Genomic DNA, 112,226 nt, shown 5'->3' with positions numbered 1-112,226 from the left:
ATCACGGACCGGGAGAGCAAGCGGGAAAAAAGAAGGTGTCGCCGCTTCCGGCGACACCGAATCTGGTGCAGAGAGGGGTCTGAGAAAAGAAATACGGATAAGGAGTGCGTAATGGTGCGGTCCGATGAGTGGATGTTGATGGGTGGCGTCCTGCCTATCACTCACCGGCCGCCGGAATTTTATTTCGCAATTCATGTGCCACCCAAAGAACCAATATTGTCGGCGCTCGCCGAAACGCCCGCGGACAAAGGGCGGGAGGCCGCGCGGCACCCCGCCGGAATTGCCGCAACCGGCAATTTTGCCGAGATCGCGGCCGAAAATCCGGCCGGATCGCGAACATTGCGTCGCCCCGGCACGACGGGAGTCATGCCCTGCCCGCGCGTTTCGCCGAACCGGCGCAGCACTTTTTATACTTCTTGCCGCTGCCGCAGGGACAAGACGCATTGCGGAGAATCTCGCCCTTATGGGCGATTTTCCCGTGATAATGGATGGCGCCGTCCAGATAAACCCATCGCCCCGATACCCGGTGAAACCGGCTGACCTCGTGGATCAGATAGGTGTCGTCGCCCAGTTCGAACCGGGCCTTGAATTCCACGACACCGCGCTCGTCGTTCTCGCCGCCGCCGACGGTTCCGACGATCTCGAGACGGGACCATTTGCGACTGTCGCCTTCGAAATCCAAGGAGGCCGGCCGTTTGCCGGAATCCCAGCTTTCTCTGAGGTAATCGGCATCGCGCAGTTCGAAGGCGGTAAAACGCGAACGCATCAGGGCTTCCGCGGTGGGCGCAGCCGATTGCCCGGCCAGATAAGGGCCGCAACACGCGTCGAAGGACTTCTCGGAGCCGCAGGGGCAAGTCGTGGGAGTGTTCACCGGGTTCTGAAAAGTGCGGGTTGATTGACTGGACATCGGCTATCCGCCGACATTCGACGGTGCGCCGGGATTCTTCCGGACTTGAACGATCAGGCGCCGATTTTAACACGACGGACGGCTCGCCGGCCTTTGTCGCCGCCTGGCGGGATTGCATGTTATATAAATATTCGGATTTCCGGCCGGTCAAATAGAAGCCGGCCAGGTAGAGTGCGCGCTCGACCGATTCGTTTCTTTCGCCGTCGGCAAAATCGCCATCCGGCGAACGGGACGATTCGGCTAGGTTTTAGATACGGCGGCAAACAAGGAGTTAAAACCGATGGCGAAGGAAAAACTTTTGCACCAGAACCTTACGGGGCTGCTGGCCCGGCACATTCGGGAAGGCGCTCTTCATCTCCATGTCTCGGGCAGCCCGAGCTACCGCTTCGGAGACGAACATCCGGAGGCACATTGGAATATCCACGATCCGACGATCTTGCGCCGCATCCTGTGGGATCCGGAGCTGCAAATCGGCGAAACCTATGTCGAAGGCGGCTGGGACGCGGGGTCGCCCGACGCCCTGCCGACGTTTCTGGAAGTCATGATGCGGAACTTATCTGGGCTCGTGTCCTCGCCTTATACGCATGCCCGCCGATGGCTGCACCGCATCGTCAAGACCGGAAACGACATCGCCCATAGCTATCGCAACGTAAATCATCATTACGATCTCGACGAATGGCTGTTCCGGCGATTTTTGGATGAGCGCCTTTTTTATTCCTGTGCCTATTTCGAACGGCTGGAACAAACTCTCGAAGACGCCCAACTCGCCAAATGCCGGCTCATCGCCCGAAAACTGCGCCTACAGCCCGGCATGCGCGTTCTCGATATCGGCAGCGGCTGGGGAGGATTGGCCATTTATCTCGCCCGGCAGTTCGATGTCGACGTGACCGGACTGACACTCTCCAAGGAACAACTCGGCGTCGCTCAGGCCGAAGCCGAGCGTCAGGGGCTTCAAGACAAGGTCCGCTTCCGCCTCCAGGATTATCGGAAGCACGTCGGAGACTATGACCGGATCGTCAGTGTCGGGATGTTCGAACACGTCGGCGTTCGCCACTATCCGGATTTCTTCCGGCAAACACAGCGCATGCTGAAGCGCGACGGCATCGCGCTGCTCCATACCATTGGCGCCGCCAACAAGAATGGCCCGCCCAATCCGTGGATCAGGCGCCATATTTTTCCCGGCTCGTATATTCCCGTACTTTCGGAACTGTCGCCGGCCATGCAGCGTTCCGGCCTGATGCTGACCGATCTGGAGGTGCTGAGGCAGCATTACGCGTACACCCTTCGCGAATGGTTTCGACGGTTTCAGAACCATCGGGAAGAAGTGGTGGAACGGATGGGGGAACGCTTTGCCCGCACGTGGGAGTTCTATCTGGCCTCGTGCGGGGGATCTTTCCTCTGGCGGGATATGGTGGTTTTTCAGCTTCAATTCGCGAAACAGCACGGGGTCGTGCCGATCACGCGAAACTATCTTGTGGCGGATCGGTGAGACAAGGATGCGTCCGAGAACGGCCATAACCGATTCGGCACGGTTCATACGGACGGAACGGCCGGCTCCGCTCGCGCCCGCTCCGCCGCAAGCCCGGCTTGGCAGCACGAATCTTGCAGATTATCCTTATCCATCTTAGGGGGCTCGACTTTAATAATTTGAAAAATTCTCATATGAGCAAATCATGCGATGTGCTGGTCATCGGGGGAGGACCGGCCGGATCGTCGATCGCGGCGCTGCTGGCCGAAAAGAACTGGCGCGTGGTGCTCGCCGAAAAGGACAGACATCCGCGGTTTCATATTGGCGAATCGCTGTTGCCGCTGAGCCTCCCTTATCTGGAGCGCCTGGGCGTGCTGGACGAGGTCGAGAAAATCGGCCTCCGCAAATATGCCGCCGAGTTCGACTCCATGTATCACGGCAAGCGCTCGGCCTTCCAGTTCAGCGAGGCGCTGGACAAGTCTTATCCGTATGCCTTCGAAGTCAAGCGCTCGGAATTCGATCACATTCTTTTGCAAAACGCCGCAGCCAAGGGCGCAGAGGTTCACGAAGGCTGCCGCGTGACTTCCGTGGATCTCCGCGAAGATCGCGTGGATCGGGTCAGGGCCACCGATGAACACGGCGCGGAACATGTCTGGCAACCGCGTTTTTTGGTCGACGCCTCGGGCCGCGACACGTTCATGGCGGATCGGCTCGGAACCAAAGCGCGCAACAAAAAGCACAGCAGCGCCGCGATTTTCGGCCACTTCGAGGGCGCCGAACGAAGAAGCGGCCGGGAAGAAGGCAATATCAGCATTTATTGGTTCGATCACGGCTGGTTCTGGATGATTCCGCTCAGGGGAGATCTCATGAGCGTGGGCGCCGTCTGCTGGCCTTATTATCTGAAAGGCCGCCGGACGCCGGTCGAACAATTCTTCTTCGATACCATAGCCTTATGCCCCCTGCTGCAAGCTCGGCTGAAAAACGCCCGGCTGGTGTCGCCCGTCACCGCAACCGGCAATTATTCGTATCGATCGAAAAGCATGAAAGGCAAGAATTACCTGCTGATCGGCGATGCTTTCGCCTTCATCGATCCGGTATTTTCCAGCGGCGTGCATCTCGCCTTATACGGCGCGGTTTCGGGCGCGGAAACCGTGGATGGCGTCCTGCGCGATCCGGAGACTGCGGAGCGGCGCCTCGAGCAGTACGAAAAATCGGTGCGCCGCGGATTGAAAACGTTTTCCTGGTTCATCTACCGCATCACCACGCCGGCCATGCGGGACTTGATCATCCATCCCAATAACAGATTCCGGATCAAGGAAGGGATCATCTCGCTGCTTGCCGGCGATCTGTTCCGGAACACCCCGATCGCTCCCAAACTCATGATGTTCAAGGCTATTTATTATTTGAAAAGCCTGCTCGACCCGCTCAACAACTACGCGGCCCATAAGCGCAGACGCCAAAACATCGCCTCCTGAAGCTCGTCGCCCACACGTCCGACATGATTGCGTCAATACGAAAGGGCTCTTTCGATGCGAGCCCGGGCGTTCCGCAATGGCGGCGCGCCAAACTCGATCCGCCCGTCCGTCTCGGACTGTTTCCTGCCGAAACCTTGGACCGGTTGACCCGCACCGGCGAAACGTCCTTGCTCGGCGTGATCGGCTTCGACGATTTTCCCGAATCGGCGGCAGACGCGGCGTATCCGATTCTAACGCTGCCCATGCGCGGCCTCGGCGAACCAAAACTCTGCGAAGCGTGGCTCAGCCCGTCGCCGGTGACGTATGACGAGCATCGAGGCATACGCCACGCCTCTAACGGGGACATCCTGTTCGGCAGCCTTTGCCTCCGCGAGCACGAGGAAGACTCCGCCGAAGCCCTGGCCTATCGGGCATACGGCCGGATACTCGATCTGGCCCGCGCCTCGGGATATCGGAATATTATTCGCATGTGGAATTATCTTCCGCGGATCAACGCCGAACCGATGGGGCTCGAGAACTATCAACGGTTTTGCCTGGGCCGATACCAGGCTTTCGCCGAAGCCGATTACGCATTCGACCACGACTTGCCCGCCGCCAGCGCGATCGGCGCCGGAACGGAAGGGCTGCGAATTTATTTCCTGGCCGCCCGCGCTCCCGTGCGGCGAATCGAAAATCCGCGCCAAATCAGCGCCTACCGCTATCCGCTACAATACGGGCCGCGCAGTCCGTCTTTTTCGCGCGCCGCGCTGGTGGATTTCGGCAGCGAACGGCAGCTTTATCTATCGGGGACCGCCAGCATAGTCGGACACGAAACGCTGCATCCCGAGGATGCGGCCGGGCAATTGCGGGAAACTCTGGCCAACATTCAAACCGTGCTGAGCGAACTGGGTCGGCCCCGAATCAAGCTCGACGACTTGGGCGAGGACTCCATGCTGAAGGTTTACCTACGCCATCACGAACATTTCGGCATCGCAAAGAAACTTTTGGCAGAAACCTTACATCCCTCGTGCCCGGTCATTTTTCTCGAAGGCGATATTTGCCGGCGAGACCTGTTGCTGGAAATCGAAGGCGTCATTCGCCTACCCCGTCCGCAATCCGAAGCAAGCCGCTCGGCATCGATGATTTAACCATAGAATATCAATAGCTTATGATCTCTCAACTGACCCCGATGGAACTCGAAGTATCACGGATGATCGTGGAATCGTTAAACCTCGAAGCCGCGCCCGAGCACATCGAACCGGAAAAGCCCCTGTACCGGGACGGGTTGGGGCTCGATTCCATCGACCTGCTCGAACTGTCGCTGGTCATCTCCAAAAAATATGGATTTCAGGTCAAATCGGACGACCCGGAAGTCACCAACATTTTCTCCTCGCTCCGGGCGCTGGCAGGCACTATCGAGAAGCGCCGCGTGAAATAAGGCATGAGAATCAGGACGGTTTCATCCTTGAGCCTGGCGGCGCTGTTTCCCGTTTTTTCCTATGCCGCCCTACGTCTGGACGTGCCGCCGGTCTGGTTCGGGCTCGTCGATTTCACGCTGTTGGCGGCCATTTCCATCGCCGCCCGATTATCGAGCGGCGGCCGGACGAAAACGCTCGGCCGTCTCTGGCCGCTCACCGCGGGATTCGGCCTCTGCCTGCCGGTCTTTTATCTTCGGCCGGATGCTCTGATCTATCTTTCACCGATCAGTATCAGCCTGATGCTTGCGGGACTGTTCCTGTCGACGCTCGCTCCGGGACAGGAGCCGCTGATCACCCGGTTCGCCCGACTGGAACGGGGCGTGCTGCCCGACGATTTGCAGATTTACACCCGTCATCTCACCTGGGCCTGGACCATCTTTTTTTGCCTGTCGGTTCTGGAATCGGCGCTGTTGGCCCTGTTCGCGCCGGTGGAAACCTTTCTCCTGTTCACCAACTCCGTGAACTATCTCTTGGTCGCCGCATTCTTCGTGTCCGAGTACATCTATCGGCGCATCCGCTATCGGCATCACAGCCATCCGTCCATCATCCGACTGATCGCCACCATCGCCCGCTCGGGCATGATTTCGGCGATCGAGAAATAAACGCCCGCCGAGCGAAACCGAACGGTACGCGATGATCGAGGCGAGCTTCACCGTATCTCCGGACCACCCCGCCCTGCCCGGCCATTTCCCGGATAATCCGGTGATACCCGGCGTAGTGATCCTGGACGAGATCGCCCGTCTCTGGCTGATGGCCCGGCCAGGCTTCCGTCTCGCCGGCATTCCCGCCGCAAAATTTCTTGCGCTGCTCCGCCCCGGAGAACCGTGCCGGGTTCGCTTCGCCGAAAGCGGCGAATACTCGGTGAAATTCGACTGCTGGTCGGGCGAAAGGCGCATCGCCCAGGGGCGCCTGCTATTCGCCTCCATCGTCCCATGAGCCGCAACTGGATTACCCAAAGAGAACGCAGCACCGGCTTCTGGCTGCGCACGATCGTGTGGATCGCCTTGCGCCTCGGCCGGCCGATCGCCCGCGCCCTGCTCTATCCCATCACGGCATACTTTTTGGTTTTTGCCGACCGCTCGCGCCAAGCCTCCGCCGCCTATCTCGCGCGCATCTTCGGTAGAGCGGCGTCGGGGCGGGAACTGTTCCGCCACTACCACACCTTCGCCGAAGCGCTGCTCGACCGGGTGTTCGTGTTCGCCGAACGCGACGAATTCTTTCAAATCCGGATACACGGATTCGACCTGCTGGAGCGGCTGACCTCGGACAAACAAGGATTCCTTCTGGTCGGCGCCCATGTCGGCAGCTTCGAAATCCTTCGCGGCCTCGGGCTTCGGCACAAAGGACTTGCCGTCAAGTCGCTGGTCTACGGAGAAAATTCGCCCAAGATCAACGCCATTTTCAGGGCGCTGAACCCGGACCTGTTCAAGGACATCGTTCCCGTCGGTAACGCGAACGCCCTTCTGGGGCTCGACGATCATATCGCCCGGGGTGGCGTGGTCGCTCTGCTGGGCGACCGCAGCGTACACGGGGAAAAGCGCGTCTTGTGTCGGTTTCTCGGCGAGGAGGCCTGGTTTCCGGCGGCCCCCGTGCTGCTGGCGAATTTATTCAAGGCTCCGGTGATTTTGTTTTTTTGCCTCCATAAAGGCGGCGCCGATTACGACGTGCATTTCGAACTGCTGGCCGAGCGCGTGGAATATTCCCGAAAAAACCGGGACGAAAAGATCCGGGAGTACATGCAGCATTACGCCGACCGGCTGGAACACTACTGCCGCCAGGCACCTTACAACTGGTTCAATTTTTATGATTTTTGGGATAAGAGCGGATAGCGCGGGCACCGCGATCTCATGATTTGATCTACCGCCGCGCTTGAAGCTTCCCGATCGTTCAAAACTCCGCAATCGAGTCCCTTGCCAATGCAATGGATTGAAGGTCATCGACGCCGGGAAAGATGCCCCGGCGGCTCCGCGCTCCGCCGGATTCGTCCGGAACGCCGCACAGATGAATCAAAGAGGGTTGGCCGGCCAGTTTTTCATGTCGGGGAGTCCGTGCGCCGCGAACCGGTCGAATTTCCGAGAACCAATCGCCCAAAGCAGAAGTCATAGAAACTTCAACCGGCAAGGATTCCGAAAAAAAGACCGGGGCTATCCAACGTTATGTGAAAGGAGATCAGCAATGAAACGAGCATTGATTGCATTTGGATCGGTAGCTTTTTTTGTGTCGATCGCTTTCGGCACGCAAGCGGCTGAGACCCCCAAATTGACGCCCGAGGATACGGACAAAATACAAAGCGCGCCAAAACCGACAACCCAGCAACTGGCTGCTCCAACGATTGCAGCAGGCGTTGCAACGAGCAACGCCCAAACGGCGGTAGCGTGTACCCAGTGTTATACGTGCGGTGGGGACTGGCCCATTTTTCAGGGCGCCTTTTCCGTGCCTCCAGGACCATTTAACGTTACGGAGCGCGGCGGTAATTGCTCTGGAGTTCCAGGAACGGTAACCTCCGACACCCGGCCTTTCCTTTGCTGCCGGTAAATACGAAAGGCAAGCGCCGGCCTGTCCGGGCGTACCCAGAAACCACTGTTAATTGAAACGCATAACCAGCCCCTGAGAGATCCTCAGCCTTCAATTCAGCCAATCTGAACAGCGTACCGAAAGATTCGCGCGGTCCCGTTCAGATTGGCTTTTTGCTGCCCGCCGTGGTCGGGCCGATCCTGAAGGAGTTCCGTGCCCGGATCGGCCAGCCGGCGACGGGGAACGACTTTTAGAGGCCGCGCGATTCCGTAATCAAAATTTCATGTTGCACCCCTTGAAAACCGAATTCACATCACTATATTGTTAGCAGCTCTCGTCAGAGAGTGCTAACACACTATTGTGGTTTTTCGAGAATCAAACCTCTTCAAGGAGAACACAGTCATCATGAAAATTCGTCCCCTGCATGACCGTATCGTCGTAAAGCGCTGGGAAGAAGAAAAAACCTCTCCGGGCGGAATCGTCATTCCCGACACCGCCAAGGAAAAGCCGATCAAAGGCGAAGTGGTCGCCGTAGGTAACGGCAAAATCCTGGATAACGGTCAGGTGCGCGCACTGGATGTAAAAGTCGGTGACAAAGTCTTGTTCGGCAAATATGCCGGTACCGAAGTCAAAATCGACGGCACCGAATATCTGATGCTGCGCGAAGACGACATCATGGGCGTATTCGAAGCCTGATCCACGACCCTAACGTTCAGACTGATTTTTGGAGGAATTCACTGATGGCAGCGAAAGAAGTCCGTTTTTCCGATGATGCCCGTCAACGCATGCTGGCCGGAGTCAACGTTCTGGCCGACGCCGTGAAGCAGACCCTGGGTCCGAAAGGCCGCAACGTCGTGCTGGAGAAAAGCTTCGGCGCACCGACCGTCACCAAAGACGGCGTTTCCGTGGCAAAAGAAATCGAGCTGAAAGACAAGTTCGAAAACATGGGCGCGCAGATGGTGAAAGAAGTCGCGTCCAAAACCTCCGATGTCGCCGGCGACGGCACCACCACCGCGACCGTTCTGGCCCAAGCCATCGTTCGCGAAGGCTTGAAGTCCGTGACCGCGGGCGCGAATCCGATGGACATCAAACGCGGCATCGACCAAGCGGTCGGCGTGGTCGTCGAAGAGCTGAAGAAGCTCTCCAAGCCGTGTACCGACAGCAAAGCGATCGCCCAGGTCGGCACCATTTCGGCCAACTCCGACGAGAACATCGGCAAGATCATCGCCGACGCCATGGACAAGGTGGGCAAAGAAGGCGTGATCACCGTCGAGGAAGGCTCCGGCTTGGACAACGAACTCGACGTCGTCGAAGGTATGCAGTTCGACCGTGGCTATCTCTCGCCTTACTTCATCAACCAGCAGGAAACCATGAGCGTCGAGCTCGAAAACCCGTACATCCTGCTGCACGACAAGAAAATCTCCAACATCCGCGATTTGCTGCCGCTGCTCGAAAAAGTGGCGAAGTCCGGCCGTTCGCTGCTGATCGTCGCCGAGGACGTCGAGGGCGAAGCCCTGGCCACCCTGGTGGTCAACACCATGCGCGGCATCATCAAAGTGTGCGCCGTCAAGGCGCCGGGCTTCGGCGACCGCCGCAAGGCCATGCTGGAAGACATCGCCATCCTGACCGGCGGCCGCGTCATTTCCGAAGAGCTCGGCCTCAGCCTCGAGAAGGTCGATCTGGGCGATCTCGGCAACGCCAAGAAAGTTCAGATCAACAAGGAAAATACCACCATCGTCGACGGCGCCGGCAAGGCCGAAGACATCAAGGCTCGCGTCGAGCAGATTCGCAAGCAGATCGAAGACACCACCTCGGACTACGACCGCGAGAAACTGCAAGAGCGCGTGGCCAAGTTGGCCGGCGGCGTCGCCGTGATCAAAGTCGGCGCGGCGACCGAAGTCGAGATGAAGGAAAAGAAAGCCCGCGTGGAAGACGCGCTGCACGCGACCCGCGCCGCGGTCGAAGAAGGCATCGTGCCGGGCGGCGGCGTGGCCTTCATCCGCGCCCAAAAAGCGCTGAAGGACCTGCAAGGCAAGAACCACGACCAGACCGTGGGCATCGCCATCCTGCGCCGTTCGATCGAGGAGCCGCTGCGGCAAATCGTGACCAATGCGGGCGAAGAGGCTTCCGTTGTCCTGAACCGGGTTCAGGAAGGCGAAGGCACCTTAGGCTACAACGCCGCCACCGGCGAATACGGCGACATGATCCAAATGGGTATTCTGGACCCCACCAAGGTCAGCCGCTCCGCATTGCAGAACGCGGCTTCCGTGGCCGGCCTGATGCTCACCACCGAAGCGATGGTGGCCGAACAGCCGAAGAAGGAAAAGGCTGCCGGCATGCCGGGCGCCGGCATGGAAGACATGATGTAATCGATCGTTTCCGCGGTCGACGACATCAAAGCCCCGCCGGAAACGGCGGGGCTTTTTTTATCCGGTCTTATCCTTTTTTTCTATATTAAAAGTAATTTTTAGAATTTTTGAGGATCGGCATCATGTGTTACTTTACGCGTTATTTTTCTCCATCGACACGACATGAGTACCGAATCCTTCGATCTCGATCAGCTTAAACGCGACTTGGCCGGAAAAAATCCCCGCGTCATTCTCAAGACGGCGCTCACCTGGTTCGACAATATCGCCATCTCCTTCAGCGGCGCCGAGGACGTGGTATTGGTCGACCTGGCCAGCCAGCTCAAACCGGGCATCCAGGTCTTTACCTTGGATACCGGTCGCTTGCACGCCGAGACCTACCGATTGATCGAAACGGTTCGGGAGCGATATCCGGTTCGGCTGGACATTCTTTCGCCGGAGCGCGCACAGTTGGAGGCGTTGGTCGGAGAAAAGGGCTTGTTCAGCTTCTACAAGGACGGCCATCACGAATGCTGCGGCATCCGCAAAGTCGAACCGCTGCGGCGCAAGCTGGGTCGACTGGACGCCTGGATTACCGGCCAGCGCCGCGATCAGAATCCGACTCGGCAAAATCTGGCGGAGATCGAGTTGGACGACGTGTTTTCGACGCCCGATCATCGTTTGATCAAATTCAATCCGCTGGCCAACTGGTCGTCGGCGCAAGTGTGGGACCACATCGAAGCCTACGATGTCCCGTTCAACGAACTGCACCGCAAGGGTTTCGTCAGCATCGGCTGCGAACCGTGCACCCGGCCGATTCTGCCCAATCAGCACGAGCGCGATGGCCGCTGGTGGTGGGAGGACGCCGCAAAAAAGGAGTGCGGCCTGCATGCCGGGAATCTGAAAACGGCCGAAAAACGTTAAGGGTCGACAGCGAAACCGGGCATGCTCGCGAGAACTAACGCACCGGCAATGCGATATTCTCGAACAAGGCATCGATGTCTCTCTGCTCCCGCTGGGCCATCGCTTGTTCGACCAGTTCCCGCGTCAGATGCGGCGCGAATAAACGGATGAATTCGTAAATGAAGCCGCGGATGAACATATCCCGCCGCAGTCCGATCTTGGTCGTGCTCAGGCCGAACAGATGGCTGGCGTCGAGCGGAATCAGATCGGCATCCGCGACCGGATCGTACGCCATCTTGGCGACGATTCCGATTCCCAGCCCCAGCCGCACATAGGTCTTGATCACGTCCGCATCCACCGCGGTCAAAGCCAACTGGGGATGCAGATTTGCCTTCTCGAACGCCAGGTCCAGTTGCGAGCGTCCGGTGAAACCGAAAACGTACGTCACGATGGGAAATTCGGCGACATCGTGAAGGGTGAACTCCGCCTTTTGCGCCAGCGGGTGTCCTTGCTGCACCAGAATGCAGCGATTCCACTGATAACACGGCAGCATGACGAGATTCTCGAAGAGTTCCAGAGCCTCCGTGGCGATCGCCATATCGACCACGCCTCGCGATGCCAATTCCGAAATCTGCATCGGGGTGCCCTGGTTTATATTGAGCTTGATGCCGGGATAACGGCGCATGAATTCCTTGATTGCGGGAGGAAGCGCGTAACGCGCCTGGGTATGGGTGGTGGCGATGGACAGCGAGCCGACCTTATTGTCGCGATGCTCCTGCGCGATGTTCTTGATATCCTGCACTTTGCCCAGGATTTCCCCGGCAATGGCCACGATCTGTTTGCCGGCCGCGGTGATTTCCGTCAGGTGCTTGCCGTTCCGCGCAAAAATCGGAAGCCCGAGTTCGTCTTCCAAAAGCCTGACTTGCTTGCTGATTCCCGGTTGCGACGTATAAAGACTGTCGGCGGTGGCGGAAACATTCAATTCATGCTGCGCAACTTCCCAAATGTAGCGTAATTGCTGCAATTTCATGGCGTCTTCGGCTTCATCCCGAGTGATAGATAAATGAAAATTATACTCTTTCCGGCAGAGCCATTTGGTAAGCCCGGCTTTCGGCGGCAAAACGAACCGTCCAAAAGCGCATTCGATCGGACCGGAATCTCGGCAGGCGCGAATATTCGCGTAACACGCTGAATCGATGTCGAACATCGTACAAGCGATTCTTCAACAACATACAGGGAACTCGGACCATGCATGTCGAAACGAGCGTTTTGGAGCGTTATTCGGATGGAGCGCAACGGGTGGAACCTGCCCTGTGTTGCCCCGTGGATTACGACAAGACGTTATTGAAGCTCCTGCCCCAGGAAATCATCGAGAAGGACTACGGCTGCGGCGATCCGTCCCGCTACGTCAGGGAAGGCGATATCGTGCTCGATCTCGGGTCCGGGGGCGGGAAGATTTGCTACATGGCGGCCCAATTGGTGGGAGACGGGGGCCGGGTCATCGGCGTCGACATGAACGACGCGATGCTGGCGCTCGCCCGGAAATATCAGGCCGAAATGGCGGACAAGCTGGGCGGCGATCGGGTGCGTTTCGTGAAAGGCTATATCCAGGACTTGGCCCTGGACCTGGCCGCCATGGAAGAGCATTTGAAACGGCATCCGGTGCGGACTGCCGAGGACCTCGCCGCGCTCGGAGCCTGGCAAGCGACCCAGCGCCGCACGCGTCCGCTGATTCCGGACCGGTCGGTCGATCTGGTCATATCCAATTGCGTCCTCAATCTGGTGGACGACAACGACAAACGTCAATTGGTGCGCGAGATCTACCGCGTACTCAAACCCGGCGGGCGGATCGCCGTGGCAGACATCGTTTCCGACGAACCGGTGCCCGCCCATCTCAAAGCCGATCCGAATCTATGGAGCGGCTGCATTTCCGGCGCGTTCCGGGAACAGGATTTTTTGAACGCATGGGTTGAGGCGGGCTTCATCGCCGTGAAGCTGGACAAATGGGATGCGGCGCCGTGGCGGACGATCGAAGGCATCGAATTCCGGTCGGCCACCGTGACCGCGGTAAAAGGTGACGGCAAGGATTGCATCGATCGCGGACATGCGGTCATTTACCGCGGCCCCTACGAAGAAGTCCGCGACGAGGAAGGACACGTCTTTCCGCGCGGCGAGCGCATCGCCGTATGCGAACGCACTTTCCGCACGATCACCGAAGGGCCTTACAAGGACGACTTCATCGGCGTCGAACCGCATGTCTTGCAGGAGCCGATGGCCTGGTGCGCTCCTCCCGGCACACGCCGACCGGTTCAGATCTCCAAGGGCGGACGGCAGGTCGTGAGCGATTGCGAAGGCGGCGGCTGTTGCTGATGCGCGCTCTATTCGAAACCGCTCGCTCACGACAAAAAAGCGCTGTTGTCTTCAACAGCGCCTTCGACGAGTAGGTTGAAACCTTTTCGGTCTGCACGACGAAAAAACGAACCGCCGAATCCTCGCCGCACAAATTCGCCGCGCTTACCGGCGGCGATTTCAAATTATCTTTCCAGGTATGGCATCTTGTCCGGTTTGCCGTTCCACTCATCCGCATCTTCCAAGGCGGGTTTGACTTCCGTGATGCTCGGCCACACCTTGGAAAGTTCGGCATTCAACTGGATGAACCGCTCTTGCCCCTCCGGGACCTCATCCTCGGAGAAAATCGCGTTCGCGGGGCATTCAGGCTCGCATAAAGTGCAATCGATACATTCATCGGGATCGATGACTAGGAAATTCGGCCCCTCATGAAAGCAGTCGACCGGGCATACATCGACGCAGTCAGTGAATTTGCACTTGATGCAGTTTTCAGTTACTACGAAAGTCATTTCAAATTTTCCTGTAAGCTGTATGAGTTACTCGGGTAACAGCCTGTTTCGCTCGTTATTAGACTCGGCTCCCGACGCATGCAGTTTTGCCACCCCGCAAAAGAGAACCCGTCCGACCTGCCTTGCAACCGGAGCGCGGCGGTCCGCCCCTTAAAAAATCAAGAGGCGCATTTTACATGGACGCGGGGCAATTCCCAAACGACCCGCCGTTTTCCGGCGAAAACCGGCCATCTCCGAATACTGGAATTCAGGGCAGTTTCATCGGCCCGGTGAATACCCAATCGTTGTTTGGGACGGTCGTGTGACAGCCGACGCATTCCTGGACGAAATTCGCATCCTTTCCGTAAGGCTCCTGTTTTTCCCCCAGCCAGCGGGCGAAACCCCAGCCGCCCGTCGAGGCATACTTGACCGAATCCTTGATCATGAACTCGGCATGGACGAATTCGCCCGGTACCTGGGCCGTCGGAAATCTAGGATGATTCTTTTGCTTCACTACCAGCTTGGCCAGTATCGATCCGTCGGGCCAAGGCTTCGTATTTCCCGCCCGGCCCGCCTCGATGGCGATATCGTTGCCCAAAATGGCCCGGAGAGTACCGGTTTCCGGACGCTGGGAAACCGCGATCAACCGCCAATCCTTATAATTTTGCGGAATCGTAATCCCGTTCGGAGAAGGCGCCACATCGGATTGCTCCGCCCAAGCAACTGTCGCAACGACCGCAGCCCCCAAAATCATCAAAACCTTCTTCACAGCAGAAATCTCCTCTGAGAATCGAAAAAAAAGCCAAACGGAAACGGATGCAGGTACCGCCAGTATTTCGGTTAGACGAAGGGAATCTTGCTTACCGAACGTCGGAATCCGCCGGCAGCATTGTCTTCACGCGTCCTGTGCCGGTTGCGGCGAAATCGGCCGGGACAGGGTCGTCCGGAACATCTGTGAATGCTCGGTGGACTTTATACGGAATCCGTCTTAACGCGCCCGTACGGGTGCGATCTTTTGCCCGATCGGAGCATTCCGCGAGAGCGGCCGCATGTTGACGGAACCGTTTGCCGGCTTATAAGGAGCGCGAAATACATCTTATATGCAACAAGCCTGGCTCACGCAACCTTTCTCGCCGGAACGGTTTTGACTTGGCGCCGCATCCGCGGCAACGAACCTTACCGGCTTTCGCTCCGTTCGGGCACCCCGGCCTGCCGCTGATCGGCAGGCCCATGCGAGACGCCATAAAGCCTTACAAGCCAGAAAACGGAGCGTTCAGTCATCAGCCTCCTGGACAGTCACCTGGCTTCCATCCGCCGAAACAAATATCTCGATCTTTTTATTTCCTTCATCCCGTCCTTCGAACTCATACCCCGAGGGGCCGACTCCTTTGGTGACCGATTCGATCTCTTCCGGTTTGAAATTGGGCTGCCTTGCTTTCAAGGCTTCGCGGACGACAATCGGGACTTCTTCCAAGGGAACCTCGGTCTCGGCCTCGATCAGCGTTCCCTCGGGAGTTACCTCGACCTCCACCTTTCGGTTCGACGAGTCAAATCCCTTCAGTTCGTAAATCGCTTGTCCACGTTCGGTCTCCGTCTCGGCTTTCTCCCACTTGACCCCGGGCACCGCCTTGTCTGCCGTCGTTCTTACCGCCGGCGGCAACTGATCCAGAGAGACATTCTTCTCGGCCGAGCCTCCCGATCCGTCGCAGCCTGCAAGACCGGCAAGCCCCAGCAAACCCAAGATGATAAAGCGCATGATTCGACTCCTCCTTGTCCGATGAATGGAACTGCGCCATTCGCTGCATTTGGCCGCCGGATCGCTACTCGCGCGGTCTTGGCGGCTACCGGCTCCGGGAAATCCTTAGATCTTTCGGCTCATTCATGAAAACAACGCACGAAAGCACCGTCAATCGGGGCAAATCCCTAGTACGCTATGCGGATTTGAGTAATCTCTGAGCCGCGAGTTATGCCGAACTCTCCGAAGCATCGCCTCGAGCTGCCCGGCGCCGCGGTTTCGAACGAACCGGAAATTTAAGCATGAAAAACAAACGATGGCCGTTGTCCGTACGCGTACTGATGGGCGTCGTCCTAGGCGCATTGCTCGGCGTCGCGGGAGGCGACGAAGCCTATCTTTGGGGACTTGGAAACGATCATCTCGGCCAACTCGGAATGCTCGTGATCCGGCTGCTCAAGGCGCTCGCCGTGCCGCTCATCCTTTTCGCCATTCTCGATGCGTTTACGCGAACCCGAATCTCCGCAAAAAGCGGAAGACGGCTCGTGGCGATTTGCCTCATTAACGTCTCGGTGGCTAGCGCCATCGGATTACTCCTGATGAATGCGATCGAGCCGGGAATGGCATGGCGAGACCGGATCGGGCAACTTACCGCCCAAGTTTCCGGAAGCTCCGCTCCGGCCAGCCTGAAATCGCCGGCGACCGCGTCGCTCAACCCATTGCAGAATGTCGGCGCCTATATTCCTCAAAGCCTGATCGAGCCGCTCGCCAGCAACAACGTGATCTCGGTCGTTCTGCTCGCTCTGCTGTTCGGTGCCGCCCTGCGCTGGCTCAAAGACCGTCAGGGCGAGAGCGACATCGCCGACATACGGCCGCTCGAAGGTTTGGTGTCGTCGGTCTATCAACTCCTGGCCACGGCACTGGCCTGGGTCGTCGAGATCGTTCCGTTCGCCGTGTTCGGTCTCGTGGCCCAAATAGTGGGAAAAACCGGCCTGGCAATTTTCGCCGAACTGGGCGGATTTCTCGGCGTAATCAGCCTCGGACTGGGTCTTCACGGTCTACTTTATTATCCTTTGGCGGCATGGCTGGCGGGCGGAAAATCGCCGTACGTCTACCTCAAGAAAGGCGCCGACGCCATTTTGACCGGCTTGTCGGCGAACAGCAGCCTGGCGGCCATGCCCGTCACCCTGCGTTGCCTGCAAAGCCTGAACGTCTCGGACTCGTCTGCCCGCATCGCTGTTTGCGCCGGCACAAACCTCAATAACGACGGCATCACCCTATACGAAGCCATGGCGGCACTGTTTCTCGCGCAGGCCTTGGGCTACGAGCTTGGTGTCGGGCAACAGGCGATCATCGTGCTATCGGCGCTCATGGGAGGCATCGGCATCGCCGGAATTCCGGAAGCGGGGTTGATTATCCTTCCGCTGGTGCTGAGCGCTTCGGGCCTGCCGGAAACGGTCGTAGCGGCCGCCATACCGTTGATCGCCCCGGTCGACTGGATCCTCGCGCGACTCCGGTCCGGAGTGAACGTGCTCGCCGACATACTGGTGGCGATTTTGCTCGATGCCTGGGAGAAGGGCGGGCTGCCGGAACAAGAAAAAAAGGCGTAGCCGCTGCTGCGGCCACGCCTTTTCGATGGGACGAAGCGGCGTCAGCCGTTGATCCAATAATGAGCCAGGATGCTCGCGGCGTAACCCGCGATAATGGCGGGCGTCCAGCGCAGATGGCTGAAAAAGGTGTACATGCCGCGGGACGTTCCCATGAGGGCCACACCCGCCGCCGAACCGATCGACAGCATGGTTCCGCCCACGCCGGCGGTCAAGGTCACGAGCATCCACTGGTAAATGTCCATATCGGGATTCATGCTCAGGACCGCGAACATGACCGGGATGTTATCGACGATGGCCGAAAGCACGCCGATCAGAATATTGGCCGTCGTCGCCCCGAGGCCGTCGTACATGGCCGCGGAAGCCAATTCCAGATAGCCGATGTAGCCCAGACCGCCGACCGCGAAGACCACACCGAAGAAGAACAGCAAGGTGTCCCATTCCGCATCGCGAACATGGGCGAACACATCAAACCTTCCGTTGTCGGCGCTGTGCAGCAGCTTCAGACGGTAGCCGTAGAACATGAGATAGGAGAGTCCCACCATCATTCCCAGGAACGGCGGAAGATGCAGAAACTGCTTGAAGCTGACGGCGGTCATGATAGTGAGGGCGAACAAGCCGCAGATGATCAGGGCGCCGTCCTTCATCCTGATCTGTTCCTCTTCAGGGAAATTTGGCGCTTCGTCCGGAATCGCGAAGTGCATGATCGCCGCGGGTACGACGAAGTTCACCATCGACGGGATGAACAGTGCGAAAAAGTCGAAGAATTCCGCCTTGCCGGCCTGCCAGACCATGAGCGTAGTGATATCGCCGAAGGGGCTGAAAGCGCCGCCCGCGTTCGCCGCGCTCACCAGGTTGATGAAGCCCAAAGCCACGAAGCGGGGACTGTTGGCGCCCACAGCCATGACCACGGCGCCCACCAAAAGCGCGGACGTCAGATTGTCCGCCACCGAGGACAGAAAGAATGTGATCACGCCGGTGATCCAAAAAAGCTTGCGATATCCGAACTTGCGGCTCACCAGCCAGGAGCGCAGAGCCTCGAAAACGTTTCGCTCGGCCATGGCGTTGATGTAGGTCATGGCCACCAATAAGAACAGGAACAACTCGGCGTATTCGCGCAGGTCATGCTCGAAAGCCTTGTGTACCTTCTCCGGCGGGATGTTGTTGCTGGCCGCCAGATAAGCCACGTGCGCCCAGATGATGCCGGCGGCGAGAATGACCGGTTTCGATTTCCGCAAATGGGTAAATTCTTCGGTCATCACGAACGCATAGGCGATAATGAAGACGAATACGCAGTAAAGACCCCGTTGCGTACCGGTCAAGCCCAAAACGTCCGATTCTTCGGCCGAGGCCAAGCCGGGCAAAAGAAATAGCAGCGAGAGTAAAACGAATGCGCGTAACAAAGCTAAGCCCTCTTCGATGTTTTTGAAAAACGTCTACGCAACTGCCGTCAAGCAGCACGATCCCCCAGTCAAAGCAGCCACGCATTATATAAAGGAAGGGGGAGTGAATGAATAACCAAACGCTTTTCCGCACGCCGGTTTTGCGGCGTCGGGACGGCGCTTACAGGGGCATCTGGTATAAATTAAATTTATAGATATATCCAGTTTTATTATTTTTCCTATTAACGTTTTCATGTCATGGTTCCGGTTTTTCCTACCGAATCGCTCAGGCTTTCCTCCCGCGTAGCGCAAAGCGCAAACCGATTTTTTTCCAAACGAGTACCCGTACGACAATTACGACCGGACCTTCGTGAATGAGCGCATCGCCCAATTTAGAGGTCAAACCGAGCGATTTCTGAAAGGAGAACTCAGCGAAGATCGATTCCGCCCTCTTCGCTGGACGGACACCGATCATCGGCGCCAAGATACGCCCGTTCTTCGAGAAAAAGCACTTGTTGTCTTAATCCGGAAGCGATTCTCCGCGTTGACAACCGCTTCGGGCGTCGCGACAACAAATTCAAAGCGCGAATCGAAATCCTGGTCAATGAACTCGGAAAGGAAAAGTTTACCGAGATGGTCGAGGACGAATGGGCCGCCATAAAGGACGACCTCCTTTTGGACCTCGAAGAAATCGAGCGGATAAGGGATTTTTTCAGCCCCTGCCCTATCAAGCGCCGGCCGCGAGCCCTTACTCGCGGAAACGATGACGCAGGGCAGCCGGTTTGCGGCGCGGTTCCGCCACAACACCCTTCCTCCCGCAAGATGCCGGGTTATCGGGTCGTTTTCCCGTCATTGAAAGCGCCAGGGAAACCGCCGGAGGATCTTAGCGAAAGCCAAATGGATGCGCTGGCCGATCGTTACGGTTTTGGCGAAATTCGCGTTACCCACATGCAGGAGACGCTCCCGTTTTCGCGAATCCGCAGCCATGCTCAGGCTACGCCCGGTCCAATCCTCGTATCCGCCTGGCTTTAAGCGAAACCCCGGAAGAACCGGGGCTTCGCTCAAGTCGATGGCGCGGAAGAGCGCCGACCGATGGCATCGAATTCGGCCGCTCAGTTCTTTTTGTTAACGTACCTCATGATGTTGATGCCCTTCAGGAGGTTGAGCGCCTCATTCAATGGATAATCCTGCAAGGCCAAAGCCTCTTCGCTCTTATCCCCGCCTTTGGTTTCATCCTTCTTCGGCGTTTTTTCGTTGCCGTTTTCGAGATGATTAACCAAATCGGCTTCCTTGATCGGAGAAAACTCGGACTGGGCGGCCAATTCCAACTTCACTTTCGAGATCGGCACGTCCGGAGAGATGCCCTCAGCCTGTATCGAACGTCCGGAAGGCGTGTAATACCGCGCCGTAGTCAGCTTGACCGCGCCGCCATTGCTGGTGGGCAAGATCGTCTGCACCGAACCTTTGCCGAAGGTCTTTTCGCCCATGATGATGGCGCGCTTATGGTCCTGCAAGGCGCCGGCCACGATCTCCGAAGCCGATGCGGAGCCGGAGTTGATCAGCACGACGATGGGAGCACCGTTCAAGACATCATTCGGCGTCGCGCTGAATCGCATCTTAGCGTCTTCGACGCGGCCGTCGGTGTAAACGATCAATCCGCTCTCCAAGAAGGCGTCGCTGACCGCCACCGCCGCATTGAGAACCCCACCCGGATTATTGCGAAGATCCAGCACCACGCCCTTCAGGTCGCCGCCTTTCTTGAGTTCGTTGATGGCCTCGATGACATTGTCCCCGGTCTTCGACTGGAAGCTGGTAATGCGAAGATAGCCGTATCCTTCCTCGAGAAGCCGGCTTTTCACGCTTTTGACTTTAATGACATCGCGTACGATCTTGATTTTGAGCGGCTGTTCGACGCCCTCGCGAACGACGGTCAAAACGATCTCGCTGCCCGGTTCGCCGCGCATCAACTTGACCGCGTCATTCAGGCTCATGCCTTTCACCGGCTTGTCGTCCAGCCGGATGATGAGGTCGCCGGCTTTTATGCCCGCTTTCTGCGCGGGCGTGTCGTCGATGGGCGCGATGACTTTCACGAAGCCGTTTTCCATTCCGACCTCGATGCCCAACCCGCCGAACTGTCCGGTGGTGCCGACCTTGAGCTCGTTATACTGCTCCTGATCCAGATACGCCGAATGAGGGTCGAGACCGGCCAGCATGCCGCGAATGGCATCCTCCAACAGTTTCTGGTCCGCTACCGGCTCGACGTAATCCTGACGGATGCGCCCGTAAACTTCCGAAAAGGTTTTCAATCCTTCGAAAGGTATCGCATTCGCCTCGCCGCCGACTTCGCGCTCGGCAAGCACGCTGCTGCCCGTACTGATCAAAATTCCGAGCAGAACGCCCAGGATCAGAACCAGAAAATTTCTTTGTCGCAACATAGATTTTCCTACAACAAAAAACACCCTGAACAAGGGATTCAATCGATCCGTAAAAAAAAGCATTAATCGCCACGGCTGCACCACAGCCTCGGGTTTACCGGCCTTCCTTTCTCCCGGATGCCGAAATAAAGTCCGGGCTCCGCACGCCCCCCGCTAGCGCCGACCGTTGCGATGATATCACCGCCGCTCACCCAGTCTCCGACATTCTTATATAAACTCTGATTGAAGGCGTAGAGGCTCATATATCCGTCGCCGTGATCTATGATGGTCAGCAATCCATAGCCTCGCAGCCAATCGGAGTACGCGACCCTGCCCGCCGCCACGGCGTATACCGGCGTTCCCTCCGGCGCGCCAATGACTACGCCATCCCAGCGGCCGCTCATCCGCGGGTTGCCGAATTGTTCGAGCAACGCCCCCTTCACCGGATATGTTAACTGACCGTAAAGGGTGGCAAAGGGTCCCTTGCCGGCCGACGAATTTCGCGCGGGCTTCGATTCATCCGCCAAAGGCCGGATCGCAGCGACCAGATTTTGCAGGCGTTCCTCATCTTCCCGAAGCCGTTTCAACTGAGCCTCCCTGTCTCGAAGACCGTGCTCCAGACCGACCAAAACCTCCCGCCGGGATTGCCGGGACTTGTCCAGTGCCATGCGCTCCTTGGCCGCCTGCTCTCGGGTATTTTGCAGCCGCTTCGCCTCGGCCGATACCTCCTGGTGCAATTGCGAGGCGGCCTCCAAATCCTTTTGCATCCCCTGCAACAATGAAGCTCGGGCCTGATTCAGATAATTGTAATAAGCCAACACACGACTGAGCCGGGCGGGATCTTCCTGGTCCAGCACCAGCTTCAGCCATTCCTGCCGACCGGCGGCATATGCCGCGCGCGCCTGTCCCGCCAAAGACTTGTATTGGTTTTTTACGGCCGTCTGCAATCGATTGCGCTGACGCTCCAGATCGCTCAGATGCCGTGATTGGGCTTGCGCTTTCATTTCCAGCTCTTTAAGCCGTTTCGCCAGATGCCCGTAGTCCCGCTCGATGGCGCTCAACTGATCGACCAGTGCGCGCCTGCGCGATTCCAGCGCATCCCGAGATTTCCGCACCGCTTCGATCCGCTCCCGGACCGCGCCGAGTTCGTCCGTCCGGCTCGTTTGTTCCGAGGCCGCCCGCGCGCAAGACACATTGAACGCCACGGCCAGACATAAAACGCGCGAGACTCGGTGACGGGACAAGACGGCAAACCTCAGGCCAACAACGAGCGTCCGGTCATCTCCCGAGGCTTTTCGATCCCGATAATCGCGAGCAGCGTCGGCGCCACGTCGGCCAAATTGCCTCCATCGCTCAGTTCGCCGCTTTTCCCTTTATAAACGAGCGGTACCGGATTGACCGAATGCGCCGTCTGAACCTCGCCGGTCAAAGGGTCGATCATTTGCTCGACATTGCCGTGGTCGGCCGTAATCAGCAATTCCCCCCCCACCTTTTCCAGCGCGCCGACAACCCGACTCAAGGCCTGGTCCAGCGCTTCCACGGCCCGAATCGCAGCCTCCAGATTACCGGTATGCCCGACCATGTCGCCATTGGCGTAGTTACAGACGATGACGTCGTACTCGCCGGACTCGATCGCGCGGACCAATTCGTCCGTCACTTCGGGGGCGCTCATTTCCGGCTTGAGATCGTAGGTCTTGACCTTGGGCGACGGCACCAAAATGCGCGTTTCCCCCGAAAACGGCTTTTCCATGCCGCCGTTGAAGAAAAACGTGACGTGAGCGTACTTTTCGGTCTCGGCCAGCCGCAGCTGCTTTAGACCGTGTTTCGACAATACTTCTCCGAGGCTATTGGTCACGTTTTGCGGCGGATAAGCGACGGGAAACTTAAAGTCCTGGTGATATTCGGTCAACGTAACGAACTCGCCGAGCTTCGGGACGGTTTCGCGGTGAAACTCCGAAAAATCGGGTTCGTTGAGCGCCCGCGTCAATTCACGGGCGCGGTCGGCCCGAAAATTCATGAAAACGACGACATCGCCATCGTCGAGAGTCGCCGGCGTTCCGCCGTCCGGAACGATCGACGTGGCCTTGACGAACTCGTCGGACTCCCCGCGCGCATAGGCCTGCATCAACCCATCGATCGCGCTTTCGGCCCGATAATCGGCCTGCCCCTGCACGATAAGTTCGTAGGCCTGCCGAACGCGCTCCCAGCGATTATCGCGATCCATGGCGTAGAAGCGCCCGATAATGGACGCGATCCGGCCGGCGCCCAACTCGGCGAATTTCGAATCCATGCGGCGGATCGAGTCGCCCGCGCTTCTGGGAGGCGTGTCCCGCCCGTCCAGAAAGGCGTGCGCGTAGATCTGTTTTACCCCTTTGCCGACCGCGAGTTCCGCCATGGCCCGAATATGCGCCTCGTGGCTGTGAACGCCGCCGGGCGAGAGCAGTCCTAAAATATGAAGCGCCTTGCCGTTTTGAACGGCTTTTTCTACGGCTCCGCAGAGAACCGGATTGGCGTGAAACGAACGGTCCCTTACGGCTTTACTGATGAGGGTAAAATCCTGATCGACCAGTCGGCCCGCGCCCAGATGCAAATGTCCCACCTCGGAATTTCCCATTTGTTCGTCGGGCAAACCGACGACTTCGCCGGAGCAATCGAGCAACGTATGCGGGTAAGTTTGCCAGAGCTTCGTCCATGTCGGGGCTTTTGCAAGAGCGATAGCGTTGTGATCCTGGTTTTCGCTATGGCCGAAACCGTCCAGAATGATGAGAACAACGGGTTTAGGACGATTCAACTTCAAAGTATAATCTCCTACTCGGTTTTTGCGTGTTTGCCTGGCAAAAGAAGCCTTATTGCCCCCTGCAAGAGAATCAAAAATGCCCTATGGATCAGCTGCCGCTTGCGCAGGATGAGAAGGACCTTGAATTCGATATCACCGGATAAACGTGAATCCGAGAGTGGCGCGCCATACGCTTAGGCACAGGGAAAAACTGAACGGTATTTTAACTTTTTTTTGCACGTTCGTGTTGCTCGGCCATACCGCTTGAAGAGCGCACATACCCTTACATTGCGAAACCTCCGATGACCAAATCACACGAGATATTGATTACGGAAGATGCCGATATCGCGCAGGCCGCCTATTGCCTGAAAGCCATGTCCCATCCGTTGCGGCTCAAGATTCTATGCACCTTGGGCAATAACAAGGTCAGCGTCCAGGACATCGTCGAGCAGGTCGGCACGACCCAGAGCAATATCTCCCAGCATTTAGGCATTCTGCGCGACAAAGGCATTCTCGCCTGTAAAAAAGACGCCAACCGCGTGTACTATTACGTGGATGACGAGCGCACGTTGCAACTGATCAAGCTGATGAAAGAAGTATTTTGCCATCATTAATCACCGGGAGATTGTGAAAAGACCCGCGCCGGAAGCACGAATCCGCGGAGAGCGGAGCCAGTCCTCGCAAGAGTTTTTTCACAGCCTTCAACTTTAGCCGGAGCTGAATTTTCTGTATGACTGTCACACTAGACCGCCTCTTGGAATTCCTGGGCAACCACTGGATCATGGCCAGCGGCTTGCTCATCGTTACGATTTTGTTGATTCAGGATTTCATCGACAGCGCCTTTCGCAAGCACAAAGTCGTCTCGCCTGCGGAGGCCGTAAATTTGATGAACAACGAAAATACCGTGATCGTCGATGTGCGCGAGCCCCACGAATACGCCAATGGCCATATCGAGAACGCGAAACTCATCCCCTTGGGCAAGGTCGAGGAGCGGGCCGGCGAATTGGAAGCCTACAAGCAAAATCCCGTCATCGTGACCTGTCAGTCCGGTACTCGATCCCCCCAGGCCTGCAAAAAATTGGGCGGGCTGGGCTTCACCCGCGTCTTCGAACTGAAAGGCGGGATGCTGGCGTGGGGAGAGCAAAACTACCCCGTCGTAAAGAAGCGGAACAGCAAGTAATTCGCCCCTACGTTTATACAACTGCAAGAATTAAAAGAATCAAGGATTATCCATGACCGAAGCGAACAATCAGCCGGAAAGACAGTTTTCCCTGCAAAAGATCTACGTCAAGGATGTCTCGTTCGAGACGCCGAATTCGCCGGAAGTGTTTACGCTCAAATGGGAACCCCAGGTCGAGTTCAATCTGTCGAGCAACGCTCAAAAGCTTCAGGACAACCTGTACGAGATCAGCCTCACCACGACCGTAACCGTCAAACTCGCGGAGAAAACCGCCTATTTGGTGGAAGTCTGCCAGGCGGGCATTTTCACGATAGCGGGCTTTGACGAGCAGGAACTCGGCCCCTTGATCGGCAGTTACTGCCCGAACGTCCTCTTCCCGTATGCGCGCGAAGTGGTTTCCGACCTCGTGACCAAGGGCGGCTTCCCGCCCATGCTCCTTGCTCCCATAAACTTCGACGCCCTGTACATGCAGCACATGCAGCAACCGCAAGGCGCGGCGTCCACGAGCCACTGACGGGATGGCGTTCACCCACATGACGACAGTATCCGTTCTCGGCGCCGGCTCCTGGGGCACGGCCCTCGCTTTGTTGACGGCCCGAAACGGCCATCCCACGACACTCTGGGGACATCACCCGGAGCACATGGCCAAACTCCATGCCGCGCGCTGCAACGACCGCTATTTGCCCGGCGCCCTCTTTCCCGACAACCTTGAAGTCGTCGCGAATCTCGCCGAAGCCGTCAGGCACGCGAACATCCTCATTGTCGCGGTCCCCAGCCACGCCTATCGAAACCTGCTGATCGATCTGGCCCCGCACCTTACTCCGGAATCCAAAATCGCATGGGCTACGAAAGGCTTGGAGCTGGAGACCGGAAAACTTTTGCACCAGGTCACGGAGGACGTCCTCGGGCCGGAGCTTCCCGCGGCGGTGCTGTCCGGCCCGAGCTTCGCCCGCGACTTGGCCGCCAATCTCCCGACGGCCATCACGGTGGCGTCGCGCCGGGTCGAATTCGCCAAAATGCTGGCGGGACTGCTTCATAACAACCGCTTCCGGGCTTACACCACGGAAGACATCATCGGCGTTCAACTGGGCGGAGCAACCAAGAACGTGTTGGCCATCGCCGCCGGAGTCGCCGACGGCCTGGGGTTCGGCGCCAACTCGCGCGCCGCACTCATAACCCGAGGACTGGCCGAGATGATGCGCCTGGGATCGGCATTGGGCGGCAAATCGGAAACCTTCATGGGTCTGGCCGGTGTCGGCGACCTCATTTTGACCTGTACCGACAACCAATCCCGGAACCGGCGCTTCGGTCTCGGGCTCGGCAAGGGACTCAAGCGGGAGCAAGTCGTTGCCGAAATCGGCCAGGAGATCGAAGGGATTCTCACCACCCAGGTGGTTTACCGGCTGGCGCAAAGTCTCGGGGTCGACATGCCGATCACCGAGCAGACCTACAAAATCCTCTACGAGGATCTCTCGCCCTTGGAGGCCGTCAATAATCTGCTTCTGCGGGAACCGAAACCGGAAACCGCGGCTTGAGGCGTCCGGTCACGCCCGCTCCGGCGCGCCCGAAAAGCGGTTCTGCCGCCAGGCTTCGTAAAGCACCAGCGCCACGGTATTCGACAGATTGAGGCTGCGGCTTTCGGGACGCATCGGCACGCATAGCCGGCGCGTCTCCGGCAGGGAGGCCAGCAAGGCTTCCGGCAAGCCTCTGGACTCCGGGCCGAACAACAAGGCGTCGCCGGGCCGGAAATCGGCATCGGCATAGCAGCGCCGTCCCTTGGTGCTCAGCGCGAACAGCCGCTCCGGCCGAACTCGATCCATGAAATCATCCAGCCCCTCGTACTCCCGCACCTCGGCCCATTCGCGGTAATCGAGCCCGGCCCGCCGCAGCTTGGCGTCATCCAGCCGGAAGCCCAGAGGATGAATCAGATGCAACGAGGCGCCGGTGTTGGCGCAGAGACGGATGACGTTGCCCGTGTTCGGCGGGATTTCGGGCTCGTAAAGGACGATATGAAACACGTCTAGGATTTGTTCCGCTCCGGCAGGGGATTGACCGGCTCCAGCCTCCAGATGTCGTGGTTGTACTGCGAAATCGTGCGGTCGGTGGAGAACTTGCCGCTCGCGGCGCAGTTCAAAATACTCATCCGAGTCCATTGCTCCTGATCGAGATAAGCCGCAGCCGCGCGTTGCTGTGCCTCTACGTAGCTCGGAAAATCGGCCGCCGTCATCCAGGGATCGTGAGGGCTTTTGATCGTTTGTATGATCGGATCGAAGATCCCGGGCTCGAATTGGCTGAAGTGTCCGCTTTCCAGGAGATGCATGACTCGGCGCAGATCTTCGTTGCCGTTTATGACGGACTCGGGATCGTATTGGCAGCGCCGCGCCTCCACTTCCTCGGCGGTCAGGCCGAACAGGAAGAAGTTTTCCGCCCCCACTTCCTGGCGAATCTCAATGTTGGCGCCGTCGAGGGTACCGATGGTCAATGCCCCGTTCAGCATGAACTTCATGTTGCCGGTGCCGGAGGCTTCCTTGCCGGCGGTCGAAATCTGCTCCGAGAGGTCGGTGCCGGGACAGATGAACTCCATCGCCGTGACCCGGTAATTGGGCAGAAAGGCCACCTTGAGCAGATCGCCGACCGCGGCATCGCGATTGATGACATTCGATACGTTATTGATTAGCTTGATGATCCGTTTCGCCATGACATAACCGGGAGCCGCCTTGCCTCCGAAAAGCACGCACCGCGGAGTCCAGTTCGCCGTATCGCCGCGCTTGATGCGATCGTAGAGATGAATGGCGTGAAGCACGTTGAGCAATTGGCGCTTGTATTCGTGTATCCGCTTGACCTGAACGTCGAATAGGGCATCCGGATTGATCGTCTCCAGGCCGATTTCCGCTTTCTTATACTGCAACAGACGCTCTTTGTTTTGGCGCTTGATCTCTCGCCAGCGCCGGCGGAAAGCCGGATCGTCGGCGTAAGCTGCGAGCCGGCCGAGTTGCGACAGATCGGTCAGCCAGCCTTCGCCGATCGTTTCGGTGATCAACGCGGCAAGCTTGGGATTGCACCCGGCCAGCCAGCGCCGCGGCGTGATGCCGTTGGTCTTGTTGTTGAACTTGTTCGGCCACAGCTCGTAAAAATCCCGAAACAGCCCCTGCATCAGCAGGTTGGAGTGAAGTTCCGCCACGCCGTTGACGGAAAAGCTTCCGACGATGGCCAGGTAAGCCATGCGGACCTGCTGTTCCCAGCCTTCCTCGATCAGGGACATCCGCGCCAGCCGGTCCAAGTCGCCCGGCCAGCGGTTGGCGACCTCGCCCAAAAACCGCGCGTTGATCTCGAAAATGATTTCCAGCAGACGCGGCAACAGTTGCCGGAACAGACGCACCGGCCATTTCTCCAGGGCCTCCGGAAGCAGCGTGTGATTGGTATAGGCCATGGTGCGCGAGGTGATGGCCCAGGCCTCATCCCAATTCAGCCGGTGCTCGTCCATCAACAGGCGCATCAGTTCGGCCACGGCGATGCTGGGGTGAGTGTCGTTGAGCTGGAAGCAGTTCTTTTCGGCAAACCGGCTGAAGTCCTCGCCGTGCACCAGCACCCATTTGCGGATGACGTCCTGGAGACTGGCCGAGGCCAGAAAATACTGCTGGCGCAGCCTCAATTCCTTGCCGTTCTCGCTGGCGTCGTTCGGATACAACACCATGGTGATGTTCTCCGCCATGTTCTTGGAACGGACCGCCTCGGTGTAATCTCCGGCATTGAAGTCTTCCAGGTCGAATTCGTCCGTGGCGGCCGCCTTCCACAGGCGCAGCGTATTGACCGTGCCGTTCTTGTATCCCGGAACCGGAACGTCGTAAGGCACGGCGAGCACATCCTGAGTGTCGACCCAGCGCGTCTGCGGATGGGATTCCTCGGCGCCGTAAGTGTCCGTACGGCCCCCGAAACGCACCCGCACGGTCAGTTCCGGCCGCTCCAACTCCCAGACATGACCGTTCCGCAGCCAGTGATCGGGCTCCTCGACCTGATGGCCGTTCTCGACGTTTTGCCGGAACATGCCATATTCGTAACGGATGCCGTAGCCCATCACCGGCAGCTGCAAGGTCGCACAGCTGTCCACGAAACAGGCGGCCAACCGCCCCAACCCGCCGTTGCCCAGTCCGGCATCCTGCTCGCTCTCGGCGATCTCCTCGAGATCCAGTCCCAAATCGTGCAGGGTCTCGTTGAGCGGATCGTCGATACCGAGATTGAGCATGGCATTGCTCAATGTCCGCCCCATCAGGAACTCCATGGACAAGTAGTAAGCGCGCTTGCAGTCCGCTTCCTCGTAGGCGTAATGGGTATTCTTCCAGCGCTCCATCAAACGGTCGCGAACCGTCAGGGCAACGGCCGTATAGGTATAGTGGGGGGACGCGCAGTACTTGTCGCGGCCGAGCGTATAGCTGAAATGACGGCGGATATCCAAAGCCAAATCCTTGGCTTCCAGCCCCAGGGTGGAGAGTTCGGTCAGCCAGGGTTTTCGCGTGCTGTTCACTAGATTTTTGTCGAGCATAGTCGGTCCGGTATTTTGCGATTTCGGATGGAGCACAGAAGAAAAAGCGAATCGTTCATCTCCGGCTGCGCGCGGACGGCGAAAGGCCGAAAGCCGTTATTATCTCACCAAAGGCTGGGACTGTTGACCATAACTTATCAGCCCTCGATACCTTACACGTCCAGGCTCAGCTCGCTGATCTTCCGCGTCAACGTATTGCGGCCGTAGCCCAGCAACTTTGCCGCTTCCTGGCGGCGTCCGCGGGTGAACTGCAGCGCCGCGGCGATCAGGATGCCCTCGGCCGAGTCGATGGCCTCCTTGGCGACATTTCTGTCCCCTCGCCTCAAGCGCGCATCGACCCATTGCCGAAAACAATCCTCCCAATCGCCGGCCGCCGCGGACGGACTCGCCTTGATGCTCAGCAACTCCGGCGGGAGATCGTCCAGATGAACCTCCTTGCCTGCCGCCATGACCGTGATCCAGCGACAGGTATTTTCCAGTTGCCGCACGTTGCCCGGCCACTCGAGCCGGCAGAGGTAATCCTCCACGTCCCGCAGCAGAGTCTTCGTTTCCACCTTCAGCTCTTGGCTCGCCTCTTTGAGGAAATGGCTCAGCAGCAAAGGAATATCCTGGCGCCGCTCCCGCAAAGGCGGCAGATGAATGCGGATCACGTTGAGCCTGTGGAACAAATCTTCCCGGAAACGCCCCTCGGCCGCCAGCGTATCCAAATTCTGGTGGGTGGCGGCGATGATGCGGACATCCACTTTGACCGGCGCATGCGCGCCTACGGGAAAGAACTCGCCGTCGGCCAGCACCCGCAACAGGCGGGTCTGCAAATCCGCCGGCATATCGCCGATTTCGTCCAAAAACAGCGTGCCTCCGTCGGCCTGCTCGAAACGCCCGGCCCGGCGGGCTTGAGCGCCGGTAAACGCGCCACGTTCGTGGCCGAACAATTCGGATTCCAACAGGTCGCGGGGGATCGCCGCCATATTGAGCGCGATGAACGGCTTGTCGGCGCGCGGGCTGTGACGGTGCAGCGCGCGGGCGACTAATTCTTTGCCCGTACCCGACTCGCCGTTGATCAGAACCGTGATGTGGGAACGGGCGAGCCGCGCGATGGCGCGAAAGACCTCCTGCATGGCCGGCGCTTCCCCGATGATTTCGGGCGTCTTTTCGTCCGCCGGCAGCGGCGCGCGCGCTTGCCGCGCGCGCTGGCTTTGCGCGCACGCGCGCCGTACCAGATCGACTGCCTCGTCCACGTCGAACGGTTTCGGCAGATATTCGAATGCGCCGCCGTGGAAAGCCGAGACCGCGCTCTCCAGATCCGAGTGCGCGGTCATGATGATGATGGGAAGCTGCGGATGTTTGATCTGCAATTGCCGCAAAAGCTCCAATCCGTCCATGCCCGGCATCCGGATGTCGGTCAGGATGGCGTCCGGCTTGCTCTGATCCAGGGCATCGAGCAAGCCGCCGGCGCTGGAAAAGCAGCGCGCGCGTATCGATGCCTTTTGCAAGGCTTTTTCCAAGACCCAGCGGATCGAGCGGTCATCGTCCACGACCCAGACTTGGGCTGAACTATTCATGGTCCTTCTCCAAAGGCAGAAAGATAGAAAAAACCGTGTTGCCCGGCGAACTCGAACACTCGACCAATCCGCCGTGCCGGTTGATCAGGGACTGCGCGATCGACAAGCCCAACCCGGTCCCGTCGGCGCGCCCGGTCACCATCGGGTAAAAAATCTGGCCGAGCAGTTCCGGCTTGATGCCCGGCCCGTCGTCGATGATATCGATCTTGACCGCCATCGGGTTGCGCCGATGGCCGATGGTGACTTGGCGGTGGATGCGCGTGCGGATGAGGATATGCCCTTTCCGCCCCACCGCCTGCGCCGCATTGCGCACGATGTTCAAAATCGCCTGAATGAGCTGGTCGCTGTCGCCGTTCACCAGGGGAAGGCTCGGGTCGTAATCTCTTTCGATGACGACGCTCGGCGGCGCCTCCACCTGCACCAGCTGACGCACTCTCTCCAGTATCCTGTGGATATTGAGCCGGCTTTTCCGCGGCGGCTTGTTGGGCTCGAGCATCCGATCGACCAAGGATTGCAACCGGTCGGACTCTTCCATGATGATGTTCGTATAGTCCCGCAGGTCTTCTTCGACCAGTTCCCTGTCGAGCAGCTGCGCCGCGCCGCGCAATCCGCCCAAAGGGTTTTTTATCTCGTGAGCCAATCCCCGCAGCAGCATGCGCGCGGCATTTTGCTGCGCCAGAAGCTGTTGTTCCATGGAAATGCGCAAATGCCGGTCTACTTGTTCGATCTGCACCAGAGCGGCGACCGGCTTATCCTGCTCCAGCATCGGCGTGAGCGTGAGATTCACGGTAATCGATCGGGACGGGAGCTCTAACGACAAATTTCGCTTGGTCAACGACTCCCCGTGTTGCAGGGTCCGTTTCAATTCCTTCTCGATATCCTGATCGTATAAAAAGAACAGCTCCTTGGCGCCGGCTCCCAGGACTTGCCGCGCGCTTACCGCAAACAGCATTTCCCCGGCCACGTTGATATAAACCAGACGGTATGCAGGATCGAAAACCAACACCGCGTCCGTCAGGTGATCGAGAATGCGCTGATACAGCGAGACCGAATCCGAGTTGTTCATCATGGATTGCCAAGCAAAATAGGGGCCAAGAGATCCGAAGCCATTTTCGAAGAGAAGCGTCCGGGCACCGCCCCGGACGCATCACGGCACAGCCGCCCAGCCATGCACCATTACAGTGCGGATTGGACCCGAGGGCGCGAACATCCGTTCCGCACACAGAACGATCCTGCTACGACGCGCCGGTCGCGAAGCAGCCGGTTCCATCGATCCGCCGCGTTTTGCAAAACGCGGCAAAGACAATCGGCGCGCCTCGGATTTTGCCCCTACCCGAACGAAAAACGCCCCTTGACGGGGCGTTTTTCGGATGCGGGACGAGCGGCGCTCAGAGGCTGTAATACATGTCGTATTCGACCGGATGCGTGCTCATGCGCAGACGGGTAACTTCCTGCATCTTGAGTTCGATGTAGGCGTCGATCGCATCGTTGGTGAAGACGCCGCCGCGGGTCAGGAATTCGCGGTCCGCACTCAATGCGTCCAGTGCCATGTCCAGCGCATGGCAAACCTGTGGAATGCTCTTTTCCTCTTCCGGCGGCAGGTCGTAAAGATCCTTGTCCATGGCATCGCCCGGATGAATCTTGTTCTGGATACCGTCCAGACCGGCCATCAGCATGGCCGCGAAGGCGAAATACGGATTGGCCGTGGAATCCGGGAACCGAACTTCGATGCGGCGCGCTTTCGGATTCGTGATGTACGGAACGCGGATGGACGCCGAGCGGTTGCGCGCGGAATAAGCCAGCATGACCGGCGCCTCGAAGCCCGGCACCAAGCGTTTGTAGCTGTTGGTGGACGGATTGCAGAAGGCGTTCAAAGCCTTCGCATGCTTGATGATGCCGCCGATGTAGAACAATGCCAGTTCGGAGAGTCCGCCGTACAGATCGCCGGTGAACAAGTTCACGCCGCCCTTGGCCAGAGACTGGTGAACGTGCATGCCGCTGCCGTTGTCGCCGACCAGCGGTTTCGGCATGAAGGTCGCCGTTTTACCGTAAGCGTGAGCCACATTGTGCACCACGTATTTGAGAGTCAGCACCTCGTCCGCCTTCCGGACCAACGTGCCGAACTTGACGCCGATTTCGCACTGTCCTGCGGTGGCGACCTCGTGATGATGGACCTCCACGACCAACCCCATGTCTTCCAGGGTATTGCACATTGCGGCGCGCAAGTCCTGCATCGAATCGACCGGCGGAACCGGAAAATACCCGCCCTTGGTGCCCGGACGGTGGCCGATATTGCCGTCCTCGTAGATTTTCTCGGAATTCCAGCAGGCTTCCTCGGAATCGACCTTGTAGAACGAGCCCTGCATGCCGACGCCCCAGCGCACGTCGTCGAATACGAAATATTCGTTTTCCGGTCCGAACAATGCCGTATCGGCAATGCCGGTCGATTTCATGTAGGCTTCGGCGCGCTTGGCGATGGACCTGGGATCGCGCTCATAGCCCTGCATGGTCGCGGGCTCGACGATGTCGCAGCGCAAAATCAGGGTCGGATCGTCGAAAAACGGGTCCATGACTGCCGTGGCCGGGTCCGGCATCAGAATCATGTCCGACTCGTTGATGCTCTTCCAGCCGGCGATGGACGAGCCGTCGAACATCTTGCCCTCTTCGAATATGTCCTCGTCCACGCTATGGGCGGGAATGGTGACGTGCTGTTCCTTGCCCCGAGTGTCGGCAAACCGCAAATCAACGTATCTGACCTCCTTTTCTTTCATCAATTGGAGCACATCTTGTGGCGTCATTCTTTATCTCCCGAACATTAGGGTTGTAAAAATCTCAAGCGGGTTAGCAAACAAAAATCATACCAATGGGTAAACGCTTTTACCTTCCTGAATTACACGGGTGCGGCAACGGGTTCGCAAATCAAAAGCGCACCACGATGGTGCACACAGTCTATTTCGGTGCATCCGGCCGAAGAAACCCGCGAATACCCGCCACTCCCTGCGCGCCGTGGAACTTTGCCATAGTCATGTCCGACGGAGAGAGTCCGCCCAAAGCGAAAACCGGAATGTTGACCCGATCCACCCACTCGGCAAAGACTTTCCATCCCAGAGGCACGGCATGAGGGTGTGTGGCTGTGGGCAACACGGGAGCAAGAACGGCCAGATCGGCGCCGATTCGCTCTGCCTGTTCGAGCTCGCGGAGATTGTGGCAGGATGCGGCGACCCAACGGGCTTTCTCCAGCGGCCGCTCGCTCAGCGCCATCAGCCTTTGCGCCGTAAGGTGAACGCCGGCGGCCGAGGTGCGGGCGACCCGTTCCGGGGCCGCATTCAGCAACAGGGTAACGCCCCGGAGCGCACAATATTCCGCGGCATAATGCGCCAGCGCCTCGTATCGGTGCGTGTCCAATCGCCGCGCCCGCAGTTGAATCAGACCGAGCCCGCGGGATACGAGGTCGTGTAAACGCTCGCGCAAAACACCCTCATCGCCGGATTCGTCGTCCAGAATCGCGTACCGGTCGGGAAGCCGGGCGGCCGTAACGATGGCCCGATTCGCGGCCGGAAACGCGAAGCGGGGCAACTCGTCGGGCGAAACCCAGCAAATCGCTTGCCCCTGCATGCCGGTCGGCGTTCCTTCAAACCGGTCCACCCGCCACACGTCGAGCAGCACGCGCCGCTCCGGATAAGCATGGCGAATCCGAATCAAGGGCGATGCCTCGATAACTTCAAGGTCGAGCTCTTCGCGGATTTCCCTATGCAGAGCTTCCGTTGCGGTTTCGCCGGATTCCAGCTTTCCCCCGGGAAACTCCCAGAGACCGCCCTGATGGACGTGGGCGAGACGCCGTGCGATAAGAATTCGACCGCCGCCGTCTCGGATGACGGCGGCGGCCACATGTAGCTCGGAGCGCTCGCTCACACGTCTCAGGTCGATTCCGATTTAAGTTCGATATTCCGCGTTGATGCGAACGTAATCGTAAGAGAGGTCGCAGGTCAGAACGCGTTGCCGTGCGCCGCCCCGCCCCAGCGCGACCCGAATCAGGATTTCGTCTTTAGACATCACGGCGCGCCCGGCTTCCTCGGTGTAACTTGCCGCGCGTCCGCCGTTTTCCACGATCAGAACCTCGTCCAGCCATATCGAGACGCCGGATATATCCAAATCGGCGCAGCCGGAACGCCCGATCGCGGCCAAAATCCGTCCCCAGTTGGGATCGCTGGCGAAAAAGGCGGTCTTGACCAAGGGCGAATGGGCGATGGTTTTCGCCACATTGCGCGCCTCGGCCTCGTCCCGCGCTTCCTCGACCGCGATCCGCATCAACTTGGTGGCACCTTCGCCGTCCCGCACGATAGCTTCGGCCAATTCGTCGCAAACTTCCCGCACCGCTCGGGCCAGGAGAGGGAAGGCCGCGCTCTCGCGATTGAGTTCGGAATTGCCGGCGGCGCCGGTTGCGAACAGGACGCAGGCATCGTTGGTCGAGGTATCGCCGTCCACCGTGATCAGATTGAAAGAGCCGTCGACCGCCTCGCTCAGGCACGCCTGCAAGCTGGCCTGCTCCACATTCGCATCGGTAGCGATGAAGGCCAGCATGGTGGCCATATTGGGATGAATCATGCCGGCGCCCTTGGCGATACCGGTAACGGTCGCCGGCACGCCCGCCAGCTCGATGGTCCGGCTTGCGCTCTTGGGCCGCGTATCGGTGGTCATGATGGCGCGCGCCGCCCGTGCCCATCCGTCCTCGTCCAGGGCGGCCAGGGCTTGCGGCAACGCCGATTCGATCTTTTCCACCGGAAGGTATTCGCCGATGACGCCCGTCGAGAACGGGAGCACGCGCTCGGCCGAAGCACCGGTCAGCCGCTCCAAGGCCCGGCAGGTCCGGCGGGCATCGTCCAGCCCTCGTTGACCGGTGCCGGCGTTGGCATTGCCGGAGTTGATCAGAAGCCAGCGCGGACGGTGCGCGAGATGCTCCCGCGCCACCACGACCGGCGCGGCACAGAAGGCGTTTCGGGTAAACACGGCCGCGCAAGCGGAACTCTCCGCCGCTTCGATCACCACGATATCGTCACGGTCGCTCCGCTTGATGCCGGCACACGCCGCACCAAGCCGAATTCCTTTGACGACCGGCAGGGTCGATTCCTTGTTCGACGAACTCATACGCAACGATATCAGTCCAATTTGCCGTGGCACTGCTTGAATTTTTTACCGGACCCGCAAGGGCAAGGATCGTTGCGCCCGACTTTGGCGACGTCCCGGATATAAGGCTGCGCAGGTCTGGGTTTGGCCGGCTTTTCTTCGATTTCGGCCTCTTCGGGTTCCGGCGACAGGGCTTTTGCCTCGGCATGTTCGAAGTGCATCTCTTGCGGTACGCGGCTCTGCTCTTCCATCACGCTCACTTCTTCCTCGCTGTGCACCTGGACCTTGGACACGATGCCGATCACCTCGTGCTTGATGCCGTCCAGCATCGAAGTAAACATTTCGAACGCTTCGCGCTTGTATTCCTGCTTCGGGTCCTTCTGTGCATAACCCCGCAGGTGGATGCCCTGGCGTAGGTGGTCCATGGCCGCCAGATGCTCTTTCCAGGCGTTGTCGAGGACCTGCAGCATCACGGTCTTCTCGAAGTGGTGCACGATCGATTCCCCGATGGCCGCGGTTTTCTCCCGATAAATCGTTTCCAAATGATCGACAATTTTGTTCAGCAGCCGCTCCTCGTCCAGCCGCGCATCTTGGTCCAGCCATTGCTGCACCGGCAGCTTCGCCCCGATTTCGCGCGCCAGGGTCTCTTCCAGTCCTTTGGCGTCCCACTGCTCTTCCAGGGTGTGCGGCGGGATGTACTGAACGAACATTTGGCCGACGACATCCCGGCGCATATTGGTAATGGCTCCGGAAATATCTTCCGCCTCCATCAATTCGTCCCGCATGTGGTAGACCACCTTGCGCTGATCGTTGGCGACATTGTCATATTCCAGCAACTGCTTGCGAATGTCGAAGTTGCGCGCTTCGACCTTGCGCTGGGCGCTTTCGATCGCCCGCGTCACCCACGGGTGTTCGATGGCCTCGCCTTCCTTCATGCCCAGCTTCTGCATGAGCACGGCCACGCGGTCGGAAGCGAAAATGCGCATCAAGGGATCTTCCAGGGACAAATAAAACCGGGACGAACCGGGATCGCCTTGCCGCCCCGACCGCCCTCGCAACTGATTGTCGATGCGCCGCGATTCGTGCCGTTCGGAACCGATGACGTGCAGTCCGCCCGCTTTCACGACCTGATCGTGGCGGGCCGCCCATTCCGCCTTCAAGCGCGCGATGGCGGCCTGATCGTTCGGATCGACTCCCGCCAGATCCTCTTCCAGGCTGCCGCCGAGGACGATATCGGTGCCGCGGCCCGCCATGTTGGTGGCGATAGTCACCGCGCCGGGCTTGCCGGCTTGGGCGACGATATGCGCCTCCTGCTCGTGATGCTTGGCATTCAGCACCTGATGCGGAATTCCCTCCTTGCGCAGAAAAGTCGCCAGGATTTCCGAATTCTCGATGGACGTGGTGCCTACCAGCACCGGTTGGCCGCGCTTCACGCACTCGCGAATATCCTCGATGATGGCGCCGTATTTTTCACGAACGCTAAGGTAGACGAGATCGCCGCGGTCCTGGCGAATCATGGGTCTGTTGGGCGGGATGACGACGACCTCGAGACCGTAGATCTGATGGAACTCCGGCGCCTCCGTGTCGGCCGTACCGGTCATGCCGGACAGTTTTTCGTAGAGGCGGAAATAATTCTGGAAAGTGATGGAGGCCAGCGTCTGATTTTCATTTTGGACCGGCACGTTTTCCTTCGCCTCGACCGCCTGGTGCAAGCCTTCGGACCAGCGACGTCCCGGCATGGCGCGGCCGGTGAACTCGTCCACGATGATGACCTGATTTTCCCGGACGATATAGTCGACATCCCGCTGAAACAGCGCATGGGCTCGCAGCGCGGCATTGATATAGTGCATGAGCCTGATGTTGACGGCGTCGTACAGGCTTTCATGGGCGTTGATCAGCCCGTGCTGCACCAGCAGGCGTTCGATATGCTCGTGGCCTTCTTCCGTGAGATAGACCTGCCGCGCTTTTTCGTCGACGCTGTAATCGCCGCGAGCGCCTTCCTTTTCCTGGCGGGACAGATGAGGCATGAGAGCGTTGACTTTGTGGTAGAGGTCGCTGCGGTCTTCGGTCGGCCCCGAGATAATGAGGGGCGTCCGAGCTTCATCGATCAGGATGGAGTCGACCTCGTCGACGATCGCAAAATATTTTTCCCGCTGCACCCTTTGGTCTCGGGAGAAGGCCATGTTGTCCCGGAGATAATCGAAGCCGAACTCGTTGTTCGTGCCGTAAGTGATGTCGGCGGTATAGGATGCTCGGCGCTGCTCCGGGCTCAGATTGCTGACGATGACGCCGACGGAGAGTCCGAGAAAGTTATAAAGCCTGCCCATCCACTCCGAATCGCGGCGCGCCAGATAATCGTTGACGGTAACGACGTGCACGCCTTTGCCGGGCAGCGCATTCAAATAAGCGGCCAGGGTGGCGACCAGCGTCTTGCCTTCGCCGGTCTTCATTTCCGAAATCTTGCCGTCGTGGAGCACCATGCCGCCGATCAACTGAACGTCGAAATGGCGCATGTTCAGGACGCGCCGGGACGCCTCCCTGACCGCGGCGAAGGCCTCGGGCAACAGGGCGTCGAGAGTCTCCCCTTCTTTCAGCCGGTCCCTGAACTCCTGGGTTTTTCGCCGTAGCGCCTCATCGGACAGATTCTGAAATTGAGGCTCCAGCGCGTTGATCTTCTTGACGAGTTTTCTTTTTCTACTAATGATTCGCTCGTTGCGGCTGCCAACGATTTTCTTTACCAGCTTGCCTAGCATTGCGGTTTGATTCCGAGTCCAAAGGAAAAACAATCGTACGATGATACCGCAAAACCTTGGCGTTTATAATGACTCGCGGGTCATATCAAACCTTGCCCGGAGACTCGAATCGAAACCTCCGCCGGACGCGGTTCGGCGAATCACCGTCAGGACATCAAGCCGACTTTCATGGCGCATCAACCCGAATCCGTTGCGGGATTGCTTCAGGGAACCGCAATCCAATCGATTTCGACGCAGATCGAAAGACACCGCCGCATGCTGAATGCGGCAAGAAGAGCGTTACCGGGATTTCTGGCGGATCACTGCGTGGACTGCGTGATCAAGCCGGATCAACTGATTCTCTATGTGGATTCGCCGGCCTGGGCGTCCCAGATTCGGTTTTATGCCCTGCGGCTTTTGCCCGGAATCGAGCGATCGACCGGCTACCGGTTCAAAAATCTGCAAATCCGCAACGCGTTCCCGGCAGTCGAAAAATCCCGCGAACCACCCGCTTTCGCTCCGCCGCCCGGTTTCGTTGCCGAGCTTCTGGAAAGCAGCGCGGCATCGGCATCTTCGGGAGAACTCAAGGAAGCGCTGTTGCGGCTAAGCCGAACGGTGCGATCGCTCGAAGGCCCATCCGATCGGGAAAAAGTACGGTGAGAAAAATCAGCCGGAGATTCGGCGGGTCGACGCGTATCGGCATCCTTGCCGCGCTTCGGCAATTTTAGGCTTGATCGGCCGCCGGGATTCGACGATCCCGAGGGATGCGGGAATCAGCGGGCGGCCTGAGCCGTCTTCATGAAGTAGATCGGCAAGACGTCGTCTTCCATGTAAGTCACGGATTCCCAGGCGTCTTTCTGTTTGAGCAGTTCCATGAGCAATCGATTGTTCAGGCCGTGGCCGGATTTATGGCCGGTGAACGAACCGATCAGACTGTGCCCCAGAAGATAAAGGTCGCCGATGGCATCCAGGATCTTGTGCTTTACGAATTCGTCGGCGTAGCGTAACCCGTCTTCGTTCAGGACGCGGTAGTTATCCACCACGATGGCGTTGTCCATACTGCCCCCCAAGGCCAGTCTGCGCTTGCGCAGCGCCTCTATATCGCGCATGAAGCCGAAGGTTCTCGCCCGGCTCACTTCCTTGACGAAGGACGTCGATGAAAAGTCGATGCTGGCCGTTTGCACGTCCTTGCGAAACGCCGGGTGTTCGAAATCGATCGTAAAGGTGACCTTGAAGCCTTCATAGGGCTCGAAGCTCGCCCATTTGTCGCCGTCTTCGACTCTGAGCTTGCGCTTTATCCGAATGAAACGCTTAGGCGCGTTTTGCTCCTCGACGCCCGCCGATTGAATGAGAAACACGAACGGGCCGGCGCTGCCATCCATGATCGGGACCTCCGGCGCGCTGACATCGACATAGGCATTGTCGATGCCGAGTCCGGCGAACGCCGACAAGAGATGCTCGACGGTGGAAATCTTCACGTCGCCCTTGACGAGGGTTGTGGATAAAGTCGTTTCGCCGACATTTTCGGGCCTCGCCTCGATAGTGACGGGTTCAGGCAAATCCACGCGGCGGAATACGATACCGGCATTGGGAGCGGCGGGACGAAGCGTCAAATAAACCTTCTCTCCGGTGTGCAGCCCGACTCCGGTTCCTCTAATGACATTTTTAAGTGTTCTTTGCCTGATCATTCGATACACCTGTCTTCTTTGACTGTCCCCAAAAATCTTTTGCATGCCTCACGCACGGTTCGCACCACCCAAGCCTACGAACCGTGCAGGAGCCGGATTAATGGGACGGACGCCGAGGCGTCCTCTTTTTATGTTATGCGGACTGATCCGTCAATCGGCCTGACGGCGCAAAAACGCGGGAATATCCAGATAGTCGAGATCCATGTCTTTCTTCGCTTCCGCCCGGACATCGTGCTTGGGCTGCTTGCGGATTACCGTCGGGCGCTGCAATTGATCGTAATCGATTTCACCGGTATGTTTGTGCACCAGCTTGATCGGCGCTTCGTTGGTTTGGCGCTGATTGTTCAGGCCCGTCGCGACCACCGTGACGCGCACCTCGTCGTCCAGTTCCGGATCGATGGCCGTGCCGATCACGACGATGGCGTCATCCGAAGCGAAATCTCTCACGGCATCGCCGACTTCGCTGAATTCGCCGATGGAGAGCGTTTGGCAGGCGGTGACATTGACCAGAACGCCGCGCGCTCCCTGAAGGTTGATATCCTCGAGCAGCGGACTGGCGATGGCTTTTTCCGCCGCCTGACGGGCACGGTGATCGCCGGTGCCCACGCCGGTTCCCATCATGGCCATGCCCATCTCGGACATCACCGTTCGCACGTCGGCGAAGTCCACGTTGATCAGGCCCGGCCGGGTAATCAGATCGGCAATGCCTTGCACGGCCCCGAGCAGCACATCGTTGGCCGCGGCAAAGGCATTGATCAGGCTGACGTCCTTGCCCAGCACCGGCAACAGCTTCTCATTCGGAATCGTGATCAGCGAATCGACGAACTGACCGAGTTCCTCGATGCCTTTTTCCGCCACGCTGCGCCGCTTCTTCCCTTCGAAAGGAAACGGCTTGGTCACCACGGCCACGGTAAGGATACCGGCTTCCTTGGCGATCTCGGCGATGACCGGCGCCGCTCCGGTTCCGGTGCCGCCGCCCATGCCGGCGGTAATGAACACCATATCCGCCCCTTCCAGAACCTCCATGATACGATCGCGGTCGTCCAGCGCGGCCTGACGGCCGATTTCCGGATTCGCTCCGGCGCCGAGCCCCTTGGTTAGCGCATTGCCCAATTGAATGACCGATTTGGCCCTGATGTTCTTCAGCGCCTGCGCGTCGGTGTTGGCGCAAATGAATTCGACCCCTTCGATATGGCTGTTGACCATATGGTTGAGGGCATTTCCACCGCCGCCGCCGATGCCGATTACCTTGATGACCGCGTTTTGACTATAAGAATCCACTAATTCGAATTGCATTGTTTCCACCCCGTCTTAACAGCATTCTGCTTCTAAGGAATTTTCAATCCTAAAAATTACCCGTAAACCAACTCCTCATCCTTGTCCACAAACTTCTAAAGCCCGATCCCAAAGGCATGTATCTCCCCGCCTGCGTCTGGTGCTGCTTGCCGAACAGAAGCAATCCGACACCCGTTGCGTAAACCGGATTGCGAACCACGTCGCTCAAGCCGGTGACATACTGCGGCAGACCCAGGCGCACCGGCATATGGAAAATCTCTTCCGTCAATTCGACCAAACCCTCGACCTTGGCGCTGCCGCCGCTCAACACGATTCCGGCCGCGATCAAGTCCTCGAAACCGCTCCGGCGCAGTTCTTCCTGCACCAGCAGCAGCAGTTCTTCGTAGCGCGGCTCGACGATTTCCGCCAAATTCAGGCGGGAAATCTGACGCGCCGGCCTATCGCCGATGCTGGGCACCTCGATGGTGTCCTCCAACTTGGCCAGTTGAGTTAGCGCACAAGCGTGCTTGATCTTGATTTCCTCGGCAAACTGGGTCGGCGTCCGCAACGCTACCGCGATGTCGTTGGTGACCTGATCCCCGGCGATAGGAATGACCGCGGTGTGACGAATCGCCCCGTCGGTGAATACGGCGACATCCGTAGTCCCGCCGCCGATGTCCACCAAGCAGACGCCGAGATCTTTTTCATCCTCGGTGAGAACCGCCGAGCAGGAACCTAGCTGCTCGAGAATGATGTCTTCCACCTCCAGCCCGCAGCGGCGAATGCATTTAACGATGTTCTGCGCCGCGCTGACCGCGCCGGTCACGATATGAACGCGGGCTTCGAGCCGGATCCCCGACATGCCGATGGGCTCCTTGATGCCCTCCTGCCTATCGATCACGAACTCCTGCGGCAGGATATGAAGGATTTTTTGATCCGCCGGGATCGCCACCGCCCGCGCCGAATCGATCACGCGATCGACGTCGCTCTGGGTGACCTCCTTCTCCTTGATCGCCACGATACCGTGCGAGTTCATGCTGCTGATATGGCTGCCGGCAATGCCCGCATACACCGACTGAATCCGGCAACCCGCCATCAACTCGGCTTCCTCGACGGCGCGCTGAATCGATTGCACCGTGGTTTCCAGGTTCACCACCACGCCTTTCTTCAAGCCGCGCGACGGATGGGTACCGATGCCAACCACTTCGATTTCGCTGTCCTCGTTTATCTCACCGACGATACAAGCCACCTTGGAGGTGCCGATGTCCAAGCCAACGATGAGATTCCGATCTGATTTTCTAGCCATTGCGATGAATCTGTATTTTTAACTCAAATCAGGTCTATGCCTGCTCCGAATTCAGCCGCGCTCGACACTATCGGGTTGCTTCAGAGATACGAGTTCCGCCGGGGATTGCGGTTTGAAAATCACGGCAAACCCGTTGGGGTAGCGCAAATCCAATTTCCGGATCGTCGCGACCCGCTCCTCGCCCAAGCGCGGCAATAGCGCGAGCAGGCGGTCCAAGGCGAGAGCCGGGTCTTGTTTCCCGAATTCGACATCCACGCCGCCGCTCAAACGAGCGCTCCACGCTCTCCGGTTAGTAAGCCTCAGAACATCGATCCGCAGACCTCTTTGCTTTAATTTCGCATTCAGCAGGCGAAGCATGTTCAGTAGCTGTTTTTCCTGCCCCTGCGCTCCGTCGAGCATCGGCAACCGCGCATAGGACTGGGCGTTTCCGGGCAAAAACCGCTCGCCGCGGGAATTGATCAAACCGCCGTCGCCCGAGCGGGCAACCGGCTTTTGCTCGACGATTTTCAACTGCAACGTATCCGGCCAAAGCCGTACGACCTGGACGCTGTCCACCCACGGAAACGCTTTGGCCGCTTTTTCTATGCCGCGCATGTCGGCCAGAAAATATCCGCCTTGAGTCCACGGCAGCAAAATCCTCGTGAACTCCGCCGCGTCGAGATTCCGGATCTCTCCTTCCACTCGCACATGACGTATGGGCATGATCTCCTCCAGCCATTCGGCATCGCCGCTCGTTACGGCCCAACCGCAAAGAGCGAGAAACCCGGAAAAGAACAATGCCCTTGCGGACACCTTAGGCCTCGGCATCGCCCTCTCCGCGGCCCGAGAAGCTCGTTTCCAATATCCGCCACGTCAATTCCTCGAACGATAAGCCCGCTACTTTTGCCGCCATCGGAACCAGGCTGTGATCGGTCATGCCGGGAACGGTATTGACCTCGATCAGCCACGGCCGCCCCTCTTGATCGACCAAAAGATCCACTCGCCCCCAGCCGGTCACGCTGAGCGTATCGCAAGCCTGCAAAGCCAGTTTCTGGAGCGCGCATTCCTGATCGGGCGGAAGTCCGGCGGGACAGTGGTAACGGGTTGTCTCGGCGCGATATTTGGCATCGAAATCGTAAAATGCATGAGGCGTTTCCAGGCGGATCAACGGCAACGGCTCGCCGTCGAGCACGCCGGCCGTATATTCCCGGCCGACGATCCAGGTCTCCGCGAAAACCGCGCAATTATAGTGTGAAGCGCGCTCCCATGCTTCCCTTAACTCGATTTTATTTTCGGCCCGCCCCATTCCGATACTGGAGCCCTCTTGAGCGGGCTTCACGATCACCGGGAAGCCCAGCCGTTCGGCGCACAGGTCCACGTCCTCCGGTCCTCGAAGCCTCATCCAGCGCGGCGTCGGCAGCCCCGCTCCGAGCCAGCACAGCTTGGTCCTGAGCTTGTCCATGCTCAAAGCCGACGCCAAGACGCCGCTCCCGGTATAGGGCAATCCCAGCGCTTCCAGCGCCCCTTGCAGAACGCCGTCTTCCCCGCCGCGCCCATGAATCACGTTGAACACGCGGTCGAAATGCTGATCGAGAAGCGGCCGGATCGGGTTTTCCGTTACATCGACGCCGACGGCATCAATCTCGTTTCTCAACAAGGCCGCCAATACCGCTTGACCGCTTTTCAATGAAATTTCACGTTCGGCGGCGGTACCGCCCATCAAGACGGCAACACGTCCAAATTCGGCCGGCTTCAGGATTCGCTTGCTCATTCAATCTCTCCTTGTCGATTCTTCGCCCACTATCCGAACTTCCGGAATCAAGCAATGGCCATATCTTTGCTCTACCGTCGACTGGACGAACCGTATCAGAGCCTCGATATCGGCTGCCCTGGCCGAGCCGGTGTTAATGATGAAATTGGCATGTTTCTCGGAAACGCAGGCGCTGCCGATGCGGTATCCCTTGAGTCCGCAGGCTTCGATGAGCCGCGCCGCGTGATCGCCTTCCGGATTCCGGAATACCGAGCCGCAGTTCGGCAGGTTGACAGGCTGAGACGCGCTCCGTTTGGTCAGCAACGATCTAATCCGCTCCCGGCTAACTGCGGCATCGCCCGGCTGAAGCTCGAGCTCGCAAGCCAGATACCATTCATTCTCGGGCCCTCTTACGTTGCGGTAGCCGACCGTGAAATCGTCCGGACCGCGGTTCCGCAGCGTACCGGAGCGGTCGACCGTCAGCACTCGGGCCACCAGCGGCCATGTTTCGCCGCCGAATGCGCCCGCGTTCATCGCCAAGGCCCCGCCCATGGTTCCCGGAATGCCGGCCAGAAATTCGGCGCCCGCGAGTTCCCGCTCCGAACAGAATCTCGCGACATGAGCGCAAGGCACGCCCACGCCGGCATAAATGCGTCGACGATCCAGCTTTCGGAGCTCTTTCAAACGATTCCGGGTGCAGATGACCGTACCGCGGATTCCGCCGTCCCGAACCAGCACATTGCTGCCGAGGCCCAGCCAGAAAACCGGCTCGCCCGGGGGAAGCGAGCGTATGAACAGGACCAGATCGTCCGCGTCGGCCGGCAAATAAAAATGGTCGGCCGGCCCGCCGACCCGCCAGGAAGTGTGGTTCGCCAGCGGCTCGTTATAACGCATCACCCCGCGCAATACGGGGGGACTCGTCGCGCTTATCCCCTCTTCGCAGACTGCCATCACGGTTTTGCTCCGGTCGGCCTATCGGTCAAGCACAGCGGCAATTCGACGGCGGCCTGGCCGATGCTTCCGGCTCCGAGGGTCAAAACGACGTCGCCCGGCTCGACGATGCCCGGCAAAATTTCGGCCAGATCGCCGACCTTTTCGACGAACACCGGATCGATCTGGCCGCGCACCCGAATCGCTCTGGATAGCGCCCGGCCGTCCGCCCCGATCAACGGCGATTCGCCGGCGGGATAGATGTCGAGCAGCACCAGAACGTCGGTTCTCGACAGAACCTGCACGAAATCCTCGAACAAATCGCGGGTCCGCGTGTAGCGGTGAGGCTGAAACAGCAATACCAGCCGGCGGTCCGGCCAGGCTTGCCGAGCCGAGTCGATGGTCGCCGCGATTTCCCGGGGATGATGTCCGTAATCGTCGACGAAAGTGACGACCGAATCGCCGAAAGGTACCTCGGCATTGATCTGGAAACGTCGCCCGATACCCCGAAATTCGGCCAGAGCGCGCTGTATGACCCGATCGGAAATACCCAACTCCCCCGCCACCGCGATGACGGACAACGAATTCAAGATGTTGTGGCGGCCGGGAAGATTGAGGCTCACATCGAGCGGTTCGTCGTGCCCCGCGCGCAGCACGGTAAAGTGCGAGCACAATCCATCCTGGCGGATATTCACGGCGCGGACATCGGCTTCCGGGCCGAAGCCGTAGGTTTTCATCGGCTTGCTGATCTCCGGCAGAATATCTCGGACTCCGGGATCGTCCAGGCACAGCACGGCCAGACCGTAGAACGGCACGTGGTGCAGAAATTCCACGAAAGCCTTCTTGAGTCTGCCGAAATCGCCGCCGTAGGTCTCCATGTGGTCCCGGTCGATATTGGTGACCACGGCGATCATCGGCTGCAAATACAAAAACGACGCGTCGCTTTCATCCGCCTCGGCAACCAGATACGAGCCTTTGCCCAGTTGGGCATTGGTGCCCACGCTGTTGAGGCGCCCGCCGATGACGAAGGTGGGATCGAGCCCGGCCTCGGCAAGTACGCTAGATGTCAGGCTGGTGGTCGTGGTTTTCCCGTGGGTGCCGGCCACGGCGATGCCGTAGCGGAAGCGCATCAATTCGGCAAGCATTTCCGCCCGCGAAATGGTCGGAATCTTCTGAATGCGCGCCGCATCGACTTCCACATTCGACCGGCTGACGGCGCTGGATACGACCACGACTTCGGATTGAGCGACATGCTCGGGCGCATGGCCGAAGGATATTTTCGCGCCGAGTTCGGCGAGACGCCGCGTGTTGGCATTTTCGTTGAGGTCCGATCCCGAGACGTCATACCCCAGATTCAAAAGGACCTCGGCGATGCCGCACATCCCGGTGCCGCCTATCCCGACGAAATGAATCCGCCGGATGCGGTTCATGCCGTATTGTCCCGCGATTTGCTCAGGCAGCTTCACGTGCGACCTCGTTCAGGCAGATTTCGGCGACGACTTGCGCCGCATCCGGCTTCGCCAAGGCCGAAGAGCGCTCCGCCATGGCCTTCAACCGGCCCGGCTGCTGCAACAATGAGCCGATTTCTTCGGCAAGACGCTCCGGGGACAGCTCGGACTGAGGAATCATGACGGCCGCGCCGTTGTCGACGAGGTAGCGGGCATTATGAGTCTGATGATCGTCGATGGCGTACGGATACGGAACCAGGATCGCCGGCAATCCCGCCGCCGTCAGTTCGCTGACCGTCATGGCTCCCGAACGGCATACCACCAAATCAGCCCAGGCATAAGCTTCGGCCATATCTTCGACGAATGCCTCGATCCGGGCCGACATTCGCAACTGGGCGTAGCGGACTGCCGTCTTGGCCCGCATCGACTCGCCGGTTTGATGAAAAACGCGTATCGGCATTTCGACCCTGGCGAGCGACTCGGGCACTATCTGATTCAAAGCCAGGGCGCCCTGGCTGCCGCCGAGAACCAAAATCTTGACCGGCTCGTCCCATCCGGCCCCGATCTCGCGCGTCAAGGAAACGATCTCTTCCCGCACCGGGTTTCCGGTACAGCGCGCGCCCACCTTGGGCGCAAAACTGCCGGGAAATGCCTCCAAAACGGCTTGCGCCCGGCGGGCGAGCCATCGGTTGGTCGTGCCGGGAATGCGGTTCTGCTCATGCAGAACCAACGGGATGCCCAACAGTCGCGCCATCAGACCGCCCGGCCCCGAGACGAACCCGCCCATGCCGAGAACCACGTGAGGCTTGACGCGGCGCAGAATGAACAGCGCTTGCAGGCAAGCTTTCGCCAACATGAACGGAAATCTCAGCCTGACCAGCCAGCCCTTGCCGCGCAATCCGGACACCGACAGCCATTCCACGGGAATATCGGCCGCCGGTACGACGCGCGCCTCCAAACCGGATCGCGAGCCCATCCAGACCACCTCATGTCCCCGAGACAAAAGTTCCCGGGCGACCGCCAAGGCAGGATACACATGACCGCCGGTACCGCCGGCCATGATCATCAAACGTGCGCCCATTTGGCCCTGACCCTGGGCGCCGCAGCATAAGCTTCGAGGGCTTCACTCCGAACCCGAAACAAAAGTCCCAATGCCGCACACATAACCATCATGCTTCCGCCGCCGTAACTCATCAGCGGCAAGGTCAATCCTTTCGTGGGCAACATGCCCATGTTCACTCCCATATTGATAAAAGATTGCAAACCAAACCAAATACCGATGCCGTAAGCGATAAACGCGCCAAAGCGGTTCTCGGTCCGATCGGCCAGTTGACCGATCACCAGCGCGCGCCAGACGATGACCATGAAAAGAAGGATCACGGAGGTCGTGCCGACCAAGCCCAACTCCTCGCCGATGATGGAGAACAGAAAGTCGGTATGCGCCTCCGGCAGATAAAACAGCTTTTGCACGCTCGATCCCAACCCCACCCCGGTCCACTCGCCCCGGCCGAAGGCGATCAACGCCTGGGTGAGCTGAAATCCGCTATCGAGCGGATGTTCCCAGGGATTGGTGAAACTGAGCACCCGCTTCAAACGGTATTCGGCGCTATAGATCAGCGCGACCCCGGCAACTCCCATCAGGCCGAGCAGAACTCCGAATTGCCAGAGTCTAGCGCCGCCCAGAAACAACATTCCCAAAGCCGTCGCCATGATGACCGCGGTCGCCCCGAAATCGGGCTCCATCAGCAGCAATAATGCGCCCACGGACAGCAGCGCCAGAGGCCGGATCATTCCTTGAACCGATTCGCGCACCGTGCGGAGGTGGCGGTGGATGTAGCTGGCCATGTAAATGACGACGATGAGCTTGAATACTTCGGAGACCTGAACGCGCAAGCCGAACAGATTGATCCACCGCGAACTTCCGTTGACAACCTTGCCGACGCCGGGTATCAAAACCAGCACCAGCAAAACCAGCCCGAGCAAAAACAAGGCCATTGACAATTTCTGCCATGACTCTAGCTTGACTGTAGCGACGAAGCAACCGGCCAAAAGGCCCACGGCAATATGAGCCAATTGATGCTTGGGAAAATAAAAGCTGTCGTCGGCGATCTTCTCTCCCAAGTGCAGAGAAGCCGAGGCGACCATGACGAAACCGAGAAGCAAAAGCGCCAGGGAGGCCATCAACAAAATCGTGTCCAGATAAAAACGCCGGTCTCTCCAATGCAATACCAGCCCTCGGCCACGAACCGTCACTTTCGCTTTCATGGCGAGAGCCCCTTTACTTCTTCCGTAAACACCCGCCCTCTTTCCTGATAATCCTTGTATTGATCGAGACTGGCGCAGGCCGGAGCTAGCAGGACGGAATCCCCGCACTGCGCCAAAGAACGCGCGGCCCGGACCGCCTGGCGCATATTCTCGACCCGTACCGTCGGCACGACGTCCTCGAGCGCCCGTTCCAGCAGCGGAGCGTCTTTGCCCATCAACACCGCCGCGCGGACCTTTTCGGCGACCACGGGTCTGAGTACCGAAAACTCCGCATCCTTGCCGTCGCCCCCGGCAATGAGCACGGCCTTGCCGTGCAATCCGGCCAGCGCCGCCATGCAAGCGCCCACATTGGTGGCTTTCGAGTCGTTAATCCAGGTGACGCCTTCAATTTCCGCCACTTTCTGCATGCGGTGCGCCAGTCCCTCGAACTGCTCGAGCGCGCCGATCATCGCTGCCCTCGACAACCCGACGGATTCTCCCAAAGCGATCGCCGCGAGGGCGTTCGAGACATTGTGGCGCCCTCGGATACCGAGCTTTCCGGTCGGCATGAGAGGTTCGCCGCGGCTCGTCAGCCATTCCTCGCCATCGACCGCGGAAACGCCGTAATCGACTCCCGCCTCCGCCAAGCCGAACCACACGCAGCGTCGGTCCGGTTCGGCCATTGCGACCACCGCAGGGTCGTCGCGATTGAGCACCATCACGCCCTGTCCCTGAAAGATTCGCCGCTTGGCATCGGCATAAGCCCGGATGTCCGGATAGCGGTCCATGTGGTCGGGGCTGATATTGAGAACGGTCGCCGCGGCCGACTTCAGAAGCGAAGAGCGTTCCAACTGAAAACTCGACAACTCCAGGACATAGAGATCGGCCTCGTCATCCAGAAGCTCCAGCATCGGCGTGCCGAGATTCCCCCCCACGCGCACCTTCCGGCCATCGGCCTCCGCCATCAGCCCCACCAGGGTCGTCACGGTACTTTTGCCGTTGGCGCCGGTGATGGCCAGAATCGGCGCGTTCGCCATGCACACGAAAAGATCGAGATCGCCGAACAGCGGTATTCTGCGCCGTCGAGCCTCCTTGATTTTCGGCTGATCCAACGGCACGCCGGGACTGACGATCAAATGGGTAGCCGCCGAGAATGCCGCATTGTGAAGTCCCCCGAGAAAGACCGCGGCGTCGGGGCAGGTCTCGCGCAACTCCGCGAGATGCGGCGGCCATTCCCGCGTATCGGTCACCGCAAACTCGATGCCTTGCCTTGCCAGAAAGCGCGCTACCGAAAGGCCGGTTTTGCCTAACCCGAAAATCAACACACGCGAGGAACGCCGATCCAGTCCGAGCTTGTCCAACGGATTTACGGCATCAAGATAAACTTCTGCGTTCGCAGCCATCTTTCACCTCAACTTCAAGGTCGCGAGTCCAATCAAGACCAGAATCACCGTAATGATCCAGAAGCGAACGATCACGCGCGGTTCAGGCCATCCCTTTAGCTCGAAATGATGATGAATGGGTGCCATGCGAAAAATGCGGCGGCCGGTGAGCTTGAACGAGATGACCTGAAGCATCACCGATACGGTTTCCATGACGAACACGCCGCCCATGATCATCAGCACGATTTCCTGACGGACCAGAACGGCGAGCGTTCCGAGGGCGGCGCCCAAAGCCAGCGCGCCGACATCGCCCATGAAGACCTGGGCCGGGTAAGCGTTGAACCAGAGAAAGCCGAGTCCGGCGCCGACCAATGCGCCGCAAAAAACCACCAGCTCGCCCGCCTTGGGTATGAACGGAATGCCCAAATATTCCGCAAAGTTCACATTGCCCGAAGCGTAAGCGAAGATACCCAGCGCCCCGCCGACCAGCACGGTCGGCATGATGGCGAGTCCGTCGAGGCCGTCGGTCAGATTCACCGCATTGCTCGAACCCACGATCACGAAATAGACCAGCAGCGGGTAAGCCAGTCCCATGTTCAGCACGATCTGCTTGAAGAAGGGCACGATGAACTGGGTCTCGGTGGCGACCGTCGCGGTGCTATAAAGAAATACTGCGGCGACCAGGCCGAATACGGACTGCCAAAAATACTTGTGTCGCGCGGCCAATCCTTGGCTGTTGCGCAGGACCAGCTTCTTGTAATCGTCGACAAAGCCGATCAGACCGAACGCCAGCGTGATCAGCAAAATGACCCACACATAGCGATTGCCGAGGTCGGCCCAAAGCAAGGTGCTGATCGCGATCGATATCAAGATCAACGCCCCGCCCATGGTCGGGGTTCCGGCTTTGGAAAAATGGCTTTGCGGCCCGTCACTGCGGATGCTCTGTCCGATTTTATATTTGCTGAGGTGCCGGATCATCACCGGACCGACGATGAAGGAGATGATCAGGGCGGTCAGAACGCCCAGAATGGCGCGCAGCGTCAAATACTGAAAGACGCGGAAAACGTCGAAGTATTTCTGGAGGGATTCCGCGAGTATCAGCAGCATGGATCGCCCCGCTCGCGCAACGCCTCTACCGCCCGCTCCATATGTTGACTGCGTGAACCCTTGACCAATAACACGGTGTTCTCGTTAATCTTCTGTTGTATTCGTTCAATCAATTCGTCCTGCGTTTGGCAGTATAAGGCGCCCTCACCGAACGACTCCGCCGCCAGGCTCGCATTCGGCCCTACCGCAAACAGGCGCGTCACGCCCATCGCCTTCGCCTGACGCCCGATCTCGGCGTGCAGCGCCGCGCTCGCCTCGCCCAATTCGCCGAATGCGCCCAAGGCAACCCAAGGCTCGCCCGATATCTCCGAAAGGACTTCCAATGCCGCCCGGAAAGAGTTCGGATTGGCGTTGTAGGCATCGTTGATCAGCAGAGATCCGCGGATGCCTTTTACCGGTTCCAAGCGTCCGGGCACCGGAACGATCCGGGAAAGCCCGGTCCGGACCTGCTCGATATCGAACCCCAAGGCGAATGCCGCCGCGGCCGCGGCCAAGGCATTGGTCACGTTATGCTTTCCCGCCAGCGCCAGCGCCAGCGAATGGCGATCGCCCCGGTACAGAAGATCGAAAGCGGTGCGGAATTTACCTTCAATCAAACCGGTTCGTACCGAATCCGCATCGGCCCGCACATCGGCATCGGGACCGAGGCCGAAACTCGTGACCGCCCGGCCCAGAACCATTTCGCGCCAGAACCCGAAGAAACGGTCGTCGGCATTCAGCACCGCCGTACCTTGTGGCCCCAGCGAAGCCATCAATTCCCCTTTGGCGGAAGCGACGCCCTCGAGCGAGCCGAACCCCTCCAGATGGGCTGCGCCGGCATTGGAGATGACGGCGACTTCGGGTTTCGCGAGCCCGGCGACGTAAGCGATTTCGCCCGCGTGATTCGCCCCCATCTCGATGGCCGCAAACCGGTGTTCGTCCGTCAGCTTCAAGAGCATCAGCGGAACACCGATATCATTGTTGAGGTTGCCCTGCGTCTTGAGCACCGGCGCGGCAACGCCCAGAATGGCGGCGATCATTTCCTTGACAGTGGTTTTTCCGTTGCTGCCCGTGATGCCGACCAGACGCCCGCTCCAACGGTCGCGCCAAGCCGACGCAAACCGCCCAAGCGCCAGCCGTCCGTCTTCGACCCGCACCTGGGGCAAGTCGCAATCTGCCCAGCGTTCGACCACCGCCGAAGAAGCGCCGGCGGCTTTCGCCTGAGCGACGAAATCGTTGCCGTCGAAGCGCGCCCCGCAAATGGCCAGATAAAGATCCCCGGTTTTCAGGGCGCGAGTATCGATACTCAGATTTTCAAACGCGACGTCGGGACCTCGCCGTTCGCCGCCGACAATCTCGCTGAATTCGGAAAGACGCATCGTCATCGCGGCAATCCCAATGCGGAAAGGGTTTCCATGATGACCTCGCGATCGCTGAAAGGGTATTTCCGGCCCTGAATCTCTTGGGTGCTTTCATGTCCTTTTCCGGCCACCAGAACGATATCGCCCGCTCCCGCCCGCTCCAGCGTCCATGCGATGGCTTCGCGGCGGTCTCTGATCGTAACGGTATCGTCGCGACGGCAACCGGACAGAATATCCCGGATGATCTCGTCGCCGTTCTCCGAACGGGGATTGTCGTCGGTCAGCACGACGCCGTCGGCCAGTTCTTCCGCAATGGCCCCCATTAGCCGACGCTTGCCGCGGTCGCGGTCGCCGCCGCAGCCGAACACCACCCACAAATTGCCCTCGCAGTGCCGGCGCAGGCTGCGCAGGACGCCAGCCAATGCGTCCGGAGTATGGGCATAGTCCACGACCGCGGTCCGCCCCTGCGCCGAAAAACGCTCCATACGCCCGGGCACGGGCCGAACATTCCCGATCAACGCCGAGGCCTCCGGCAACGCATACCCCAGCCCGAGCAAAACGGCCAATGTCGCGGCCAGATTTTCCGCATTGAAATCGCCGTATACCGGCGCGAACACGTCGGCAATCTGCTGCCGGTATCGCGCCCGAAAAGCGATTCCCCGCGCGTCGTGATGCACGGCCTCCACGGAGACGGCCGATTCCGGTCCGGTTTTCTGTCCGCGCAGACTAAAGCCGATCCGTCTCGCATGAGCCGGCGTCCGGCTCGAAACGGCGCCGGCGATCGGGTCATCGGCGTTGAACGCCACGAATTCGAGCCCCGGCCAATCCAAAAGGCGTAACTTGGCCTCGAGGTAAGCCTCCATGGTGCCGTGGTAATCGAGATGATCGCGGCTGAAATTGGTATACAGCGCCCCCTTGAAACGCACGCCGTTGAGACGGCCTTGCACCTGGCCGTGAGACGAAGCCTCCATGGCTACGGTTTTGACGCCTTGATCGCGCAAACGGGACAAAAGACCGTGAACTTCGATCGCATCCGGGGTGGTGTGGCTCGTCGCCTCGAGCGCACCGGGCATTCCCCAGCCCAAGGTTCCCACGACGGCGGCCGGCGCCTTGGCCGAAAGCGCATGCGCCAGAAAATGACTGCACGAGGTTTTACCGTTGGTGCCGGTAATCCCGATCATGTCCAAGGATGCGGACGGTTCGCCGAAAAAGCGATCGGCGATGAACCCGAGTTTCTGGTCGAGCGAATCGACCGGCACGCAGGGGATTCCGGCAACGTCTCGAGCCAAGAGATGTCCATCGCCCGCGGGATCGTAAACGATGGCCGCGCAACCCTGTCGAACCGACTGCCCGGCATGGCGCATGCCGTGCGAACGATGCCCGGCCAAAGCCACGAAAAGATCGCCGGGGCGTGCGCGCCGGCTGTCGTGACAAAGTCCGGCGACCTCGACCGTGCGCGGAACGGGAGCATCGGTAAAGCCGGACAGCAAGGCATCCAGCCTGTGCCCGAAAGTCTGCGCTGCGGCGGCCATCATGCCGGATCGTCCTGTTGCGAGGCGAGGAGCGGCATGTTTTCCTGGTCAGGGGCGATGTTCAGCAGTCGCAAAGCGCCCTCCATGACACTCGAAAACACAGGCGCCGCCACGGCACCGCCGTAATATTCTCCCGCCGACGGTTCGTCGATCATGACCACCATGACCAGGCGCGGCTTGCTGGCGGGCGCCATGCCTGCGAATACCGACATGTGAAGCGAGGACGAATAACCGCCGACCCCGCTCTTCTTGACCGTTCCGGTCTTGCCGGCCACCCGAAAACCCGGAATAGCCGCCTTCAGCGCGGTACCCTCGCGGGTGACGACGTCCTCCAGCATCGTTCGCACGCTCACGGCGGTCCTGGCGGACATGATGCGATGGGATTCGGGCGCCTTGTCGCGCTTGATCAGGCTGACCATCGGCATTATCCCGTCATTGCCCAGGGACAAGTAGGCTCTCGCGAGCTGCAAAGTCGAGGTGGACACCCCGTAGCCAAAAGAAAGCGTTGCCTGTTCGAACGGGTTCCAGCGTTGATAGTGCGAGAGATGGCCGTTGGCCTCCCCCGGAAAACCGGTTTCCAAAGGCTGGCCGAAGCCCAGATTGTTGTAGAACGCCCAGAATTTTTTCGAAGGCAAGTTCAGCGCGATCTTGGTGACGCCCACATTGCTCGATTTTTGGAGGACGTGGGCTACATCAAGGATGCCGTAGTTGTGGATATCCTTGACGATGTTGTGTCCCACGCGCATCGTGCCCGGCGCGGTATCGATCACGGTATCAGGGCGGTATAGCCCGAGCTCCAATCCCAGCGCCACGGCGAACGGCTTCATCGTCGAACCCGGCTCGTAAACGTCGGTGATCGCCCGGTTACGCGACGCGCTGCTCTTCATCCGGATACGGCTGTTGGGGTTGTAAGACGGCTGATTGACGATCGCCAGCACTTCGCCCGTTTGAGTGTCCAGCAGCGCCAAGGATCCGGAACGCGCCTGATGCCGGAGCACGGCTTTTTTGAGCTCTCGGTAGGCTAAATATTGCAGACGCTGATCGATACTCAGCACGAGATCCTTGCCGGGCACCGGCGGCCGAACGTCTTCCAGGTCTTCAATGACGCGCCGCTTGCCGTCGCGAATGATGCGTTTGGCGCCTTCCACGCCCTTCAGCCAATCATCGTAGGCCAGCTCCATGGCCTCCTGGCCTTTATCGTCGATATTGGTAAAGCCGACCAGGTGGGCGGCCACCTCCCCGGTGGGATAGTAGCGCCGGTACTCGCGTTCCGAATAAACGCCCGCGATGCCCAAAGCCGTAACCTGATCGGCCAACTCAGGATTTATTCTTCTCTTCAGATAGACAAAACTTCGGTTTTCGCCGCTTCCTATGTGTTTTTCGAGATCTTTGGACGATAAGCCCAAAAGATCGGCCAAAGCCTTGAGCCGGTCTGCCGGAACCTGCGCCTCGCGAAACTCCTTGGGATTGACCCAAATCGATTTAACCGGCGTGCTGATCGCCAGCAATTCTCCGTTACGGTCGAAAATCCGTCCGCGGTGTGCCGGCACCGGCAATATGCCGACATGGCGCAGGTCGCCTTGACGCTTCAGAAACTGCGTATCCAGCACTTGCAGATAGACGGCGCGCCCGATCAAACCGGTCATGGCGGCCAGCATGACTGCCAGCAGAAAATGCCTGCGACCGCTGCAATCCGTTTCGTTTACCGGCCTGGGTTGGATGATCAACATGTTTCGGCGCGACGTCTAAGGTTTGATATAAATGACTGATTCTCTGGCGGGCAATAGCATGCCCAAGCGGCCGTGCGCCAATTTCTCGATACGGCTGTGCTCGGCCCAGGTATTTTGTTCAAGCTGCAACTGTCCCCATTCCTCGTCATAGGCATCCAACTCCTGTTCCAGTCGCTGTATTTCGGCGAACAACATTCTCGATCGATACTTGGTATATACGACGCACAAGGCGGAGGCCACCGCTATCGCGAGCAATATCAGCAGAAATCTCATGGTCTTAGAGACGCTCTGCCACGCGCAACACCGCACTGCGAGCGCGCGGATTGTCTCTGATTTCTTCCGATTCCGGCATTCGGGCTTTGCCGATGCGCCTCAGTCGCCCGGGTTTGGCCGCAGGATGCAAAGGAAAATGCGAGGGCACCGCCTCTCCGCGCTCCTCATTACGCATAAATCGCTTCACGATCCGATCCTCCAAGGAATGAAAGGCGATGACCACCAATCGTCCGCCGGGTCTCAGCACATCCGTGGCCTCCCGCAATCCCCGTTCAAGCTCGTCCAGTTCTCGATTGATGAAAATGCGGATCGCCTGGAAACTTCGGGTTGCCGGATGCTTGCCTCTTTCTCGCGTAGGAACGGCCTTTTCGATGATATCGACCAACTGACGCGTGGATGCGATCGGGCCTCTCGATCGCCCGTCGAGGATTGCCCGGGCAATGCGGCCGGCATAACGCTCTTCGCCGTAATCCCGAAGCACGCTGGCCAACTCGCTCTCGGACGCATCCGCGAGCCATGCGGCCGCCGTCATCCCTCGGCTAGTATCCATGCGCATATCCAAAGGGCCATCGCGCATAAAGCTGAACCCTCGATTCGCCTCATCCAGTTGAGGCGAAGACACGCCCAGGTCCATCAACACCCCGGAGACACGCCCCGACCACGCGCGGCGTTCCGCATATTCGCGCAGACCGGCATAGCTGCCGTGCTCGAGCGCAAACCGCGAATCCGTCATCAGTCGTCTGGCCTGTTCGGAAGCCACGGCCTCGGGGTCTTTATCCAAAGCCAGCAGCCTTCCCTCTCCGCCCAAGCGATCGAGAATCGCGGCGCTATGTCCGCCACGGCCGAACGTGCAGTCGACGTATAATCCGTCGGGTTTCAGCGCCAAACCATCCAGCACTTCAGCCAGCATGACCGGCCGGTGCGTCCGAGCGTCCAGAGTCACAGCGCCAACGATCCCAACTCGGGCGACAGGTCTTCTAAACTCTCCAGACTCTCTTCCTCAATCCACTCATCGCGACAGGTATTCCAGGAATCCTCGTCCCAAATCTCGAATTTATTGCCTTGACCGATCAGCGCCACGCGCTTTTCCAAACCGGCGAACTTTCTCAGAGGCTCGGAAATCAAAAATCGCCCCTGACCGTCCATCTCACATTCGGTCGCATGACCAATCAGCAACCGCTGCAATCGTTTTGCCTGTTTATTTAGAGAGGGTAGCTTCACAAGCTTGCGTTCGATCTCTTCAAACTCGGGAAGCGGATAAAGCAGAAGGCATTTGTCCAAACCAACCGTCACGACCAATTGGCCGTCGCAATTCTCGCTCAGCTCCGCCCGATAACGGGTGGGCATGGCTAGACGACCTTTCTCGTCGAGATTGATGGAATTGACGCCTCGAAACAAGAAATCCCCCTATCTCCATTAGGCTCCATTTTTTTCCACTTATCACCACCTGAATGGAATATAGAAATCATCCGCAGCCAAGTCAAGCAAGATTCCTCATTATTTTTTCGCAGCAACGACATCGCCCGGACAAGCCTGGCCGAAGCCGGCTCGAGCAGAATATAATCTATATACATCAAAGATTTATAAAGAATTCGGCAGAAATCGACGATCGATCGACCCGACGAGGATTGCAGAGACGGCGGTCCTGCCCGCCCGGCCCACGAATACGGCGACCGCCGAACCGGAAAAGACCGTCACTCCGGAGCGAATCGCCCCGAATTCATCGAACCGGCAGAGATGGGCGTAGCGAAGACGCGGGGCGCCGCTTGCGGACTGGGTACTCCCGACTGCCGGCCTCGCCGGACAGCCTGAAGGTCAAACCTGAATGAAACCGGCGTGCGCCGGCAGCGATCGAGATCCCGGACGAACCCATCAACCGGGCACGGAAAAGCTTTTCCCGGAGGATGGAACCGTCGGTTCTGCCCTCCGAGAAAAAAGATTGCAGGAATCGGTCATAAACACGAAAAACTGCCGCAGGCTCGAATTTCGAAGGAAAGGGAGGTTATTTCACCTCTCTCCTTATAAACCGGATGCCTTCCCGAGAGGCTTTCGTATAGTTGCGGACGCAGAACCTGATCGAGAACGCAAGAGAAGTCGCAAGCAAACCCATTAACAAGATCTCAACCCAAGTTATTGTGATCATTTGGTTCTCCTTCGAATGGTTAGCCGACATACCGGCGCCAGCGACTCCATCATATATCACCGCTTTTTGTTTACAATTAGCAATACGATGCAAACATTAGTTCCTATCAGGAAACTATTTTACGAGCAAACACAGAAGCTCATTTCCTCTCTCGCAACCGCCATCGTATGCCCGCAACGCTTAAAAACGATGCGGCAGTCGCAGGAAGCCAATATTCGGCAAGCAGAAAAAAACGGATCGACGGATCTGGCGGGCGGAAAATGAAGACCTTCCGGCCTTACGCCGATAGCGGGCACAAACAGAGGACCAGCGGCTTTTCGAACAGAAGCGCGGTAATACGCACGGAATCCCTGACAGGAAATCCGGAATTCGGAAGGGAATAAGGCAACGATAAGGTTTTAAAGATATTCGGCGTTCAACCTGACGAATTCATCGTTCGTCAAAGGCCTTCATCCAAAGCCTAGACCGATGACGATAATCCTTTTCAGGATTGTCTGCTGACGGAGCGGCGAAATGGGACGAGCACGGCACCCGAGCGGATTTGCGGGCGCGCCGGACCACCGGGTTTAACTATCTTCTGACACTTGACGCTCCATGACGCCGGGGCCTGGCGGTACAAGCCTCTCGGCGCATCCTTGCGCCGCAGGGTATCGAGACCGGCCGGCGAGACAGGCGATCTAATGATGACCCGCGCCACCGGCGGAACTGGCCTGCTCCTCGGTCGGATCTACAGTACTCCTGCCCAAGCCGGAATAAACCGGGCACCAGCGAAGACGCGCGGAAGCCAGTAGAATACTGCCCACGATCAACAGCGGGATATTGGCCAGAAAAACTGAAATCAACGTCAATCCTATGCCGACGCCGTAGCGGATTTTTTGGTCTTTAAGCCCGACGTTGAGCTCGCGTTTGGCCATTTTTTTTATATCGAAACTCATCGCTAACCTCCTCTCTCAAAGAGAAGCGATTGTGCAAGCTTCATGTCAATCGCGCAAGCCGATTCCAGTAAAATAGCACCATGGATATTACCCCAATTATCGACTCCTTGAACCCGGCTCAGCGCGAGGCGGTCACGTCTTCATCTCCCGCTCTTCTGGTATTGGCCGGCGCGGGCAGCGGCAAGACCCGAGTTCTCGTACATCGCATCGCCTGGCTGATGCAGGTGGAAGGCACGTCGCCCCACGGCATTCTGGCGGTCACTTTCACCAACAAGGCGGCGAGCGAGATGCGCGGGCGCATCGAAGGTCTGCTGAACATTTCCGCTCAAAGCCTGTGGGTCGGCACCTTTCACGGGCTCGCACACCGACTGCTGCGCCGCCACGCCAAGGAAGCGGGGTTGCCGGAGGCCTTCCAAATCCTCGATTCGGACGACCAGTACCGACTCATCCGGCGCCTGCTCAAAACCCTCGATCTGGACGAGGCGCGCTGGCCGGCGCGCCAAGTGCAGTGGTTCATCAACGCACATAAAGAAGAAGGACGCCGAGCCCGCCATCTGCCGGAATCGTACGATCCGTTCCAAAAACAGATGCAGCGCATCTATCTGGCTTACGAGGAAATCTGCGAGCGGTCCGGTCTGGTGGATTTCGCCGAACTGCTGCTGCGCGCTCATGAATTCCTGCGCGACACGCCTGAAGTGCTGGAACATTATCAGAATCGCTTCCATCACGTGCTGGTCGACGAATTTCAGGACACCAACCGGATTCAATACGCCTGGCTGCGGCTCTTGACTCACGAGCGCGAGAATCTGTTCGCGGTGGGCGACGACGATCAGTCCATCTATAGCTGGCGCGGCGCGAAAGTCGAAAATCTCCATAAATTCCAGAAGGATTATCCCGGCCACCGGCTGATCCGGCTCGAACAGAACTACCGCTCCACCGGCAACATATTGAATGCGGCGAACGCCCTGATCGCCAACAACGAAAGCAGACTCGGAAAAACCTTATGGACCGACGGCGGCGTCGGCGAGCCGATTTCGGTCTACGCCGCCTTCAACGAGCAGGAAGAGGCTTATTTCGTGGCCGAGCGGATCAAGCAGTGGGTCCAGGAAGGCAACACCCGCCGCGACGCGGCCATCCTCTATCGCTCCAATGCCCAATCCCGCCAGTTCGAAGAAAAATTGCTGGCCATGGGCATACCGTATCGGGTCTATGGCGGGCTCCGCTTCTTCGAGCGGGCCGAAATCAAGGACGCTCTCGCTTATCTTCGCTTGATCGCCAACCGTCATGACGACCCCTCGTTCGAGCGCGTCGTCAATACGCCCGTGCGCGGCATCGGCGCCAAAACGATCGATCTGATCCGCGACGTCGCCCGCGCGGAGCGCTGCTCCCTCTGGCAGGCGGCGGAAACGCTGTGCCGCGACGCCGCACTGCCCGGCCGAGCCCGAACGCCATTAGCCGGCTTCCTGCAATTGATCGAGACCATAGCCCGAGACACCGCCGAATCCTCCCTTTGGGAACTGGTGCAGCACGTTGTCCCCGCCTCCGGCCTCCGGGCCCATTACGAAAAGGAAAAAGGCGAACAAGCCGAAGCGCGCCTCGAAAACCTGGACGAATTGATCAACGCCGCACGCCAGTTCGAATACGAACCGCAACTGGATACGGAGCTTTCCAGGCTCGACCAGTTTCTGTCCCACGCCGCGCTGGAGGCCGGCGAGAATCAAGGCGACAATTTCGAGGATTGCGTACAGCTCATGACTCTGCATGCGGCCAAGGGATTGGAGTTCGAACTGGTGTTCATCGCCGGATTGGAGGAAGGATTGTTCCCCAGCCTGCAATCGCTGGAAGAACCTGGACGTCTGGAGGAAGAACGCCGCCTTTGCTACGTCGGCATCACCCGCGCGAAACGCAAGCTTTACCTGACCCATGCGGAAACCCGCCGTCTGTACGGCAAAGAAACTTATCCCCGGCCCTCGCGGTTCTTGCGGGAGATTCCGTCCGAGCACCTACAAGAGGTGCGCATACGCGGCAGCATCGGCCGGCCGATGGCCGCGCCGCAGCCGTCATCGGGCATCGCCGACAACGGCAATGTTTTCAGACTGGGACAGCGCGTGCGCCACGCAAAATTCGGCGAAGGCGTCGTCCTTCAGTATGAAGGTGAAGGCAGCCAGGCCAGGGTTCAGGTGAATTTTGCCGAATCCGGCACGAAATGGCTGATGCTCGCCTACGCCAATTTGCAGCGGCCTTGAAAAAGGCCGCATCGGCGCAAACCTTACGGCCCGCTGAAATCCTGTCGATCAGGCCCTTTTCTTCTCTTCCATCATCCGCTCGAGGATGGGACGGAAAATGATTTCCATGGCGAGCCCCATCTTGCCGCCCGGCACGACGATGGAGTTGTAGCGGGACATGAACGAATCCTTGATCATCGCCAGAAGATTCTGGAAATCCACGGTAAATTTGCGCGGATTCTTGAAGCGGATGATCACGAGGCTCTCGTCCGGCGTCGGAATATCCCGTGCGATGAACGGGTTCGAGGTATCGACCAGAGGCACCCGCTGGAAATTGATATCCGTCTGCGAGAACTGCGGAGTGATGACATTCACGTAATCGTACATGCGGCGCAGAATCGTGTCGGTCACGTCTTCCGGTTTATAGCCGCGCTCCGCGGTGTCCCGGTGGATTTTCTGAATCCATTCCAGATTGACGATGGGAACCACGCCAACCACGAGATCCGCATATTGCGGGATGTTCACGGCCTCGTTCTTCACGGCGCCGTGCAGGCCCTCGTAGAACAACAAATCCGTACCTGCCGGGATATCGCTCCACGGCGTAAAAGTGCCCGGTTTGTATCCGCCCAGCAGCTGTCCTTCCTCTTCGTTGTGGATATAGTAGCGGCGCTTGCCGGTGCCGGTTTCGCCATACTGCCGGAACAATCCCTCCAACTCTTCGAGCAGATTCGCCTCGACTGCGAAGTGGCTGAAATGCCGGCCTTCCGCTTGAGCACTGGCGATATGGCTACGCATTTCGACACGGTCGTACCGGTGAAAACTATCGCCTTCCACCACCGCCGGCTTGATGTTCAGCCGGAAGAACAGGTGTTCGAACGCCTGCTTGACGGTGGTCGTGCCAGCGCCGGATGACCCCGTGACGGCAATGACAGGATGCTTCTTGGACATGAGATACTTCCTCCTTATTTGATAATTCTAACCGCACAGGCGCGCCCGCGGGCTGTAACGCTTGTCGGGATTCTCGGCGGACTGCATCCGATCTGGCGTAACCAGCGGCAGGAAGCCGTCACGACGACATAGCGCAGAGTGCAGCCCATGTCTACGAGAATCTCACCGCCCCTCCCTGAAAACGTTCCGATGGCCGGCGCAATCGTTTTACGGCAACGATGATCGAGAGCCCGTTCGCGCCGAAGCGCTGCCGTTTGCCGAATCTTAAAGGATTTACGATGCCTATTTATCCTGTCGTTACAGGCCGGATACCTGTTTGAAGATATTGCATAAGAAGAAGCAGCGAGTCCATACTTTAAAGATAAATAATTCTTTATTGATCGCGTACTGGCGCGAGACCATGAACATTACGCTTCGACAATTGAAAGTCTTTGAGAGAGTGGCGCGGCGCTTGAGCTTCACCCGTGCGGCAGAGGAGCTTTATCTGACTCAACCCGCCGTTTCGATGCAAATCAAACAGTTCGAAGACGTCATCGGTTTGCCCTTATTCGAGCGATTGGGCAAAAAGATCTATTTGACCCGGGCCGGCGAAGAATTGTACCGGCTGAGCCGCACCATCTCGTTGCAACTGGAAGAAGCCGAACAACTGGTGGAAGAATTGAAAGGCACGGAAGGCGGGCGTTTGGGCGTATCGGTCGCCAGTACCGTGCATTATTTCGCGATTCGCCTTTTGGCCGACTTCTGCCGGCGCTATCCCAAGGTCAAGGTCAGCTTCAAAGTCACCAACCGCAAAGGGCTGCTGCAGCAACTGGACGACAACGAAGCCGACATCATCCTGATGGGCCAGCCGCCGGAGGATCAAGATTTGGCGGCAGAGGCGTTTATGGACAATCCGTTAGTTATCATCGCTCCCGCCAATCATCCCTTGGCCGGCAAAAAAGGCATCTCGCTGAGCGAGCTCAGCCACGAGACTTTCATCATGCGAGAACAAGGTTCCGGCACCCGCAATGCCGTCGAGCGCTTCCTGTCGGAAAAAGGCGTGCAAATTTCCGCCAGCGTGGAAATGAATACCAACGGCGCGATCAAGCAAGGCGTCGAAGAAGGGCTCGGTCTCGGCATCGTTTCGATACACACCATAGAGCGCGAACTGGAAGACGGCCGGGTGGTCGTTTTGGATGCGGAATTTTTTCCGATCATGCGCCAATGGTACATCGTGCATCGAGCCGGCAAGCGGCTGTCGGCGGTGGCTCGGGAGTTCGAGGAATTCGTCCGCAATGAAGCCGGCCGCTTCGTCAAAAGCGACATCATCAAAGCCGCCCTGGGCGGCGGATAAGTATCGGTTGCCCTGGCTCAGCCCGGACAAGCCAGCCGGATATTGTCGATCAGGCGGGCCTTGCCCAGCCAGGCTGCCGCCAGAATGACGAGACGGACATCGTCCGGCCCTGCCGGAGCCAGATCGGATTCGCGCCGAACGCTGAAATAATCGGGGCGAAAACCGGCCGCCTCCAACGTTTCGAGCTGCTGCCGCTCGATTCGCCGGAAATCCGTGTCGCCACGACCAATAGCCTCCGCCGCGCGGCAAAGACAGCGATACAAGGCAGCCGCTTGCTCCTTCTGCTCGGTCGTGAGATACGCGTTCCGGGAACTCATCGCCAGTCCGCTCGGCTCCCTGACGGTCGGGACGGCGTGAATGCGTACCGGAAAATCAAGATCCGCCACCATGCGGCGAATAACCAACAACTGCTGGCAATCCTTCTCGCCGAACAAGGCGACATCCGGCTGCACCAAATTGAACAGCTTGCAGACGATGGTGGCGACGCCCCGGAAATGCCCCGGCCTGAACCGGCCGCAAAGCTCGTCGGACAAACCCGGCACTTCGACGAAGGTCGCCGCTTCGGAGCCCGCCGGATACAGCTCGGCCGCCGAAGGCATGAATAGAAGATCGGCCGCCGCGCCGCGAAGCTTTTCCGCATCCTCGGCGGGCGTTCGCGGGTAGGCATCGAAATCTTCGCCCGGAGAGAACTGCGTCGGGTTGACGAAAACGCTCGCCACCACCCGATCGGCGAGCTGCTTCGCCTCGCGGACAAGGTGCAAATGCCCATCATGCAGGTTTCCCATGGTCGGCACGAAAGCCACGGAAAGATCTTTCGATCGCCACTCCCGCACGGTTTGGCGCAAAGCGCTGATGGATTCGACAATGAGCATGATGGCCCCGAGGTATCGTTCGCCGAAAGAACCGCTAAAAACTGTGGTCCGATGCCGGAAATCGGCCCGATCTCACAGCGTCCGCGTAATGCCGGATAGCCGACGGGATATCTTCGGCGCCCTGAAGAAAATTTTTCGAGAACTTGGGACGCTTGCCCGGCGTGATGCCGAGCATGTCGTACGACACCAGAATCTGGCCGCCGCAGCCGGGACCCGCGCCTATGCCTATGGTGGAAACGTCGAGAGCCGCCGTAATCTCGCCGGCCAAGGCCGCCGGCACGCATTCGAGCACCAAAAGACTGATCCCCGCATCTTGAAGGATCATGGCGTCGTCCAGAATGGCTCGTGCGGCTCTCTCGTCCTTCCCCTGCACAAGATAGCCGCCGATCCGGTGAACCGATTGAGGCAGCAACCCCAGATGGCCGCAGACCGGAATATCCTGCTCCACCAAGGCGCGAACGATCTCGGCCCGCTTTCGCCCGCCCTCGATCTTGACCATGTGCGCCCCCGCGCGAATCAGGCGGGCCGCGCCGTCGATCGCCTGCGCCGGCTCCGCGTAACTGGCGAACGGCATGTCCGCCGCCACTACGGCGCGGCGAACTCCCCGCGCCACGCACCGGGTATGGTAGATCATGTCGTCCAGGGTCACCGGCAATGTCGTCGATTGCCCTTGCACGACCATGCCCAGGGAATCGCCGACCAGAACCAGATCGACGCCGGCTTCGTCGATGGCTCCGGCAAAGCTGGCATCGTAAGCGGTAAGAGCCACGATTTTTTCATCTCGCGCCTTCATTGCCGCCAAATCCGGAATCGTCAAACTCTTGACCGAATCAAGCATGCCCGATCACCTGCAATCCTCGCCGCGGACACTTCCGAACCAGATCGGCCAGCGGACCTTTGCCGGGAACATCGAGATCCGGTGCGATTTCCTGAAGCGGATAAAGCACGAATTCGCGGTCCGCGATGCCCGGATGAGGCACCGTCAGCACCTCACTCGCCATCCTTTCGCGCCCGAATAGCAGCAAATCCAGATCCAGCGTCCTAGGTCCCCAGCGCTCGCCCTTGCGCACCCGTCCATGAGCCGTCTCGATGGCCTGAAGTTCACGCAACAAATCCAGCGGCTTCAATGTCGTTTCGACCGACATCACGGCATTCACATAATCGGGTTGATCGGCCGGGCCCATGGGAGCGCTGCGATAAAGGCTCGAAAAAGCCGATTCCCGGATGCCTGCGACCCGGCCGATGGCCGAGCGCGCCGATCGGATCGCCTCGATGGCATCGCCCAAGTTGGCGCCCAGGCCGATATAAGCCGTCACCTCGTCGAGTCGCTCGGAATATTCAGACGGAAACATCGGCGGGAGGTTCAGCCCGGGATCTGCGTTTACGCGACCGGGATCTGCCGGAACGGCGCCGACCGGGAGCGGTCATGGCTTTCCGTTCGGCTTCTCCCGCTTGCTGGAATCGAGTCCACCATTCGGCGAGCGACGGCTCGGCTTCTCCGGTTTCGGCCCGGAGCAACAAGAAATCGTAAGCGGCACGAAAACGGGGATGGGCCAGCAAACGAAACGGCCGCACCCCGGCGATCCGCTCGAATCGCGGCTGCAAGGTCCACACCTCGCGGGCCGGCAGGCTCGCCGTGCGAGGAAAGGCGGTATAACGGACCTGATTCGCGGTCACCTCGCCGGAGGCTTCCTGATAGGCCAGAATATCGCCCTCTCCGGCCTTGATTCGGGCTTGCGCGCGCGCCCTGACCGGCTCCCACAACAGCGCCGCAAACAGAAAATACGGCGCCACCGGCTTGCTGTCCTGCACGCGCTGGTCGGTACGCTCGAGGGCCTTGGCCAGGAAGGTCAGCGGAAACCCCTGCTGCTGCCTGGCCAGACATCTCTCCGTCTCGGGAAACAGGGCGGCGAACAAACGATAATGCCTGAGCTGCTCGAAAGTCTGCACGGCGTATCCGGACAGGAACAGCTTGAGCACCTCTTCATACAGGCGCGCCGGCGGAATTTCCTGGAGCAGGCTCGACAAACGGGTGATCGGGTCGGCGCAACTCGGATGAATGGTAAACCCGAGCTTGACGGAGAAGCGTATCGCCCGCAGCATCCGCACCGGATCTTCCCGATACCGTTGTTCCGGGTCGCCGATCAGTCTCAGCATGCCGGCCTTATGATCCTCCATGCCCCCGACATAATCCACCACGGAAAAATCGTTGATGTTGTAATACAGCGCATTGACCGTAAAATCCCGGCGGAATGCATCTTCTTCGATGGTTCCGTAGACATTGTCCCTAAGGATGCGGCCATTCTCGATGACGCGCCCGTCGTGGCCCCCCTCGCCGGCCAGCCCGCGAAAGGTGGCCACCTCGATGATCTCCTCGCCGAAATGTACGTGGGCGAGGCGGAAGCGCCGACCGATCAAGCGGCAATTGCGGAAAATCGCTCTGATCTCTTCGGGGTGTGCGCTGGTCACCACATCGAAATCCTTCGGCTCGCGCCCCAAAAGCAAGTCGCGCACGCAGCCGCCGACCAAATAAGCCTGGTGCCCGGATTTTTTCAGGCGATACAGCACCTTTAGCGCGTTATCGCTGATCATCGAGCGGGAAATCATGTGTTCAGATCGCGGATAAATCCTGACGCTCACCGCCGCCTCCTGTTTGGGCCGCGGTAATTTGAACAACTTTTTGACGAAGTTGAAGATTGGCAGAGGCGTATCTTGTTTATTAGACCTTAAAGAAGGCGGAATGTTACCTTAGCCGGCGGGCGCACTCAATGCGCGCATCCGCGCTCTGCCTCAATATGACAGAACAAAGTGCGAATCCGGTCATCGGCACGGGCCGGCTGTATTCTTGCGGATACAAGCGCGCGCCATCGACTCTAAGAAAAGATCGTGTGCGCCCGGACATTTCGAGGAGTGGTGCTTATGTTTGAGAACTGGTTCAGCCATATGAACGCATTCGTCCTCTCGCATCCGCACTGGATCGCGAAGCTCGACTTTCTATTGCGACTGAAATGCGGACTGTTAACGGCCTTGATGGGCTTTTTCGTGTACCTCATCTACAGCGAACAGCGAAAAGAGCAAAAAAAACTCGCCGACAAGCCCAAGAAATCGCCCAAATCGCCCTACCGCTTTCTCGCTTGACGTCGACGCGCAGCTGCTGCGCGTAGATCGGGTAATCGCAAACGAGAATCTCCCGCAGGATTTGCCGGCAATGTTTTTCTGCACCCTGAAAAAACCGGTAACGGCGCGATGAGTCAATCCGGGTCGGCGGCCCCGGCCTTTCGCCGGCTATCGTTTCGCCGATCGGCCGCTTCGTTCCCGCATCGAATCTCCGCCCGGGACTATCGCATCCCTTGCGGCCGGTTCGGGTCGTTCGAAATATCCATCCTCGCCCCCCCGGATACCCGCCGTTCGGCAGGCTCCGCGCCATCCTTGCCGACCGTTTAAATCCGGAAACACTGTCTGCCAGGCCGAAAAATCGTTATGATGACCGCTTCAACCACCCCGCCAGCAAGGCTCTCTCATGCAAGTGTCACCCCACAAAGTAGTCCACATTCACTACACCCTCACCAGCGACGACGGTGAAATCCTCGACAGCTCGAAGGATCATGGTCCTCTGGCCTATATTCACGGCATGGGCAACATCATTCCCGGACTGGAGAACGCACTGACCGGCCGAGCCGTGGGCGACAAGCTCAAAGTCGCCGTTCCGCCGGAAGACGCCTATGGCCTGCGCGACGACGATCTCATCCAGTCGGTGCCGAAAACGGCCTTCGAAGAAGGGCAGGAAATACTGCCGGGCATGCAGTTCCACGCGCAATCTCCGGAAGGTCTTCAGCTACTCACGGTAATCGGCGTGGACGACGACGAGGTCGTTCTGGACGGCAATCACCCGATGGCCGGCCTCACTTTGAATTTCGAGGTCGAAATCACGGAAATCCGCGATGCCACGCCCGACGAACTGGATCACGGCCACGTGCACGGCCCGGGCAGACATCATCACGGCTGATTGAATCGACGGTACGAGGGCGGCTATCTTTTCCGGCCGGATAGCCGCCCGAACGGCTATTGGGTCTCGGTCGCCAGGTGCGCCCACAAATCGTGGTCGTCGGCGTCTTCGAAAACCACTTCGACCCAGTCGCCCACTTTCAGATGGGTCGCTCCATCGATAAATACCTGGCCATCAATTTCAGGCGCATCGGCCCGGCTGCGCGCGACCGCTCCCTCGTCCACGACCTCATCGACTAAAACGGTCTCCCGCCGCCCGATCTTGGATTGCAGCCGGTCGGCGCTGATTCGGGCCTGAACGTCCATGAACCGTGCAAGACGCTCTTCTTTCACGGCTTCCGGCACCGGATCGGGCAATTCGTTGGCGGTCGCGCCCTTGACGGGCGAGTAAGCAAAGCAACCGACCCGGTCGAGCCGGGCTTCTTGCAAAAATTCCAGCAGGCACGCGAAATCCGCTTCGGTTTCCCCCGGAAAACCAACGATGAACGTACTTCGAAGCGTAACCTCCGGACAGACGCTCCGCCACTCGGCGATCCGGGCCACAGTATTCTCGGCGGCCGCCGGACGCTTCATCCGCTTCAGGACTCGCGGACTGGCGTGCTGGAACGGAATATCCAGATACGGCAGGATTTTTCCCTCGGCCATGAGCGGCATCACTTCATCCACATGCGGGTAGGGATAAACATAGTGCATGCGGATCCAAACCCCGAGATCGCCCAGCGCCTTGGCCAAATCGTAGAAGCGGGTTTTCAGCGGACGGCCGCCCCAGAAGCCGGCCCGGTATTTCAAATCGACGCCGTAAGCGCTGGTGTCTTGCGAAACGACGAGCAATTCCTTCACTCCCGCGGCCACCAGACGCTCCGCCTCGGCCATGACCTCGCCGATGGGACGGCTGACCAGGTCGCCGCGCAGGCTCGGAATGATGCAGAACGTACAGCGATGATTGCAGCCCTCTGAAATCTTCAGATAAGCATAATGGCGCGGCGTCAGCTTGATGCCTTCCGGCGGCACCAGATCGACAAAAGGATCATGGAGCGGCGGCAGATGCTCGTGCACCGCATCGACGACTTCTTCGTAGGCATGAGCGCCGGTAACTTTCAGCACCTGAGGGTGGCGTTCGCGAATTTCGCCTTCGCGAACGCCCAGGCAACCCGTAACCACGACTTTGCCGTTCTCCTTCAGTGCCTCGCCTATGGCATCCAGCGATTCCTCGACCGCCGCGTCGATGAATCCACAGGTATTCACGACGACGAGATCCGCGTCTTTATAGGTGGGAACAAGGCTGTACCCTTCCGCGCGCAACTTGGTCAGGATGCGCTCGCTATCTACCAGCGCCTTGGGGCAACCCAGGCTGACGAAACCGATACGGGGCGTTTTCATGAAGAAATGTTCGAAGGAGAAATAAGGATATGAAAGCTATTTTACCCCAGTCGAGGTTTCCGATTCTAAGGACTCTCGGCGATGAACACTGCCCGCACCGGCGCGGGCAACCCTTCGATCGTCAGTTCCGGATTGACCGGATCCAGAAAATCGGGCAGCGATTGAAAGCGCATCCAGTCGGTGGAGCGCTGTTCGTCGCCGGTGGTCCTTGTGACGTCAATCACTCGGCCGTTCCGGTAACCGCATCGCCTCAGCCATGACAGCAAAGTGGCGCTAGACGGAATGAACCACACATTGCGCATCTGCGCATAGCGGTCTTCGGGAACCAAGACCTGCCCCGACTCGCCCTCGACAACCAACGTTTCAAGCACCAACTCGCCACCGGGCCTGAGACAACTCTTGAGTTCCAAAAGATGGTCGAACGGCGAACGGCGGTGATAGAGCACTCCCATCGAAAAAACGGTATCGAAGGCACGAAGATTCGGCGGAACATCCTCTATGCCCAAGGGAAGCACATAGACCGGGAAATCGCCGGCAAAATGCTTGACGGCCAGAAACTGCGCGACGCTCAAGAGCGTCGGATCGATCCCGATCACCCATTCAGCCCCGCATCCGGCCATCCGCCAGGCGTGATAGCCGTTTCCGCAACCGACGTCCAATACCGTCCGGCCGCCGAGCGGCTGAATGTGGTCTTTCAGCCGGCGCCATTTAAGATCGGAGCGCCATTCGGTATCGATATGAACGCCGTAAAGGGTATACGGCCCCTTTCGCCAAGGGTGCAGCCGACGCAGCAGACTCTCGATCCGACGCCGCTCCTCCTCGCCACATTCGCCGTCGATGAGGATGCTATCGGCATTTAAGCGGACTTCGGATGCCTTGACCGCGGGCAGGCAATCGAGCGCGGCCCGCCAAACCGGCCAGTCTCCATGCCGCCCGGAAGCGAAAACCGCCTCCAACCGGGGCGGCAACCGCTCCAGCCAGGCACGCAACGACGGCGGCCGAAGCCCCGAAAACAGGCCCGCATAAGCCTTTCGGCCCAACTGACAATTAAGCATCTTTATTCAATGAGTACAGCCATTTCGCCGAAATCGCCCCGGACTTCGTCGCACGACGTTCCCGATCGAGCTCATGGCTTTTCAGGACGGCAACATCCCTATTGCACCGTGCTACAATCTGGACGTTTTTCATATGAGAAGAAAGCCGTAAAGCGCGCTCGAAATACGGTCAAAACAGCATCCCAGGGCACTCCCATCCACAATCGACTTCTAAGGGAAGATCGCCGAATGAATACACCCGACATCTTACAAGTTAAAGCTTATCTTCAAGACCTCCAAGACAGAATCTGTCTCGCCCTGGAAAACGAGGAACCGGAGGCGCGATTCCTGGAAGACCTTTGGCAATACGGTAGCGGCGGCGGCGGAAGAACGCGCGTATTGAGCGGCGGAAAGACCTTCGAGCAAGGCGGCGTCAATTTCTCCCACGTCTTCGGCCGGAATCTGCCGCCCTCCGCCACGGCTCATCGGCCGGAGCTCGCCGGCCGGACATTTCAGGCGGTGGGCGTATCCCTGGTGATTCACCCCCTGAATCCATACGTCCCGACCTCTCATGCCAATGTTCGCTTCTTCCTCGCGGAGAAAGAAAACGAAGAGCCGGTATGGTGGTTCGGCGGCGGCTTCGACCTCACGCCTTATTATCCGTTCGAAGAAGATGCGGTTTATTGGCATACCGTAGCCCGGGATGCCTGTCTCCCTTTCGGGGAAGAGGTTTATCCCAAGTTCAAACGCTGGTGCGATGAATACTTTTTCCTCAAGCACCGCAACGAAACCCGCGGCGTCGGAGGGTTATTTTTCGACGACCTCAACGAGTGGGGATTTGACCGTTGCTTTGAGCTTTTGCGCAGCGTCGGCGATCACTACATACAGGCGTATGTACCGATCGTCCAAAAACGAAAAGACACGCCCTACGGCGAACGGGAACGCGACTTCCAACTCTATCGCCGCGGACGGTACGTCGAATTCAATCTGGTTTATGACCGGGGAACCTTGTTCGGGCTGCAATCGGGCGGCAGGACGGAATCCATTCTGATGTCCCTGCCCCCCGTCGCGCATTGGCGCTATAACTGGAAGCCGCAGGAAGGCAGCGCCGAAGACAATCTTTACAAGAACTACCTGAAACCCAGAGAGTGGTTATGAACCTCTCTTGTCGCCGCCGTTAACCCCGACAGGTTCTTTCATTGCCGTAGCGTTGCGTTCGGCAAGGTGCAAAATCAATTGATCGAGGGAACCGGTGCGGGCAACCTCATCGGTAAAACTGGCCCTATAGTTCTGCAGCAAACTGATACCCTCGATCAATACATCGTAGACCTTCCAGTCGTTCTTGGTGAACACCATCCTGTAGTTGACCGCCACAGGCTGAGCGCCGGACTGGAGGATCTCGGTGCGAACCATGACCTTTTTATCCTCGGGCTTCATCTGCAACGGCAGATAACGGATTTTCCAATTGGCATACTCGGTAAAGGCGGTGGTATATGTGCGCACGAGAAGCATTCGGAATTCCTTTTTAAAACGTTCCTTTTGCTCGGGCGTCGCGGTCTTCCAATGCTTCCCCAAAATCAACATCGATACGCGGTCGAAGTCGACGTGCGGCTCGATGATGCTGTCGACGAACCGCGTGGCTTTCTTGAAATCGCTTTTGTACTCCGGCCTTTGCAGCGTGGTTTGCAGTTCGTCGGCGCTGTGCTGGATGACCTGCTGCGGAGGGAGCAATCCTTCCTCTGCCCATGCCGCCGCTCCCAAGAAGCTTAACAGCAATGACAATGCAGCGGCCCAAGTCGCCAGGCCGAAGAAAGATTTGGTAAATTTCATTTATAAACTCCTGCTGACTTCTTTTAATATTCTTATCATAACTCGGCAGCATTCGCTAAACTACCAAGCTCCTTTGTGTCCCACGCAATAAACCGAAACCGGCCGCCATGTCGCTAAATGATAGCATTTCTTACCCCAACATTCGCTTGCGCCGGATGAGACGGAACGATTTCAGCCGACGCTTGATGCGCGAAACGCAGCTTTCCGCCGACGATCTGATTTATCCCCTTTTCGTTTTGGACGGCGAAAATCGGCGGGAACCGGTCGCCTCCATGCCGGGCGTCGAACGGCTGAGCATCGACTTGCTGCTGCGCGAGAGCGAAAAAGCGTTCCGGCTCGGCATTCCCGCCGTCGCTCTCTTTCCCGTCACCTCGCCCGACAAAAAAACGGATGACGCGCGCGAGGCCTACAATCCCGAAGGCTTGGCGCAGCGAGCCGTGCGCCTGTTGAAGCGACACCTGCCGGAACTGGGCGTCATCACCGACGTCGCCCTCGATCCCTTCACGACTCACGGCCAAGACGGACTGGTCGACTCCGGCGGCTACGTGGTCAACGACGAGACGGTCGAGGTACTCGCCAAGCAAGCGCTGTCTCATGCGGAGGCCGGCGCGGACGTGGTGGCGCCTTCGGACATGATGGACGGACGCATAGGCGCAATCCGCGGCGCACTGGAAGAGAAAGGCTTCGTCCACACGCGGATTCTCGCCTATTCCGCCAAGTACGCGTCCGCCTTCTACGGGCCTTTTCGAGACGCCGTAGGCTCGGCGGCCAATTTGGGCAGCGGCGACAAATACACCTACCAGATGGATCCGGCCAATTCGGACGAAGCCTTGCGCGAAGTCGAACTCGATTTGGCGGAAGGCGCCGACATGGTCATGGTCAAGCCGGGATTGCCCTATCTCGACATCATCCGCCGGATCAAAGACCGCTTCGGCGTTCCGACGCTGGCCTATCAAGTCAGCGGCGAGTACGCCATGCTCAAGGCCGCGGCGCAAAACGGCTGGCTCGATGAACGCAAGACCGTGCTCGAATCCTTGCTGGCGCTCAAGCGCGCCGGATCGGACGCCATCCTGACCTATTACGCCGGGACCGTCGCCGAATGGCTTCGCGAGAGGCCATAGCTCACCGACCTCGCAAGACATTTAACGCCCATGTCGCCCACAGATCGCTATGCCGTCTTCGGCCATCCCATCGGCCACAGCAAATCGCCCTGCATCCACGCGCTGTTCGCGGAACAGACCGGAGAGCGGCTGATCTATGCCGCGCAAGACGTTCCGCCGGAAACATTCGAAACCTGCGTGCGGGATTTTTTTGCCCGGGGCGGGAAAGGCTTGAATTGCACCGTCCCCCTCAAGGAACTCGCCTGGCGGATCGCCGACCATAGAAGCGCGCGCGCGGAGCTCAGCAAAGCTGTCAATACCCTGGCCTTGCGTCCGGACGGAACGATTTTTGGCGACAATACCGACGGCGTCGGCTTGATACGAGACCTGACGGTCAATCTCAATATCCCTTTGGAAAACCGCCGGATCCTCCTGCTGGGCGCGGGAGGCGCGAGTCGCGGCATCCTCGGGCCGCTGCTCGAACAACGGCCAGCCCGCTTGACGATCGCCAACCGCACGCCCGAAAAAGCCGTCCGGCTTGCCGAGGAATTCCGCGATCTCGGCCCAATCAGCGGATGCGGCTTTTCGGACCTGGAAACGGACACCTTCGATCTCATCCTGAACGCCACGGCCGCAAGCCTGGCCGGCGAACTTCCGGACATTCCCGAGAATGCCCTAAACCCCCAAGGATGCTGCTACGATCTCGCCTATGGCGCCGAGCCCACGCCGTTCGTCCGCTGGGGACGAGAAACGGGAGCCGCCATCAGCGTCGACGGCATCGGCATGCTGGTCGAACAGGCGGCCGAAGCGTTTTTCATTTGGCGGGAAATACGGCCGGAAACCCGCCCCGTGATCGATCTCCTGAATCGGGAGCGCCGCGTCTGGCGCTAAGCGCTAAGCGTTCGGCAATCCGGCATCGCTCAAGTATCGATTCTTCAAACGTACGTAGCCGTCCTTGGAAAAACTTAGATATTCCAACTCGGCCTCCTTGAGCGGACGCGCCTGCCTCGCCGGCGAGCCCACGTAAAGAAAACCGCTCTCCAAGCGCTTGCCAGGCGGCACCAAGGCTCCCGCGCCGATCATCACGCGGTCCTCCACGACGGCGCCGTCCATCACCACGGCGCCGATGCCGATCAGGCACAGGTCGCCGATGGTGCAACCGTGCAGCACGGCCCGATGCCCCACGGTGACGCCCCGTCCGACGATCAAGGCATTCCCCGCCTCGTTGTACCGGCTTCGCTGGGTGACGTGAAGCACGCAACCGTCCTGAATATTGGTCTCATCGCCGATTTCGATGCGATGCACGTCGCCCCGCGCAACCGTCATCGGCCAGATCGAAACGTCGTTCCCCAGCGTCACGTCGCCGATCACCAGCGCGCTGTCGGCGACATAGACGCCCTTCCCCAATTTCGGCTCGATGCCGTCATAAATCTGAATCGTCACCTTACGACACTCCCATTGATCAAAGCGATTCGCCGGAGCCGCCGTCTATACTTCTCCCAGTCCCGATTCAATTTCAAGCGTGCGAGGAGACTTATGAGCGTAGGCGGTTTCATTGTGGTCGGCACGATCCTGTTCGTGATCGCGTATGCCGTCTTGATTTACAACCGGCTGGTCAATTTGAAGCATGATACCGCAAAAGCGTGGTCCAACATCGACGTGCTGCTCAAACAGCGCCACGACGAATTGCCGAAGCTCGTCGAAACCTGCAAGCAGTACATGCAGCACGAAAAGGAGACGCTGGAAAAGATCATGCAGGCCCGCGCCGGGATTTCGGCTGCACGGGAATCCTCGAACCTGCATGCTCTCGGCGCGGCGGAAAGCCGGCTACGGCAAGGCTTGATGCAACTCTTCGCAGTAGCCGAAGCTTATCCCGACCTGAAGGCCGACGCATCCTTCAGAACCCTGGAATCTCGAATTACGGGGCTCGAAAACGCCATCGCCGACCGCCGCGAGCTCTACAACGACAGCGTCAACAGCAACAATGTCCGCCTGGAAGAATTTCCCGATGTAGCCGTTGCCCGGTTATTCGGCTTCAAGCCGTTCGAACTGCTGGAATTCTCCGAAGAAGAAAAACGCGACGTGGATATGAAGGCTCTGTTCGGCTGAGACGAAAGCCGTGTCCTTGCGCGACTTCGTTCTGCAATCCTCTCCGCAGCACTTCTGGCTGGCGATAGTCGCTGCCAGTCTGACGGGGGCGGCCTGTTTCTGCATCGCCTTTCGCTGGCTGCATCGCGCACGCCTGATTGCGGACACTCCCACGGCCAAAATCCGGTCGGCCGCGCAAGGCTATGCCGAACTCGAAGGCCGCGCCAGGCTGATGGAGGGCGAACCGATACACGCGCCCCTGAGCGGCGCACCGTGCGTTTGGTACAGCTACAAAGTCGAAAAGCGGGGGAGCGATGATGAAGACGGCCGCAGCACGACGGGCTGGCAGACGATCGAGAGCGGCGTGAGCGAGGCCATTTTTCACCTGGAAGACGACACCGGGCGGTGCATCGTCGACCCGGACCACGCGGAAGTCACGCCTTCCGTTCGACTCAGATGGCGCGGCCGGCTCGCGCGCCCGGGATATGCTCCGCCGCAAACCGGGTTTTGGGATTTGCTATTCTCGTCCGGACCGTATCGCTACACGGAATACCGCATTCAGGCGGATGACCCGATCTATGCGATCGGCCAGTTCGTATCGCTCGACGGTGCCGACAGCATTAGCTTCGATACCGAGGTGGGCGATCTGTTGAGCCGCTGGAAAAGAAATCGTTCCGAGCTTATCAGGCGCTTCGATGCCAACGGCGACGGCGAGATCGACGCGGAAGAATGGGAAACGGTTCGGCAGCACGCCGAACGCGAGGTCATGGCCTCCTGGCGCGAAAGAACGCGGCAAGCCGAATTCTTTCTGATGAAAAAGCCGAGTCATGGACGCCCGTATATCCTATCGGCCATTCCACAGGAAAAACTGACCGGGCGGTATCGTCGTAACGCCTGGCTTGCGGTACTAGGCTTCCTGATCGCGGGCAGCGCGACAAGCTGGGCATTGCATTTGCGTTTCGGCTCCGTTCTCTAGCGTTTTCGATACGGACATAAAGGCGGCTCAAGTCGCCCCTACATACGACACGAGCACGAAACGCCGTTAGCGCGAGATGAAAACGCTCTAGCCGGACTGGCCGGCTTTTTCACTGCGAGCCGCTTTTTCTTCCAAGCCCGAGAGACCGAACCGCCTCTGCAATTCGATCAGGACCTGATCCGGGTTCAAGCCCTGGTGAGCGAGCAATATCAGGCTGTGAAACCACAGGTCTGCCACTTCGTAGACGATCTTGTCGGGATTTCCGTCCTTGGCGGCCATCACGGTTTCGGTGGCTTCTTCGCCGATTTTCTTCAAAATGGCGTCGAGTCCCTTGGCGTAAAGGCTTGCCACGTAGGATTTTTGCGGATCCTGGGATTTCCGCTGCTCGAGCACCCGGGCCAATTCCCTCAGCACATCCATAATCAGTTTCCGTACATCGTTTCCGGCGATTTCAGGACGGGATCCACCGTTTCCCAGGAATCGCCCCGCAACATCCGATAAAAGCAATGATGTCGTCCGGTATGGCAGGCGATTCCGCCGGCCTGTTCGACCCTGAGCAAAATCACGTCCGCGTCGCAATCCAGGCGAATTTCCAGAACCTTCTGCCGATTCCCGGACTCCTCGCCCTTACGCCAAAGCCGGTTCCGCGAGCGCGACCAATAGACCGCATAGCCTTCCGCGGCAGTCAGTTGCAAAGCGTCTCTATTCATCCAGGCGAACATGAGAACCTGCCCCGTGGCCGCCTCCTGGGTAATGACCGGCACCAGTCCGTCAGCCGTCCAGCGGATTTCGTCGAGCCACGCCGTCACAGCCGCACCTCGATGCCTTGAGCCTTCAGGTGCTCCTTGGCTTGATGGATGGTGTATTCGGCGAAGTGGAATATGCTGGCCGCCAGCACGGCGTCGGCTTTGCCCTGCAAAATCCCGTCGGCCAAGTGCTGCAAATTGCCCACGCCGCCCGAGGCGATCACCGGCACTGATACGGCTTCGCTGATGGCCCGCGTCAGTTCCAGATCGAAACCCTGCTTGGTGCCGTCCCGGTCCATGCTGGTCAAAAGGATTTCGCCGGCGCCGTAAGCCACCATGCGGCGCGCCCATTCGATGGCGTCGAGGCCGGTCGGCCTGCGTCCGCCGTGGGTGAAAATCTCCCATCGTTTGGGGGTTTCGGACACCTGCTTGGCATCGAGAGCAACGACGATGCATTGGGAGCCGAAGCGCTCCGCGGCTTCGCGCACGAATTCCGGCTGCGCGACCGCGGCGGTATTGATGCTGACCTTGTCGGCGCCGGCATTCAGCATGCGGCGGATATCCTCGATCGTTCGGATGCCGCCGCCCACCGTGAGCGGAATGAACACTTCGCCCGCGACCTGCTCCACCACGTGCACCATCGTGTCGCGGTTGTCCGAACTGGCGGTGATATCGAGAAACGTCAGTTCGTCCGCTCCTTCCCGGTCGTAACGTCTGGCAATCTCGACGGGATCGCCGGCATCCTTGATATCGACGAAGCGAACGCCCTTGACCACGCGCCCGTCGTCTACGTCGAGGCAGGGAATAATGCGTTTGGCCAGCATGGATCAGTATTCTTCCGCCGCTTTGCGGGCTTCGGCGAAGTTGAGGGTGCCCTCGTAAATAGCGCGGCCGGTAATGGCGCCCATGACGCCGTCGCCGACCACGCCGCCCAAGGCATGAATATCCTGAATGCTCCGGATGCCGCCCGAAGCGATCACCGGAATCCGTATCGAGCGCGCCAGCCGCGCGGTCGCCTCGACATTGACGCCCTCCATCATGCCGTCCCGGCTGATGTCGGTGTAAACGATGGCCTCGACGCCGTCGTCCTCGAACCTTTGCGCCAAATCGATCACATCGTGATGCGACAGCTTCGACCAGCCGTCTATGGCCACTTTGCCGTCCTTCGCGTCCAGCCCGACGATGATATGGTTAGGAAACTCCGCCGCGACCTCACGCACGAAATGAGGCGCGCTGACCGCCTTGGTGCCGATGATGACGTAATCGACACCGGCGTTCAGATACCCTTGAATCGTCTCTTCATCGCGAATCCCTCCGCCTACCTGGATTTGCACATCCGGATAGGCTTCGCGGATGGCATGGATAACCTCTGCATTGCGCGGAACCCCCGCGAAGGCGCCGTCCAAATCCACCAAATGCAGGCGCTTTGCGCCTTCCGACACCCATTTTCCGGCCATCGCCACCGGGTCGTCGGAGAAAACCGTATCGTCTTCCATGCGGCCTTGCCGCAAACGGACACACTTGCCATCTTTCAGATCGATAGCAGGTATCAAGAGCATAGGAAAATCCTCAGCAACGGATAGAGTGAATGAACGGCGCCTTATCGCCCCGGGTCCCAGTTTAGAAAATTAGCCAGCAATCGCAACCCGGCTTCCTGGCTCTTTTCAGGGTGAAATTGAACGGCAAAGACATTTTCGCGCACCAGCGCCGAGGCGAAAGGCTCCGGATAATCGGTGGTCGCCGCAACGTTCCGGGAATCGGCCGGTCGCGCGAAATAGCTGTGAACGAAATAAAACCAACTGCCTGGCGCGATGCCCCGCCATAGCGGATGATCGGCTTCCGGGCGAACCCGGTTCCAGCCCATATGCGGAATTTTCAAGGATCGTCCGGCGCCATCCGTCATCCCGTCGGCAAAGCGCACGACCCGGCCGGGAATCAAACCCAGGCATGCCGTGCCGCCGTTTTCCTCGCTTTCGTCGAGCAACGCCTGCATCCCCAGGCAGACGCCCAGGAACGGTTTCGAGGCCGCCGCCCGATCGAGCACGGCCATGAGATCCCGATCGGCCAGGGCATTCATGCAATCGCGGATCGCCCCGACCCCCGGAAACACGACCCGGTCGGCCCCGAGAATCGTTTCGGGATTGTCCGTGACGATCACGGCGGTTTCGGAATGGGCGCGCTGAAGCGCCTTGGCTATGGAATGGAGATTTCCCATCCCATAATCGATGACTGCAACGGAAGACATGGGTAAAGACGGTCGGGTGAGAGTTCCGTGTAAATTTCTTAAATCATTCCCTTGGTCGACGGGATAGCATCCTGCATCCGGGCATCCGGCTCCAGGGCCATTCTCATAGCCCGGCCGAAAGCCTTGAAAACGGTTTCGGCAATGTGATGGGCATTCTGTCCCTTCAGATTATCGATGTGCAAGGTCACTTTGGCGTGATTGACGAAACCTCGAAAAAACTCGAGAAGCAAGTCGACATCGAAGTCGCCTATGCGGTCGCGCGGAAAAACCACATCGTAAGATAAACCGGGACGCCCGGAAAAATCAATCACGACGCGCGACAACGCTTCGTCCAGGGGAATATAGGCATGACCGTAACGCCGTATCCCCTTCTTGCTGCCCAAAGCCTTTTCAACCGCCTGGCCCAGCGTAATGCCGATGTCTTCCACCGTGTGGTGGGCATCGATGTGCAGATCGCCCCTTGCCCGCACATCGAGGTCGATCAATCCGTGCCGCGACACCTGATCCAGCATGTGGTCGAGAAAAGGAACCCCGGTCTCGAACACGCCCGAACCGGCGCCATCCAGGTTGAGGCAAACCCGAACCCGGGTCTCCAGCGTATTGCGCTCTATTTCGGCGGTACGGCCAGTCATAAGCAATAGAAAGTGGTCTGAGTCAATCGGCCTTAAATGATATAACGGCTCATCGCTCTTGCTAAGCCCGATTCGCGCTACGTGTAAGCAAATGCTTACATTATTTTCAGCTTTTTCCGACTTAGCCAAAGGCAGAATTTATGCCAAACTCCCAACGTCGCCGACATGGAAGTAAGGATTGCCCATTTTCTTACAGGATAGCCACTCGGAAGCGACTTGATAGCCAACCAAGCAGGCGATAACCCCGGACGCACGGAGCGCAACCGGGGTTTTTATTTTGCCTCATCAAAACGCCGGCGGCGGCAAGCGGCGAACCAGATCGTCCCAGGCCACGGCAACACCCGCCAACACCCCGACCGCGGTTTCGCCGGAAAGCGCCTGAACGTCCGGCTTGCCATATTCACCGTCGACCAGCCGATAAATGATCACCATGCGGTCCGTGGGGTGCACCAGCCAATATTCCCGCACGCCGGCACGCTCGTACACGCGCCGTTTCAGCACGTGATCGTGGCTGGCGGTCGAGGGGGACAACACCTCCACCACGAAGTCCGGCGCGCCGCGAACGCCGCGCCGGTCCAGCTTGGATTCGTCGCACACCACCAGGACGTCCGGCTGCACCACGGTATCGATAAAGTCGTCCGACTCGTCCGCCTTGGGCAAGCGAACATCCACCGGGGCGATGAACGGGCGGCAGGGTTTGCCTTCCAGGGCACGCCGAAGCTGAAAGTAAATCTCCCCGGCCACATCCTGATGCTCCAGGTTCGGAGCGGGCGCCATGAGATAGGCCGTGCCGTCGACTAGTTCGTAGCGGACATCTTCCGGCCAGGACAAGTAATCGGCGTAGGTATGGCGTTCGGAATCACGAAGTGCAAGCGACATGGACGGCCTCCTCCGTTGGAAAGATTCAAGATCTCAGACTGGCATTATCGCATCTTGAGATAAGCTACAGGCCCCCAGGTGTTTGGAGACTTTTTAAGATCGCCGAATCTTACTGATAGCTTCTTGAATGTGCTCCAGATAACCCTGGTTACGAAGTGCCTTGCTCATAGCGGCCGAGTCTCCCGAAGCAGCCGGTCGCGGAACTTGGCGGGCAGATCGCCCGCGGTGAGCACATCCACCGGAACGCCCAGCTCAGCCTTGATGGCGTTTTGCAGGCGCACCACATCAAGGAGCGTGGTACCCCTATATCCACCAGAAAATCCGCGCGCTGCCTTCGGTATCCTCGCCGTGCAGGACGGAGCCGAACACGCGGACGTTTCGGGCGCCGAGCTCGGTTGCGATACGCAATACACGCGAAGAGCCTCAGAGGGTCTCATAAAGCCTCCCCGATCAACCTTAATCATCGGATTTCACTATACGATCAGCGATTACGGCAGATCAATCCGAAACTCTCGCGTAGTTCTACGGTCAAGGCCCTCCCCCGGAACGGAACAATGCCGTTAAGTTAAGCCGCCATTCCGGCAGGACAGCCGGTTTGCACGCGAAGCGCCCGCAGGGTGCCGCACAGGGACTGTGCGGCATGAATCCAGTACACAAGGAAGTGACACAGGCATCTGCCATCCATGACTTCTGGACCCCGGCATTTTAAGTCCTTCGACAAGCTCACCACCAACGGTGACGTATTGATTCCGTTCGTGGCGAGCCCTTCGACTCGGTTCAGGACAGACTTGTCGAACGCTCCCCTGAGCCTGTCTGCCGAAAGGTATGAACGGAATCAACTTGTTCAGAGTTTCCTTCCCCCCCTTCTGTGTTCAACGGGCCAATTTGGCGGAAAATCCAAAAACAAAAGCCTGACACGTTTCCATTGGCAGCGAAAAAAGTAGTATAAAATAGCGCTTTCTACCACTTGCATTTAGAGCCTATCCCAGTAGGCCGTTCGCCCTGAGCTTGTCGAAGGGTTTCTCGAGCCTACCGGGATAGGCTCTTAGAGCGCGGAGGGACAAATGCAGACCACCGAAAAGCTTTCGATTACCTTGCCCGCTGAAATGGTGCGCATGATCCGCGAAAAAGTCGGGTCGGGAGCGTATGGTTCCAACAGCGAAGTTATCCGAGAAGCACTGCGAGGCTGGATGGAGCGTGAACGGCGTCTGATGGCGCTCGATGCAGCCATTGCCCGTGGCATCGCCGACGCCGAGGCCGGACGGGTGCAGGATATCGAGCCGGTTCGCACAGAACTGCGGAAGCGTTTTGAATCATGAGGGTCGTCATCACGGATTCGGCCAAAGCCAATCTGGTTGAAATAGGCGAGTTCATCCGCCTACACAATCCTGCGCGAGCGGCCACCTTCGTTGACGAACTCCTGGACCATTGCGATGCGCTGGCCGATATGCCCCGCGCATATCCCTTGATTCCGCGTTACGAGCATTACGGCATTCGACGTTGCGTACATCGGGATTACCTGATTTTTTACCGGATCCTTGAAGACGAAGACCTTGTCGAAATCATCCACATCTTGCACGGAGCGCGAGACTATGAGTTATTGTTATTCCCTGCGCCTTGAAATCGATTGCCGGATCGAGCGTTTTGCCAAGTCATACGATGGAGAAAGCGTTCCGTACATCCGAGCCGAAACGCTCTACAGTTGACTTCCGCAATTCACAACCCGCAGGCCCGGCTCATTCCCGGAGATCGATGTTGATGATGTCCGGAACTGTCTCCGTCGCACTGCCAACCGACACGGACTGGTCATGCCGCTTTGTCTGCGGCAGTAGGAGCTTGAACGATTCCGTGGTTTTCAGAGAGTTCGCCGACCGCCGTTAACTGGCGGCCACCCTTTACCGGTCCAACGGCCTGGCGGTCAATCCCGGCTTCACCGCCCTTCCGCGGTTCAGACGGATCGGCTCAGCGGAAAAGCCAAAAGTAAAAGCCCGACGCTTTTTCATACCTCCAGCGGCGGCAAGCGGCGAACCAGATCATCCCAAACCACGGCAACCTGTGGCAATACGCCGACGCTGGTTTCGCCCGAAAGCGCCTGAACGTCCGGCTTGCCATATTCACCGTCGACCAGCCGATAAATGATCACCATGCGGTCCGTGGGGTGCACCAGCCAATATTCCCGTACGCCGGCACGCTCATACACGCGGCGCTTCAACACATGATCATGGCTTGCGGTTGACGAGGACAACACTTCCACCACGAAGTCCGGCGCGCCGCGAACGCCACGCCGGTCCAGCTTGGACTCGTCGCACACCACCAGGACATCCGGCTGTACCACGGTATCGATAAAGTCGTCCGACTCGTCCGCCTTGGGCAAGCGAACATCCACCGGGGCGATGAACGGGCGGCAGGGTTTGCCTTCCAGGGCATTGCTCAATTGCCGATAAATCTCCCCGGCCACATCCTGATGCTCCAGGTTCGGAGCGGGCGCCATGAGATAGGCCGTGCCGTCGACTAGTTCGTAGCGGACATCTTCCGGCCAGGACAAGTAATCGGCGTAGGTATGGCGTTCGGAATCACGAAGTGCAAGCGACATGGACGGCCTCCTCCGTTGGAAAGATTCAAGATCTCAGGCTGGTATTATCGCATCTTGAGAGAATGTGCGGACGCTTGGGTATTCGGCTACGAAAGCCCGACCCGTTCGCACGACAAGGCAAACCTGTAGAACGCGAAGGGTAGGCATTCCCGTATGGCGTCGCATGAATGGGGATTCCCTTGCGGCGCAATACGTCAAGACTGCCGCCCTACGCGGGCCGGTGATGGCAGTATGCTAAGGGTTACAGCCAGGGATCGATATTGATGATATCCAGAACCGTTCCCGTCGCGCTGTCAAGCAATACCGTTTGATCGCGCGCTTTCGCCCGGAGCGGCAGGAATTTGACTCTCGCAGGATCGAGCTTGTGTTCTTCCAGATAGACCGAAACCTTATCGCGGGCTTCTGCATCGCGCTGCATCAGCGGATCAATCGACGAAGCTTTACGGACCACTTCCGCGGCCATTTCAGGGTACGGCGCATAATATTGCGGCATCTGCGGCAAATCGACACCGCCTACAGCAGCCGAAAACAGAATTCGGTTGCGCTCAGTGATATCCGTAGGCGGCCGCGCAGCAACGATTTCAGGCCCGGCCAGAGGCAACGATTTGAATTCCTGACGTTTCACTTTCTCCAATTCGCTTACCGGGATGTCGGCTGCCGTCACCAAGTCGAAGCGGTCGACGGCGAAAACCATAAATACGGGTCTTGCCAAAAAAATCGTGTACACACCATAGCTTAAAGCCAGCATTTGCAGCAGGACGATCATCGCCATATCGAAGCGAAGGCTCGGCTTCTTCGGGTTCCAGACGATCAGCGTCAGCAGCGGACCGAGGCAGACGTCGACGCCCGCGAGAATGGCGATGAGACCCAGGCCGCCCATTGCCCAGGCATAGACGGGCGGATAACAGGTCAGAACCAGCAGTAATCCGAGCGCCGAGATAATCAGCGCGCTGACAAATAGATGGATGGCGGAAGCTTTCCAGCGAGACATGTACGCGGAACGTGTGACTGAGTGATTTCCGGAGAAGATTTTAAGGAACATACAGGATTCGTGCCCGGCATGTCGTAGGTAGGCACGCTCTCCGATGCGGCGGCATCCTCGACGAACTCCGCCAAACGAAGGGCGAGACTAACCCCGCCCACCTGACAAAACCGCCCGACGGGGTCGCCGCCGGGCGGTTCGGGTCTGGCGCTTGGGTAGGCATGTCCCCATGCCTACCCTACCAAGCTCAGGCCGTGCTTAGGCACCCGTGCGGCAGGCAGCAGGCAGATATTTATCTGTCACGGCATTAAAGGTCGTTGTCCCTGCCGCTACACCCTTCGGCGCAACCGTGCCAACTGGCGCAGTGGCATTACCGCATTGCCACACCAGTCCACCCGCCGGATTAGCCCACGGAGTCATTCCTAAAGTCTCTGCTTGAATGGCCGCATTGGCGCTAGCCTGAGCAAAGGCAATAGTCAGTCCGCCGTCAGTTATGGTAATGCCTGATACATACTTACCAGAAGTATCAGTAGCAAGTGTGGGTAGACCAAGTCCGCCATTGTCCGCATCTCCTAGATCACCCGTTTGAGCCCAAATGTCGGCAATGGCTGATTCTAATCCTGCCGCCAAGTTTAAGCCTTCGGTAACTTGACCGCGGATTGTGTAATCTTGATAAGCGGGAACCGCAATCGCCGACAAAATCCCTACGATCGCCACGACGATCATCAACTCGATCAAAGTGAAACCTTGCTGTCTCATGTTCTTATTCGCATTCATGACGAACCCCATTGAGTTACGGAACGGATTGGATAAGGAGCTTTATCAGCTCTCGACCAAGAGAAAGCACAGGCCGTGCCAGCGTCCTTGATGCAGGTCGAATGCGGTATCCCAAGGTTGCGAAACAAGACGAGTCATTGACTATTCAACCTATAGGGTCGAAAAGTGACACAGGACGTCATCCGAAGGTCCTCATTCCTGAAGAACCGCCTCTGCCCCAAGCTATCAATGGCGGAACTATCCAGCGTCACTCATTTCCGACTTCTTGAGCTTGTTATCATGAAACAGCGCCCACTGCTGGAGATACCATCATGAAGACCGCAAAAGTTCTTTACGCAAGGGATTTTTACGCCTGGACCCAGCAAAGCGCTCGGCTAATGAGGGAAAGGCGTTTCGATGAACTCGATTTAGAGCATATCGCGGAGGAGATCGAAAGCATGGGAGCCAGTGAACGACGAGAATTGATCAATCGTTTAGGGTTGTTACTGGCTCATCTGCTTAAATGGCATTATCAGCCGCTTTACCGCGGCAAAAGCTGGGAACTGGCCATTAAGGAACAGCGTCGGCGCTTAAAACGGCTGCTCAACGACAATCCGAGTCTCAAATCCCATGCCGAGACCGTGTTGAGCGATGCTTTTGGAGATGCCGTTTTGATGGCAGCCAAGGAAATCGGACTTGATGAATCGTCTTTTCCGCAAAGCTGCCCTTACTCGCTGGGGCAGGCTTTAAGTCCTGAGTTCTTGCCTGAGTAATACAATATTATTGCTCCGGCAATGCACAAGCTATTGTCACGAGAAATGCGCGCGATTTTGAGCACGCCGAATTGCGCTTTCCATCCATTAAAGTCGTTTCGCCCGATACCTTATTACGGGGATTGACATGAGCGCTTTGATCATTCGTCTACCTAAAGAGCGGCTGAAGCAGGTGGCCCAAGTTCGTAATGTCAGCGTTAACCGGCTCATTGACGAAATGGTGACGCTGGTAATCGCCGATTTCGATGCTGAAACCCGCTTTCGATTGCGAGCCGCGCGGGGTATCGGCAAAGAAGAACGAGGTCGTGAATTGCTTGCCAAGGCGATTCGGACTGAGAACTGATCCATCGTCTTAGGACCTATCCCAGTAGGCTCTTACTCCCTCACCGGTCGCTTCTCCAATTTCCGCTGCAAAGTCCTGCGGTGCATTCCGAGAGCCCGCGCGGCGGCGGAGATGTTGCCGCCGTGTTCGATCAGGACCTTTTGCAGGTGCTCCCATTCCAGGCGCCGGACCGAGAGCGGCTTTTCCTTGATTTCGACGGAGACGTCGCCTTGATCCTTGTGCAGCGCCGCGACGATCTCGTCGGCGTCGGCGGGCTTGGTCAGATATTGAATCGCGCCCAGCTTGATGGCTTCGACGGCCGTGGCGATGCTGGCATATCCGGTCAGGACGACGATACGGGTGTTGGCGTCGAGTTCGTGGAGACGTCTGACCAAGATCAACCCCGAATCGTGGCCGATGCGCAAATCGATCACCGCGTATTCGGGTTCCATCCGCTCAGCCAGCGCAGCGCCGGTCTCGAGGTCCTGAGCGGCGTGTACTTCGAATCCGCGCTTTTCGAGGGCTTGCTTCAAAACCCCGCAGAACGTGGGATCGTCATCGACCAAAAGCAAACTGGGACGAGGAGGGGCGGATGCGGATATCGTGCTGTTCATAGGCTTTTGTTCGGACGCAGCAATGGAAGCTCGATACGGGTACAGGTGCCGCCTTCGGCGCGGGGCAACATCTCTATTCGACCGCCCAATCGCTCGATAGTGGCAAACGCCAGGAACAACCCCACGCCCAAACCGTGCTCCTTGGTCGTGATGGGCGTCTTTCCCAGGCTCTGGGACAGCGTGGGAGCGATGCCGGGCCCTTGATCGAGAATCTCCAGGGTCGCGCGCTCGAAGCTCCAGCGGGCGCGCAGCTTTATGCCGGCGGGCGAAACATCGGCGGCATTGTTCAGGATGTTCACCAGCGCATGGGTCAGGGTGTCCTCCGCCAAAATGCACGGCGGAGGCTGAGGGCCGATCTTTTCACATTCCAATTCGGCATTGAGGCGCTGCTTCCGCCAGCTATCCACCGCCTCTTCCAGGTAGTTCGTCAGCGGCATCACGCGCCCGGATTCGGCGCGGATGGCGCCGGCCGACGCCGACATGATCGAAAGCGCTTTTTTGCAGCGAGCCACCTGCTCCCGCAAAATTTTCATTTTCTCCAATAAATCGTCTTGTTTGGCGCCCGTGCACTCGCTCTCTATTTCATGGATCAGGATCGCCATGGTTCCCAACGGGGTACCCATTTCGTGAGCGGCGCCGGCCGCCAGCGTTCCCAGCGCCACGACCCGCTCGTTGCGCAAGGCCTGTTCGCGGGCTTCCCCTAACCGGCGCTCGCGCTCCCGGAGGGTCTTGGCCATCTCTACGACAAAATAGGCGACGAGTACGGCGCTGAATACGAAGCCGAACCACATGCCGAACGCGTGCAGTTCGATGTCGTGGTCTTCCATCAAGGCTTGAACGGCGGGCGGGGCGTCGCCGTGCAGGGTCATGGGCTGAATGTCGGGGAGCGGCTGGTAGAAGCCGATGAGTAGCGTATAGCACCCCGACGTGAATATCACCATGTACCAGGTATAAAACTGGGGGAGCACGGTAGCCGCGATGATCAGCGGAAGCAGGAAGAACCATGCCATGGGGTTGGTCGCGCCGCCGGTGAAATAAAGAATCGCGGTTATGGCCAGGACGTCGAATGAAAGCTGAACGAACAGTTCCATCTCGGCAACCGGGCGGGAATCGCTGAGCCTCAGCCACGTCCACCAGTTGAAGCCTCCGAGCACTGTCATGATGCCCCAGAGCGGCACTTCGCCGAGCGGTATTTCCAAGCCGTAAACGCTGATCAAAACGATCAGCGCTTCGCCCGCGATCATGAGATTACGCAACACGAACAACCAGCGGAGGTTTTGCCGCGCATCGGTTTCCGTGTCCACCGGGGTGGGGATATTCATTAGCGGGTTCGAGTTCATGGCAGGAATTGTAAATGGCGGCTTTTGTTGGACAAATGCGACAATTTGTCACATTTTAGCTAGACCTGTAGTCTGCTAGCATGAAATCATGGTTTCCGGCTCTCAAGGAACCGGAAACCGCCATGTTGGCAAGAGCCGACGATCAGATGCTATCTGTGGCTGTGCGCTATAGCCTCCTCAATAGGGCAGAAGACGAGTTCTTCTGCCTTTTTTATTGTCCAGGATATTATTTCCTTTTATTACACAAAACATTTCGTTGCGCGACAATTTGTCACATTTTCACACAAATCGTCGTTGATAAAATGTTAATCACTCGTTAGGGGGCTTCTCCTAGCCGAGACCAGACGCACGTGTAGTGCTCACAATCCTCCTCTTGACGTGCAGGGATTTCCTTCCCTGCACTTTCTTTTAGACGAACGTCGCATTACCTGAATTCAATTCAACGGCTGCAACGGGGGTTTTTCCCTGCCGCTTGCGCGCCCCGATACAGTTCCATAGCTTTGGGCATGTTTTGTTTGAGATCCTGCATGCGGGTCGCATGGGACGGGTGGGTTGAAAGAAATTCTATAGGCTGTCCGCCTCCGGCTTGTTCCATATTGACCCAGAGATCGATGCTTTCCTGAGGGTTGAACCCCGCTTTCGCCATCAGTTGGAGCCCGACCAGATCGGCCTCGCTTTCCTGCAAACGGCCGTACGGCAGAAGAACGCCATATTCGGCGCCGAGCCCCAGCACCCCCATCATGACCTGTCCGGTCTGACTGGTCGGGTTGGTTATCGCCTGGACGGCATTCAGTCCTTGCTGCATGGCAAGCTGCTGTGACATGCGTTCGTTCGAATGCCGCGAAAGCACGTGCCCTATTTCGTGCGCCACGACCGCGGCGAGCTGGTCCTGATTCCGGGCCACGCGCAGTATGCCGGTATGAACGCCGATTTTACCGCTGGGCAGCGCAAACGCATTGGGCGAATCGTCCTGAAATACCGCGATTTCCCATTCTCCCTCGACTTCCTTGACGAGCGCCCCGGCTACACAGGTAACATATTGATTAGTCTGAGGATTCTGATCGACCGGCAATTTTTGTTTCATATTGACGAAGGCTTGGGAGCCCATGCTGTCAACCTGGGCTTCCGGCATCATGATGAATTGGGTACGCCCCAAGGGAGAGGTTGCGCAAGCTGAAAGGCCCCAAACGAAACATACGACCAACAGGATTCTTTTCATGGAAGCTCGAAATATTTTGAGAAGATCGGATGATAGCCAAACGGAACCGGTACTATCAATCAGCGTCCGCCTTTAGCGGCGCGGCAACCTCCGTAGAACACCCGACTCCGGTCCCGCCCAGGCCGCAGTATCCGCCCGGGTGCTTGGCCAGATACTGCTGATGATAGGGTTCCGCATAATAAAATTCGGGAGCATCCCGAATCTCGGTCGAGATTCGCCCATAACCGTGACGGCTCAGGTCCGTCTGATACGCTTCGCGCGACGCGATGGCCGACTCCTTTTGTTTTTGCGTGTAGGTAAAAATGACCGAACGATATTGGGTTCCGATATCGTTGCCTTGACGCATGCCCTGTGTCGGGTCGTGGGATTCCCAGAAAATTTTCAACAAGTCTTCGTAACGAATCTTGTCCGGTTCGTAAACCACACGCACCACCTCGGCGTGGCCGGTCATGCCGCTACAGACCTCATCGTAGGTCGGATTTGGCGTGACGCCCCCGGCATAGCCAGCCGCGGTCACATAAACTCCCGGCACCTGCCAATATTTCCGTTCCGCACCCCAAAAACAGCCGAGGCCGAATACCGCAATTTCCGCGCCTTCCGGATATGGTGCCTCGATACGGTGCCCGTTGACGACGTGCAATTCCGGTACGGGCATCTTTTCGGCACGTCCGGGAAGGGCGGAATGCTCGTCAGGCAACGAAATTTTTTTCGTAAACATGGCATTTGCTCTGCATTGATCGGTCAATCGGAAGTCGGGAATACTCCAGCCATGATAGTTCTTATGTAGACTAAGGCTTATTGCCGCAGAAACGGCATACATTACCGTCTTTCAAAGTTGTTGGTTAGATGATGAGTGAATTCGACAGTTTCCAAAGGTTTTTGTTTGAACATCTCGGAATACGGGGCGAGCTTGTTCGGCTTGACGCAAGCTGGCAAGCCGTGCGGGAGCGCCATTCGTATCCTCCGGCCGTCCAGCGTCAATTGGGCCAGGCGCTCGCTGCCGTGGTTTTGCTGTCCGCCACCATTAAGTTCAAGGGATCCCTGATCCTTCAGACTCAGAGCCGCGGACCGCTCCACACTTTGGTCGCGCAGGCAACTCACCGGCGTACCATTCGCGGCCTCGCCCACTGGCGCGGAGACGTCGCCGGCGAAACGCTGTCGGATATCTACGGTCCCGGGCATTTGGTATTGACGATCCGGAATGAAGATGCCGACCCTTATCAAGGAATTGTTGCGCTCGAGGGAAGCGACCTCGCCGGAGCCATCCAGTCGTATTTTTCGCGCTCGGAGCAACTGGCAACCCGCCTTTGGCTGAGCGCCGATGATCGGCGCGCCACGGGGCTCCTGATTCAAGAACTGCCGGACAAACGGCGCGATGCCGACGATTGGGCGCGCATCGAATATCTGGCGGATACGGTTACCGAAACGGAACTGCTTCATCTGCCCAGCCAGAAATTGTTATATCGGCTTTTTAACGAGGAAACGGTACGCCTTTTCGACGCGGAACCCATCTCGTTCCGCTGCGGGTGCTCACGGGGGCGCATCGAGTCCGTCCTGCATACCATGGGAAACCATGATATCGAATCCATCTTGGAGCACGAGGATTCCTTGGAAGTTTGCTGTGAATTCTGCAACCGCCGCTTTCATTTCGATCGCGTGGATATCGGTGGCTTATTCGCCGACGAAATAAGACTTTCGCCTCCGCCGGCCCGACAATGAGCGACTTGGCGGCATATCGTTTTCAGGCGGATCAACAAAAAAGGCGCTACCCGAAAGAGTAGCGCCTTTTTTCAGCCAGAAACCCGGAGGGTTACAGCCAGTAGACAAAAATAAACAGACCCAGCCACACCACGTCGACAAAGTGCCAATACCAGGCGGCGGCCTCGAAGGCGAAATGATGCTCCGGGTTGAAGTGCCCCCGGATACTCCGGAACAGGATGACCGTAAGCATGATGGCGCCGATGGTTACATGCAAACCGTGGAAGCCGGTCAGCATGAAGAAGGTCGAGCCGTAGATGCCGGAACCCAACGTCAGCCCCATTTCGCTATAAGCTTCGTGATATTCGAACCCTTGCAAGATGACGAACAGAAATCCCAGCGCGACGGTGGCGATCAGGCCCTTGATCAATTGGCCGCGATTGTTCGCCAGCAAACCCCAGTGCGCCCAGGTTACGGTTCCGCCGCTGCTCAACAGAATGAGGGTGTTCAAAGCCGGAACGCCCCACGCGCCCATGCGCTCGAACTCGCCGCCGACATGGCCTGGGCCGTTCGTCGGCCAAATGGCCTGGAACCCCTGCCACAAATCGCCGGTCGCCCCCGCAGTAAAAGTGCCTTCGCCGGCCAGCCACGGCACCGAGTAAACGCGCGCGTAAAAGAGCGCGCCGAAGAACGCGGCAAAGAAAAATACTTCCGAGGTAATGAACCAAATCATCCCCATTCGGAATGAACCGTCCACCTGCTGGTTATATAGTCCGGCAACGCTTTCCTTTATCACCGAACCGAACCAGCCGGCCATCATGTATATGACGATGGCCGCTCCCACGACCATGAACATCCCGCCGATGCTCGATCCGTTAAGATAATTAGCGAACCCCGCGACCAAAGTGGTCAAGCCGATCGACCCCAAGATAGGCCAGTTCGCTTTATGCGGTAGATAGTATGCGTCTTTCGTTGCCATTACGTTCCCCTGCTTTTGAAATTGTTGATCTTTCTCTCGTCAGTTCTGGTTCTTTTCGGTGATGTCGAAGAACGTGTAGGAAAGCGTCATATCCTTCACGTTTTCCGGTAGGGACGGGTCAATCACGAATCGGACCGGCATCTCCCGCAATTTGTGCGGTTCGAATTCTTGTTCGGAAAAACAAAAGCACTCCGCCTTGCTCAGGTATTCCGAGGCGACGCCGGGAGCGATGCTAGGAATGGCTCGCCCGATCATTTTTTTATCGCTCGTGTTCTCGGCATAGAATTTCACCGTGTAGTACTGCCCCGGATGGATCTTCATCTTGCTCGTTTCGGCCCGAAAAGCGAGAGGCATGTTTTCATTGACCGAGGTGATGAATTCGATCGTCAACTCCCGCGACTGATCGGCCACGTAAGCGGCATCCGCGACCGCCTCGGTTTTCACTTTCCCGTTTAGCCCGGTAAGCTCGCAGAACACGTTGTACAGCGGCACCATGGCGAAACCGAAACCGAACATTCCGACGGCCACTAAGACGATCGCCCAAATCAGCCGCGTATTGACCTTTCTGTTGTCTGAATTGTTCACTGGCCGGATGATGTCGTAACTACTCTAAGGATCGCGCTGACATAAAGGATCAATGCGATGAGCGCGATAACAATCGCCAACAGTACGTTCTTTTTTCGAATATCCATGGCTTCTTAAATCGTGTCCCCGTCCTCAAAGGACGGGGACTAATCCGCTCCGTTCCTACTTGATTTCGGGCGCCGTCGTCCAAGTGTGGTAAGGGGGAGGAGACGGCAACGTCCATTCCAGCCCGTACTCGTGCGCGCCTTCCCAAACTTCATCGGTCGCTTTCTCGCCGCCACGGACGGCCTTAATGATCACGTACACCAAAATCAATTGCGAGAAACCGAAAATGAACGCACCGACACTCGACCAGGCGTTAAATTCCGCAAACTGCGTGGCGTAGTCCGGGATACGGCGCGGCATGCCGGCCAGTCCCAAAAAGTGCTGAGGGAAGAACAGCAGATTGACCGAGATCGCGGACAGCCAGAAGTGCAGCTTGCCCAATCGCTCGTCGTACATATAGCCGGTCCACTTGGGCAGCCAATAGTAAGTGGCGGCAAAGATCGCGAACACCGAACCCGGCACCAGCACGTAGTGGAAGTGGGCGACGATGAAGTAGGTATCGTGATACTGCAAGTCTGCCGGCGAAATAGCCATCATCAACCCGGTAAACCCTCCCATCGTGAACAGCACCACGAAACCGATGGCGAACAGCATAGGCGTTTCGAAGGTCATCGCGCCTTTCCACATCGTGGAGACCCAGTTGAAAACCTTCACCCCGGTGGGCACGGCGATCAACATCGTGGCGTAAGTGAAAAACAGCTCTCCGGCGAGCGGCATGCCGACGGTGAACTGATGATGGGCCCATACGATGAGAGACAGGAACGCGATCGAACCCGTGGCGTAAACCATCGAGCTGTAGCCGAACAGCGGCTTACGCGAAAACGTCGGAATAATCGCAGAAATCACCCCGAACGAGGGCAGGATCATGATGTAGACCTCGGGGTGCCCGAAGAACCAGAACAAGTGCTGATAAAGCACCGGATCGCCGCCGCCCGCCGCATTGAAAAAGCTGGTGCCGAAGAACTTGTCGGTCAACAACATGGTCACCGCGCCTGCGAACACCGGCATAACGGCGATCAAAAGAAATGCCGTGACCAGCCAGGTCCATACGAACATCGGCATTTTCATCAGCGTCATGCCGGGCGCGCGCATGTTGAAGATGGTGACGATGATGTTGATCGCCGCCATGATCGATGAAATGCCCAGCAGGTGAATGGAGAAGATGGCAAACGGCAGATGCGCGCCGCCTTGCAGAGATAGCGGCGGATAGAGCGTCCATCCGGCCGCCGGCGCACCGCCTTCCATAAAGAGCGTGCTCGCCAGGAGCACCAAGGCGAAAGGCAGAAGCCAGAAACTCCAGTTGTTCAGCCGGGGTAGCGCCATATCCGGCGCGCCGATCATGATCGGGATCATCCAGTTCGCCAATCCTGCAAAGGCCGGCATGACCGCACCGAACACCATGACGAGGGCATGCAGGGTGGTCATTTGGTTAAAGAACATCGGATCCACGAACTGCAAGCCGGGAGCAAACAGCTCGGTACGAATCACCAGCGCCATGACGCCGCCGACCAGGAACATGATCAGGGCCGTCGCCAGGTATAAGGTTCCGATATCTTTATGATTGGTGGTGAACACCCATCTCATGAGTCCTTTGCCGGGACCATGGTCATGATGCTCATCATGAGTTGCCACTACCGATGACATAGCACTTCACCTCATCTACTGTTAATCGATTAATGTTGCGACTTGATTTCGGACGGCTGAACCATGTCGCCCTTGTTGTTGCCGAAGGCGTTCCGCTGATAAGTCACCACGGCGGCGATTTCTGCGGGATTGAGCGAATCCTCGAATGCCGGCATCATCTGCCCTTTGCCCTTCAGAACGATGTTAAGGTGCTCACCAATCGGACCGGTCGCAACCGGGCTGTCCTTGATCGGCGGGAAAGTTCCGGGAATCCCTTCGCCGTTGGCCTGGTGGCAACCCGCGCAGTTAGAGTTATAAACCTCCTGACCTTTCGCCATCAGTTCCTCCATGGTGAAGCTCTTGGTCGCTTCAACCTTGGTCGCTTCGGCTTTGGCCTTCTGCTCGGCAACCCATTGCTTGTACTCTTCGTTGGTTTTGGCTATTACGACGATGGGCATGAAGCCGTGATCGCGACCGCAGAGCTCGGCGCACTGCCCGCGATAAACGCCCGGCTTCTCGATCTTCGCCCAACCGTCGGTCACGAAGCCGGGAATGGTATCTTTCTTCCATCCGAAATCGGGCACCCACCAGGAGTGGATCACGTCGGCAGCCGTAAACAGAAAACGGATTTTTTTATTGATCGGAACGACCAGAGGATTATCGACGTTCAGCAGATAATTCGGAATCGAAGCGGGGTCGATATTGGCGCCCAACTGACGCGCTTCGTTACTTTTGGCATCCAGTGCGCTGAAGAAATCGATGCCTTCGTCGAGATATTCATAGCGCCATTTCCACTGATAACCGGTGACCTTGACGGTCATGTCCGCGCCGCTGGTGTCGTAAGCCTTGACCATGACGCTGGTCGCGGGAATGGCCATACCCAGAAGAATGAGGAAAGGAATGACGGTCCAAACGATCTCGAGTTTCGTGTTTTCATGAAACTGCGCCGGAATCGCTCCCTTGGACTTCCGGTGATGCATGATGGAATAAATCATCAGGCTGTACACGCCCACGCCGATCGCCACGCAAATCCACAGGATGGACATGTGCAGGCCGTAGATATCACGGCTGACCTCGGTGACGCCCGGCGTCAAGTTAAGTGCATAGTCGGCTTGCGCCTCTCCCCATAACACCAACCCGAAACCAGTAAGCAGTCGTCTTATTTTATTCACGGAGCCCTCTCCTCAGTCTTTGTAGAAATGCTTTGTGTTTAATTTGCTATCAAACAAAATCTTTCGCAATTCGCCCGCGAGCGCGGAGCGCTCTGATTCGACCAGAAACCGGCCAATTTCAATTTCCTTTCCGTGGGAGCGAAACGACAAACGGCTTGGGTACCCTTTTATCGGCGATTCAGCCCAATCGAGCGCCACCCATGCGCGCTGGAATTGGTAGACCTGCTCCGGTGCGCCGTAACCCCGCTCCAATAGAACCGAGGTATCCGTGATCGTAATGACTTCGCGAATCCTACCGCTTCTCAAACCCAGCTTGAAGCAATAGGCCAAAACAATCCATTCCGCCCCGGAAAACGGCAATACCAACCACGCGCCCATCGATGCAAAGCCCCCTGCGATGGCGGCCATCACAAGGGCGAATCCAAACACCAGAAACGATACCTGACGACCGCTCAGGGATGCGTTCGGCTTCAATACGAATCGTTGATTGCCAGACTCAGTGCCCCGTTCCGACTCGACCATTCGAACCCCCGACCTCGGCGCATTTCGTGAGCCAAAACACCTATTTTCATCCGGGTTTAGAGAGAACCAAAAACACCTGAAAAACCGGCCCGAAGCTAGCGCAGTTTAAACTACGAGAATGTAACGTATGAACCGAGCGCATGCAAGATTTTATCCTTTGCCCGAGTAGGGAAAATATCCTGCCCCTCCGCCATCCGTTCGCCGTAGAACGGCAAGGCGGCGAGCAACGGCCAGCCCAGCGAATTCTCCAGGGTTTCGAGGTTTTCGGCAAAAAATAAAAAATCCCGCTCGATCCGATTGGCAACCCATCCCAGGCAGTCCGCACCGGAACTCTCGATCGCACGCCGGGTCAACAGGGCATGGTTCAGACAGCCGAGGCGCAATCCCACCACCAGCAACACCGGCAGATCGAGCGCGAGAGCCAAATCGGTCACTCTTTGCCGTTCGTTCAAAGGCACCTCCCACCCGCCGACGCCCTCCACCACCACGCAGTCGGCAGCCTCGGCCAATTCTTCGTAAATCCGGCAAATGTGCCGAAAATCTATGTCCCGGCCCGCCTTTTTAGCGGCGATATGAGGCGAGACCGGCGGCTCGAAGACGAACGGATTGACCTGATTGTAGTCTAATCGGATCGACGCGTTCGCCTGAAGCGACAAGGCATCCTCGTTGACCAGCCGGCCGTCCCGCCAGCACGCTCCGGTAGCCACCGGCTTCATGCCCGCCACCGTCAGTCCCGCGCCTTGCAATAGGCGCATCAAGCCCACGGATACGAGGGTTTTACCGACTCCCGTATCGGTGCCCGTGACAAAAATGCCGCGCGCCTTCAAAGACATTCCGCCGGACCTCCGGCATAGCCGTAAATGATCTCGAAAGTCGCCGCTATGCCCTTGCCGGCCGATTGTCGCTCATAGGCCGCGATCATGCGCCGCAACGCGCCCTTGGCCGTCAAATGGCGCGGCCTGTCCAGCGTTACGTTGTGCGCCCCAAGACCTTTCAGTTCGCGCATCAGGTCATAAACGGAACCGTATTCCAGTCGGTTGATTTCGGCACTGACATCAAGCTCCTCGAACCCGGCCTCTCGCAGGGAAGATATCATTGCCGCCGAATCGCCGAACAGGTTGACGTGGGAGTAATCGTCGACCGACGCCCACGCCGCTCGAAGCTCCTGAAGCGTTCCGGCGCCAAACGTACTGAAAAGAGCGATGCCGCCCGGCTTCAAGACACGCCTGAACTCGCGAAACACCGGATCGAATCCGGAACACCACTGAATCGCCGCATTGGAAAACACAACATCGACCGAACGGTCGCGAAAAGGCAGCGCCTCGGCATCGCCGCACACCAGCCGCCCCGCCCCCAACTCGCGGTGCCGCGACCGCGCAAAGCGCAGCATGCCCTCGGCGATATCCAGCGCCACGAGATCGGCTTTCGGATAGAGCTCCATCAAGCAGGCAGTCAGATATCCGGTTCCGGAACCGACATCCACGACGCGATCCGGCGAGAGCCCCAGTCCCGGCAGCCGGGACAGCAGCCTCTCGCCCGCGGAGCGTTGCAGATCGGCCAGCCCGTCGTAACGCTCCGCGGCGGCACCGAAGGAGCGGCCGACCAGGCGTTTGTCGGGACGGCAGCCGGAGCCGGGGTCGCTTGTTTGCAATACATCAGAAGCCGTCATGTCGGGCAATGAAATTCGTGATGAGCGACGCCGTCTCGCCGGGATGAGTAAGGAACGGCAGGTGCGCCGCCCCGCCGATCACATACGCTTCGCTCCGAGGATTCAGCGCCTGCATGGACGCTCCGGCAGCCTTGGGAACCAGGCGGTCGCGCGCGCCCAAAACAATCAAGCCGGGCATGCTCAAGCGACGCCATGCATTCCGCAAATCGACGCGCCGCAACAGCTCCAGCCCGCCGCGCAAGGCCGCCCGGTCCGGCGGCCCACACTCCGCCATCCGATCGGCAAGCGCCTTGACCAGAAGCCTCGCGTTCTCCATACCGAACGTTTGCAGGCCCAGGAAACGCCGGATCGTGCCTTCATAATCGGCTTCCAAATCCGACGCAAACTGAGCGAGCGCCCCGGGAACAACGCCGGGCCAATCGTTTTCGGCCACGAAATGCGCGCTCCCGGCCAGGATGATCGCGCTTTTGACGCGGCCCGGATGCCGATCCGCGATATCCAGCACGGGCAATGCGCCCAACGACCACCCCAGCCAATGGGCGCGCTCCGGCGCGACCGTCAGCAGGGCGTCCGCAAGACCGACCAGGGAAAAGTCGTCGACGGCGCCGCTACGCCCATGCCCCGGGAGATCGACCAAGGTGATCCGGAGCTTCTCGGCCAGCGTTTCGGCGAAATCCCGCCAGATCCCGCCGTGCATCCCCCAGCCGTGCACCAGAACGAGATCCGGGCCATGACCGAAGGTCTCCCGATACAGCGCTTGCTTTCTCATCTCGAACCGCCCGCCGCTTCGACGGTTGCCGGGCGATCCTCCGGCCCGTCGAGGCCGAGCATCCCGGACGGCAGACCGGCCAGTGCCGCCAAGAGCCGGTCGACCTGATCTTCGGTGTGCCCGGCGGTGAGCGTGAAACGCAAGCGCGCCGTACCCGCCGGAACCGTCGGCGGACGAATCGCGGCGACCAGGAAACCGGCCGACCGCAGTCTTTCGCTCGCCGCCACGGCGTTCCGGTTGTCGCCTACCACGACCGGCTGGATCGGGGTATCGGACGGCATGAAACGCAGCCCGAGTTCCGCGCCCCCCGCGCGGAAGCGGCGCACCAGCGCATTCACTCTGTCCCGCCGCCAGGACTCCTCCTGAACCAGGCGCAGGCTGGCCCGGGTCGCTTCCGCCACGGCCGCTGGCATGGCCGTCGTGTAAATGTAAGTGCGGCTGCGCTGGATCAGGAATTCGACAAGATCGGCGCTTCCCGCGACGAACGCGCCAAAAGTCCCGAACGCTTTTCCGAGAGTGCCGACGAGCACCGGCACATCGCCCTGAGTCAACCCGAACCGCGCCAGACTGCCGCGCCCGCCGTCGCCGATCACGCCCAAGCCGTGGGCGTCGTCGATCGCCAGCAAGGCCCCGTGCCGCCCGGCCAGCGCCGCCAGCGCGGGAATCGGCGCCAGATCGCCATCCATGCTGAAAACCCCGTCGCTCGCGATGAGGCAGCGCTTCCCGGCGGAGACGTCCAGCTCGCGCTTCAGCGCCGCCGGATCGGCATGTGGATAACGCTTGAGCCGCGCCCCCGAGAGCCGCGCGGCGTCGAGCAGCGAGGCATGATTGAGCCGGTCCTCGAAAACCTCGTCGGCGCGCCCGGCCAAAGCCGAAATCACGCCGAGATTGGCCATGTAGCCGGTGGAAAACAGCAAGGCGCGCTCTCGGCCGGTGAACGCGGCCAGTTCTTCTTCCAGCGCGTGATGGGCGCGGCCGTGGCCGCAAACCAGATGGGCCGCACCGGCTCCGGCGCCGTAATGCTCGGCTCCTCGCCGGAAGGCGTCGACGACGGCCGGATGATTGGCGAGCCCGAGATAGTCGTTGCCGCAGAAATTGATCGCTCGCCGCCCGTCGACGACGACTTCGGCGCCCTGAGGTCCATCGACGACCCGGCGCCGGCGATAAAGCCCTCGCGTTTCGATCGCGTCGAGCTGATCGCGCAGCCAGTTACGCCACATGAGCATCCAGCGACGTCCGAAATGCCGGAAAAATACTCACGCCCGATCGACGCATCCGGACATCCGCAGCCCGAGGCGCCGGAACAGGTGCTTATCGTTCTCGGCGGCCGGGTTTCCCGTAGTCAACAGCTTTTCGCCATAGAAAACGGAGTTGGCGCCGGCAAGAAAACACAAGGCCTGGGTCTCGTCGCTCATGTCCGTGCGTCCGGCGGACAAACGCACTCGCGACTTCGGCATGAGGATGCGCGCCACGGCGACGGTCCGCACGAAAACCAAAGAATCCAGCTTGGGCACCCCGGCCAAGGGCGTGCCTTCCACTTGAACCAGCATATTGATAGGCACGCTCTCGGGGTGTTTCGGCAGATTCGCGAGTTCCAGGAGCAACCCGGCGCGGTCGCGGTCGCTCTCCCCCATTCCGACGATGCCGCCGCAGCATACGTTAATCCCGGCGTCGCGCACGCGCTCCAGCGTGTCGAGGCGATCCTGATAGGTGCGGGTCGTGATGATTTTGGAGTAATACTCCTCCGACGTGTCCAGATTGTGATTGTAATAATCGAGTCCGGACTCTTTCAGCCGTTGCGTTTGACTGTCGGTTAGCATGCCTAAGGTGACGCAGGTTTCCATACCGAGCGCCTTTACCCCCTCGATCATCCCGCAAACCCGCTCGATGTCGCGGTCTTTCGGACTGCGCCAAGCCGCTCCCATGCAGAACCGGGTGGCGCCTTGCGCTTTGGCCGTGCGCGCCGCATTCAGCACGTCATCCAGGGACATCAGATCTTCGCGCTTCAAATCCGTATCGTGACGGGCGCTTTGCGGGCAGTAGGCGCAGTCTTCGGAACAGGCGCCGGTCTTGATGCTCAAGAGACGGCTGACCTGAACTTCGTTCGGATCGAAATTTTGCCGGTGAACGGTTTGCGCCCGGTAGACAAGATCGTTGAACGGCAGAGCGAATAGGGCCTCGACTTCGTCCAACCGCCAGTCGTGGCGCAGCAGGCAATTTTCGAAATACGCTTGAGCCGCTAAATCCACCTGAGACTCTTCTGCTATTTTCATGGCTTCTCCGGAAAGTGATTTGGGCTGCGGCCGAGGCCGGCAACCGAACGCCGTCAACTGCGAAAACCGAAAAACGTGAACAAATGGTCGAACATTATACAGGATTGGCTCTATCCACCCACTTGTTTGCTGTGCGGGGATCCGGGCCGTGCGGGAATCGATCTTTGCCCGGACTGCCTGCGGTCCCTGCCTTATAACGCGGTGGCGTGCCCGCGCTGCGCGCTACCCCTGGAATCGCCCGCTCCGCAAACCTGCGGAAGCTGCCAGAAAAAACCGCCCGTTTTCGACGCGGCCTTCGCTTTGTTCCGTTACGAAGAGCCCGTTCGCCACCTGATTCAGTCGCTGAAATTCGGCGCCCGCTATCCTTGCGCGCGGCTTCTCGGCACGCTGATGGCGGAACGGCTGGCGGCGCTGGAAGAAAAGCCTTCCGTCATCGTGCCGGTTCCCCTGCATCGCAGCCGGTATCGGCAACGCGGCTTCAACCAGGCCATCGAAATCGCGCGCACGGTATCGCGCCGGCTGCACGTTCCGCTCGATCTAAACAGTTGCCGCCGCATCCGCCCGACCGCCGCCCAAACCGGTCTTCCGGCCAAACAGCGCCGCAATAACCTGCGCCACGCCTTCGCGGTCGAAATGCCCGTCGAACACCGCCATGCGGTCATTTTGGACGATGTGATGACGACCGGCGCAACCGCGAACGAACTCGCCGGAGCATTGCGCCGGGCCGGCGTCGCCAAGATCGATGTCTGGGCGTGCGCGCGGGCGTGACCCGTTTTCGGCCGGATCGGAAACGCGGCATCCCGCCCTCGCCGGTCTTGCGCCGCCGTCTTTTCCGGCGCGCCGATATTCTTCGGGCCGCACGCCCGCCATCCCTTGGAAACGCGCCTTCAAGAACCTTCGGTTTGTAAACCGGAAAAACCGCCGGTAAAATTCGGACTCTGTTTTCGCTTTCTGACAGACCGATCCGCCTCTTTCAAAAAACAATGCGACCATGGAAACCCACCACTGCCTCTGAGCCCGTTTCCAAGGAACGTATCGGCCTGGTCATCATCATCGGCTTGTTCTGCGCCCTCATTCTGATCTCCCGCTTTCAGTCTCTCATCGATTTTCCTTACATGGCATCCGCCGCGGATTTTGTCGCGCAAGAAAAAGACGAGCCCGCTCCCTATAAGGATCGGATGCCGTCCGCCGAGCGTCAGTCGCCTGCCGATGACGACGAAGGTCATGACCGAGACCGATATCTGCTGTCCTCTTATCACTATCGGTTGTCGCATTTTCAGGTGGAGATTCCCGCCTCCGCCGAAACCGTAGCCACGAACTGGATTTCCGAACCGACCGTCCCCCCTCCTCGCCGACGCTGATCCATCGACTCCCGTTTTGACCGGCGGCTCACCTTGATTTTAGCGTCCGCCCGAGCGAGCGCGCCGGATCCGTTCCGCAGCGCGATCGCGCCCGTTTCAACCCCGGAAGCTTGAGGACATGCATGTTTCTGCACCGACGGCAATCTCTTTTTACAGGGGGACTTCTGGCTCTGGCCGTATTCGGATCGGCCGCGGCCGGCGAGCCTTTGACCCTGAACCAGGCGCTTGACCTGGCCATCAAGAACAATCCCGAACTTGTCGCTGCCCGCGCCCAGATACAGGGCGCGGAAGGCGATCTGACCACCGCCAAGGCCTATCCCAATCCCGAACTCCAGATCGGGGCAGGCGAATCGGTAGCCCGGGACGCACAAGTCTTGCGCGGCATCTTGGGCGGCGTCGATGTCGCCCAGCCCATCGAACTCCCGTTCGTCCGCCGCCCCCGCCGAGAAGCCGGCGAAGCCGGCGTGGAAGCGGCCGGCGCCGCCTACCGGGTCGCCGGCCTGAACGTGCTGACCCGGGTCAAACAGGCGTTCTACAACGTGTTGAGACAGCAGGAACTGCTCCGGATGGCGGAAACCAACCGGGAACTTCTGGCGTCCATACGCGATAAGATCAAGTTGCGCGTCGATGTCGGCGAAGCTTCGCGCTACGAATGGGTGAAGGCCGAAGCCGAACTGCTGGGAGCCACCAAAACTCGGGAGAGCGCCGCATTGCGCGTCGAACAGGCCAAAGTCGCGCTGCGCGCGCTGATCGGCGGCGCCCTGCCCCCCCATCCGGAAATCGTCGGCGAGCTGCCGTCCGGCAAAGAGCCTCCGCTCGATCTCGACAAGCTCCGGGACAGCGTGCTGCAAAATCACCCGGCCCTGGTTCAGGCTCGAGCGGAAATCGAGCGGGCCAAGTCTCAGCTAGAACTGGAGCAGGCGCTGCGCTATCCCCAGCCCACCGTCAAGGCCGGCGTCTATCGCGAGCCCCATCTGGAGCAGTGGCGGGTCGATCTCATCGTGCCGCTGCCTTTGTGGAACCAGCGCCAAGGCCCCATCGCGCGCGCCGCCGCCGACCGGGCGCGGGCGGACGCTCAAGCGAATCAGCAGCAGCTGAACCTGATGTACGAACTGGACACCGCCATTACCGCCTACCGCATCGCCAGCCAGCAGATCGAGACCTTCGAATCCGGGCTCCTGCGCGAAGCCGAATCGGCGCTGAAAGTCGCGGAAGCCGCCTATCGCCTCGGAGAACGAGGCATCCTCGATTATTTGGATGCCCAGCGCACCTTCCAAGCGGTGCGCGTCGACTATATCAACGCCTTGTTCGACAAGAACGGCGCGCTTCTCGAAATCGAGCGGCTTCGGGCTCAGGACTATCAGGATCAGCCATTATGAAAAAATCCATACTTTTTGCGTTGCTTGCGCTCGGCGTCTGGCCCGCGTTCGGACAACAGGAGACCCAAGAGGCGGAGACCACTGCCGAGATTGCCGTCACCGCGCCCCCGTCGCTGCTCGAACGGCTCAAGATCGAGCCGGTCGCGTCCATGGAGATCGGCGAAACCCTTCACTTGCCGGGCCGGGTCACCTTGAACGAACACCGGGTGGCCCGCGTCGGACCGAGCGTAACCGGCCGAGTCACCGAGATCACGGCTTTCATCGGCCAAAACGTGCGCCAGGGCCAGCGCCTGGCGACCATCAACAGCACCGAACTGAGCATCGCTCAAGCGGCCTATTTGAAAGCGAAGACCCAGATGAACCTGCAACGTCTGGCGGTCGAGCGGGCGCGCCGGCTGCTGGAAGCCGACGTGATCAGCCGCGCGGAACTCACCGAGCGCGAAAGCGGGCTAACGGAGATCGAGGTGGAACTCCGCGCCAGCGCCGACCAACTGGCGGTGATGGGGATGAGCGAAAACGCCATTCAACGCTTGTCGCGCAGCGGCCAGATCGATTCGGTGGTTCAGGTCACGGCCACGCTGTCCGGAACGGTGATCGAGCGGAATATCTCCATCGGCCAGATCGCCCAGCCCGCCGACGACTTGTTCACGATCGCCGATCTGTCCGAAGTCTGGGTCGTCGCCGAAGCGCCGGAGCAGCAAGCCTATCTGGTCGAAACCGGCGGCCAGGCCGAGGTGCAGATTCCGGCGCTGCCCGGACAGAAAATCACCGGCAAGGTGATTTACGTGGCGGATATCGTCAACCCGTCGACCCGTACGGTGACCGTGCGCATGGAGGTCGAAAATCCGGAGCGCAAAATCAAGCCGGAGATGCTGGCGACCATGGTCATTCACCGGCCGCGAATCACCGCTCTCAACATCCCGGCCAAGGCCGTCGTCAGAACCGACGACCGCGATTACGTGTTCGTGCAAACGGCCGCAGACCAGTTCGTTCTGACGCCGGTCTCCCTGGGCCCGGATCTGGGCGGATTGCGCCGGGTCGTCGCGGGACTGAGCGAGGGCCAGCGGATCGTCGTCGATGGCGCGTTCCATCTGAATAACGAGCGTATCCGCAAGGAACTGGAGTAAGCCATGATCGAAAGTTTAATCCGCGCCGCGCTGAAGCAGCGGCTGGTGGTTCTGATCATAGCGACCTGTCTTCTGGCGTTCGGCATTTCGGCGATGCAGCATCTGTCGGTGGACGCCTTTCCCGACGTCACCAACGTCCAGGTTCAGGTGGCGGCCGAGGTGCCCGGCAGTTCCGCGGAAGAAGTGGAGCGTTTCGTGACGGTTCCTCTCGAAATCGCCATGACCGGGCTTCCCGGCCTGGTCGAAATGCGCTCGGTGAACCGCAACGCCTTGTCGCAGATCGTCCTGGTGTTCGACGACGATACCGATATTTATTTCGCCCGGCAGTTGGTGCTCGAGCGCATGATCGAAGCGGCGGAACGCTTGCCGGAAGGCGCTACACCGGTTCTCGGACCGGTTTCATCGGGCTTGGGCGAAGTCTATCAATACACGCTGGAGCGGCCCGACGACGGCGAGCGCGCACTGACCGAAGAAGAACTGACCGATCGCAGGACCGTTCAGGACTGGGTGGTGCGTCCCCTGCTCCGCGGCATTCCAGGCGTCGCCGAAATCAATTCGATCGGCGGCCTGGAACGTCAGTATCAGGTCCTTCCCAACCCCGACCGCTTGCGTCATTACGGCCTGACGCTGAAAGACGTCTACACCGCGCTGGCCCTCAACAACGCCAACAGCGGCGGCGGCAAGCTGCCGCAATACGCCGAACAGTATCTCATCCGCGGCATCGGCCTGATTCACGACGTGGAGGACATCGGCAACATCGTCCTCAAGGAAATCGACGGCACCCCCATCTACATCCATGACGTGGGCGAAGTGCGCATCGGTCATGCGGTGCGCTCGGGCGCCGTGATCAAGAACGGCTACACGGAAGCGGTGGGCGGCATCGTTCTGCAGCTCCGCGGCGGCAACGCCAAGGAGATCGTCGGCCGGGTCAAGGAACGAATCGCCGAGATCAACGAACAAGGAATGCTGCCGGACGGTCTCAAAATCGTGCCGTTCTACGACCGCACCGATCTGGTCGACGCGGCGATTCACACCGTGACCAAGGTCCTGATGGAAGGCATTTTCCTGGTCGTGATCGTGCTGTTCCTGTATCTGGGCGACATCCGCTCCAGCCTGATCGTAGTGGCGACGCTGATCGTCACGCCGCTGGTCACGTTCATGGCGATGAACCACTACGGTATCTCGGCCAACCTCATGTCCCTCGGCGGGCTCGCCATCGCCATCGGCATCATGGTGGACGGCTCGGTGGTGGTGGTGGAAAATGCCTTTCACCACTTGGGCGAGGCCGAGAAAACCGGCGAGAGCCGCAGTATGATCGTGTTGCGCGCCGCCGCCGAAGTGGGCACGCCGGTGCTGTTCGGAGTCGGCATCATCTGCCTGGTGTTCCTGCCCCTGATGACGATGACCGGGCTCGAAGGCAAGATGTTCGCGCCGCTGGCCTACACCATCGCCATCGCCCTGTTCATCTCCCTGATCGTGTCGCTGACCCTGTCGCCGGTGCTGTGCTCCTACCTGCTCAAAGGCGGGGCCGATCACGATACGCGCATCATCGCGTTCATGAAGCGTCCTTACCTCAAGCTGCTGCACTTTGCCCTGGGCAATCCCGGAAAAGTGGTGGCGAGCGCGATCGCTTTGCTGGCCGGCAGCCTCTTGCTATTCCCGTTTCTGGGAACGTCCTTCATCCCGGAGATGAAAGAAGGCTCGATCGTGCCCGGCATCAACCGGGTTCCGAGCATGTCGCTGGACGAATCGATCCGGCTGGAGAGCGAAGCCATGCGCCTGGTGATGGAAGTGCCGGGGGTAGTCAAAGCGGTCTCGCAACTGGGACGCAGCGAAAGCCCCACCGATCCGCAACCGGAAAACGAGTCCACCCCGATCGTGACGATCAAGCCCCAGGACCAGCTTCCGGAGGGCTGGGATCAGAACGATGTCATGGACGCCATCCGCGAAAAGCTCGCGGTGCTGCCGGGCGTCAATATCGTGATGGCGCAGCCGATTTCGGACCGGGTGGACGAAATGGTGACCGGGGTGCGCTCCGACATCGCCATCAAGCTGTTCGGCGACGAACTGGAGGTACTGAAGCAAAAGGCCGACGAAATCATCAAGGTGCTCAACTCGATCGAAGGCGCCGCCGATATTCGCGTCGAACGGGTGAGCGGCCAGCAGTATCTCACCATCGATATCGACCGCCAGGCCATCGCCCGCCACGGCATCAACGTGGCCGACATCAACGACATCATCGAAACCGCGATCGGCGGCCGCGTCAGCACCGACATTTATGAGGGCGAGCGGCGGTTTTCGGCGGTGGTCCGGTTTCCCGAAAAATTCAGGAACAACCCGCAGGCGATCGGGCAAATTCTGCTGAAATCGCCCAACGGCGCCCTGGTGCCCCTGGACGATCTGGCCGTCATCGAAGTCGTGGACGGCCCCGCGCAGATCAGTCGCGACAGCGCCCGGCGCCGGCTGGTGATCGGCGCGAACGTCAGGGGCCGCGATCTGGGCGGCTTCGTCGCGGAACTGCAAAAGGCCGTCACCGAGCAAGTGAAGCTCCCGGAGGGCTATTACGTCACCTGGGGCGGACAGTTCGAGAACCTGGAACGGGCCATGAAACGCCTGATGGTGATTATCCCCATCACCATCGCGGCGATCTTCTTCCTGCTGTTCCTGCTGTTCAACTCGCTGCGCTTCGCCGCCCTCATCATCCTGGTGCTGCCGTTCGCATCGATGGGCGGCATCTTCTCGCTGTTTCTCACCGGGGAATACCTGTCGGTTCCGGCCTCGGTCGGCTTCATCACCTTATGGGGCATCGCGGTGCTGAACGGGGTGGTGCTGGTGTCTTACATTCGGGGACTGCGGGACGAGGGACTCAGCCAGAACGACGCCATCGTCGAAGGCTGCAAGCAGCGCTTCCGGCCGGTGATGATGACCGCGACCGTCGCCATGCTGGGGCTGGTGCCCTTCCTGTTCGCCACAGGTCCGGGCTCCGAAGTCCAGCGCCCGCTGGCGATCGTGGTGATCGGCGGCTTGATCACCTCGACCCTGCTTACCCTGGTCGTGTTGCCGACCCTTTACCGATGGTTCGAAGAGAAGCGCATCGAAGCCTGATCGAGGAAATTTGCCATGAAAGAAATCAAAGCCATCATCCAGCCTCAGCGCTTGAGCAAGCTCAGAAACGCCTTCCGCCGGATGCGCGGCTTTCCGGGAATGTCCGTGAGCCGGGTGGAAGGTTGCAGCCAGCACGAGGAACCGGAGGTCGGTCAAAACATCCGGGAGGAATTGACCGACTTTTCGCCCAAGGTCCGCATCGAGATCGTCGCTCCCGACGACAAGGTGGACGAAATCGTCGAAATCATCCGTGAAAACAGCCGCACCGGACAAGTCGGCGACGGCATCATTTGGATCACGGACATCGGGAGCTTCGAGCAGATCCGCATCAAGTAAAAAGCCCGCCGGAGTTTTTTGCCCGGCAGGAAGCGCCTCCGATCAGGCCCGGAACTCCGCCACCACCGGCGCATGATCGGACGGCCGCTCGAGCCGCCGCGGCTCGACGTCGATGCGGCAGGCCAGGCAATCTTCGCTCAGCGCCGAGCTGGTCAGGATGTGATCGATGCGCAGCCCCATGTTGCGGCGGAACGCATTGAGACGGTAATCCCACCAGGTGTAGCTCTTCTCGGCCTGTTCGAAACGCCGGAAAACGTCGCTCAACCCCAAGTCGAGCAAGGCGCGGAACGCCTCCCGCTCCGGCGTGCTGCACAGAATCCTCTCGCGCCAGGACTCGGGATCGTACACGTCCCTGTCCTCGGGCGCGATGTTGAAATCGCCCAGCACCACCAGACGCGGGTGACGCTCCAACTCGAGGCTCAGGTAATCCCGCATCTTCGCCAGCCAGTCCAGCTTGTAGGCGTATTTGTCCGAACCCACCTCGCCGCCGTTCGGCACGTAGAGATCGACGATCCGGTAATCCCCGACGGTAACCGCCAGTATGCGCCGCTGGGGATCGTCGAAGCCGGCCGGATCGGTGACGGGATCGCCGAGATCGAGCGTGCTGAGCACCGCGACGCCGTTATAGGTTTTCTGTCCGCTATAGACCGAGCGATAACCGGCTTCGGCCAATTCCGCGACCGGAAATTCCGGATCGGTCATTTTGGTTTCCTGCACGGCGAGCACGTCGGGCTGTTCCCGTCCGAGCCAGCTCAAAACGTGGGGCAGACGCACGCGCAGGGAATTGACGTTCCAAGTGGCGATTTTCATGTCAATCGGCCTTCGCCAAGTCAGCCATCTTTTTCTCCAGGTTCTTCAACCGCGTCCACATCTCGTGCAAACGGGGAAACACCGCCATGTTCTTGAGATATTGTTGCAGCGGCTGGGCCGGCCCGCCGGCGTACATGCCGGGCTGCTTGATGCTGTTGTTGAGCCCGGCGCGGTGGAGCAGCACCACATCGTCGGCCACGGTGATATGGTCCAGGGTTCCGGTCTGACCGGACGCGATGACCCTTTTTCCGAACCGGGTCGAGCCGGAAATGCCGGTATGGGCGCAGAGAATGCAGTCCTCGCCGATTTCGACGTTGTGCCCGATATGACAGAGGGCGTCGATCACGGCTCCGGAGCGGATGAGGGTGGCTCCGTAGGTGGCGCGGTCGATATTGGTGTTGGCGCCGATCACCACCCGGTCCTCGACGATGACCTTGCCGGTGTGGGGAATACGGTAATTGCGGCGGCGCTCGTCCTGGGCGAACCCGAAGCCTTCCGAGCCGATCACGCAGCCGGCCTTCAAAATGACGTTGGCGCCGATCTCGCACTCGTAGCCGACGGTAACGCGCGGGTGGATCACCGTCTCCCGGCCGATTTTTGCGCGCTTCTCGATCACGGTGTTGGCCATGATGACGACGCCGGGTCCCAGACTGACCTCGGCGCCCAGCACCACGCCGGGACCGATCACGGTATCGTCGGGCACCGCGACGCTCGCGTGAATCACCGCGGAAGGGTGAATCCGCGGCCACTCGACATCCCGCACGTCGCGGTCGCCGTAAGTCTGCTTGAGCAGTGCGATGGCCAGGCGCACGTTCGGCGCGATCAGCAGGGACACGCCGTCATCGGCCAATTCCGCGGCGATCGCCGCGGTGGTCACGACCGCGGCGGGCTTCAGTTCGCGGACTCGGGGCAGATATTTCGCATGATCTACGAACACCAAATCCCCGGGCGCGCAGTCTTCGACAGGCGCAAGGCGGCGGATGACCCGATCCGGCCCGCGATGATCGACGATCAGACCTTGAGTCCTGAAACGCTCAAATACTTCCGAGGCGAGTACGTTCATAGATAAATCCAAATACTTGAGATTGAATGGAAATGATATGGACCCGAAAAAAAGCGGGCAACCCTTATCATCGCGCGGGCCGGATATTGCCGAGTTTCCCTGCGGATTTCCGGACTGTCGCAGAGCCGGCGGGAAAATGTCCGTCAAAGCTCCGGCATGCAACACCGCCGATTGCGCGACGGTCAAATCCATGGACGAGATCGGCCATTCGCCCGGAATGAAGACCATCGCCGAGCACGGCGTCATTTCGGACAATCTCTGTGAAGCCGGCGCCGATCCCGTCCGGGGATATCGCATCGTCAAACCGATCCGGATCGGCGATTTAGTGTAATATTCCTGTCGACTTTTGCCGAAAAAACGAAAATTTCGGCGTCGATCCGGCACTTTTGGATCTTTTTGGGTCTAAGGCGCTTTGCCTCATGCGAGAGAATACTTTGGCCATTGCACCGCAACAGCTAAACCCGCCGGCACCCTGCCCGGAAGCCGCCACGGAACGCCCGTACGAGCGTTTTGCCGATGAACTCGTCAGGCGCGGGAAGGTGCGCGAGGCGGAAATTCACCGCGCCAAACGCCTGGCGGCGCAAACCGGCGAGCAGAACCTGCCCGCGCTGCTGCTCAGGCTGGGCATCGTTTCCGAGCGCGATACCGCGGAAATATTGGCCGAAGTCGGATCGTTGCCGCTGGTGTCGCCCGCGGATTATCCGGATACCTCCCCGCTTCCCGAGACGCTGGCCATTCGCT

The 112,226-nt window shown here is 58.9% G+C and carries 111 protein-coding genes (1 of these 111 only partly in view); 40 read left to right on the top strand and 71 right to left on the bottom strand.

Going from position 1 to position 112,226, the window contains the following annotated elements; translation table 11 throughout:
- Nucleotides 1-364: 364 nt before the first annotated feature.
- Complete coding sequence (locus ACWJKU_RS02815; RefSeq protein ID WP_454145563.1) at nucleotides 365-907, bottom strand: YchJ family protein; 543 nt, start codon at nucleotides 905-907, stop codon at nucleotides 365-367.
- 280 nt (nucleotides 908-1,187) lie between these two features.
- Here ACWJKU_RS02815 and ACWJKU_RS02810 point away from each other — a divergent pair, with 280 nt between their 5' ends.
- The 10 genes from ACWJKU_RS02810 (at nucleotide 1,188) to ACWJKU_RS02765 (ending at nucleotide 11,090) form a co-directional block, all read left to right on the top strand.
- On the top strand, nucleotides 1,188-2,396 hold the full coding sequence (locus tag ACWJKU_RS02810; protein WP_454145561.1) for a class I SAM-dependent methyltransferase: 1,209 nt from the start codon (nucleotides 1,188-1,190) through the stop codon (nucleotides 2,394-2,396).
- Between the two features lie 173 nt (nucleotides 2,397-2,569).
- Nucleotides 2,570-3,850 (top strand): NAD(P)/FAD-dependent oxidoreductase, encoded by a 1,281-nt coding sequence (locus tag ACWJKU_RS02805; protein WP_454145559.1) that lies wholly within the window; start codon nucleotides 2,570-2,572, stop codon nucleotides 3,848-3,850.
- A gap of 23 nt (nucleotides 3,851-3,873) precedes the next feature.
- On the top strand, nucleotides 3,874-4,977 hold the full coding sequence (locus tag ACWJKU_RS02800) for a chorismate transformation enzyme, FkbO/Hyg5 family (protein WP_454145558.1): 1,104 nt from the start codon (nucleotides 3,874-3,876) through the stop codon (nucleotides 4,975-4,977).
- Between the two features lie 20 nt (nucleotides 4,978-4,997).
- A complete protein-coding gene (locus ACWJKU_RS02795; RefSeq protein ID WP_454145555.1) occupies nucleotides 4,998-5,267 on the top strand; it encodes a phosphopantetheine-binding protein in 270 nt (89 codons plus the stop codon).
- 3 nt (nucleotides 5,268-5,270) lie between these two features.
- Nucleotides 5,271-5,909 carry a hypothetical protein gene (locus ACWJKU_RS02790; RefSeq protein WP_454145553.1) on the top strand — a complete coding sequence of 213 codons (639 nt, stop codon included), beginning with the start codon at nucleotides 5,271-5,273 and terminating at the stop codon, nucleotides 5,907-5,909.
- A gap of 31 nt (nucleotides 5,910-5,940) precedes the next feature.
- The gene (locus tag ACWJKU_RS02785) at nucleotides 5,941-6,243 is read left to right on the top strand and encodes a 3-hydroxyacyl-ACP dehydratase FabZ family protein (RefSeq protein ID WP_454145551.1); all 303 of its coding nucleotides are present in this window, start codon (nucleotides 5,941-5,943) and stop codon (nucleotides 6,241-6,243) included.
- Nucleotides 6,240-7,136 (top strand): LpxL/LpxP family acyltransferase, encoded by an 897-nt coding sequence (locus ACWJKU_RS02780; protein WP_454145549.1) that lies wholly within the window; start codon nucleotides 6,240-6,242, stop codon nucleotides 7,134-7,136. The genes ACWJKU_RS02785 and ACWJKU_RS02780 overlap by 4 nt, the downstream gene beginning before the upstream one ends.
- Nucleotides 7,137-8,226: 1,090 nt before the next feature.
- The gene (gene groES / locus ACWJKU_RS02775) at nucleotides 8,227-8,517 is read left to right on the top strand and encodes a co-chaperone GroES (RefSeq protein ID WP_454145547.1); all 291 of its coding nucleotides are present in this window, start codon (nucleotides 8,227-8,229) and stop codon (nucleotides 8,515-8,517) included.
- Between the two features lie 44 nt (nucleotides 8,518-8,561).
- On the top strand, nucleotides 8,562-10,190 hold the full coding sequence (gene groL / locus ACWJKU_RS02770; protein WP_454145545.1) for a chaperonin GroEL: 1,629 nt from the start codon (nucleotides 8,562-8,564) through the stop codon (nucleotides 10,188-10,190).
- Between the two features lie 162 nt (nucleotides 10,191-10,352).
- Nucleotides 10,353-11,090, top strand: a complete 738-nt coding sequence (locus ACWJKU_RS02765; RefSeq protein ID WP_454145543.1) for a phosphoadenylyl-sulfate reductase — start codon at nucleotides 10,353-10,355, stop codon at nucleotides 11,088-11,090.
- A 34-nt stretch (nucleotides 11,091-11,124) separates the two neighbouring features.
- Here the strand turns inward: ACWJKU_RS02765 and cysB are convergent, their stop codons facing one another.
- The gene (gene cysB, locus ACWJKU_RS02760; protein WP_454145541.1) at nucleotides 11,125-12,099 is read right to left on the bottom strand and encodes an HTH-type transcriptional regulator CysB; all 975 of its coding nucleotides are present in this window, start codon (nucleotides 12,097-12,099) and stop codon (nucleotides 11,125-11,127) included.
- Between the two features lie 218 nt (nucleotides 12,100-12,317).
- Between cysB and ACWJKU_RS02755 the strand changes: the two genes are divergently transcribed.
- Nucleotides 12,318-13,439 carry a methyltransferase domain-containing protein gene (locus ACWJKU_RS02755; RefSeq protein WP_454145539.1) on the top strand — a complete coding sequence of 374 codons (1,122 nt, stop codon included), beginning with the start codon at nucleotides 12,318-12,320 and terminating at the stop codon, nucleotides 13,437-13,439.
- 164 nt (nucleotides 13,440-13,603) lie between these two features.
- Here the strand turns inward: ACWJKU_RS02755 and fdxA are convergent, their stop codons facing one another.
- The 3 genes from fdxA to ACWJKU_RS02740 form a co-directional block, all read right to left on the bottom strand.
- The gene (gene fdxA, locus ACWJKU_RS02750) at nucleotides 13,604-13,927 is read right to left on the bottom strand and encodes a ferredoxin FdxA (RefSeq protein WP_454145537.1); all 324 of its coding nucleotides are present in this window, start codon (nucleotides 13,925-13,927) and stop codon (nucleotides 13,604-13,606) included.
- A gap of 247 nt (nucleotides 13,928-14,174) precedes the next feature.
- Complete coding sequence (locus ACWJKU_RS02745; RefSeq protein WP_454145535.1) at nucleotides 14,175-14,675, bottom strand: cytochrome P460 family protein; 501 nt, start codon at nucleotides 14,673-14,675, stop codon at nucleotides 14,175-14,177.
- A gap of 504 nt (nucleotides 14,676-15,179) precedes the next feature.
- Entirely contained in the window at nucleotides 15,180-15,662 is a 483-nt protein-coding gene (locus ACWJKU_RS02740; protein ID WP_454145533.1) for a PepSY domain-containing protein, read from the bottom strand.
- A gap of 281 nt (nucleotides 15,663-15,943) precedes the next feature.
- Here ACWJKU_RS02740 and ACWJKU_RS02735 point away from each other — a divergent pair, with 281 nt between their 5' ends.
- On the top strand, nucleotides 15,944-17,248 hold the full coding sequence (locus ACWJKU_RS02735) for a dicarboxylate/amino acid:cation symporter (RefSeq protein ID WP_454145531.1): 1,305 nt from the start codon (nucleotides 15,944-15,946) through the stop codon (nucleotides 17,246-17,248).
- A gap of 41 nt (nucleotides 17,249-17,289) precedes the next feature.
- On the opposite strand, the gene nhaD is transcribed toward ACWJKU_RS02735, so the two are convergent.
- The 5 genes from nhaD to gpmI form a co-directional block, all read right to left on the bottom strand.
- Complete coding sequence (gene nhaD, locus ACWJKU_RS02730; protein ID WP_454145529.1) at nucleotides 17,290-18,648, bottom strand: sodium:proton antiporter NhaD; 1,359 nt, start codon at nucleotides 18,646-18,648, stop codon at nucleotides 17,290-17,292.
- Nucleotides 18,649-19,098: 450 nt separating this feature from the next.
- Entirely contained in the window at nucleotides 19,099-19,431 is a 333-nt protein-coding gene (locus tag ACWJKU_RS02725) for a hypothetical protein (RefSeq protein WP_454145527.1), read from the bottom strand.
- Between the two features lie 308 nt (nucleotides 19,432-19,739).
- Nucleotides 19,740-21,062: a S41 family peptidase gene (locus ACWJKU_RS02720; protein ID WP_454145525.1), complete on the bottom strand. Its 1,323-nt coding sequence runs from the start codon at nucleotides 21,060-21,062 to the stop codon at nucleotides 19,740-19,742.
- 62 nt (nucleotides 21,063-21,124) lie between these two features.
- Nucleotides 21,125-22,285 (bottom strand): murein hydrolase activator EnvC family protein, encoded by a 1,161-nt coding sequence (locus ACWJKU_RS02715; protein ID WP_454145523.1) that lies wholly within the window; start codon nucleotides 22,283-22,285, stop codon nucleotides 21,125-21,127.
- Between the two features lie 11 nt (nucleotides 22,286-22,296).
- Nucleotides 22,297-23,832: a 2,3-bisphosphoglycerate-independent phosphoglycerate mutase gene (gpmI, locus tag ACWJKU_RS02710; protein ID WP_454145521.1), complete on the bottom strand. Its 1,536-nt coding sequence runs from the start codon at nucleotides 23,830-23,832 to the stop codon at nucleotides 22,297-22,299.
- Between the two features lie 287 nt (nucleotides 23,833-24,119).
- Between gpmI and ACWJKU_RS02705 the strand changes: the two genes are divergently transcribed.
- From ACWJKU_RS02705 to ACWJKU_RS02690, 4 genes are all read left to right on the top strand, one after another.
- Nucleotides 24,120-24,431 carry an ArsR/SmtB family transcription factor gene (locus tag ACWJKU_RS02705; RefSeq protein WP_454145519.1) on the top strand — a complete coding sequence of 104 codons (312 nt, stop codon included), beginning with the start codon at nucleotides 24,120-24,122 and terminating at the stop codon, nucleotides 24,429-24,431.
- A 116-nt stretch (nucleotides 24,432-24,547) separates the two neighbouring features.
- The gene (locus ACWJKU_RS02700) at nucleotides 24,548-24,997 is read left to right on the top strand and encodes a rhodanese-like domain-containing protein (protein ID WP_454145517.1); all 450 of its coding nucleotides are present in this window, start codon (nucleotides 24,548-24,550) and stop codon (nucleotides 24,995-24,997) included.
- A 52-nt stretch (nucleotides 24,998-25,049) separates the two neighbouring features.
- Nucleotides 25,050-25,511 carry a protein-export chaperone SecB gene (gene secB / locus ACWJKU_RS02695; RefSeq protein ID WP_454145515.1) on the top strand — a complete coding sequence of 154 codons (462 nt, stop codon included), beginning with the start codon at nucleotides 25,050-25,052 and terminating at the stop codon, nucleotides 25,509-25,511.
- A 19-nt stretch (nucleotides 25,512-25,530) separates the two neighbouring features.
- Nucleotides 25,531-26,532, top strand: a complete 1,002-nt coding sequence (locus ACWJKU_RS02690) for an NAD(P)H-dependent glycerol-3-phosphate dehydrogenase (RefSeq protein ID WP_454145513.1) — start codon at nucleotides 25,531-25,533, stop codon at nucleotides 26,530-26,532.
- 9 nt (nucleotides 26,533-26,541) lie between these two features.
- Here ACWJKU_RS02690 and ACWJKU_RS02685 read toward each other — a convergent pair whose 3' ends face one another.
- From ACWJKU_RS02685 to secA, 8 genes are all read right to left on the bottom strand, one after another.
- Nucleotides 26,542-27,015, bottom strand: a complete 474-nt coding sequence (locus tag ACWJKU_RS02685; RefSeq protein WP_454145511.1) for a tRNA (cytidine(34)-2'-O)-methyltransferase — start codon at nucleotides 27,013-27,015, stop codon at nucleotides 26,542-26,544.
- Nucleotides 27,016-27,017: 2 nt separating this feature from the next.
- Entirely contained in the window at nucleotides 27,018-29,537 is a 2,520-nt protein-coding gene (locus ACWJKU_RS02680) for a glycogen/starch/alpha-glucan phosphorylase (RefSeq protein ID WP_454145509.1), read from the bottom strand.
- A gap of 152 nt (nucleotides 29,538-29,689) precedes the next feature.
- The gene (gene ntrC / locus ACWJKU_RS02675) at nucleotides 29,690-31,099 is read right to left on the bottom strand and encodes a nitrogen regulation protein NR(I) (RefSeq protein ID WP_454145507.1); all 1,410 of its coding nucleotides are present in this window, start codon (nucleotides 31,097-31,099) and stop codon (nucleotides 29,690-29,692) included.
- Nucleotides 31,092-32,165, bottom strand: coding sequence for a nitrogen regulation protein NR(II) (gene glnL / locus ACWJKU_RS02670; RefSeq protein ID WP_454148017.1), 1,074 nt, complete (start codon nucleotides 32,163-32,165; stop codon nucleotides 31,092-31,094). Before glnL ends, ntrC begins: the two co-directional genes overlap by 8 nt.
- A 322-nt stretch (nucleotides 32,166-32,487) precedes the next feature.
- Nucleotides 32,488-33,897: a glutamate--ammonia ligase gene (gene glnA / locus ACWJKU_RS02665; RefSeq protein ID WP_454145505.1), complete on the bottom strand. Its 1,410-nt coding sequence runs from the start codon at nucleotides 33,895-33,897 to the stop codon at nucleotides 32,488-32,490.
- Nucleotides 33,898-34,048: 151 nt separating this feature from the next.
- Nucleotides 34,049-35,011: a Nudix family hydrolase gene (locus ACWJKU_RS02660; RefSeq protein ID WP_454145503.1), complete on the bottom strand. Its 963-nt coding sequence runs from the start codon at nucleotides 35,009-35,011 to the stop codon at nucleotides 34,049-34,051.
- 21 nt (nucleotides 35,012-35,032) lie between these two features.
- Nucleotides 35,033-36,244 (bottom strand): bifunctional glutamate N-acetyltransferase/amino-acid acetyltransferase ArgJ, encoded by a 1,212-nt coding sequence (gene argJ, locus ACWJKU_RS02655; RefSeq protein ID WP_454145501.1) that lies wholly within the window; start codon nucleotides 36,242-36,244, stop codon nucleotides 35,033-35,035.
- 11 nt (nucleotides 36,245-36,255) lie between these two features.
- Complete coding sequence (gene secA / locus ACWJKU_RS02650) at nucleotides 36,256-38,976, bottom strand: preprotein translocase subunit SecA (RefSeq protein WP_454145499.1); 2,721 nt, start codon at nucleotides 38,974-38,976, stop codon at nucleotides 36,256-36,258.
- Nucleotides 38,977-39,144: 168 nt separating this feature from the next.
- Here secA and ACWJKU_RS02645 point away from each other — a divergent pair, with 168 nt between their 5' ends.
- On the top strand, nucleotides 39,145-39,615 hold the full coding sequence (locus ACWJKU_RS02645) for a DciA family protein (protein WP_454145497.1): 471 nt from the start codon (nucleotides 39,145-39,147) through the stop codon (nucleotides 39,613-39,615).
- A gap of 113 nt (nucleotides 39,616-39,728) precedes the next feature.
- On the opposite strand, the gene lpxC is transcribed toward ACWJKU_RS02645, so the two are convergent.
- The 17 genes from lpxC to mraZ form a co-directional block, all read right to left on the bottom strand.
- The gene (gene lpxC / locus ACWJKU_RS02640) at nucleotides 39,729-40,643 is read right to left on the bottom strand and encodes a UDP-3-O-acyl-N-acetylglucosamine deacetylase (protein ID WP_454145495.1); all 915 of its coding nucleotides are present in this window, start codon (nucleotides 40,641-40,643) and stop codon (nucleotides 39,729-39,731) included.
- A 150-nt stretch (nucleotides 40,644-40,793) separates the two neighbouring features.
- Nucleotides 40,794-41,939 (bottom strand): cell division protein FtsZ, encoded by a 1,146-nt coding sequence (gene ftsZ, locus ACWJKU_RS02635; RefSeq protein WP_454145493.1) that lies wholly within the window; start codon nucleotides 41,937-41,939, stop codon nucleotides 40,794-40,796.
- Between the two features lie 49 nt (nucleotides 41,940-41,988).
- Nucleotides 41,989-43,224, bottom strand: a complete 1,236-nt coding sequence (gene ftsA / locus ACWJKU_RS02630; RefSeq protein WP_454145491.1) for a cell division protein FtsA — start codon at nucleotides 43,222-43,224, stop codon at nucleotides 41,989-41,991.
- Between the two features lie 51 nt (nucleotides 43,225-43,275).
- Complete coding sequence (locus tag ACWJKU_RS02625; protein ID WP_454145489.1) at nucleotides 43,276-44,031, bottom strand: cell division protein FtsQ/DivIB; 756 nt, start codon at nucleotides 44,029-44,031, stop codon at nucleotides 43,276-43,278.
- Nucleotides 44,018-44,974 carry a D-alanine--D-alanine ligase gene (locus ACWJKU_RS02620; protein ID WP_454145487.1) on the bottom strand — a complete coding sequence of 319 codons (957 nt, stop codon included), beginning with the start codon at nucleotides 44,972-44,974 and terminating at the stop codon, nucleotides 44,018-44,020. Before ACWJKU_RS02620 ends, ACWJKU_RS02625 begins: the two co-directional genes overlap by 14 nt.
- Complete coding sequence (gene murB / locus ACWJKU_RS02615; RefSeq protein WP_454148015.1) at nucleotides 44,975-45,904, bottom strand: UDP-N-acetylmuramate dehydrogenase; 930 nt, start codon at nucleotides 45,902-45,904, stop codon at nucleotides 44,975-44,977.
- Nucleotides 45,904-47,313: a UDP-N-acetylmuramate--L-alanine ligase gene (murC, locus tag ACWJKU_RS02610; RefSeq protein ID WP_454148013.1), complete on the bottom strand. Its 1,410-nt coding sequence runs from the start codon at nucleotides 47,311-47,313 to the stop codon at nucleotides 45,904-45,906. The genes murB and murC overlap by 1 nt, the downstream gene beginning before the upstream one ends.
- A gap of 22 nt (nucleotides 47,314-47,335) precedes the next feature.
- On the bottom strand, nucleotides 47,336-48,412 hold the full coding sequence (gene murG, locus ACWJKU_RS02605; protein WP_454145485.1) for an undecaprenyldiphospho-muramoylpentapeptide beta-N-acetylglucosaminyltransferase: 1,077 nt from the start codon (nucleotides 48,410-48,412) through the stop codon (nucleotides 47,336-47,338).
- On the bottom strand, nucleotides 48,397-49,596 hold the full coding sequence (gene ftsW / locus ACWJKU_RS02600; protein ID WP_454145483.1) for a putative lipid II flippase FtsW: 1,200 nt from the start codon (nucleotides 49,594-49,596) through the stop codon (nucleotides 48,397-48,399). Before ftsW ends, murG begins: the two co-directional genes overlap by 16 nt.
- Nucleotides 49,593-50,978, bottom strand: a complete 1,386-nt coding sequence (murD, locus tag ACWJKU_RS02595) for a UDP-N-acetylmuramoyl-L-alanine--D-glutamate ligase (protein ID WP_454145481.1) — start codon at nucleotides 50,976-50,978, stop codon at nucleotides 49,593-49,595. The genes ftsW and murD overlap by 4 nt, the downstream gene beginning before the upstream one ends.
- Nucleotides 50,979-50,981: 3 nt before the next feature.
- Nucleotides 50,982-52,064 (bottom strand): phospho-N-acetylmuramoyl-pentapeptide-transferase, encoded by a 1,083-nt coding sequence (gene mraY, locus ACWJKU_RS02590; RefSeq protein ID WP_454145479.1) that lies wholly within the window; start codon nucleotides 52,062-52,064, stop codon nucleotides 50,982-50,984.
- Nucleotides 52,055-53,428 carry a UDP-N-acetylmuramoyl-tripeptide--D-alanyl-D-alanine ligase gene (locus ACWJKU_RS02585; protein ID WP_454145477.1) on the bottom strand — a complete coding sequence of 458 codons (1,374 nt, stop codon included), beginning with the start codon at nucleotides 53,426-53,428 and terminating at the stop codon, nucleotides 52,055-52,057. Before ACWJKU_RS02585 ends, mraY begins: the two co-directional genes overlap by 10 nt.
- On the bottom strand, nucleotides 53,425-54,939 hold the full coding sequence (locus ACWJKU_RS02580) for a UDP-N-acetylmuramoyl-L-alanyl-D-glutamate--2,6-diaminopimelate ligase (RefSeq protein WP_454145475.1): 1,515 nt from the start codon (nucleotides 54,937-54,939) through the stop codon (nucleotides 53,425-53,427). The genes ACWJKU_RS02585 and ACWJKU_RS02580 overlap by 4 nt, the downstream gene beginning before the upstream one ends.
- Nucleotides 54,936-56,666 carry a peptidoglycan D,D-transpeptidase FtsI family protein gene (locus tag ACWJKU_RS02575; protein ID WP_454145473.1) on the bottom strand — a complete coding sequence of 577 codons (1,731 nt, stop codon included), beginning with the start codon at nucleotides 56,664-56,666 and terminating at the stop codon, nucleotides 54,936-54,938. The genes ACWJKU_RS02580 and ACWJKU_RS02575 overlap by 4 nt, the downstream gene beginning before the upstream one ends.
- A 15-nt stretch (nucleotides 56,667-56,681) precedes the next feature.
- Nucleotides 56,682-56,939: a cell division protein FtsL gene (gene ftsL, locus ACWJKU_RS02570; RefSeq protein ID WP_454145471.1), complete on the bottom strand. Its 258-nt coding sequence runs from the start codon at nucleotides 56,937-56,939 to the stop codon at nucleotides 56,682-56,684.
- Nucleotides 56,940-56,943: 4 nt separating this feature from the next.
- A complete protein-coding gene (gene rsmH, locus ACWJKU_RS02565) occupies nucleotides 56,944-57,882 on the bottom strand; it encodes a 16S rRNA (cytosine(1402)-N(4))-methyltransferase RsmH (protein ID WP_454145469.1) in 939 nt (312 codons plus the stop codon).
- Nucleotides 57,879-58,337, bottom strand: a complete 459-nt coding sequence (gene mraZ, locus ACWJKU_RS02560; RefSeq protein ID WP_454145467.1) for a division/cell wall cluster transcriptional repressor MraZ — start codon at nucleotides 58,335-58,337, stop codon at nucleotides 57,879-57,881. Before mraZ ends, rsmH begins: the two co-directional genes overlap by 4 nt.
- 832 nt (nucleotides 58,338-59,169) lie before the next feature.
- Between mraZ and ACWJKU_RS02555 the strand changes: the two genes are divergently transcribed.
- Nucleotides 59,170-59,346, top strand: coding sequence for a hypothetical protein (locus tag ACWJKU_RS02555; protein ID WP_454145465.1), 177 nt, complete (start codon nucleotides 59,170-59,172; stop codon nucleotides 59,344-59,346).
- Between the two features lie 413 nt (nucleotides 59,347-59,759).
- On the opposite strand, the gene ACWJKU_RS02550 is transcribed toward ACWJKU_RS02555, so the two are convergent.
- Complete coding sequence (locus ACWJKU_RS02550; protein ID WP_454145464.1) at nucleotides 59,760-60,017, bottom strand: YgaP family membrane protein; 258 nt, start codon at nucleotides 60,015-60,017, stop codon at nucleotides 59,760-59,762.
- A gap of 80 nt (nucleotides 60,018-60,097) precedes the next feature.
- Here ACWJKU_RS02550 and uvrD point away from each other — a divergent pair, with 80 nt between their 5' ends.
- Complete coding sequence (gene uvrD, locus ACWJKU_RS02545; protein ID WP_454145463.1) at nucleotides 60,098-62,263, top strand: DNA helicase II; 2,166 nt, start codon at nucleotides 60,098-60,100, stop codon at nucleotides 62,261-62,263.
- Between the two features lie 48 nt (nucleotides 62,264-62,311).
- On the opposite strand, the gene ACWJKU_RS02540 is transcribed toward uvrD, so the two are convergent.
- Nucleotides 62,312-63,190 carry a phosphoribulokinase gene (locus ACWJKU_RS02540; protein WP_454145462.1) on the bottom strand — a complete coding sequence of 293 codons (879 nt, stop codon included), beginning with the start codon at nucleotides 63,188-63,190 and terminating at the stop codon, nucleotides 62,312-62,314.
- A gap of 400 nt (nucleotides 63,191-63,590) precedes the next feature.
- Between ACWJKU_RS02540 and ACWJKU_RS02535 the strand changes: the two genes are divergently transcribed.
- The gene (locus tag ACWJKU_RS02535) at nucleotides 63,591-64,523 is read left to right on the top strand and encodes a LysR family transcriptional regulator (protein ID WP_454145461.1); all 933 of its coding nucleotides are present in this window, start codon (nucleotides 63,591-63,593) and stop codon (nucleotides 64,521-64,523) included.
- Between the two features lie 17 nt (nucleotides 64,524-64,540).
- Here the strand turns inward: ACWJKU_RS02535 and panC are convergent, their stop codons facing one another.
- The 4 genes from panC to pcnB are packed head-to-tail and all read right to left on the bottom strand — an operon-like array spanning nucleotide 64,541 to nucleotide 68,035.
- The gene (panC, locus tag ACWJKU_RS02530; protein WP_454145460.1) at nucleotides 64,541-65,395 is read right to left on the bottom strand and encodes a pantoate--beta-alanine ligase; all 855 of its coding nucleotides are present in this window, start codon (nucleotides 65,393-65,395) and stop codon (nucleotides 64,541-64,543) included.
- A gap of 34 nt (nucleotides 65,396-65,429) precedes the next feature.
- Nucleotides 65,430-66,233: a 3-methyl-2-oxobutanoate hydroxymethyltransferase gene (gene panB, locus ACWJKU_RS02525; RefSeq protein WP_454145459.1), complete on the bottom strand. Its 804-nt coding sequence runs from the start codon at nucleotides 66,231-66,233 to the stop codon at nucleotides 65,430-65,432.
- Complete coding sequence (gene folK / locus ACWJKU_RS02520) at nucleotides 66,226-66,747, bottom strand: 2-amino-4-hydroxy-6-hydroxymethyldihydropteridine diphosphokinase (RefSeq protein WP_454145458.1); 522 nt, start codon at nucleotides 66,745-66,747, stop codon at nucleotides 66,226-66,228. The genes panB and folK overlap by 8 nt, the downstream gene beginning before the upstream one ends.
- Entirely contained in the window at nucleotides 66,734-68,035 is a 1,302-nt protein-coding gene (gene pcnB, locus ACWJKU_RS02515) for a polynucleotide adenylyltransferase PcnB (protein WP_454145457.1), read from the bottom strand. The genes folK and pcnB overlap by 14 nt, the downstream gene beginning before the upstream one ends.
- 279 nt (nucleotides 68,036-68,314) lie before the next feature.
- Between pcnB and ACWJKU_RS02510 the strand changes: the two genes are divergently transcribed.
- Nucleotides 68,315-68,533 carry a hypothetical protein gene (locus tag ACWJKU_RS02510; protein ID WP_454145456.1) on the top strand — a complete coding sequence of 73 codons (219 nt, stop codon included), beginning with the start codon at nucleotides 68,315-68,317 and terminating at the stop codon, nucleotides 68,531-68,533.
- Nucleotides 68,534-68,915: 382 nt separating this feature from the next.
- On the top strand, nucleotides 68,916-69,401 hold the full coding sequence (locus tag ACWJKU_RS02505) for an FKBP-type peptidyl-prolyl cis-trans isomerase (protein ID WP_454145455.1): 486 nt from the start codon (nucleotides 68,916-68,918) through the stop codon (nucleotides 69,399-69,401).
- A gap of 56 nt (nucleotides 69,402-69,457) precedes the next feature.
- Here the strand turns inward: ACWJKU_RS02505 and rimO are convergent, their stop codons facing one another.
- Together rimO and cmoB are read right to left on the bottom strand one after the other, a co-directional pair.
- The gene (rimO, locus tag ACWJKU_RS02500; protein ID WP_454145454.1) at nucleotides 69,458-70,780 is read right to left on the bottom strand and encodes a 30S ribosomal protein S12 methylthiotransferase RimO; all 1,323 of its coding nucleotides are present in this window, start codon (nucleotides 70,778-70,780) and stop codon (nucleotides 69,458-69,460) included.
- A gap of 65 nt (nucleotides 70,781-70,845) precedes the next feature.
- The gene (gene cmoB, locus ACWJKU_RS02495) at nucleotides 70,846-71,835 is read right to left on the bottom strand and encodes a tRNA 5-methoxyuridine(34)/uridine 5-oxyacetic acid(34) synthase CmoB (RefSeq protein ID WP_454145453.1); all 990 of its coding nucleotides are present in this window, start codon (nucleotides 71,833-71,835) and stop codon (nucleotides 70,846-70,848) included.
- Nucleotides 71,836-72,063: 228 nt separating this feature from the next.
- Between cmoB and hemF the strand changes: the two genes are divergently transcribed.
- Nucleotides 72,064-72,972, top strand: a complete 909-nt coding sequence (gene hemF, locus ACWJKU_RS02490) for an oxygen-dependent coproporphyrinogen oxidase (protein ID WP_454145452.1) — start codon at nucleotides 72,064-72,066, stop codon at nucleotides 72,970-72,972.
- On the opposite strand, the gene ACWJKU_RS02485 is transcribed toward hemF, so the two are convergent.
- Entirely contained in the window at nucleotides 72,967-73,644 is a 678-nt protein-coding gene (locus ACWJKU_RS02485) for an MlaC/ttg2D family ABC transporter substrate-binding protein (protein WP_454145451.1), read from the bottom strand. The genes hemF and ACWJKU_RS02485 overlap by 6 nt on opposite strands.
- Before the next feature lie 107 nt (nucleotides 73,645-73,751).
- Between ACWJKU_RS02485 and hemB the strand changes: the two genes are divergently transcribed.
- Entirely contained in the window at nucleotides 73,752-74,765 is a 1,014-nt protein-coding gene (hemB, locus tag ACWJKU_RS02480; protein ID WP_454145450.1) for a porphobilinogen synthase, read from the top strand.
- A gap of 30 nt (nucleotides 74,766-74,795) precedes the next feature.
- The gene (gene aroE / locus ACWJKU_RS02475) at nucleotides 74,796-75,635 is read left to right on the top strand and encodes a shikimate dehydrogenase (protein ID WP_454145449.1); all 840 of its coding nucleotides are present in this window, start codon (nucleotides 74,796-74,798) and stop codon (nucleotides 75,633-75,635) included.
- A gap of 3 nt (nucleotides 75,636-75,638) precedes the next feature.
- On the opposite strand, the gene ACWJKU_RS02470 is transcribed toward aroE, so the two are convergent.
- The gene (locus ACWJKU_RS02470) at nucleotides 75,639-76,187 is read right to left on the bottom strand and encodes a gamma carbonic anhydrase family protein (protein ID WP_454145448.1); all 549 of its coding nucleotides are present in this window, start codon (nucleotides 76,185-76,187) and stop codon (nucleotides 75,639-75,641) included.
- 93 nt (nucleotides 76,188-76,280) lie between these two features.
- Here ACWJKU_RS02470 and ACWJKU_RS02465 point away from each other — a divergent pair, with 93 nt between their 5' ends.
- Together ACWJKU_RS02465 and ACWJKU_RS02460 are read left to right on the top strand one after the other, a co-directional pair.
- On the top strand, nucleotides 76,281-76,853 hold the full coding sequence (locus tag ACWJKU_RS02465; RefSeq protein WP_454145447.1) for a LemA family protein: 573 nt from the start codon (nucleotides 76,281-76,283) through the stop codon (nucleotides 76,851-76,853).
- A gap of 16 nt (nucleotides 76,854-76,869) precedes the next feature.
- A complete protein-coding gene (locus ACWJKU_RS02460) occupies nucleotides 76,870-77,808 on the top strand; it encodes a GIDE domain-containing protein (protein WP_454145446.1) in 939 nt (312 codons plus the stop codon).
- A gap of 87 nt (nucleotides 77,809-77,895) precedes the next feature.
- Here the strand turns inward: ACWJKU_RS02460 and ACWJKU_RS02455 are convergent, their stop codons facing one another.
- The 7 genes from ACWJKU_RS02455 to ACWJKU_RS02425 form a co-directional block, all read right to left on the bottom strand.
- Entirely contained in the window at nucleotides 77,896-78,228 is a 333-nt protein-coding gene (locus ACWJKU_RS02455; RefSeq protein WP_454145445.1) for a phosphoribosyl-ATP diphosphatase, read from the bottom strand.
- Between the two features lie 2 nt (nucleotides 78,229-78,230).
- Nucleotides 78,231-78,617, bottom strand: a complete 387-nt coding sequence (gene hisI, locus ACWJKU_RS02450; RefSeq protein ID WP_454145444.1) for a phosphoribosyl-AMP cyclohydrolase — start codon at nucleotides 78,615-78,617, stop codon at nucleotides 78,231-78,233.
- Nucleotides 78,614-79,378, bottom strand: coding sequence for an imidazole glycerol phosphate synthase subunit HisF (gene hisF / locus ACWJKU_RS02445; protein ID WP_454145443.1), 765 nt, complete (start codon nucleotides 79,376-79,378; stop codon nucleotides 78,614-78,616). Before hisF ends, hisI begins: the two co-directional genes overlap by 4 nt.
- A gap of 3 nt (nucleotides 79,379-79,381) precedes the next feature.
- On the bottom strand, nucleotides 79,382-80,113 hold the full coding sequence (gene hisA / locus ACWJKU_RS02440; RefSeq protein ID WP_454145442.1) for a 1-(5-phosphoribosyl)-5-[(5-phosphoribosylamino)methylideneamino]imidazole-4-carboxamide isomerase: 732 nt from the start codon (nucleotides 80,111-80,113) through the stop codon (nucleotides 79,382-79,384).
- A gap of 41 nt (nucleotides 80,114-80,154) precedes the next feature.
- Complete coding sequence (hisH, locus tag ACWJKU_RS02435; RefSeq protein WP_454145441.1) at nucleotides 80,155-80,799, bottom strand: imidazole glycerol phosphate synthase subunit HisH; 645 nt, start codon at nucleotides 80,797-80,799, stop codon at nucleotides 80,155-80,157.
- A gap of 38 nt (nucleotides 80,800-80,837) precedes the next feature.
- A complete protein-coding gene (gene hisB, locus ACWJKU_RS02430) occupies nucleotides 80,838-81,431 on the bottom strand; it encodes an imidazoleglycerol-phosphate dehydratase HisB (RefSeq protein ID WP_454145440.1) in 594 nt (197 codons plus the stop codon).
- 285 nt (nucleotides 81,432-81,716) lie between these two features.
- A complete protein-coding gene (locus tag ACWJKU_RS02425) occupies nucleotides 81,717-82,310 on the bottom strand; it encodes a Uma2 family endonuclease (RefSeq protein ID WP_454145439.1) in 594 nt (197 codons plus the stop codon).
- Nucleotides 82,311-83,374: 1,064 nt separating this feature from the next.
- On the opposite strand from ACWJKU_RS02425, the gene ACWJKU_RS02420 reads away from it, so the two are divergent.
- Both ACWJKU_RS02420 and ACWJKU_RS02415 read left to right on the top strand, forming a co-directional pair.
- Nucleotides 83,375-83,629: a type II toxin-antitoxin system ParD family antitoxin gene (locus ACWJKU_RS02420; protein WP_454145438.1), complete on the top strand. Its 255-nt coding sequence runs from the start codon at nucleotides 83,375-83,377 to the stop codon at nucleotides 83,627-83,629.
- Nucleotides 83,626-83,931 (top strand): type II toxin-antitoxin system RelE/ParE family toxin, encoded by a 306-nt coding sequence (locus tag ACWJKU_RS02415; protein ID WP_454145437.1) that lies wholly within the window; start codon nucleotides 83,626-83,628, stop codon nucleotides 83,929-83,931. The genes ACWJKU_RS02420 and ACWJKU_RS02415 overlap by 4 nt, the downstream gene beginning before the upstream one ends.
- A gap of 378 nt (nucleotides 83,932-84,309) precedes the next feature.
- Here ACWJKU_RS02415 and ACWJKU_RS02410 read toward each other — a convergent pair whose 3' ends face one another.
- The 3 genes from ACWJKU_RS02410 to ACWJKU_RS02400 all read right to left on the bottom strand — a co-directional run bounded on the left by ACWJKU_RS02410 (nucleotide 84,310) and on the right by ACWJKU_RS02400 (nucleotide 86,662).
- A complete protein-coding gene (locus tag ACWJKU_RS02410; protein ID WP_454145436.1) occupies nucleotides 84,310-84,903 on the bottom strand; it encodes a Uma2 family endonuclease in 594 nt (197 codons plus the stop codon).
- A gap of 241 nt (nucleotides 84,904-85,144) precedes the next feature.
- Nucleotides 85,145-85,945: a TfpX/TfpZ family type IV pilin accessory protein gene (gene tfpZ, locus ACWJKU_RS02405; RefSeq protein ID WP_454145435.1), complete on the bottom strand. Its 801-nt coding sequence runs from the start codon at nucleotides 85,943-85,945 to the stop codon at nucleotides 85,145-85,147.
- A 198-nt stretch (nucleotides 85,946-86,143) separates the two neighbouring features.
- Entirely contained in the window at nucleotides 86,144-86,662 is a 519-nt protein-coding gene (locus ACWJKU_RS02400) for a pilin (RefSeq protein WP_454145434.1), read from the bottom strand.
- A 311-nt stretch (nucleotides 86,663-86,973) separates the two neighbouring features.
- Here ACWJKU_RS02400 and ACWJKU_RS02395 point away from each other — a divergent pair, with 311 nt between their 5' ends.
- Together ACWJKU_RS02395 and ACWJKU_RS02390 are read left to right on the top strand one after the other, a co-directional pair.
- On the top strand, nucleotides 86,974-87,414 hold the full coding sequence (locus ACWJKU_RS02395) for a DUF29 domain-containing protein (RefSeq protein WP_454145433.1): 441 nt from the start codon (nucleotides 86,974-86,976) through the stop codon (nucleotides 87,412-87,414).
- Nucleotides 87,415-87,541: 127 nt separating this feature from the next.
- Complete coding sequence (locus tag ACWJKU_RS02390) at nucleotides 87,542-87,757, top strand: toxin-antitoxin system HicB family antitoxin (RefSeq protein ID WP_454145432.1); 216 nt, start codon at nucleotides 87,542-87,544, stop codon at nucleotides 87,755-87,757.
- A 32-nt stretch (nucleotides 87,758-87,789) separates the two neighbouring features.
- On the opposite strand, the gene ACWJKU_RS02385 is transcribed toward ACWJKU_RS02390, so the two are convergent.
- The 4 genes from ACWJKU_RS02385 to msrA form a co-directional block, all read right to left on the bottom strand.
- Nucleotides 87,790-88,350 carry a response regulator transcription factor gene (locus tag ACWJKU_RS02385; protein ID WP_454145431.1) on the bottom strand — a complete coding sequence of 187 codons (561 nt, stop codon included), beginning with the start codon at nucleotides 88,348-88,350 and terminating at the stop codon, nucleotides 87,790-87,792.
- Nucleotides 88,347-89,672: an ATP-binding protein gene (locus ACWJKU_RS02380; protein WP_454145430.1), complete on the bottom strand. Its 1,326-nt coding sequence runs from the start codon at nucleotides 89,670-89,672 to the stop codon at nucleotides 88,347-88,349. The genes ACWJKU_RS02385 and ACWJKU_RS02380 overlap by 4 nt, the downstream gene beginning before the upstream one ends.
- Before the next feature lie 457 nt (nucleotides 89,673-90,129).
- Nucleotides 90,130-90,909 carry a M48 family metallopeptidase gene (locus tag ACWJKU_RS02375; RefSeq protein WP_454145429.1) on the bottom strand — a complete coding sequence of 260 codons (780 nt, stop codon included), beginning with the start codon at nucleotides 90,907-90,909 and terminating at the stop codon, nucleotides 90,130-90,132.
- 55 nt (nucleotides 90,910-90,964) lie between these two features.
- Nucleotides 90,965-91,627, bottom strand: coding sequence for a peptide-methionine (S)-S-oxide reductase MsrA (gene msrA / locus ACWJKU_RS02370; protein WP_454145428.1), 663 nt, complete (start codon nucleotides 91,625-91,627; stop codon nucleotides 90,965-90,967).
- Between the two features lie 128 nt (nucleotides 91,628-91,755).
- Between msrA and hslO the strand changes: the two genes are divergently transcribed.
- Complete coding sequence (hslO, locus tag ACWJKU_RS02365; RefSeq protein WP_454145427.1) at nucleotides 91,756-92,628, top strand: Hsp33 family molecular chaperone HslO; 873 nt, start codon at nucleotides 91,756-91,758, stop codon at nucleotides 92,626-92,628.
- Nucleotides 92,629-92,719: 91 nt separating this feature from the next.
- Here the strand turns inward: hslO and ACWJKU_RS02360 are convergent, their stop codons facing one another.
- The 10 genes from ACWJKU_RS02360 to bioB all read right to left on the bottom strand — a co-directional run bounded on the left by ACWJKU_RS02360 (nucleotide 92,720) and on the right by bioB (nucleotide 102,304).
- Nucleotides 92,720-93,586: a cytochrome c oxidase subunit 3 gene (locus ACWJKU_RS02360; protein WP_454145426.1), complete on the bottom strand. Its 867-nt coding sequence runs from the start codon at nucleotides 93,584-93,586 to the stop codon at nucleotides 92,720-92,722.
- Nucleotides 93,587-93,625: 39 nt separating this feature from the next.
- Nucleotides 93,626-94,171, bottom strand: coding sequence for a cytochrome c oxidase assembly protein (locus tag ACWJKU_RS02355; protein ID WP_454145425.1), 546 nt, complete (start codon nucleotides 94,169-94,171; stop codon nucleotides 93,626-93,628).
- Between the two features lie 162 nt (nucleotides 94,172-94,333).
- Nucleotides 94,334-95,920: a cytochrome c oxidase subunit I gene (gene ctaD / locus ACWJKU_RS02350; RefSeq protein ID WP_454145424.1), complete on the bottom strand. Its 1,587-nt coding sequence runs from the start codon at nucleotides 95,918-95,920 to the stop codon at nucleotides 94,334-94,336.
- 29 nt (nucleotides 95,921-95,949) lie between these two features.
- Nucleotides 95,950-97,071, bottom strand: coding sequence for a cytochrome c oxidase subunit II (gene coxB / locus ACWJKU_RS02345; protein WP_454145423.1), 1,122 nt, complete (start codon nucleotides 97,069-97,071; stop codon nucleotides 95,950-95,952).
- A gap of 12 nt (nucleotides 97,072-97,083) precedes the next feature.
- A complete protein-coding gene (locus ACWJKU_RS02340) occupies nucleotides 97,084-97,593 on the bottom strand; it encodes a DUF2244 domain-containing protein (RefSeq protein WP_454145422.1) in 510 nt (169 codons plus the stop codon).
- Between the two features lie 110 nt (nucleotides 97,594-97,703).
- Nucleotides 97,704-98,426, bottom strand: coding sequence for a dethiobiotin synthase (gene bioD, locus ACWJKU_RS02335; RefSeq protein WP_454145421.1), 723 nt, complete (start codon nucleotides 98,424-98,426; stop codon nucleotides 97,704-97,706).
- The gene (gene bioC / locus ACWJKU_RS02330) at nucleotides 98,417-99,262 is read right to left on the bottom strand and encodes a malonyl-ACP O-methyltransferase BioC (RefSeq protein ID WP_454145420.1); all 846 of its coding nucleotides are present in this window, start codon (nucleotides 99,260-99,262) and stop codon (nucleotides 98,417-98,419) included. The genes bioD and bioC overlap by 10 nt, the downstream gene beginning before the upstream one ends.
- Nucleotides 99,249-100,031: a pimeloyl-ACP methyl ester esterase BioH gene (gene bioH / locus ACWJKU_RS02325; RefSeq protein ID WP_454145419.1), complete on the bottom strand. Its 783-nt coding sequence runs from the start codon at nucleotides 100,029-100,031 to the stop codon at nucleotides 99,249-99,251. Before bioH ends, bioC begins: the two co-directional genes overlap by 14 nt.
- Nucleotides 100,028-101,257, bottom strand: coding sequence for an 8-amino-7-oxononanoate synthase (gene bioF / locus ACWJKU_RS02320; protein WP_454145418.1), 1,230 nt, complete (start codon nucleotides 101,255-101,257; stop codon nucleotides 100,028-100,030). The genes bioH and bioF overlap by 4 nt, the downstream gene beginning before the upstream one ends.
- A 30-nt stretch (nucleotides 101,258-101,287) precedes the next feature.
- The gene (gene bioB, locus ACWJKU_RS02315) at nucleotides 101,288-102,304 is read right to left on the bottom strand and encodes a biotin synthase BioB (RefSeq protein WP_454145417.1); all 1,017 of its coding nucleotides are present in this window, start codon (nucleotides 102,302-102,304) and stop codon (nucleotides 101,288-101,290) included.
- 75 nt (nucleotides 102,305-102,379) lie between these two features.
- On the opposite strand from bioB, the gene ACWJKU_RS02310 reads away from it, so the two are divergent.
- From ACWJKU_RS02310 to ACWJKU_RS02285, 6 genes are all read left to right on the top strand, one after another.
- On the top strand, nucleotides 102,380-103,072 hold the full coding sequence (locus ACWJKU_RS02310) for a ComF family protein (RefSeq protein ID WP_454145416.1): 693 nt from the start codon (nucleotides 102,380-102,382) through the stop codon (nucleotides 103,070-103,072).
- A gap of 215 nt (nucleotides 103,073-103,287) precedes the next feature.
- A complete protein-coding gene (locus tag ACWJKU_RS02305; RefSeq protein WP_454145415.1) occupies nucleotides 103,288-103,665 on the top strand; it encodes a hypothetical protein in 378 nt (125 codons plus the stop codon).
- Nucleotides 103,666-103,787: 122 nt separating this feature from the next.
- Complete coding sequence (locus ACWJKU_RS02300) at nucleotides 103,788-105,044, top strand: TolC family protein (protein WP_454145414.1); 1,257 nt, start codon at nucleotides 103,788-103,790, stop codon at nucleotides 105,042-105,044.
- Nucleotides 105,041-106,171 carry an efflux RND transporter periplasmic adaptor subunit gene (locus tag ACWJKU_RS02295; protein WP_454145413.1) on the top strand — a complete coding sequence of 377 codons (1,131 nt, stop codon included), beginning with the start codon at nucleotides 105,041-105,043 and terminating at the stop codon, nucleotides 106,169-106,171. Before ACWJKU_RS02300 ends, ACWJKU_RS02295 begins: the two co-directional genes overlap by 4 nt.
- Nucleotides 106,172-106,174: 3 nt before the next feature.
- Nucleotides 106,175-109,276 carry an efflux RND transporter permease subunit gene (locus ACWJKU_RS02290; RefSeq protein WP_454145412.1) on the top strand — a complete coding sequence of 1,034 codons (3,102 nt, stop codon included), beginning with the start codon at nucleotides 106,175-106,177 and terminating at the stop codon, nucleotides 109,274-109,276.
- Nucleotides 109,277-109,291: 15 nt separating this feature from the next.
- A complete protein-coding gene (locus ACWJKU_RS02285) occupies nucleotides 109,292-109,612 on the top strand; it encodes a P-II family nitrogen regulator (protein WP_454145411.1) in 321 nt (106 codons plus the stop codon).
- Nucleotides 109,613-109,654: 42 nt separating this feature from the next.
- On the opposite strand, the gene xth is transcribed toward ACWJKU_RS02285, so the two are convergent.
- The gene (gene xth / locus ACWJKU_RS02280) at nucleotides 109,655-110,422 is read right to left on the bottom strand and encodes an exodeoxyribonuclease III (RefSeq protein WP_454145410.1); all 768 of its coding nucleotides are present in this window, start codon (nucleotides 110,420-110,422) and stop codon (nucleotides 109,655-109,657) included.
- Between the two features lies 1 nt (nucleotide 110,423).
- Nucleotides 110,424-111,485: a UDP-3-O-(3-hydroxymyristoyl)glucosamine N-acyltransferase gene (lpxD, locus tag ACWJKU_RS02275; RefSeq protein WP_454145409.1), complete on the bottom strand. Its 1,062-nt coding sequence runs from the start codon at nucleotides 111,483-111,485 to the stop codon at nucleotides 110,424-110,426.
- A gap of 136 nt (nucleotides 111,486-111,621) precedes the next feature.
- Here lpxD and ACWJKU_RS02270 point away from each other — a divergent pair, with 136 nt between their 5' ends.
- Entirely contained in the window at nucleotides 111,622-111,816 is a 195-nt protein-coding gene (locus ACWJKU_RS02270) for a hypothetical protein (protein ID WP_454145408.1), read from the top strand.
- Between the two features lie 88 nt (nucleotides 111,817-111,904).
- Nucleotides 111,905-112,226: the 5' end (the start) of a type II secretion system ATPase GspE gene (gene gspE, locus ACWJKU_RS02265; protein ID WP_454145407.1), read on the top strand. 1,439 nt of this gene lie beyond the right edge of the window; only the first 322 of its 1,761 coding nucleotides appear in the window; it begins with the start codon at nucleotides 111,905-111,907; the stop codon falls past the right edge of the window.

The organism is Methylocaldum sp. MU1018 (genome assembly GCF_053646775.1).
This window is presented reverse-complemented; position numbering and strand designations above follow the sequence as displayed.

What these genes read in the sequence shown, in the direction of transcription:
- murG (WP_454145485.1), bottom strand. Translation starts at nt 48,412, where the DNA reads ATGGGCGCACGTTTGATGATCATGGCCGGCGGTACCGGCGGTCATGTG.
- uvrD (WP_454145463.1), top strand. Translation starts at nt 60,098, where the DNA reads ATGGATATTACCCCAATTATCGACTCCTTGAACCCGGCTCAGCGCGAG.
- cysB (WP_454145541.1), bottom strand. Translation starts at nt 12,099, where the DNA reads ATGAAATTGCAGCAATTACGCTACATTTGGGAAGTTGCGCAGCATGAA.
- ACWJKU_RS02420 (WP_454145438.1), top strand. Translation starts at nt 83,375, where the DNA reads ATGCAGACCACCGAAAAGCTTTCGATTACCTTGCCCGCTGAAATGGTG.
- ACWJKU_RS02485 (WP_454145451.1), bottom strand. Translation starts at nt 73,644, where the DNA reads ATGAAATTTACCAAATCTTTCTTCGGCCTGGCGACTTGGGCCGCTGCA.
- ACWJKU_RS02415 (WP_454145437.1), top strand. Translation starts at nt 83,626, where the DNA reads ATGAGGGTCGTCATCACGGATTCGGCCAAAGCCAATCTGGTTGAAATA.
- ACWJKU_RS02540 (WP_454145462.1), bottom strand. Translation starts at nt 63,190, where the DNA reads ATGTCCAAGAAGCATCCTGTCATTGCCGTCACGGGGTCATCCGGCGCT.
- ACWJKU_RS02505 (WP_454145455.1), top strand. Translation starts at nt 68,916, where the DNA reads ATGCAAGTGTCACCCCACAAAGTAGTCCACATTCACTACACCCTCACC.
- ACWJKU_RS02305 (WP_454145415.1), top strand. Translation starts at nt 103,288, where the DNA reads ATGCGACCATGGAAACCCACCACTGCCTCTGAGCCCGTTTCCAAGGAA.
- ACWJKU_RS02285 (WP_454145411.1), top strand. Translation starts at nt 109,292, where the DNA reads ATGAAAGAAATCAAAGCCATCATCCAGCCTCAGCGCTTGAGCAAGCTC.
- ACWJKU_RS02780 (WP_454145549.1), top strand. Translation starts at nt 6,240, where the DNA reads ATGAGCCGCAACTGGATTACCCAAAGAGAACGCAGCACCGGCTTCTGG.
- murD (WP_454145481.1), bottom strand. Translation starts at nt 50,978, where the DNA reads ATGGCTGCGAACGCAGAAGTTTATCTTGATGCCGTAAATCCGTTGGAC.
- groES (WP_454145547.1), top strand. Translation starts at nt 8,227, where the DNA reads ATGAAAATTCGTCCCCTGCATGACCGTATCGTCGTAAAGCGCTGGGAA.
- panB (WP_454145459.1), bottom strand. Translation starts at nt 66,233, where the DNA reads ATGCTTGATTCGGTCAAGAGTTTGACGATTCCGGATTTGGCGGCAATG.
- ctaD (WP_454145424.1), bottom strand. Translation starts at nt 95,920, where the DNA reads ATGTCATCGGTAGTGGCAACTCATGATGAGCATCATGACCATGGTCCC.
- bioB (WP_454145417.1), bottom strand. Translation starts at nt 102,304, where the DNA reads ATGAAAATAGCAGAAGAGTCTCAGGTGGATTTAGCGGCTCAAGCGTAT.
- ACWJKU_RS02465 (WP_454145447.1), top strand. Translation starts at nt 76,281, where the DNA reads ATGAGCGTAGGCGGTTTCATTGTGGTCGGCACGATCCTGTTCGTGATC.
- ACWJKU_RS02815 (WP_454145563.1), bottom strand. Translation starts at nt 907, where the DNA reads ATGTCCAGTCAATCAACCCGCACTTTTCAGAACCCGGTGAACACTCCC.
- ACWJKU_RS02755 (WP_454145539.1), top strand. Translation starts at nt 12,318, where the DNA reads ATGCATGTCGAAACGAGCGTTTTGGAGCGTTATTCGGATGGAGCGCAA.
- bioD (WP_454145421.1), bottom strand. Translation starts at nt 98,426, where the DNA reads ATGTCTTTGAAGGCGCGCGGCATTTTTGTCACGGGCACCGATACGGGA.
- ACWJKU_RS02645 (WP_454145497.1), top strand. Translation starts at nt 39,145, where the DNA reads ATGGCGCATCAACCCGAATCCGTTGCGGGATTGCTTCAGGGAACCGCA.
- secA (WP_454145499.1), bottom strand. Translation starts at nt 38,976, where the DNA reads ATGCTAGGCAAGCTGGTAAAGAAAATCGTTGGCAGCCGCAACGAGCGA.
- ftsZ (WP_454145493.1), bottom strand. Translation starts at nt 41,939, where the DNA reads ATGCAATTCGAATTAGTGGATTCTTATAGTCAAAACGCGGTCATCAAG.
- ACWJKU_RS02425 (WP_454145439.1), bottom strand. Translation starts at nt 82,310, where the DNA reads ATGTCGCTTGCACTTCGTGATTCCGAACGCCATACCTACGCCGATTAC.
- ACWJKU_RS02735 (WP_454145531.1), top strand. Translation starts at nt 15,944, where the DNA reads ATGAAAAACAAACGATGGCCGTTGTCCGTACGCGTACTGATGGGCGTC.
- ACWJKU_RS02800 (WP_454145558.1), top strand. Translation starts at nt 3,874, where the DNA reads ATGATTGCGTCAATACGAAAGGGCTCTTTCGATGCGAGCCCGGGCGTT.
- ACWJKU_RS02720 (WP_454145525.1), bottom strand. Translation starts at nt 21,062, where the DNA reads ATGTTGCGACAAAGAAATTTTCTGGTTCTGATCCTGGGCGTTCTGCTC.
- cmoB (WP_454145453.1), bottom strand. Translation starts at nt 71,835, where the DNA reads ATGCTTAATTGTCAGTTGGGCCGAAAGGCTTATGCGGGCCTGTTTTCG.
- ACWJKU_RS02300 (WP_454145414.1), top strand. Translation starts at nt 103,788, where the DNA reads ATGTTTCTGCACCGACGGCAATCTCTTTTTACAGGGGGACTTCTGGCT.
- ACWJKU_RS02455 (WP_454145445.1), bottom strand. Translation starts at nt 78,228, where the DNA reads ATGGATGTGCTGAGGGAATTGGCCCGGGTGCTCGAGCAGCGGAAATCC.
- ACWJKU_RS02550 (WP_454145464.1), bottom strand. Translation starts at nt 60,017, where the DNA reads ATGAGTTTCGATATAAAAAAAATGGCCAAACGCGAGCTCAACGTCGGG.
- ACWJKU_RS02375 (WP_454145429.1), bottom strand. Translation starts at nt 90,909, where the DNA reads ATGAAAAGAATCCTGTTGGTCGTATGTTTCGTTTGGGGCCTTTCAGCT.
- hisA (WP_454145442.1), bottom strand. Translation starts at nt 80,113, where the DNA reads ATGCTCTTGATACCTGCTATCGATCTGAAAGATGGCAAGTGTGTCCGT.
- ACWJKU_RS02400 (WP_454145434.1), bottom strand. Translation starts at nt 86,662, where the DNA reads ATGAATGCGAATAAGAACATGAGACAGCAAGGTTTCACTTTGATCGAG.
- secB (WP_454145515.1), top strand. Translation starts at nt 25,050, where the DNA reads ATGACCGAAGCGAACAATCAGCCGGAAAGACAGTTTTCCCTGCAAAAG.
- ACWJKU_RS02795 (WP_454145555.1), top strand. Translation starts at nt 4,998, where the DNA reads ATGATCTCTCAACTGACCCCGATGGAACTCGAAGTATCACGGATGATC.
- ACWJKU_RS02625 (WP_454145489.1), bottom strand. Translation starts at nt 44,031, where the DNA reads ATGCCGAGGCCTAAGGTGTCCGCAAGGGCATTGTTCTTTTCCGGGTTT.
- xth (WP_454145410.1), bottom strand. Translation starts at nt 110,422, where the DNA reads ATGAAAATCGCCACTTGGAACGTCAATTCCCTGCGCGTGCGTCTGCCC.
- murC (WP_454148013.1), bottom strand. Translation starts at nt 47,313, where the DNA reads ATGAACCGCATCCGGCGGATTCATTTCGTCGGGATAGGCGGCACCGGG.
- ACWJKU_RS02290 (WP_454145412.1), top strand. Translation starts at nt 106,175, where the DNA reads ATGATCGAAAGTTTAATCCGCGCCGCGCTGAAGCAGCGGCTGGTGGTT.
- panC (WP_454145460.1), bottom strand. Translation starts at nt 65,395, where the DNA reads ATGCTCATTGTCGAATCCATCAGCGCTTTGCGCCAAACCGTGCGGGAG.
- hslO (WP_454145427.1), top strand. Translation starts at nt 91,756, where the DNA reads ATGATGAGTGAATTCGACAGTTTCCAAAGGTTTTTGTTTGAACATCTC.
- glnA (WP_454145505.1), bottom strand. Translation starts at nt 33,897, where the DNA reads ATGACGCCACAAGATGTGCTCCAATTGATGAAAGAAAAGGAGGTCAGA.
- argJ (WP_454145501.1), bottom strand. Translation starts at nt 36,244, where the DNA reads ATGAGTTCGTCGAACAAGGAATCGACCCTGCCGGTCGTCAAAGGAATT.
- mraY (WP_454145479.1), bottom strand. Translation starts at nt 52,064, where the DNA reads ATGCTGCTGATACTCGCGGAATCCCTCCAGAAATACTTCGACGTTTTC.
- ACWJKU_RS02765 (WP_454145543.1), top strand. Translation starts at nt 10,353, where the DNA reads ATGAGTACCGAATCCTTCGATCTCGATCAGCTTAAACGCGACTTGGCC.
- ACWJKU_RS02385 (WP_454145431.1), bottom strand. Translation starts at nt 88,350, where the DNA reads ATGAACAGCACGATATCCGCATCCGCCCCTCCTCGTCCCAGTTTGCTT.
- fdxA (WP_454145537.1), bottom strand. Translation starts at nt 13,927, where the DNA reads ATGACTTTCGTAGTAACTGAAAACTGCATCAAGTGCAAATTCACTGAC.
- ACWJKU_RS02805 (WP_454145559.1), top strand. Translation starts at nt 2,570, where the DNA reads ATGAGCAAATCATGCGATGTGCTGGTCATCGGGGGAGGACCGGCCGGA.
- ACWJKU_RS02410 (WP_454145436.1), bottom strand. Translation starts at nt 84,903, where the DNA reads ATGTCGCTTGCACTTCGTGATTCCGAACGCCATACCTACGCCGATTAC.
- ntrC (WP_454145507.1), bottom strand. Translation starts at nt 31,099, where the DNA reads ATGAATAGTTCAGCCCAAGTCTGGGTCGTGGACGATGACCGCTCGATC.
- lpxD (WP_454145409.1), bottom strand. Translation starts at nt 111,485, where the DNA reads ATGAACGTACTCGCCTCGGAAGTATTTGAGCGTTTCAGGACTCAAGGT.
- bioC (WP_454145420.1), bottom strand. Translation starts at nt 99,262, where the DNA reads ATGACGGCTTCTGATGTATTGCAAACAAGCGACCCCGGCTCCGGCTGC.
- ftsW (WP_454145483.1), bottom strand. Translation starts at nt 49,596, where the DNA reads ATGAAAGCGAAAGTGACGGTTCGTGGCCGAGGGCTGGTATTGCATTGG.
- ACWJKU_RS02690 (WP_454145513.1), top strand. Translation starts at nt 25,531, where the DNA reads ATGACGACAGTATCCGTTCTCGGCGCCGGCTCCTGGGGCACGGCCCTC.
- hemB (WP_454145450.1), top strand. Translation starts at nt 73,752, where the DNA reads ATGTCGCTAAATGATAGCATTTCTTACCCCAACATTCGCTTGCGCCGG.
- hisF (WP_454145443.1), bottom strand. Translation starts at nt 79,378, where the DNA reads ATGCTGGCCAAACGCATTATTCCCTGCCTCGACGTAGACGACGGGCGC.
- groL (WP_454145545.1), top strand. Translation starts at nt 8,562, where the DNA reads ATGGCAGCGAAAGAAGTCCGTTTTTCCGATGATGCCCGTCAACGCATG.
- lpxC (WP_454145495.1), bottom strand. Translation starts at nt 40,643, where the DNA reads ATGATCAGGCAAAGAACACTTAAAAATGTCATTAGAGGAACCGGAGTC.
- ACWJKU_RS02580 (WP_454145475.1), bottom strand. Translation starts at nt 54,939, where the DNA reads ATGATGGCCGCCGCAGCGCAGACTTTCGGGCACAGGCTGGATGCCTTG.
- ACWJKU_RS02395 (WP_454145433.1), top strand. Translation starts at nt 86,974, where the DNA reads ATGAAGACCGCAAAAGTTCTTTACGCAAGGGATTTTTACGCCTGGACC.
- ACWJKU_RS02295 (WP_454145413.1), top strand. Translation starts at nt 105,041, where the DNA reads ATGAAAAAATCCATACTTTTTGCGTTGCTTGCGCTCGGCGTCTGGCCC.
- ftsA (WP_454145491.1), bottom strand. Translation starts at nt 43,224, where the DNA reads ATGGCTAGAAAATCAGATCGGAATCTCATCGTTGGCTTGGACATCGGC.
- folK (WP_454145458.1), bottom strand. Translation starts at nt 66,747, where the DNA reads ATGTTTCCGTCTGAATATTCCGAGCGACTCGACGAGGTGACGGCTTAT.
- tfpZ (WP_454145435.1), bottom strand. Translation starts at nt 85,945, where the DNA reads ATGTTCCTTAAAATCTTCTCCGGAAATCACTCAGTCACACGTTCCGCG.
- rimO (WP_454145454.1), bottom strand. Translation starts at nt 70,780, where the DNA reads ATGAAAACGCCCCGTATCGGTTTCGTCAGCCTGGGTTGCCCCAAGGCG.
- ACWJKU_RS02555 (WP_454145465.1), top strand. Translation starts at nt 59,170, where the DNA reads ATGCAAACATTAGTTCCTATCAGGAAACTATTTTACGAGCAAACACAG.
- ACWJKU_RS02680 (WP_454145509.1), bottom strand. Translation starts at nt 29,537, where the DNA reads ATGCTCGACAAAAATCTAGTGAACAGCACGCGAAAACCCTGGCTGACC.
- ACWJKU_RS02585 (WP_454145477.1), bottom strand. Translation starts at nt 53,428, where the DNA reads ATGACGATGCGTCTTTCCGAATTCAGCGAGATTGTCGGCGGCGAACGG.
- glnL (WP_454148017.1), bottom strand. Translation starts at nt 32,165, where the DNA reads ATGAACAACTCGGATTCGGTCTCGCTGTATCAGCGCATTCTCGATCAC.
- ACWJKU_RS02575 (WP_454145473.1), bottom strand. Translation starts at nt 56,666, where the DNA reads ATGTTGATCATCCAACCCAGGCCGGTAAACGAAACGGATTGCAGCGGT.
- ACWJKU_RS02790 (WP_454145553.1), top strand. Translation starts at nt 5,271, where the DNA reads ATGAGAATCAGGACGGTTTCATCCTTGAGCCTGGCGGCGCTGTTTCCC.
- ACWJKU_RS02705 (WP_454145519.1), top strand. Translation starts at nt 24,120, where the DNA reads ATGACCAAATCACACGAGATATTGATTACGGAAGATGCCGATATCGCG.
- hisH (WP_454145441.1), bottom strand. Translation starts at nt 80,799, where the DNA reads ATGTCTTCCGTTGCAGTCATCGATTATGGGATGGGAAATCTCCATTCC.
- ACWJKU_RS02390 (WP_454145432.1), top strand. Translation starts at nt 87,542, where the DNA reads ATGAGCGCTTTGATCATTCGTCTACCTAAAGAGCGGCTGAAGCAGGTG.
- ftsL (WP_454145471.1), bottom strand. Translation starts at nt 56,939, where the DNA reads ATGAGATTTCTGCTGATATTGCTCGCGATAGCGGTGGCCTCCGCCTTG.
- ACWJKU_RS02510 (WP_454145456.1), top strand. Translation starts at nt 68,315, where the DNA reads ATGTTTGAGAACTGGTTCAGCCATATGAACGCATTCGTCCTCTCGCAT.
- ACWJKU_RS02380 (WP_454145430.1), bottom strand. Translation starts at nt 89,672, where the DNA reads ATGAATATCCCCACCCCGGTGGACACGGAAACCGATGCGCGGCAAAAC.
- ACWJKU_RS02700 (WP_454145517.1), top strand. Translation starts at nt 24,548, where the DNA reads ATGACTGTCACACTAGACCGCCTCTTGGAATTCCTGGGCAACCACTGG.
- bioH (WP_454145419.1), bottom strand. Translation starts at nt 100,031, where the DNA reads ATGAGAAAGCAAGCGCTGTATCGGGAGACCTTCGGTCATGGCCCGGAT.
- hisB (WP_454145440.1), bottom strand. Translation starts at nt 81,431, where the DNA reads ATGACTGGCCGTACCGCCGAAATAGAGCGCAATACGCTGGAGACCCGG.
- aroE (WP_454145449.1), top strand. Translation starts at nt 74,796, where the DNA reads ATGTCGCCCACAGATCGCTATGCCGTCTTCGGCCATCCCATCGGCCAC.
- ACWJKU_RS02270 (WP_454145408.1), top strand. Translation starts at nt 111,622, where the DNA reads ATGTCCGTCAAAGCTCCGGCATGCAACACCGCCGATTGCGCGACGGTC.
- ACWJKU_RS02740 (WP_454145533.1), bottom strand. Translation starts at nt 15,662, where the DNA reads ATGCGCTTTATCATCTTGGGTTTGCTGGGGCTTGCCGGTCTTGCAGGC.
- msrA (WP_454145428.1), bottom strand. Translation starts at nt 91,627, where the DNA reads ATGTTTACGAAAAAAATTTCGTTGCCTGACGAGCATTCCGCCCTTCCC.
- murB (WP_454148015.1), bottom strand. Translation starts at nt 45,904, where the DNA reads ATGGCAGTCTGCGAAGAGGGGATAAGCGCGACGAGTCCCCCCGTATTG.
- ACWJKU_RS02620 (WP_454145487.1), bottom strand. Translation starts at nt 44,974, where the DNA reads ATGAGCAAGCGAATCCTGAAGCCGGCCGAATTTGGACGTGTTGCCGTC.
- ACWJKU_RS02360 (WP_454145426.1), bottom strand. Translation starts at nt 93,586, where the DNA reads ATGGCAACGAAAGACGCATACTATCTACCGCATAAAGCGAACTGGCCT.
- ACWJKU_RS02340 (WP_454145422.1), bottom strand. Translation starts at nt 97,593, where the DNA reads ATGGTCGAGTCGGAACGGGGCACTGAGTCTGGCAATCAACGATTCGTA.
- ACWJKU_RS02535 (WP_454145461.1), top strand. Translation starts at nt 63,591, where the DNA reads ATGAACATTACGCTTCGACAATTGAAAGTCTTTGAGAGAGTGGCGCGG.
- bioF (WP_454145418.1), bottom strand. Translation starts at nt 101,257, where the DNA reads ATGCTCATGTGGCGTAACTGGCTGCGCGATCAGCTCGACGCGATCGAA.
- hemF (WP_454145452.1), top strand. Translation starts at nt 72,064, where the DNA reads ATGAATACACCCGACATCTTACAAGTTAAAGCTTATCTTCAAGACCTC.
- ACWJKU_RS02810 (WP_454145561.1), top strand. Translation starts at nt 1,188, where the DNA reads ATGGCGAAGGAAAAACTTTTGCACCAGAACCTTACGGGGCTGCTGGCC.
- ACWJKU_RS02785 (WP_454145551.1), top strand. Translation starts at nt 5,941, where the DNA reads ATGATCGAGGCGAGCTTCACCGTATCTCCGGACCACCCCGCCCTGCCC.